91 protein-coding genes and 2 tRNA genes (2 of these 93 cut by a window edge) are annotated in these 115,343 nt (G+C 48.4%); 53 read left to right on the plus strand and 40 right to left on the minus strand.

What is annotated here, in order from left to right; translation table 11 throughout:
• Together BM257_RS09420 and BM257_RS09425 are read right to left on the minus strand one after the other, a co-directional pair.
• Window positions 1-3,747: the 5' portion of a pectinesterase family protein gene (locus tag BM257_RS09420; protein WP_177216074.1), read on the minus strand. It extends 1,320 nt beyond the left edge of the window; the window shows 3,747 of its 5,067 coding nt (coding positions 1-3,747); its start codon is at window positions 3,745-3,747; its stop codon lies off the left edge, out of view.
• A gap of 112 nt (window positions 3,748-3,859) precedes the next feature.
• Window positions 3,860-6,340, minus strand: coding sequence for a helix-turn-helix domain-containing protein (locus tag BM257_RS09425; protein WP_092071595.1), 2,481 nt, complete (start codon window positions 6,338-6,340; stop codon window positions 3,860-3,862).
• A 165-nt stretch (window positions 6,341-6,505) separates the two neighbouring features.
• On the opposite strand from BM257_RS09425, the gene BM257_RS15310 reads away from it, so the two are divergent.
• The 12 genes from BM257_RS15310 (at window position 6,506) to BM257_RS09485 (ending at window position 21,000) form a co-directional block, all read left to right on the plus strand.
• Window positions 6,506-6,853 (plus strand): hypothetical protein, encoded by a 348-nt coding sequence (locus tag BM257_RS15310; RefSeq protein WP_092071598.1) that lies wholly within the window; start codon window positions 6,506-6,508, stop codon window positions 6,851-6,853.
• Between the two features lie 19 nt (window positions 6,854-6,872).
• Window positions 6,873-9,683 (plus strand): pectate lyase family protein, encoded by a 2,811-nt coding sequence (locus tag BM257_RS09435; protein ID WP_092071601.1) that lies wholly within the window; start codon window positions 6,873-6,875, stop codon window positions 9,681-9,683.
• Between the two features lie 334 nt (window positions 9,684-10,017).
• The gene (locus tag BM257_RS09440; protein WP_092071604.1) at window positions 10,018-10,722 is read left to right on the plus strand and encodes an FHA domain-containing protein; all 705 of its coding nucleotides are present in this window, start codon (window positions 10,018-10,020) and stop codon (window positions 10,720-10,722) included.
• 21 nt (window positions 10,723-10,743) lie between these two features.
• Window positions 10,744-12,366: a serine/threonine protein kinase gene (locus BM257_RS09445; protein ID WP_092071607.1), complete on the plus strand. Its 1,623-nt coding sequence runs from the start codon at window positions 10,744-10,746 to the stop codon at window positions 12,364-12,366.
• Window positions 12,367-12,386: 20 nt separating this feature from the next.
• A complete protein-coding gene (locus BM257_RS09450; RefSeq protein WP_092071610.1) occupies window positions 12,387-13,337 on the plus strand; it encodes a serine/threonine-protein kinase in 951 nt (316 codons plus the stop codon).
• A 3-nt stretch (window positions 13,338-13,340) separates the two neighbouring features.
• Complete coding sequence (locus BM257_RS09455; RefSeq protein WP_092071613.1) at window positions 13,341-14,741, plus strand: PP2C family protein-serine/threonine phosphatase; 1,401 nt, start codon at window positions 13,341-13,343, stop codon at window positions 14,739-14,741.
• 10 nt (window positions 14,742-14,751) lie between these two features.
• Entirely contained in the window at window positions 14,752-15,459 is a 708-nt protein-coding gene (locus BM257_RS09460) for an FHA domain-containing protein (protein ID WP_092071616.1), read from the plus strand.
• A gap of 21 nt (window positions 15,460-15,480) precedes the next feature.
• Window positions 15,481-17,136 carry an FHA domain-containing protein gene (locus tag BM257_RS09465; RefSeq protein ID WP_092071619.1) on the plus strand — a complete coding sequence of 552 codons (1,656 nt, stop codon included), beginning with the start codon at window positions 15,481-15,483 and terminating at the stop codon, window positions 17,134-17,136.
• The gene (locus tag BM257_RS09470; protein ID WP_092071622.1) at window positions 17,136-18,455 is read left to right on the plus strand and encodes a WG repeat-containing protein; all 1,320 of its coding nucleotides are present in this window, start codon (window positions 17,136-17,138) and stop codon (window positions 18,453-18,455) included. Before BM257_RS09465 ends, BM257_RS09470 begins: the two co-directional genes overlap by 1 nt.
• Window positions 18,456-18,465: 10 nt before the next feature.
• Window positions 18,466-19,452, plus strand: a complete 987-nt coding sequence (locus BM257_RS09475; protein ID WP_143096821.1) for a hypothetical protein — start codon at window positions 18,466-18,468, stop codon at window positions 19,450-19,452.
• Entirely contained in the window at window positions 19,449-20,111 is a 663-nt protein-coding gene (gene tsaA, locus BM257_RS09480) for a tRNA (N6-threonylcarbamoyladenosine(37)-N6)-methyltransferase TrmO (protein ID WP_092071627.1), read from the plus strand. Before BM257_RS09475 ends, tsaA begins: the two co-directional genes overlap by 4 nt.
• A gap of 91 nt (window positions 20,112-20,202) precedes the next feature.
• Window positions 20,203-21,000, plus strand: a complete 798-nt coding sequence (locus tag BM257_RS09485) for a sensor histidine kinase (protein ID WP_092071630.1) — start codon at window positions 20,203-20,205, stop codon at window positions 20,998-21,000.
• Here BM257_RS09485 and BM257_RS09490 read toward each other — a convergent pair.
• From BM257_RS09490 to BM257_RS09500, 3 genes are read right to left on the minus strand one after another with little or no spacing between them, the layout of a single operon-like run.
• Window positions 20,997-22,358 carry an alanine/glycine:cation symporter family protein gene (locus BM257_RS09490; RefSeq protein WP_092071634.1) on the minus strand — a complete coding sequence of 454 codons (1,362 nt, stop codon included), beginning with the start codon at window positions 22,356-22,358 and terminating at the stop codon, window positions 20,997-20,999. The two genes, BM257_RS09485 and BM257_RS09490, sit on opposite strands and share 4 nt — an antisense overlap.
• A gap of 6 nt (window positions 22,359-22,364) precedes the next feature.
• Entirely contained in the window at window positions 22,365-22,961 is a 597-nt protein-coding gene (locus BM257_RS09495; protein ID WP_092071637.1) for a DUF4230 domain-containing protein, read from the minus strand.
• The gene (locus tag BM257_RS09500) at window positions 22,945-23,622 is read right to left on the minus strand and encodes a DUF4230 domain-containing protein (RefSeq protein ID WP_092071640.1); all 678 of its coding nucleotides are present in this window, start codon (window positions 23,620-23,622) and stop codon (window positions 22,945-22,947) included. Before BM257_RS09500 ends, BM257_RS09495 begins: the two co-directional genes overlap by 17 nt.
• 427 nt (window positions 23,623-24,049) lie before the next feature.
• On the opposite strand from BM257_RS09500, the gene BM257_RS09505 reads away from it, so the two are divergent.
• Together BM257_RS09505 and BM257_RS09510 are read left to right on the plus strand one after the other, a co-directional pair.
• The gene (locus tag BM257_RS09505) at window positions 24,050-26,665 is read left to right on the plus strand and encodes a calcium-translocating P-type ATPase, PMCA-type (protein WP_092071643.1); all 2,616 of its coding nucleotides are present in this window, start codon (window positions 24,050-24,052) and stop codon (window positions 26,663-26,665) included.
• Window positions 26,666-26,728: 63 nt separating this feature from the next.
• Window positions 26,729-27,295, plus strand: coding sequence for a DUF4738 domain-containing protein (locus tag BM257_RS09510; RefSeq protein ID WP_092071646.1), 567 nt, complete (start codon window positions 26,729-26,731; stop codon window positions 27,293-27,295).
• A 4-nt stretch (window positions 27,296-27,299) separates the two neighbouring features.
• Here the strand turns inward: BM257_RS09510 and BM257_RS09515 are convergent, their stop codons facing one another.
• From BM257_RS09515 to lysS, 4 genes are read right to left on the minus strand one after another with little or no spacing between them, the layout of a single operon-like run.
• Window positions 27,300-28,025 (minus strand): HAD family hydrolase, encoded by a 726-nt coding sequence (locus tag BM257_RS09515; protein ID WP_092071648.1) that lies wholly within the window; start codon window positions 28,023-28,025, stop codon window positions 27,300-27,302.
• A 34-nt stretch (window positions 28,026-28,059) separates the two neighbouring features.
• Window positions 28,060-29,412, minus strand: coding sequence for a glucose-6-phosphate isomerase (locus tag BM257_RS09520; protein WP_092071651.1), 1,353 nt, complete (start codon window positions 29,410-29,412; stop codon window positions 28,060-28,062).
• Between the two features lie 10 nt (window positions 29,413-29,422).
• Window positions 29,423-30,418: an NAD(P)H-dependent glycerol-3-phosphate dehydrogenase gene (locus tag BM257_RS09525; protein ID WP_092071654.1), complete on the minus strand. Its 996-nt coding sequence runs from the start codon at window positions 30,416-30,418 to the stop codon at window positions 29,423-29,425.
• Window positions 30,419-30,446: 28 nt separating this feature from the next.
• Complete coding sequence (lysS, locus tag BM257_RS09530; RefSeq protein ID WP_092071657.1) at window positions 30,447-32,177, minus strand: lysine--tRNA ligase; 1,731 nt, start codon at window positions 32,175-32,177, stop codon at window positions 30,447-30,449.
• A 275-nt stretch (window positions 32,178-32,452) separates the two neighbouring features.
• Between lysS and BM257_RS09535 the strand changes: the two genes are divergently transcribed.
• The 12 genes from BM257_RS09535 (at window position 32,453) to BM257_RS09590 (ending at window position 45,091) form a co-directional block, all read left to right on the plus strand.
• Window positions 32,453-33,433, plus strand: coding sequence for an ROK family protein (locus BM257_RS09535; protein WP_092071660.1), 981 nt, complete (start codon window positions 32,453-32,455; stop codon window positions 33,431-33,433).
• A gap of 19 nt (window positions 33,434-33,452) precedes the next feature.
• Window positions 33,453-34,433: an ROK family protein gene (locus BM257_RS09540; protein ID WP_092071663.1), complete on the plus strand. Its 981-nt coding sequence runs from the start codon at window positions 33,453-33,455 to the stop codon at window positions 34,431-34,433.
• A 30-nt stretch (window positions 34,434-34,463) separates the two neighbouring features.
• Window positions 34,464-35,441 carry an ROK family protein gene (locus tag BM257_RS09545; RefSeq protein WP_092071666.1) on the plus strand — a complete coding sequence of 326 codons (978 nt, stop codon included), beginning with the start codon at window positions 34,464-34,466 and terminating at the stop codon, window positions 35,439-35,441.
• Window positions 35,441-35,854 carry a PaaI family thioesterase gene (locus BM257_RS09550; protein ID WP_092071669.1) on the plus strand — a complete coding sequence of 138 codons (414 nt, stop codon included), beginning with the start codon at window positions 35,441-35,443 and terminating at the stop codon, window positions 35,852-35,854. The genes BM257_RS09545 and BM257_RS09550 overlap by 1 nt, the downstream gene beginning before the upstream one ends.
• Before the next feature lie 94 nt (window positions 35,855-35,948).
• Window positions 35,949-36,869: an isochorismate synthase gene (locus BM257_RS09555; protein WP_255405726.1), complete on the plus strand. Its 921-nt coding sequence runs from the start codon at window positions 35,949-35,951 to the stop codon at window positions 36,867-36,869.
• Window positions 36,870-36,904: 35 nt separating this feature from the next.
• Window positions 36,905-38,443 carry a 2-succinyl-5-enolpyruvyl-6-hydroxy-3-cyclohexene-1-carboxylate synthase gene (gene menD, locus BM257_RS09560; protein WP_092071674.1) on the plus strand — a complete coding sequence of 513 codons (1,539 nt, stop codon included), beginning with the start codon at window positions 36,905-36,907 and terminating at the stop codon, window positions 38,441-38,443.
• A 2-nt stretch (window positions 38,444-38,445) separates the two neighbouring features.
• Window positions 38,446-39,267 carry a 1,4-dihydroxy-2-naphthoyl-CoA synthase gene (gene menB, locus BM257_RS09565; protein ID WP_092071677.1) on the plus strand — a complete coding sequence of 274 codons (822 nt, stop codon included), beginning with the start codon at window positions 38,446-38,448 and terminating at the stop codon, window positions 39,265-39,267.
• A 3-nt stretch (window positions 39,268-39,270) separates the two neighbouring features.
• Window positions 39,271-40,308, plus strand: a complete 1,038-nt coding sequence (gene menC, locus BM257_RS09570) for an o-succinylbenzoate synthase (RefSeq protein ID WP_092071680.1) — start codon at window positions 39,271-39,273, stop codon at window positions 40,306-40,308.
• The gene (locus BM257_RS09575) at window positions 40,305-41,306 is read left to right on the plus strand and encodes an AMP-binding protein (RefSeq protein ID WP_092071683.1); all 1,002 of its coding nucleotides are present in this window, start codon (window positions 40,305-40,307) and stop codon (window positions 41,304-41,306) included. Before menC ends, BM257_RS09575 begins: the two co-directional genes overlap by 4 nt.
• A 103-nt stretch (window positions 41,307-41,409) precedes the next feature.
• Window positions 41,410-41,925: a sigma-70 family RNA polymerase sigma factor gene (locus BM257_RS09580; RefSeq protein ID WP_092071686.1), complete on the plus strand. Its 516-nt coding sequence runs from the start codon at window positions 41,410-41,412 to the stop codon at window positions 41,923-41,925.
• Window positions 41,922-42,524 carry a DUF4974 domain-containing protein gene (locus BM257_RS09585; protein ID WP_143096822.1) on the plus strand — a complete coding sequence of 201 codons (603 nt, stop codon included), beginning with the start codon at window positions 41,922-41,924 and terminating at the stop codon, window positions 42,522-42,524. Before BM257_RS09580 ends, BM257_RS09585 begins: the two co-directional genes overlap by 4 nt.
• Window positions 42,521-45,091 carry an outer membrane beta-barrel family protein gene (locus tag BM257_RS09590; protein ID WP_177216075.1) on the plus strand — a complete coding sequence of 857 codons (2,571 nt, stop codon included), beginning with the start codon at window positions 42,521-42,523 and terminating at the stop codon, window positions 45,089-45,091. Before BM257_RS09585 ends, BM257_RS09590 begins: the two co-directional genes overlap by 4 nt.
• A gap of 2 nt (window positions 45,092-45,093) precedes the next feature.
• Here the strand turns inward: BM257_RS09590 and BM257_RS09595 are convergent, their stop codons facing one another.
• On the minus strand, window positions 45,094-46,740 hold the full coding sequence (locus BM257_RS09595; RefSeq protein ID WP_092071695.1) for a tetratricopeptide repeat protein: 1,647 nt from the start codon (window positions 46,738-46,740) through the stop codon (window positions 45,094-45,096).
• 267 nt (window positions 46,741-47,007) lie between these two features.
• Between BM257_RS09595 and BM257_RS09600 the strand changes: the two genes are divergently transcribed.
• Entirely contained in the window at window positions 47,008-48,465 is a 1,458-nt protein-coding gene (locus tag BM257_RS09600; RefSeq protein ID WP_092071698.1) for a TlpA family protein disulfide reductase, read from the plus strand.
• Between the two features lie 401 nt (window positions 48,466-48,866).
• Complete coding sequence (locus tag BM257_RS09605) at window positions 48,867-49,613, plus strand: zinc-binding metallopeptidase family protein (protein WP_092071700.1); 747 nt, start codon at window positions 48,867-48,869, stop codon at window positions 49,611-49,613.
• A 56-nt stretch (window positions 49,614-49,669) separates the two neighbouring features.
• On the opposite strand, the gene BM257_RS15180 is transcribed toward BM257_RS09605, so the two are convergent.
• The 3 genes from BM257_RS15180 to aroB form a co-directional block, all read right to left on the minus strand.
• The gene (locus tag BM257_RS15180; protein ID WP_255405709.1) at window positions 49,670-51,469 is read right to left on the minus strand and encodes an SLC13 family permease; all 1,800 of its coding nucleotides are present in this window, start codon (window positions 51,467-51,469) and stop codon (window positions 49,670-49,672) included.
• A 13-nt stretch (window positions 51,470-51,482) separates the two neighbouring features.
• Complete coding sequence (locus BM257_RS09620) at window positions 51,483-52,421, minus strand: UDP-glucuronic acid decarboxylase family protein (protein ID WP_092071703.1); 939 nt, start codon at window positions 52,419-52,421, stop codon at window positions 51,483-51,485.
• Between the two features lie 156 nt (window positions 52,422-52,577).
• Window positions 52,578-53,648: a 3-dehydroquinate synthase gene (gene aroB / locus BM257_RS09625; protein WP_092071706.1), complete on the minus strand. Its 1,071-nt coding sequence runs from the start codon at window positions 53,646-53,648 to the stop codon at window positions 52,578-52,580.
• 140 nt (window positions 53,649-53,788) lie between these two features.
• On the opposite strand from aroB, the gene BM257_RS09630 reads away from it, so the two are divergent.
• Window positions 53,789-56,743 (plus strand): TonB-dependent receptor, encoded by a 2,955-nt coding sequence (locus tag BM257_RS09630; protein WP_092071709.1) that lies wholly within the window; start codon window positions 53,789-53,791, stop codon window positions 56,741-56,743.
• Window positions 56,744-56,798: 55 nt separating this feature from the next.
• On the opposite strand, the gene BM257_RS09635 is transcribed toward BM257_RS09630, so the two are convergent.
• The 5 genes from BM257_RS09635 to nusB are packed head-to-tail and all read right to left on the minus strand — an operon-like array spanning window position 56,799 to window position 60,193.
• A complete protein-coding gene (locus tag BM257_RS09635; RefSeq protein ID WP_092071712.1) occupies window positions 56,799-57,242 on the minus strand; it encodes a DUF5606 family protein in 444 nt (147 codons plus the stop codon).
• Window positions 57,243-57,279: 37 nt separating this feature from the next.
• Window positions 57,280-57,858: a dephospho-CoA kinase gene (gene coaE, locus BM257_RS09640; RefSeq protein ID WP_092071714.1), complete on the minus strand. Its 579-nt coding sequence runs from the start codon at window positions 57,856-57,858 to the stop codon at window positions 57,280-57,282.
• Window positions 57,855-58,832, minus strand: coding sequence for a YbbR-like domain-containing protein (locus tag BM257_RS09645; protein ID WP_092071717.1), 978 nt, complete (start codon window positions 58,830-58,832; stop codon window positions 57,855-57,857). The genes coaE and BM257_RS09645 overlap by 4 nt, the downstream gene beginning before the upstream one ends.
• Before the next feature lie 48 nt (window positions 58,833-58,880).
• Window positions 58,881-59,204: a preprotein translocase subunit YajC gene (yajC, locus tag BM257_RS09650; protein ID WP_177216076.1), complete on the minus strand. Its 324-nt coding sequence runs from the start codon at window positions 59,202-59,204 to the stop codon at window positions 58,881-58,883.
• Window positions 59,205-59,254: 50 nt separating this feature from the next.
• Complete coding sequence (gene nusB, locus BM257_RS09655) at window positions 59,255-60,193, minus strand: transcription antitermination factor NusB (protein ID WP_092071720.1); 939 nt, start codon at window positions 60,191-60,193, stop codon at window positions 59,255-59,257.
• Between the two features lie 203 nt (window positions 60,194-60,396).
• Here nusB and BM257_RS09660 point away from each other — a divergent pair, with 203 nt between their 5' ends.
• The 4 genes from BM257_RS09660 to BM257_RS09675 are packed head-to-tail and all read left to right on the plus strand — an operon-like array spanning window position 60,397 to window position 62,921.
• Window positions 60,397-60,996, plus strand: a complete 600-nt coding sequence (locus BM257_RS09660; RefSeq protein ID WP_092071723.1) for a 50S ribosomal protein L25/general stress protein Ctc — start codon at window positions 60,397-60,399, stop codon at window positions 60,994-60,996.
• Window positions 60,997-61,014: 18 nt separating this feature from the next.
• Complete coding sequence (gene pth, locus BM257_RS09665) at window positions 61,015-61,602, plus strand: aminoacyl-tRNA hydrolase (protein ID WP_092071726.1); 588 nt, start codon at window positions 61,015-61,017, stop codon at window positions 61,600-61,602.
• Window positions 61,583-62,002 (plus strand): RNA-binding S4 domain-containing protein, encoded by a 420-nt coding sequence (locus BM257_RS09670; protein ID WP_092071729.1) that lies wholly within the window; start codon window positions 61,583-61,585, stop codon window positions 62,000-62,002. Before pth ends, BM257_RS09670 begins: the two co-directional genes overlap by 20 nt.
• Complete coding sequence (locus BM257_RS09675; protein ID WP_092071732.1) at window positions 61,992-62,921, plus strand: calcium/sodium antiporter; 930 nt, start codon at window positions 61,992-61,994, stop codon at window positions 62,919-62,921. Before BM257_RS09670 ends, BM257_RS09675 begins: the two co-directional genes overlap by 11 nt.
• Before the next feature lie 4 nt (window positions 62,922-62,925).
• Here the strand turns inward: BM257_RS09675 and BM257_RS09680 are convergent, their stop codons facing one another.
• The 6 genes from BM257_RS09680 to BM257_RS09705 form a co-directional block, all read right to left on the minus strand.
• On the minus strand, window positions 62,926-65,133 hold the full coding sequence (locus BM257_RS09680) for an outer membrane beta-barrel family protein (protein WP_092071735.1): 2,208 nt from the start codon (window positions 65,131-65,133) through the stop codon (window positions 62,926-62,928).
• A gap of 6 nt (window positions 65,134-65,139) precedes the next feature.
• Window positions 65,140-65,976 (minus strand): hypothetical protein, encoded by an 837-nt coding sequence (locus BM257_RS09685; RefSeq protein WP_092071738.1) that lies wholly within the window; start codon window positions 65,974-65,976, stop codon window positions 65,140-65,142.
• A complete protein-coding gene (locus BM257_RS09690; RefSeq protein ID WP_092071741.1) occupies window positions 65,966-66,583 on the minus strand; it encodes a hypothetical protein in 618 nt (205 codons plus the stop codon). The genes BM257_RS09685 and BM257_RS09690 overlap by 11 nt, the downstream gene beginning before the upstream one ends.
• The gene (locus BM257_RS09695; protein ID WP_092071744.1) at window positions 66,580-67,074 is read right to left on the minus strand and encodes an RNA polymerase sigma factor; all 495 of its coding nucleotides are present in this window, start codon (window positions 67,072-67,074) and stop codon (window positions 66,580-66,582) included. The genes BM257_RS09690 and BM257_RS09695 overlap by 4 nt, the downstream gene beginning before the upstream one ends.
• A gap of 152 nt (window positions 67,075-67,226) precedes the next feature.
• Window positions 67,227-67,601: a hypothetical protein gene (locus BM257_RS09700; protein WP_143096823.1), complete on the minus strand. Its 375-nt coding sequence runs from the start codon at window positions 67,599-67,601 to the stop codon at window positions 67,227-67,229.
• A gap of 89 nt (window positions 67,602-67,690) precedes the next feature.
• On the minus strand, window positions 67,691-68,005 hold the full coding sequence (locus BM257_RS09705; protein WP_092071751.1) for a winged helix-turn-helix domain-containing protein: 315 nt from the start codon (window positions 68,003-68,005) through the stop codon (window positions 67,691-67,693).
• Between the two features lie 395 nt (window positions 68,006-68,400).
• Between BM257_RS09705 and BM257_RS09710 the strand changes: the two genes are divergently transcribed.
• Window positions 68,401-69,159: a hypothetical protein gene (locus BM257_RS09710; protein WP_143096824.1), complete on the plus strand. Its 759-nt coding sequence runs from the start codon at window positions 68,401-68,403 to the stop codon at window positions 69,157-69,159.
• Between the two features lie 11 nt (window positions 69,160-69,170).
• The gene (locus BM257_RS09715; protein ID WP_092071755.1) at window positions 69,171-69,842 is read left to right on the plus strand and encodes a helix-turn-helix domain-containing protein; all 672 of its coding nucleotides are present in this window, start codon (window positions 69,171-69,173) and stop codon (window positions 69,840-69,842) included.
• 227 nt (window positions 69,843-70,069) lie between these two features.
• On the opposite strand, the gene BM257_RS09720 is transcribed toward BM257_RS09715, so the two are convergent.
• The 5 genes from BM257_RS09720 to gltB form a co-directional block, all read right to left on the minus strand.
• Window positions 70,070-72,286: a glutamine synthetase III family protein gene (locus BM257_RS09720; protein ID WP_092071811.1), complete on the minus strand. Its 2,217-nt coding sequence runs from the start codon at window positions 72,284-72,286 to the stop codon at window positions 70,070-70,072.
• 32 nt (window positions 72,287-72,318) lie between these two features.
• Window positions 72,319-73,551 carry an LL-diaminopimelate aminotransferase gene (locus BM257_RS09725; RefSeq protein WP_092071757.1) on the minus strand — a complete coding sequence of 411 codons (1,233 nt, stop codon included), beginning with the start codon at window positions 73,549-73,551 and terminating at the stop codon, window positions 72,319-72,321.
• 60 nt (window positions 73,552-73,611) lie between these two features.
• A complete protein-coding gene (dapF, locus tag BM257_RS09730) occupies window positions 73,612-74,439 on the minus strand; it encodes a diaminopimelate epimerase (RefSeq protein WP_092071759.1) in 828 nt (275 codons plus the stop codon).
• A 224-nt stretch (window positions 74,440-74,663) separates the two neighbouring features.
• Window positions 74,664-76,022 carry a glutamate synthase subunit beta gene (locus tag BM257_RS09735; RefSeq protein WP_092071761.1) on the minus strand — a complete coding sequence of 453 codons (1,359 nt, stop codon included), beginning with the start codon at window positions 76,020-76,022 and terminating at the stop codon, window positions 74,664-74,666.
• Window positions 76,023-76,065: 43 nt separating this feature from the next.
• On the minus strand, window positions 76,066-80,541 hold the full coding sequence (gene gltB / locus BM257_RS09740; RefSeq protein WP_092071763.1) for a glutamate synthase large subunit: 4,476 nt from the start codon (window positions 80,539-80,541) through the stop codon (window positions 76,066-76,068).
• Between the two features lie 327 nt (window positions 80,542-80,868).
• Between gltB and BM257_RS09745 the strand changes: the two genes are divergently transcribed.
• Genes BM257_RS09745 through asnB form a run of 6 tightly spaced genes read left to right on the plus strand, consistent with a single transcriptional unit; the run spans window position 80,869 to window position 88,295 of the window.
• Window positions 80,869-81,216, plus strand: coding sequence for a P-II family nitrogen regulator (locus BM257_RS09745; RefSeq protein WP_092071765.1), 348 nt, complete (start codon window positions 80,869-80,871; stop codon window positions 81,214-81,216).
• 35 nt (window positions 81,217-81,251) lie between these two features.
• Window positions 81,252-82,505, plus strand: coding sequence for an ammonium transporter (locus BM257_RS09750; RefSeq protein WP_092071812.1), 1,254 nt, complete (start codon window positions 81,252-81,254; stop codon window positions 82,503-82,505).
• 13 nt (window positions 82,506-82,518) lie between these two features.
• Complete coding sequence (locus tag BM257_RS09755; protein WP_092071767.1) at window positions 82,519-83,211, plus strand: hypothetical protein; 693 nt, start codon at window positions 82,519-82,521, stop codon at window positions 83,209-83,211.
• A 44-nt stretch (window positions 83,212-83,255) separates the two neighbouring features.
• Entirely contained in the window at window positions 83,256-84,866 is a 1,611-nt protein-coding gene (locus tag BM257_RS09760) for a CTP synthase (protein WP_092071769.1), read from the plus strand.
• On the plus strand, window positions 84,847-86,601 hold the full coding sequence (locus BM257_RS09765) for an amidophosphoribosyltransferase (RefSeq protein WP_092071771.1): 1,755 nt from the start codon (window positions 84,847-84,849) through the stop codon (window positions 86,599-86,601). Before BM257_RS09760 ends, BM257_RS09765 begins: the two co-directional genes overlap by 20 nt.
• 11 nt (window positions 86,602-86,612) lie before the next feature.
• Complete coding sequence (gene asnB / locus BM257_RS09770; protein ID WP_092071773.1) at window positions 86,613-88,295, plus strand: asparagine synthase B; 1,683 nt, start codon at window positions 86,613-86,615, stop codon at window positions 88,293-88,295.
• 78 nt (window positions 88,296-88,373) lie between these two features.
• On the opposite strand, the gene BM257_RS09775 is transcribed toward asnB, so the two are convergent.
• The 3 genes from BM257_RS09775 to BM257_RS09785 all read right to left on the minus strand — a co-directional run bounded on the left by BM257_RS09775 (window position 88,374) and on the right by BM257_RS09785 (window position 92,614).
• The gene (locus BM257_RS09775) at window positions 88,374-90,854 is read right to left on the minus strand and encodes a DUF5123 domain-containing protein (RefSeq protein ID WP_092071775.1); all 2,481 of its coding nucleotides are present in this window, start codon (window positions 90,852-90,854) and stop codon (window positions 88,374-88,376) included.
• A gap of 64 nt (window positions 90,855-90,918) precedes the next feature.
• Window positions 90,919-91,758, minus strand: a complete 840-nt coding sequence (locus BM257_RS09780; RefSeq protein WP_092071777.1) for a TlpA family protein disulfide reductase — start codon at window positions 91,756-91,758, stop codon at window positions 90,919-90,921.
• Between the two features lie 25 nt (window positions 91,759-91,783).
• Entirely contained in the window at window positions 91,784-92,614 is an 831-nt protein-coding gene (locus tag BM257_RS09785) for a sensor histidine kinase (protein WP_092071779.1), read from the minus strand.
• 345 nt (window positions 92,615-92,959) lie between these two features.
• Between BM257_RS09785 and BM257_RS09790 the strand changes: the two genes are divergently transcribed.
• The gene (locus tag BM257_RS09790; RefSeq protein ID WP_092071781.1) at window positions 92,960-93,649 is read left to right on the plus strand and encodes a queuosine precursor transporter; all 690 of its coding nucleotides are present in this window, start codon (window positions 92,960-92,962) and stop codon (window positions 93,647-93,649) included.
• Window positions 93,646-94,107, plus strand: coding sequence for a preQ(1) synthase (gene queF, locus BM257_RS09795; RefSeq protein WP_092071783.1), 462 nt, complete (start codon window positions 93,646-93,648; stop codon window positions 94,105-94,107). The genes BM257_RS09790 and queF overlap by 4 nt, the downstream gene beginning before the upstream one ends.
• A gap of 47 nt (window positions 94,108-94,154) precedes the next feature.
• Here queF and BM257_RS09800 read toward each other — a convergent pair whose 3' ends face one another.
• Together BM257_RS09800 and BM257_RS09805 are read right to left on the minus strand one after the other, a co-directional pair.
• The gene (locus BM257_RS09800) at window positions 94,155-95,810 is read right to left on the minus strand and encodes a family 43 glycosylhydrolase (RefSeq protein ID WP_092071813.1); all 1,656 of its coding nucleotides are present in this window, start codon (window positions 95,808-95,810) and stop codon (window positions 94,155-94,157) included.
• 11 nt (window positions 95,811-95,821) lie between these two features.
• Window positions 95,822-96,580, minus strand: a complete 759-nt coding sequence (locus BM257_RS09805; protein ID WP_092071784.1) for a lipocalin family protein — start codon at window positions 96,578-96,580, stop codon at window positions 95,822-95,824.
• A gap of 115 nt (window positions 96,581-96,695) precedes the next feature.
• Here BM257_RS09805 and BM257_RS09810 point away from each other — a divergent pair, with 115 nt between their 5' ends.
• From BM257_RS09810 to BM257_RS09820, 3 genes are all read left to right on the plus strand, one after another.
• Window positions 96,696-98,468, plus strand: a complete 1,773-nt coding sequence (locus BM257_RS09810) for an oxaloacetate decarboxylase (protein ID WP_092071785.1) — start codon at window positions 96,696-96,698, stop codon at window positions 98,466-98,468.
• A complete protein-coding gene (locus BM257_RS09815) occupies window positions 98,468-98,962 on the plus strand; it encodes an HD domain-containing protein (RefSeq protein ID WP_092071786.1) in 495 nt (164 codons plus the stop codon). The genes BM257_RS09810 and BM257_RS09815 overlap by 1 nt, the downstream gene beginning before the upstream one ends.
• A gap of 174 nt (window positions 98,963-99,136) precedes the next feature.
• On the plus strand, window positions 99,137-101,971 hold the full coding sequence (locus BM257_RS09820; protein WP_092071787.1) for a putative LPS assembly protein LptD: 2,835 nt from the start codon (window positions 99,137-99,139) through the stop codon (window positions 101,969-101,971).
• A 48-nt stretch (window positions 101,972-102,019) separates the two neighbouring features.
• Here the strand turns inward: BM257_RS09820 and BM257_RS09825 are convergent, their stop codons facing one another.
• From BM257_RS09825 to BM257_RS09835, 3 genes are all read right to left on the minus strand, one after another.
• Window positions 102,020-104,281 (minus strand): cation:proton antiporter, encoded by a 2,262-nt coding sequence (locus tag BM257_RS09825; RefSeq protein ID WP_092071788.1) that lies wholly within the window; start codon window positions 104,279-104,281, stop codon window positions 102,020-102,022.
• Window positions 104,282-104,323: 42 nt separating this feature from the next.
• Window positions 104,324-105,562: a peptidase T gene (pepT, locus tag BM257_RS09830; protein ID WP_092071789.1), complete on the minus strand. Its 1,239-nt coding sequence runs from the start codon at window positions 105,560-105,562 to the stop codon at window positions 104,324-104,326.
• A 232-nt stretch (window positions 105,563-105,794) separates the two neighbouring features.
• Window positions 105,795-105,869: transfer RNA gene (locus BM257_RS09835), tRNA-Val, on the minus strand.
• 378 nt (window positions 105,870-106,247) lie between these two features.
• On the opposite strand from BM257_RS09835, the gene BM257_RS09840 reads away from it, so the two are divergent.
• Window positions 106,248-107,717 carry a Fic family protein gene (locus tag BM257_RS09840; RefSeq protein ID WP_092071790.1) on the plus strand — a complete coding sequence of 490 codons (1,470 nt, stop codon included), beginning with the start codon at window positions 106,248-106,250 and terminating at the stop codon, window positions 107,715-107,717.
• A 6-nt stretch (window positions 107,718-107,723) separates the two neighbouring features.
• On the opposite strand, the gene BM257_RS09845 is transcribed toward BM257_RS09840, so the two are convergent.
• Window positions 107,724-108,392, minus strand: coding sequence for a phage integrase SAM-like domain-containing protein (locus BM257_RS09845; protein WP_177216077.1), 669 nt, complete (start codon window positions 108,390-108,392; stop codon window positions 107,724-107,726).
• Between the two features lie 206 nt (window positions 108,393-108,598).
• Window positions 108,599-108,672, minus strand: a tRNA-Arg gene (locus tag BM257_RS09850).
• A gap of 243 nt (window positions 108,673-108,915) precedes the next feature.
• On the opposite strand from BM257_RS09850, the gene asnA reads away from it, so the two are divergent.
• Window positions 108,916-109,953, plus strand: coding sequence for an aspartate--ammonia ligase (asnA, locus tag BM257_RS09855; protein WP_092071792.1), 1,038 nt, complete (start codon window positions 108,916-108,918; stop codon window positions 109,951-109,953).
• 1 nt (window position 109,954) lies between these two features.
• Here the strand turns inward: asnA and BM257_RS09860 are convergent, their stop codons facing one another.
• Window positions 109,955-111,709, minus strand: coding sequence for a DNA polymerase III subunit gamma/tau (locus BM257_RS09860; RefSeq protein ID WP_092071793.1), 1,755 nt, complete (start codon window positions 111,707-111,709; stop codon window positions 109,955-109,957).
• A gap of 88 nt (window positions 111,710-111,797) precedes the next feature.
• Here BM257_RS09860 and BM257_RS09865 point away from each other — a divergent pair, with 88 nt between their 5' ends.
• From BM257_RS09865 to BM257_RS09885, 5 genes are all read left to right on the plus strand, one after another.
• Window positions 111,798-112,142, plus strand: a complete 345-nt coding sequence (locus tag BM257_RS09865) for an FtsB family cell division protein (RefSeq protein WP_092071794.1) — start codon at window positions 111,798-111,800, stop codon at window positions 112,140-112,142.
• The gene (locus BM257_RS09870; RefSeq protein WP_092071795.1) at window positions 112,126-112,521 is read left to right on the plus strand and encodes a hypothetical protein; all 396 of its coding nucleotides are present in this window, start codon (window positions 112,126-112,128) and stop codon (window positions 112,519-112,521) included. The genes BM257_RS09865 and BM257_RS09870 overlap by 17 nt, the downstream gene beginning before the upstream one ends.
• Before the next feature lie 104 nt (window positions 112,522-112,625).
• The gene (locus BM257_RS09875) at window positions 112,626-113,330 is read left to right on the plus strand and encodes a DUF4369 domain-containing protein (RefSeq protein ID WP_092071796.1); all 705 of its coding nucleotides are present in this window, start codon (window positions 112,626-112,628) and stop codon (window positions 113,328-113,330) included.
• Between the two features lie 3 nt (window positions 113,331-113,333).
• Window positions 113,334-114,698 (plus strand): dihydroorotase, encoded by a 1,365-nt coding sequence (locus BM257_RS09880; RefSeq protein WP_092071797.1) that lies wholly within the window; start codon window positions 113,334-113,336, stop codon window positions 114,696-114,698.
• On the plus strand, window positions 114,695-115,343 hold the 5' portion of the coding sequence (locus tag BM257_RS09885; protein WP_092071798.1) for a vitamin B12 dependent-methionine synthase activation domain-containing protein. Its footprint extends 191 nt past the window's final position; the window shows 649 of its 840 coding nt (coding positions 1-649); the start codon lies at window positions 114,695-114,697; the stop codon falls past the right edge of the window. The genes BM257_RS09880 and BM257_RS09885 overlap by 4 nt, the downstream gene beginning before the upstream one ends.

The following is a 115,343-nucleotide window of genomic DNA, read 5'->3' on the forward strand; positions in this document are numbered from 1 at the left end:
TTCGTCGGTGGTCGCAACGACTTTGTCGTAAGTCGCTTTTCCTACGGTAGGACGATCCATCACGATAAAGGAAATCTGGACAGGCTCGGTAGCTTTGTTGCCAGACTTGTCTTGTACGAAGTTGGCAGGCATCAGGAAGGTATACTGCGTATTGTATTCCAAGGCACTATAGTCAAAGCTGACTGACCGACTACTCCAGACGGGAGTCAGGGTTACTCCATTCAGTGTTGCTGCGTCAGCACCCTCTACAGCCTCGATGCGCTCATCATAGGAAATAGTAATCTTACCTGTGGCGCTCACACCGGTAGCACCCGTTGCTGGAACGGTACCTGTTACCACGGGAGCTTTATCGTCAGTTTCCACCTCAGCCTCACCCAAGATATAGACATTACCCACTTGACTCTCGGAATTGGTAGCATAGGCGAGTCCTTCTGCAGAGGTTCCTGCATTGTACTCGTACTTATCAGACAACAGTTCATCGCCTGTTCCCATGATGCGAACATATACAGTCTCCTTGCCAATAGCATCGGCAGGCAGTACGAAGTTCAGCGGCGTCAGCGTATTAGCGGTAACGGTCCAGGGCTCACCCAGAGCGGTAAACGTAGTACCGTCGGTAGAGTAGGAGGCTTTCCAGTTTTTCGTGGCAGCATTCTTGGCTGCCATGTCAGCGGTAAAGGTAATAGCTGTGAAGCCAACGGTAGAGAACTGATACTGCCAAGCCACGTCAGCAGGATTGTAACCATTGGTAAAGACACCGCTCAGGGTGGTGAGCACACCGCTGTTGGCACGGTTGCGGACAACGGGGTTAGCGTTTGTTCCTACCACCTGTGAGCCATCGCTCTGCTTGACGACAGATACCTTGGCATTGCGGTTGGCATCCCAGACCTCATCGGCAGCAAAGGGATAGGTCTGAGTGGCATAGGCTGATGTCTTGCTGGCATCGAAGACAGCGATAAAGTCCTGCACTTCGTAGTTAGCCACCAGCGTCATGTCGCTGTTGACCGTCAGTTCGCGCTCCTTGGAAGCACCGGCATTCTCGTTCTCGTCCGTCCAGCTCAGGAACTTCAATATCTTACTCTCATTGGCAGTAGCCGTAATCTTGGTACCTGCCTCATACTTGCCATTGTGTTCGTTGGGAGTCAGGGTGATACTGCCCATGTCACGCTCGGCATCATTGGTCACCTTGGTCTTCACCGTATAGACGGGGACTGCCTCGAAGACTGCCTTCATGGTCTTGTCGGCATCCATCGTGATCGTCGTCTCGGCATCTTTGCTGACGATAGCACCTGTAGCATCCTGCCATTCCTTAAACTGATAACCGAAGTTCTTGGTGGCTTTCAGCGTCACCTGCGTACCTTCCTTATACTGTTCCAAGTCAGGGTCACGAAAGATGGAACCTGCCTCGGCAGTGGGTAATACCTGTGTGTTCAGGGTATACTTGGTCACCTGTGCGGCAGCACCTACCAGGGTGCCCTCGATGACAAGGTTGCCAATACCGGCAGAACGGGTTCCTTGTACGTTCAGGAACGAGAACTTCAACTTCAGCGGTTTGTCGGCAGTAGCGGTAATGCCGCTCAGTTCCTCGCTAAACGATGAGGGGTCGACAAGCGGATTCGTCTTACTGCGGTTCAGTTCAACATTGTCCTTCAGGGTCTGCTTGGTCTCACCTGCCTCTACGGAGAAGGTGAGGTGGGGATTACCAGAGTTGAACTTACCCGCCAGGAAACTGACTTTTGAGGGTACGAAGGAGAAACCGTCCTCAGGAGTCAGCGTCAGACTGATGGTACAGTCATCGTCGGCAACCGTCGACAGGGTCTCTGTGGTGGCGGCATTGTATCTCAACTGCATCATCTTGGTATTGCCAGTAGCCCCTTGGAAGGTAGTACCTTCGATGACTACTTTCTCGTTCGTACCGTCGTACGCCCATTTCTTACCAGCGAAGCCGGCATTGAGCTCATTGGGATTCATCACGGCATCATCATTGTTCTCATTCAGTCCGCCCTTGTCGAGCGTATAGGTAATCGTGCCGGGGATATTCACACCAGCGGCATCCTTCGACTGACCGTCCACCTGAACGTCAGAGATACAGAGCCACTTGCCCGTAGCATCACTGGTGTACCAGGGATAGACACGGATCTGCAGTTGATCGCCCTCCTCCAGTTTGATGACCGGTGTGATGTCCACCTCGTTCATCACACCGCTTGCCATGGAGGCAGGCGAATAGAAACCAGTACGGTTGACAAAACCGTCTGTGGAGTAGTAGACATGGCACATCATACCATTACCGCCATGACCACCCACCTTCATGGCGATGTGGTTGATGTCGAGTTTCTTGCCGTCAGGAGCAGTGACTGTGAACTGCACATACTGGTTAGGCGACTCGTCGATGAGTTTGGACCAGGTACCGCCTTCTCCTGTGCTGACCATGATACCCTTCTGTCCGTTATTGCCATATTTCACCAGTCCCTCAATTTTGGCGGCAGCGGCGGTGGCACTGCCGTCTACCACAGCATTGTCATTGCTGGTCAGTGACCACTTCACAGTGAAGGGATCACCACCGCCCAGTTCGATGGCATTCATGGTAATGGTGGCAACGGCAGACTTACTGTCCAGCGTAGCAGTCACCGTACCGCTGAACTGTCCGACTGCCGTGGCAGCCACCTTGGCATAGAAGGTCTTGATGACCGTTCCGCTCTCGTAGTTGACGGAGAACGAGCTCTGCCAGTTCTGCTTGTCGACAGACAGTTGGATGCCCTCAGAGGCAGTAAGGGTGATTGTTCCAGTGCTGGGCTCCAGTCCCAGTCCCGTGAGTGTCAACTCCTTCGTACCGGACTGTCCGACATAGACATCGCCCATATCGGCGACAGAGGGGGTCACCGACAGGTCGGTGGGTATCTCGATGGCATCCGTCAGGATACCTTTCTCCTTTAGCAACTGAGCACACAGACGGGCAGCCATCAGGGCACCCGTCAGGTTATAGTGTGTGTTATCCCCGGCACAGAAGAGTGCGTCATGACACTTGGCAGAGCCATAGCTCTCGTAGAGGTCCTTGGTGGCTGTCGTCATGTCGATGAAGGTGACACCCTCGGCAGCAGCCAGTTGTTCCATCTGGTAGCGGTAGTCCATTGTGTGGTCATCGGCTGGAACACTCAGGTTCGTCTTCAGCTCACCGTTGACAATGGCATCGTATTTGTCACCTAAGTCGTGGCGACCGTTGCGGCGGATGGTCTCACCGTTGAAATAGCAACGGCATACAGGGGCTACGAGGATAGGAGTGGCTCCTTTCTCCTTCACGGCATCGACCAGTTGTTTCAGACACGCCTTATAGGTCGTCGTTGGTGTCGTACCACGACCGTCGCTCTTCACGGCGGCGGCATTGGTGGCATCGCCCTTGTCGGTATAGTACGCCTGTAGTTCCAGGTTGTCCACGCCATTGTACATCTGGTCGTTGTGGGCAAACTGGATGATCATGTAGTCACCTGCCTGTACGTTGTTCTTGGCGTTCTGCCACAGTTCGTTGTAGCCGCTGCGCGAGTCTCGCCCGCCCTTCGCATAGTTGACGGACTCCCACCCGTTGGTGAGGAAGTTGCCGAAGTACATACCCCAGCCACGCTTCGTCTCGGTATTCTCGTCGTAGTTGGCCATGGTGGAGTCACCAATGGTGTGTACCTTCTTGGCTGCCTGCAGGTTGCCCAGCATGAGGAATGCCGCAACCAGAAGCATCAATCGAATCAGTTTTTGTTTCATAGATGTTTTTGTTTTTAAGTAAATATTGGAATCTGGGTGCAAAGGTACACTATAAAGGATGACAAGGTGGGGTAACTTTGCGTCAAAGAGGTATGAAAAATGCGTCAGATGCTTATTCTGACGCATTTTTCCACTCCGTAGGCGACTGTCCTGTACTTTGCTTAAAACAACGGCTGAAATACTTGGGGTCTGTGAATCCGCAGGCGTATGCCACCTCTGCCACTGTCTTGTTACTATTACGAAGCAACTGGCATGCCCGTTTGATGCGGGCCTCACGCAACAGATCCTGTGGCGTGATACCCATCGCCTGTTTTAACTTACGCTGGAGACCGCTACGACTGGTGGCGGCAGCCGATGCCATGTCGCCCACGCCGATATCACCGTTCGATATATTCTCCTCAATAAAGGTCATCACACGTTCCAGCATGGGATCGTTGGCTGTTGGCGATTGGCTATTGGCTGTGGACTCTTGGCTATGGTCTTCTTCCAGCAATGCCAGATACTTCTCTAGGGTTTCGTGTTGTTGGCGTTTGATACGCCTTATATATAACAAGGTGTAAACTACCGCAGCCACCACACCAATGACGAGCAGCAGGATGAGCAGTTGACCATACCATGCCTCCCAGAACGTAGGTTTGACGATGACGGTGATGCTCCGTATGTTGTCTTGCCATTCACCGTCGGCATTCGTAGAGCGGATCTCCAACAGATAGGTGCCTGGCTCCATATCGAGCAGCGTTGCCGTGCGGTCATGTCCGATATAGTTCCACTGGTCGTCTGTCGACAGGCGGAAGGCGTAGTTGATGCGTTCGGAGGCACTATAGTCGAGGGCGGCAAAGCGTACTGTCAGGTTGCGCTCTTGTGGTTGGAGTATCAGTGTGTCGAGTGACTCTGCTCCCCAGGTACTCCTTACCTCAGCCTTCTTACCTCTTACCTCTATCTGTGTCAGCACCACCCGGGGCTTCATCGTATGGACGGTCATCTGTTGGAGGGTCGTGATGAAGGCACCGTCCATCAGTCCGAAGAGCCAGTGGTTGTTGCTGAGTGTCAGGGGATGCGCCTCACTGAAACGGTAGTCGCTGTTGAAGAAATGGGCATCCAGCACACGTCCCTGCAAGGTGGAGTCTAACAACGTGACATGGTGGCTGCCTACGGCGATCAACCCTCCTTCTTTAATCGTTGCGAGAGACTGTATGACATCAGAGGTGAGAGGGGAGAGATGGGAGGATAGGGGACGGAAGGAGAGCTTCTCTGCCAACAGGTCCGTACCTTCAATCAGGTTGACACCGCCACTCTCCGTACCAACGAAGTACCTGTCTTGTCGGTCTTTTGTCACATCCATGACGGCACTGCAGCTCAGACTGTTCTTACGGTCCGGCTCACGCTGATGACACAGGAAGTGCATCTTGTCGGCATCACGCTCCATCTTTGCCACTACCAGTCCATTGCCTGTCGCCACCATCATGATGTCGTTTTGGGTAAAGAAGAGGTATCGGCACCGGGCGTTGCTGTCTTTCGGATAGTGCTTGGGGATGAGGAACAGGGGTTTATCCGTCTTCTGCTGGGAGGTATAGAAGATGCCTCCACCCAGTGATGCCACCCACAGACGACCCCAGCGGTCTTCCTGGATATGGTAGATGTCCTGATGGGGCAGATCGGTGAAATGGGCTATCTGGTATGCCTCGGCACCGATGGGTTGCAGACGGAAGAGTCCGTCGGGCTTCGTGCCCAGCCATAGGGTGCCGTCCTTGTCTTCATACATGCAATAGACGGCGGCACCGAACGGGGTATAGCTCTGATGCACTCTGCCGTCAGGTCCTAGATAGCCCAGAAGGTGATGGTCCATACTGTTGTAGACACGTACCGCCTTGTCGTCCTTGGTGGCGATGAAGAAATGTCCCTTGCTGTCGGCAAACAGACATTTCACCTCTGCGCGAGGCTCTATGGCAAGCCGTTGGACAGGCTGTATTCTAGTACTGAACCTATAGATGCTGCCATAGTCTATCGCCCATAGGTTTCCTTGGTTGTCTGGTGCCACAAAGGTCAGCGTCTTAAAGGATACTGGCAAGGGATAAACAGTCTCTTTGCCGTCGTGCAGGAAGGTCAGCACACCATCGCCCTGCACGGTCCATTGTGTCTGATGACTGTCAGTCCATGTGTAGTGCTTTCCGTTGAGCAGTGAGCGGCTCTGTCTGTAATCCCAGGTATATTCCTTCGTATGCTGCCTCTCTTGGTCGGTCAGGTCGCGGAAGCGGTAGTTGTCAAGGTCGAAGATATAATATTCTGTATCTACCTGGCACAGGATGAGTCCGCCAGGCAGTAGGTTGATGTTACGTATACGGTCTGTGGTCATGTGGCACCCGTCACCCACTTGTGGCTTGAAGGTCTGGAACTCATAACCGTCATAGCGGCAGAGTCCGTTCCAGGTGGCAAACCACATGAAGCCCTGCTCGTCCTGCAATAGTTGGGTGAGATGGGAGGAGGGAACGCCGTCGTCCTCGTCATATTGGACGACATTACACAAGGGCTGGGCCGTTGTCGTCAGACACGCCAGCCATCCTATTATCACCGTCCATATCACGTTTTTTCTCATCACTTGCAGGTATATGATGGTGCGAAGTTACTAAATTGCTTTGTAATTCCATCATGTTTTGTTAAAAAGTAAACGTTTACGATGGATATTATGTGAAAAGCGTGTTGATAATGAATAATTTTTGGTACTTTTGCAAGCAGATAGAACTACTAAAAACGAATAGCAATGAAGAAATTTTTACTTTTTTGCGGATTGTTCCTGCTGTCAATGGTTGCGATGGCGGACGGGACAGAGCCTGAGAAGATCGACGTGAAGGAACTTACGAAGATTACTTTCGAGGGTGATAACGTGATCCTTCATTTCAAGGATGGTTCTAAGGCAGACTTGGAGAAAGACCTGGAGACTATCGTTATTGATTTCTCTTCAGTAACGGCTATCGAGACATTACGCCAGGTGGAGCCCATGAAGAATATGAGTGTTTACAACCTGCAGGGTCAGTGTGTAGGTCAGGGTGTTGAGGGACTGAAGAAAGGACTTTACATCGTGAATGGAAAGAAAGTTATTATTAAATAAGGTATAGGAGGAACAGACGATGAAAAGACATATAACGATATTGACCCTGCTCGTCCTGATGCTTGGACTGAACATGAGTGTGAAGGCCCAGACTTGGGACTTTACGAAGACACCAGACGCGGATGTCGCTCTGTTGAAAGCCGCCACCTCGGAGTGGGGGTATACTGAGACAAGCAACCGCTATGAGAGTAAGACCGCTATCAATGGCGCTATCAAGGCTGGTGGTACGGAACTGTCTATGACCAAAGGACTGACTGTTGATGCCGCAGCGACTAAGATCCGTATCGACGTGAATAACCGCCTGCAGTTGGCTGGTAAGAATATTCCATTGTCTACTCCTATATTGAAGAAGGGACAGGTGGTGAAGATCGTCTTTGCCTCTACAGGTTCTACTGCCGTGACTTTCGACAGCAACACGAATCTGTCGGGCACCTCCGGCTTTACTGCCGCAGATAAAAATACCACCCAGACAGGAACAGGAACAGTAACTGCTGATGGCGTGGTTAGTTTTAAATGCACTGGTGGTTCTGTCAACGTATTCAGCATTGAGGTGACTGGTGAAGGAGGTGGTGAGCAAGGTGGTGAGGATACCCCCGCAGTTGATGATTATTCCACCACGTCTAACCTGACAAAGAACCAGGCGATACTGACTTTGTCGGATCAGAGTAAGAAATATTATAACACAGAGTCCTTGAGTGATATTTCTTTTGATGGACAGGATGTGACGGTCAATCTGAAAGACCAGGAGACTTATACTTTCAAAGCAAATGTCTCAGAGATTAATTTCCGCAAAGCCGACAATACCTCCGATGCCGCTATCAACAATACCACAGGTGGTGTACAGATTACAGAGGCAAAAGGATGGCTGGAGTCTGCCTATGTGAAATTTGATCTCTTCGAGGGAGCCAAAACATATAATGTGTATGTAAAAGGTGGACAGTATGCTGACTATACCAAGATAGATGACCAGCTCGTTCGTAACTATGGTACCTATGGGCGTGCTGATGTTGTTGGTCTGATGATGGCTGACTATGCTATTAAAGTGGTTCCTGTGGATGCCGACAAGAAAGAGCTGACAGACAAAGGCAGTGAGGCTACTCAGATCATCGTGAAGAACTATGATCGTGCTGGTTTTGCCCATAAGGGAACGACAGGCGTAGGTGCCTATAACGATGATGGTACGCTGAAGACAGGTGCCAAGGTGTTGTATATCACGAAGAACAACTTCAATACTGTTACTCTTGAATTGAATGTTGATAACAAACCTCAGACATTCACAGGCTTGGGTAAGATATTGGAGGCAAAACAAAAGAAGAATCTGGACACGACTCCGTTATCCGTTAGGATTATTGGTGAGATCAGAACGTCAGATGTCGACGCAGCACAACTCTTGAGTGATGAAAATGGTCTTCAGTTGAAAGGTAATTCCGAGACATCAGAGATGAATGTGACGTTGGAGGGTATTGGCGACGACGCAACCTTCAATGGTTTCGGAATGACATTCTATAATGGAACGAGTGTGGAGATGCGTAATATCGCTTTCATCAACTTCAATCTTGATGGTGTCCAACTGAAAGGTACTCAGCATGCTTGGATACATCATAATGACTTCTTCTATGGAAATGCAGGCGGCGACGCTGACCAGGCAAAGGGAGACGGCTCCCTTGACGTAAAGGACAACTCACGCTATTGCACCTTCTCCTATAACCACTTCTGGGATAGTGGAAAGACCTCTCTTTGTGGTATGAAGAGTGAGAGTGGAGAGAACTGGCTGAGCTATCATCACAACTGGTTCGACCATTCCGACTCTCGTCATCCACGTGTCCGTACTATGACGGTTCACGTATGGAACAACTATTACGATGGTGTCTCAAAGATCGGCGTAGGTGCTGTTAAAGGTGCTAATATCTTTGTGGAGAGCAACTATTTCCGCAACAGTAAGAATCCTATGCTCATCTCGGAACAGGGTACGGATGGCAGAGGTGGATTTGCTGATGATCACGATGGTGGTATGATCAAGGCTTATGGAAACGTCTTGACAGGTAAGTCTGCTACGACATTCATCCCTCATACGAAGAGTGCGACGGAGTTTGATGCATATGTCGCTGAGACCCGTGAGGAGAAGGTCCCGGACACTTACAAGTCTGTTGTTGGTTCCTATACTTATAATAATTTCGATACGGATGCCACGAAGATGTATGAATACATCCCCAATGCCGCTGATGATGTCCCTTCCGTCGTTACAGGTTTCTATGGCGCAGGTCGTATGAATCATGGTGACTTGCAGTGGACTTTCAATAATGACACAGACGATGCAAAAGATGCTATAGATACTGGACTGAAGTCAAAGGTTACTGGCTATAAGACGTCTCTCGTAGGTATCTTCGGTGAAGAGAATGCCGGAGGCGGTGAAGGCGGTGGTGACGAACCCGGTGGTGGTGACACACCTGTCCCAGAGGGTACGATTACCTGTTCGTTCGATGGAGCGTCATCGAGTACGATATTTACTGCTGCTAATAACTACGGCGATGGTAAGATTACATATAATTCAGTGTATTATAAGAAGGGTGAGAAATTGGATTCCAAAGGTTCTATAGTCTTCACTCCGGCAAAGGATTACAATATGACTATCGTCCTGAGTCTGGCTAAGACCGGCAGAGATGTGAAGATCAATGGAACAGCCACTACCGTCGAGGGTACTACCAATACCGATGGTAATTATTACCAGATGAATGCCATCAAGGTAAATGCCAATACCCAGTATACGATTACCAAGGGTTCTGCAGAATCTATCGTCATGCTCATCATCCTTGACCCCATCTCTGAATAACCGATTCTTAACTTGTGTGGGGAAACAAAGAATTGTGCAAACGTTTACGAAAGTTTTTTGAAAAAAATGTATTGCTGAATGAATCTTTTTGCTTACTTTTGCAATCACAAGACGAAAGAGAAAGATTTACATTGAAAACAATATAGCTACTAATTCAAATCAAAAAGGAGCCATGCGTGATGTATGGCTCCTCTTTATTTATAAATCGTTGTTAATAAAAGCAAACCAATGTTATAAAATATGTAAAATATAAAAGAATGATAAGGGAATGTACAAATAATAGCTATCTTTGTGATTAGAATATAGATTAATAAAATAACCAATAACTGATAATATGAAACAAGATGAGACTTTTGTAAAGGGTGGTAATAACCCTTATGCACGTTCCCATGGTGGTCAACGTACAGGAAGCGAGACTTATATCCCAGGTATGAACGACTATACGCCAGGCAGTGCTCCGCAGGCAGCAAGCCCACAGGCAAAACCTAATACTCCTGTGGTGGGATTCTTGTATTCCATTTCCCGCAAAGGTATTGGTGAGTACTGGCCTCTGCACCTGGGTACCAATACTATCGGCAGAGCAGACGATAATGACATCTGCCTGAAGGAAATGTCGGTGTCAAGCAAACATGCTACCTTGAGCATCAAGCAGATGAAGAGCACTCACAAACTGATCGCTAGTATCCGTGATACTGGTTCGAAGACGGGTATGTACCTGAATGATGAGGAACTGGATTATGAGAATCATTCCTGTAAGACGAATGACATCATTACTGTGGGTGCTAATTATAAGTTGCTGCTCTTGTTGATTGACGCAGAGGAGTATGGTCTCTCCGTCGCTGAGGAGTTTGTGGAGGACAAGGATGCTGCTCCTGCTTCCAGTGGCGCATCTTTCCAAGGTGCGCGTGGCGGGTTCGGCGATGATGCCACACAGAATAATTTCCGTCCTTACAGTGCAGAACATCGTAACGTGGATACAGGAACGGTAGACTTGAGTGGTGCCGGTTTCGACGAACCAGGTGGAACGGAAATGATGTAAGACTAATCTACAGATAATACCATGTCTTTAATATATATACAAGGAGAAGAGGAAAAACGACAACACATACACTATGAGGTAGACCCGGAGTTGCCTTCGCTGGGCGAAGGTGGTATGGGACAGGTGTTGAAGGGTGTCAGGGTGAACGAGTCTAATGGACTCCGTCAGGATGTCGCTATTAAGTTCTTGTTCGAGGATCTGCCTGCCCATGCCATTGAACGTGCGAAGCGTGAGGCATCCATCCAGATTCATAACGAGAACCTGGTGGAGATGTTCGGATTCATCGAAGTGATGGAGAACCCTGACAGTGCCCGTCCCGTCAAACGCTACCATGTGGTCAGTGAGTTGTTACAAGGTGTGATGCTCTTTGACTTGCTGAATGGAAAAACAACAGATAAGAACGGCAATGAGGTGCCTTTCGCCCAGGAACTTTATAGCAAATACCAGAACGATCGTTTTGGCTTTGCCGTCTTCATCGTGAAGAATATCCTGTCGGGTCTGATGGCACTTCATGACAAAGGCTATATCCATCGTGACCTGGATCCAAGTAATATCATGATTACCACAGACAGAAAGGTGAAGATTATCGACTTTGGTATTGCCAAACGGTTGGATAACTTGAATACACAAGACCAGCAGCTGACCAGTACAGGACAGTTTATCGGCAAGGCAGCCTATGCCGCCCCGGAGTTGGTACTGGGTGATGTGCATAACCAGGACAAGACGACGGATATCTATGCCGTGGGTATCATGCTCTTCCAGTTTATCACAGGTTCCATGCCCTTCGAGGGAACAATGGCGGAACTCATCAAAAAACAGTTGAATGAGAAGATTCCCTTGAAAATGATTCCTTATAAGGCGGTGCGTAATATCGTTGCCAAGGCTACAGCCAAGAAACAGGCTGACCGCTACCAGTCGGCAGCGGAGATGCGTGTGGATATGGAGCATCTGTCGAAGAAGGATGCAATACCTTCTGCCACTAGTACAGGACAGGTAGTCGCCACTATCGCTGATGTGAAGAAAGGTAAAGGAAAACTGATAGGTATCGTTGCCGGTGCTGTGGTTTTGCTGGGCGTAATCCTTGGTGTGGCACTGAGTGGTGGCTCTAAGGAGGAAGCCGAGGAAAAACCACAAGTTGCCGTCGTACAAGAACCTGCCTTTGACGTGGCAGCAAGTTTTACAACGGCAAAGGACAAACTGTCGAATGCTGCTACCATCCAAGAGGGTGTCAACCTGTTGAATGAGATAGCTGCTAAGCATAGTGACGACGAGAAAGCTGCTGATGCCATTGCTTTGTTGGCTGCTCTGACACAGCCCGAGGACGCGGAGATCAGTCCCGATGAAGTCAAAGAGTTCAGGTCATTGACAGCGAATATCGTCAAGCGTGATGCCAGGAAAGCTCATCAGTTGGCGGAGAAAGCTTATCAAGCTAATCCACAGAGTTATAAGGCAACCTTTGAGCTTGCCACGGACTATCTTGCTGGTGCTATCCGTACTGGTGACGCTAATGTGCAGGATGTCGCAAAGGCAGCTAAGTTGTTTGAAGAGGGCATTAAGTTCGCCCGTCTGGGGGGTGACAAGGAGTATGTAGAGTTGTATACGACGCGTTTGGAGCAGGCTCGTAGTCTTGCGGCTAGTGAATAGTATATATAAAAACAAGGTGTATGCCAGGAAAGGTAACGAGAGAAGGAAACATCATCTACCTCAACGCCTATGGCCGTTGGTATCAGTATGATGAGACACGTCCGCCACTAGGGGCGGGAGCCATGGGGGTGGTGTATCTCGGACAGGACTGTCAGACACGTGAGCCGATAGCCGTCAAAAGGGTTGTCGACCGCTATGCCAATAATCCGGAGGTGCGCCGCAGAGCGCATCAGGAGGCAGATTTGATGTTCAGTCATCCTAACCTGGTGGAGATGCTGGGCTGTTGTGAACTGGATCCCTATCAGGGACCAATCTTTATCATCAGCCGTTTTGTGAAAGGGGAGAACATTGATAAGTTTATCAACGCACATGTTCGTTCGCTACCGAATGCGGAGCATCGCATCTGCGAACTCTTCCTGCCCGTGCTCGACGCCCTTGCCTACATCCATTCGAAAGGGATTATCCACATGGATATCAAACCTTCGAATATCATGATGGAACAGGGACGTAATGTGCGACTGATGGACTTGGGGATTTCTGACGTGACAGAGACCGTCAACAGCTCTACGTCGGGTATGATGGGAACTCCCAAATATGCCGCTCCAGAACAGTTCTCGGATGTGGAGAACAAGCCCCAGCTCACTTCGGCAACAGATATTTATGAGGCAGGAATCACCTTGTATGAGTTGATTACCAAACAGAACCCGTTCTCGGCAGCGACCATTGCGGAGGCGAAAGAACTACATCATGGCATGGTACTCCCGCAGGTACCAGGTATCTCTGATTCCGTCTTCGAGGTGACACGTAAGGCGACAGCCATCCATCCTTCTGACCGTTACCAGAATGCGAATGCGATGAAGGCGGCATTGAAAGCGGCACTGCCTCCCCGTAACTTCTCGAAGTTCGACAGGTTCATGAAAAAAGTACAAGACAGTAATGTGTCTGTCATAGCAAATATTCTTAAGAAATAATATATGAATGCAATTAAGACAGCCATGCCGTTCGCAGGCTATTGGGACACCCGACAAGGAGGCCGCCCTGAGAATCAGGACTCTTGCGGTTTCCTGGATACTGACAAGGGATTGATTGCCGTAGTCTGCGATGGAATGGGAGGTGGTCCTGCAGGACGACTTGCCTCCACAATCGCTGTTCAGAAGATTGTGGAGTATGTGGTCAACGCACCCCAAGACATGCCCCGTACAGAGATGGTTGCCCAGGCGATAGAGTATGCCCATCAGTCTATCCATGCCAAGGTGGCTGAGACTCCAGCGGTAAGGGGTATGGGCTCTACGGCTACTGTGGTACTGATTAACGACCATTCCGCAATTCTCGGACATGTGGGCGACAGTCGTATCTACCAGTTCCGCCGGGGTAGGAAAATATTCCGTACCGCCGATCACTCGATGGTGGGAGAACTGGTACGTAACGGTACATTGACAGAGGAGCAGGCAAGACTATCATCACAATCGAATATCATCACCAAAGCACTGGGGAGTAAGTTGTCAAACCTTGCGGAAGTTACAGAACGACCTTATGAAAAAGGTGACCGTTTCATGCTCTGTACGGATGGCATCTGGGGAGCACTTCCTGAACCAGAGCTGGTTAAGAAAGTCGCTAAGACCGTCTCTCTGTCGGGAGCCGTCGACGGCATTGTATTGGATGTGGATGAGATCGGTCGCAAAAATGGTAATAAGCATGATAACTTGACCATCGCATTATTAGAAACAAAGAAAGATTCATTATTAAAAGAGAAAATGAGTAAGACAACATTACGAACCCTTATCGGACTGGCAGTTATCTGTCTCGTGAGCATTATCCTGAACTTCGTGCTGCTCTTCCAGCAGTCCTCCGATAAAAATGATAGTGAGATGGAGGCACTTCTTGTGGAGAACGAGGCAAGGGGGAATCGTATCAGGAACCTGGAGGACAGTATCAATGTGCTATTGGGACATGTAGCAACTTCAAAACAGGAGGCTGCCGATGCTACCATGCAGGTAGCGAAGGAAAAAGAGAATCAGGCAGAGAAGGCAAAGAGTGAAGCGGAGCAGAAAGCAAAAGAAGCTAAGGAAGCTGCCGACCAGGCAAAGCAAGCTGCCAGTCAGGCTCAGGCTGCCGCTGATGCCATCCAGAAATCACGCAGTGGTGTTATCGCACAACTGACTAAAATCAAGGATATGCAGGAGAATACTGAGCGTAAACAGTTACGTACGACAGTGGCAGAACAGTTGAAGAGTCTTGCTGCCAAAGATACTAAGAACAAGACAACTTATGACGAGGTGAGAGAAAAACTGGGAAATAAGATTGCCACGGAGAACTCTGACAAAAGTGTGGGTCACTATAAGGCATTGATAACAAAGCTCCAATCAATTAAATAACGGATAGCCTATGAAAACAATTACAGTAGGACGCGGAGAGGGCTGTAACATCATCGTTGATGACGAGATGATGAGCCGCCGTCATGCAATTATAAAGATTCCCACTTTCGGGGGTATGGAGATTGTCGATATGAGTAAGAACGGCACTTTCGTCAATGGTGTCCGTCTTCGCCCCAATGTTCCATTCCCTATCACCCGTAAGGATGTGGTGAACTTTGCAGATGTGCACCAGTTGGACTGGTCAAAGGTACCTGACCCGTTGAAATATTATAAAATAGGTGTGATGGCTGTGGGAGGACTCGTCGTGCTTTTGTTGGCGATATTCTTGTTAAAGAGTTTGCTGAGTGGTTCTAAGGAAACACCGGCAGAGCCAGCTGTTGAGCAAGTGGCAAAACCTGTTCAGACTGTAGAGGCAGAGCAACAGCAAGAGTTGACTGAGGAGAAAAAGGAGGAGGAGACTGTTCCTGAGGAGAATGTTCCAGAGGCAACCTCACCAGAGGGTTCTGAGAACGCCTCTGCCAGCAAGAACGATGAGGTGATTGATGTCTATGGCGCTGCCCGTGCCAGCAAAAGGAAACGTGAGGCGGAGGAGCGTGCCCGTCAGCAGAAGGCAAGGGAGGCTCAGAAGGCAAAAGAGGCTCAGAAACAGCAGGACAGCAAGGCACCGTCCACCAGCAAGCCATCTGGTAAGAACAATAATAAAACAGTCGTAATGTAACATAACTAAAAACTTAAGCATATGAAAATTATCAAAATTGGTAGCTCGCAATCTTGCGACATCGTGTTAGACAGTAATTATGTTAGCAGCCTGCATGCTGAGATGACCATTCTTGACGATGGACAGATTATCCTGGAAGACAAGAATAGTAAGAACGGAACCATGGTTGGCAACAAGCGTATCGAACCTGGCAAGGAGGTCAATGTACAGCGTGGTGACCGTATCACGATTGCTGATACTCCATTAGTATGGGCAAAGGTTCCCGTAGCAGAGAAATTGACAAACTATAAGTCGGTGTATAACATCGGTTCTAACTACCGCAATGAAATTATCCTGAATAGTCAAACGGTAAGTCGCTTCCATGCTTCTGTAAGAATTGGAAAGGACGGCAAGACATATATCCATGATAATGGCAGCCGCAATGGTACTATGGTGAATGGTGTGAAGATTGGTGCAAACAAGGACGTCCGCATCAAGAAAGGTGATAACATCGTCTGTGGAACAGAGGATGTGACGGAACAGATTACAGCATTGATGCCTAAGACGAACATGACCATGATCTACGGTATCGCAGGGGCAGTAGGTGTGTTGGCACTGATTGGTATCCTCTTTGCTTTTTGGCCCAAGGGTGGCGACTCAGAGCCTGTTGCCGTTCTAAGTGACTCTACAACTGTTGCCGCTTCCTCCACCCCATCCAGTGTTTCTCCAGAGAAATACCGCAATACGGTGGTATATGTAGGTGCACAGTATCACTATATCGCTGAGTTTGAGGATAACCCGATGCCTGACACATGGAATGGCAAGATTGAGGACATCGCCGCACAGCAGCCTTATTGTGCAACGGCATTCTTCCTTGACCGTAAGGGTTATATGGGTACGAACCGTCATGTTGCTGTGCCCTGGGACTATCGTTCCAAGGAAGAGGACAACTGGATTCGTGAGCGTATTGAGTATCGCATAGAACTGATGCGCCGTACTTGTATGTATATGCAGACCGGTGATGACAGGCTGACGACCAGCAACAAAGGTAGGGATTTCTCAATGCCAACGATGCAGGCTTTTGCACAGACTGATTTGTTCAAGGCTATTAACAATCATATCCAGAAATTCGGTGCTGGATGGAGTGGGGAACTGAACAAAATCATAGATCGCCTGAACCGCTCTCGTTATGAAATATCCGGTGCAATCGATTATATTACTGTAGGATATGCGGGCAGAAACTACACACATCTGGATGAATTCCAGCGTTGTGACGTGGTTGCTGACTCTAAGGACAAGGATATAGATATCGCTCTTCTCCAGTTGAATGACAAGAAAACTCCTCAGGAGGTTGAGATGGTGTTCAGTCCAAGCGAATTCTGTACGGAGCGTCTGGTTCCTCTCAAGGACAAACTTTTCACCATCGGTTATCCTGCAGGTTTGAACTGGGCACTTGACAGAAAGACGAAATCACTGGAGCCTAGTATCAAGGAGACGAAGTGCAGCAAGGAACCTAGCAAATATGACTTCGAGTTCCAAGAACAGTCTGTTGGTGGAAGCAGTGGTTCTCCTGTCTTCAACGAAAGTGGTCAACTCGTGGGTATTTTGTGGGGTGGAACCAGTGTTGCAGGTGGCTTTACCAAAGCTGTACAGGCTAAGTTCTTGAAGAAGATTTACGATGAAGAAGCTGTTCAATAATGAGAATAAATAAAGGTCTTATCATATTACTGATGTGTCTTGCCCTGCCTATGGTGGGGCAAGCACAGTCTGCCCATTGGGCAGTAAGTCCCATCTATCAATCTGTCACACGGTTTGCCTCGAATCTGTTTAAGATTAAGACAGCGATGAGCACTGGTATTTGTGACGAGGAGGAGAAATGGGTGGTGTCACCTTCCATGGACTCTATCACGTACTTAACCAATGGATATGCCCTTGCCATGACTAAAAACAAGGACAGATACCGTATCATCTATGTTGTCAAGGAAAATGGTACCCGTGCGTCGCTGAAAGAGGAAGTGTACGTCAGTGAGTTTCCTTATTTCTCAGATGACCGTTGTGCGGTGGTAAACAAGAAAGGGAAATATGGTTTTATTGACCCTTCTGGAAAGTTGGTGATTCCTTGTTCTTATACGGCTGCTGTCCCCTTCCAGAATGGGGTCGCCCAAGTGGCAAAAGGCAAAGGAAAGAAAAAGGGTGATTTTATAGAGATTAATCCCTCTGGCTCTGTTGTTCGTACTATTGATCATTTGAATAAGGTGGATATAGGATTTGTGAACAGACCGTATGAGGCTCCTGACGATCCGTCTTTCTCACGGTTTATGGATAATAAGGAGTATGGCTATAAGGCAGGAAATACCACAATCCTCCCAACTCAGTTTGAAGAGGCGGAAAAGCCCTGTGACGGTCATGCTATTGTGATGGTTGACCACATGTATGGTGTGGTAAAATTCAATAGCGCTACCATTGATTGTCATGTTAGTGAGTCTGGCGGACAACTGAAGGTGGAAGCAGAGATACCCTCCATTTGGGAGAATAAGGTGGCGACATTATCCCGTATCGTCAATGATGCCTCTCGGAAAGAGTATGAGATGGAGGGTTCTGGTACAGAGCGTACGCTGACGACGAATGTGTCGAAGGAGAATGGTAAGAGAGTCTATGAACTTGCTTGTGATAAACTGATTCTATGGCGTAGTCAGTACAAGGTGGAGAGTTCCAAAGGGAAAGGATCTCAGGGTGGAACAGGAATCACAGTGAGTGCTCCTGCATCAGTGAAAGCCAACAAGAAAGGTGTTTGTGCAGTTCCTATCAAGGTCGTTAACCGTGGTAGTTCGGAGCGGTCAATCAGTATCTCTCTCAGTACTGGACAGAAAAGTTCTCTTAAGGTTGGTGCAGGAAAGACAGGCTCTGTGACAGTCAATGTCCCAGTGACCAAAAAGACCTCCTGTACGATTACGGCACGAGGTGGTGGCGTGTCCAGCTCATGTTCCACAACTTTGAATCCTGCAATTGTATTGTAAAGAGAAAAAGATGATGCGAAAATTCATAAGTTTCCTTTTATTTTTAGTGTCCTCATCTGTGATGGCACAGCAGAAGGTTTACGATAAACTGATCCTCATGGACGGAGACATCGTCGAGGGTCGTATCACGGTACAGCATCCGGGGAGGGATCTGGTGTTTTCAGTGGACAACCAGGAGAGAACCTACTTGTTAGAAGATGTTCTGGCAATAGAGCGTATCAAACGTACCGCTGACGATCTTTCGGGACTCAATGATATTGTTGAGACAAGGGATGGGAAAATCTATAAGGGACAGATTTTCAAGCAGCTAGTGGGAAAGTCTGTTTATTTGTTAGATGACAACGGGGTAGAGCGGATTATCAAGAACGCTGATATTGCCTGTCAGAAAAAAGAAAAGCTCAACCAGGCACAGACTTTGGTAGAGCAGACTCCCTTCTTGGATGTGGTGGTTACGGAGACAGGTCGTTATCAGGGTGTTATCGTTCTTCAGGATTATGGAACAGATAAGGCGCCCAGCTTCTTGTGTGTGGAAGATGCCGATGGTCAGCAGCATAAAGTAGAGATAGCTGCGATTACGGAGATACAACGTATTCCGAATAATCAATATCTGCTCGTCAAAGAATTCAAGGTTGGTGCTGGGGAGGTTTTCTTTAATAGGAATTTGGTAATGGCATTAAATGGTGCCACGGACGATGATGCCACCTTCAAGATTGACCGTGCGAATATACAGGCTCCTGTCGTAGACAGTCCCTTGATGATAGAGATGATGGACACACCTGGTAATCAGCAGGGTATATTGATCCGTGCTGACGTTCAGACCCAAAAGAAAAAAGAGATATTGTCTTTTGGTTATAAGGATATGGTACTTTCTCCAATCCGCCCTCGTTCTACGACAACTGTCAGGCAAACATTAAGGATGGAGTACGGCGTGTCATCGGGTTTTTATGTATTTTTCATCCCACAAGGTCAGAAGGCTTATATCTGTGAAGTTAGATGAGGATAGATCCAATCGCTTTTTTCCGATCACCTTTTACGTCGAAATTCGGAATACCACGACAGAGTGGAATAGTGAGTGAACTGAGAGGTAAAATCCTGTTTACGAATGATTATGCGCAGGCTGATGCACTGCGTGGCTTGGAGGAATATGACTATCTGTGGTTGATATGGGGTTTCTCAGAGCATATAGGAGTAGAGAAACATGCCACGGTGCGTCCACCATTATTAGGAGGAAATGAACGGGTAGGCGTTTGGGCTACCCGTTCTCCTTTCCGTCCTAATAATCTCGGACTCTCCTCCGTGCGTATCCTTGCTATTCATCCTGAGATTCCTGATATTGAGGTGTCTGGCGCTGATCTCATGGATGGCACTCCTATCTATGATATAAAACCTTACCTCCCTTATGTCGACAGCCATGCAGAAGCACGGGGTGGTTTCACGGATACTCATCAATGGAAACGACTGGAAGTGGTGATACCCGACATGGTCCGTCCTTGCTTTGATGAAGAGCAGTGGCGAGTGATAGAGGAGATATTGTCTTTAGACCCCCGTCCTCATTATCATGAAGATGACCAGCGTATGTATGGCATGCCCTTTGCAGACAGGGATATCCATTTCAGGGTGAGTAACGGGGTATTGACAATTGATAAGATAGTTTAATTTATTTTACAGAAAAAGGAGGAAAAATTTGCATGGTTGGAGAATAATCCATATATTTGCAGCAAAGTAATGAACGTAGAGGATAAAAATCATGTTGATGATCTTAGTTGCATTTATAATTATTTTGATGGCATTGGTATGCTGTTTGTGGTATATCAAGACATTGAAAGACCGACTGAGGGAGAATGCTAAGTCAGAGAAAATGAAGAAGGCATTCCTCCAGAATATCCATCATGAGATATGTGTACCCTTGAAAGCTGTGAAGGACTTGGCGGGTGTGGTAGGGAAAGAGGACTTGTACCTCTCGAAGAATGAGAAGCGCAATATCTCTGATCAGCTAACCTATAATGCTAATCTGGTGGACACCTTGTTTGATGAAGTGGTTATGTTCTCCGAGAATGTTTATGAGAAACACCAGTTACATTTGGAGTCATTCAGTCCGAATGCACTTTGTCGCCGATGTCTAGAAGCCAATATGTTTAGTATCTATCACCGTCAGGCGGTGAAATTGAATTTCAAGCGTGAGTTGAATGATGAGTTCTTTGTGAAGAACGACCGCCATATGGTGGAACTGGTGCTTAACAAACTGATATTAAATGCTTGTCGTTTCACGGAGGTCGGCGAGGTGTTGGTAGGGTGTAATACCAGTGAGAACACTGACCAGTTGACTTTCTTCGTGGAAGATACAGGAAACGGGGTTCCAGAGAATCGTCGTAATAAACTCTTCACATGGTTTGAGAAGCCAGAGGAGATGGCTGATGAAGTGGAGCTTGACTTGAGTATTTGTCACCGTATCGCTATCAAGGTGGGAGGAGCACTTTATATGGATGAGAACTACCACCGTCGTGGTACTCGTTTTGTATTCATTCTTCCATTGAGGCATTCTTAATCTTCGGAATCTTCAGTTTGATCTAGTTGATTCTGCCATAAGTATTTGCGGGTTTCGTGGACGATAATACCATTTAGTGCTAATAGGGATATCAAATTGGGTATCGCCATAAGAGCATTCATACAATCAGCAAGATTCCATACGATATCAAGTTGTATAACGCTTCCTATGAATACCACAATGACGAAAGCGATGCGGTAGGGTATGACCCAGCGGCTTCCTTTGAGATATTCCATAGCTTTCTCGCCATAATAGCTCCACCCTAGAATGGTAGTGAAGGCAAACGTTAGCAGACCGAATATTAACAAAGGTTCTCCTACTATTGGTATTTTGGAAAATGCCATGTGTGTCAGTGTAGCACCGTTGCTGAATGAGATATCGGGATAGTGTAGCACACTGCTCACAATCACAATACCCGTCATGGCACAGATGACCACAGTGTCCCAGAAAGTACCACTGCTTGATACAAGTGCCTGCCGGACAGGGTTACGCGTTTGAGCTGCTGCGGCAACGATAGGTGCGGAACCCAATCCCGATTCATTACTAAACAGACCTCGCGCAATACCATAGCGGGCTGCCGTCATCACAGCGGCTCCTACGAAACCACTTCCCGCAGCCTGGGGGGTGAACGCACATTTAACAATCATTTTGATGGCAGGCCATACAAAGTCGATGTTGACAAAAATAATATAGATGCAACCCACGACATAAAAAACTGCCATCATAGGCACTAAGGCAGAACATACCCGTGCAATGCTCTTCACACCACCTAATATCACTGATGCTATTAACAAGGCGATAATGGTTCCCGTGAAATAGGGCGATATGGCATATGTCTCCTTAGTTACGGTGGCTATGGCATTAGCTTGTACGGTATTACCGATGCCAAAGGCTGCAATTGCCGTAAAGATGGCAAACAAAATAGCGAGCCATTTCCATTTCAGTCCGTATTCCAAGGCGTACATCGGCCCGCCGATGAACTGTCCGTCTTCTTTCTTCTTACGGTATTTGATGGCAAGCAGACCTTCTGCATATTTCGTGGCAATACCGAATACACCTGTCAGCCAGCACCACAGCACAGCGCCAGGACCTCCCAGTGCGATGGCTGTAGCCACGCCGATGATGTTACCAGTGCCAATCGTGGCAGCAAGAGCGGTTGCAAGGGAAGCAAACTGCGATACGTCACCAGTCGCCTCCGTGTCTTTTTTTACTGAAATGCGTATTGCTTTGAATATATAGCGTTGGGGTACACGCAGTCTTATCGTCAGATATATATGTGTTCCTAGTAAGAGGATAATCATGGGCCATCCCCATAACAATCCACTGAGGTCTGCAAAAAAATGATTGAGTTGCTCCATCTTTTCCTATTCTTTATACAGTATTTTCACATGCTTAAATCCCATACCCTGCATCACTTGACGTACCTGTCCTTGGCCATTTTGCTCTGCAATTTGCAGGTTTTGGCGAGTCATTCCACGCCGTAGCATCATTTGGTATGCTTTGCGAAGCATCGCTTCACGGTCTTTTGCCGTCCAACTGCCACTCTCATAAAAACTCTTGGTACGTGCCTCGTCTATGAAATCATGGTCAAGGAGACTGATTTGGGGCAGGGTAATCTCGATGGTGTCACCTCGTGTTACAATCCATCCTGGTTCAACCTGTTTGAGATTGACCCCCAGACGCATCGTACCATAATAGATTCTTACCAAATGGTCATCGGAAAAGATCCCGTGACGGATAGTGTCCACCATCTCTTCGTCACTGATGGAAAGGAACTCCCATTCTCCAATCTCTTTGATGCTTTGTATCTGTTGTGGAGTGATGTCTATCTTCTGGTCGGCACCAATTCTCAGACGTGTGGTCTTGATGTCACGATAGACCCACCCAACCAGAAGCACCAGTAGGATAAGTACTATGCCGATGGCGGTCAGACTCAGTAAGGGATTATTGATTCTTCTCATGTTCGATATCCAGATGAATAAGTGACTGAAGGTCACGTAACCCATATTCCTTACGGAACTGAATGATAATATCCTCTTCCTGATAGCCCATTTGTTTGATGAGTGGTACTAGAACACGCGCAGCATTCTCTTGAGCTGTGTGAAGGATGTTCAATTGTGGAATACTCTCTATGATGGCAGCACGACCTTGTCGCTCATAATTCGTCATCTCCGCATCAGTGAAATGGGAACGTACCAATCCTATATATTCCTTGATGTTCTTTTGGTCAATCTTCGAGCTGGTCATGATTACCTGAGGGTCGGGCAGGATGATAATAATCTTTCCATCGGTCTTCTCAACATTACGTTCAGAGAAGTTACTCATATCAATATATGCCTTTAATGTCGCATCCATCGGAATAGCTATCTTCCGGTCTCCCAAGGGCATCTTGAGATTGAAGTCTTGGGCAAGGAAAGTACCTTTAAGTCGAATCACATCATCGTGGGTCACTATCTTGTGAATCTTGTATTCAGTAGTATAGATACGGGAACATTGCCGGATATGGGTGACAAGGGATGGAAGTGTGTCGGCAGGAACAGACACAATCTCTTCCTTTTGCTGTTGATGACAACCGCAAAGACTAAAGAGGATGATGGCAAATATGAGAATATATCTTGTCATTTTATATATTATTGGGTACAAAGTTAGTTAAAATTTATCAAATTGCTATCGTTCTCCCCCTTTTTTTAGACTAACATTAAACTTTTTCTCTTCTTTTGCGTCAGAAAGATAACAAAAGACTTAATAAGCAAAAAGACACTCTCAACCAAAATACACAAAAACTGATTAATAGATGATATCATAGTGATTTAGGTTAACATAGTGTTTTCATGGGGGGCAAGCGTGCCCCTTTTTTTCTGTATAATCATCAAACTCCTTGTAGAATATACAAAAACAGAGTAACTTTTTAAACAATTTAGATTTTCTTTTGTTCGGTTCTTAATTTATTTCGTAACTTTGCCATCAGAGATGGCGAACTTACTCCGTCTCGGCATAAAAAAGATTAAAATCTTTTGTTCTACTCTCGACTTTTCGTAACTTTGCAACCATGAAGCAACATCATTATGAAGGATTGACAAAGGAAGAGGTGTTGGAAAGTCGTCTGCGGTATGGCACGAATGTTTTTTCTGAGCCGGAAAAAGTACCTTTGTGGATTCGTTTTCTCCAGAAGTTCAAAGATCCTTTAATTATTATTTTGCTAGTGGCAGGTGTCTTGTCAGTTAGTATTTCTTTCTATGAGTATTTTGTCTTGCGGGAAGATACTACCGTTTTCTTTGAGCCCGTAGGAATCTTTATCGCAATCCTGCTTGCTACGGGACTGGCTTTTCTTTTTGAGGTGAAAGCCGACCGTGAGTTTGCGATTCTCAATCAGGTAAATGATGAGGAACCCGTTGTGGTCATTCGTGAGGGGCGAAGACTGCAAATTCCTAAATGTGATGTTGTTGTTGGCGATATTGTATTAATCAATACAGGTGACGAGATACCTGCTGATGGATTGTTACTGGAAGCTGTGTCGATGAATGTTGATGAATCGACGTTGACAGGAGAACCAGTATGTTATAAAAGTGTGGCAGATCAGGATTTTGACCCCGAGGCTACTTTCCCCACTAATCAGGTTTTGCGTGGAACGAAAGTAATGGAGGGTCATGGTATTTTCCGAGTTCAGGCTGTTGGTGATGCCACTGAGAATGGCAAGGTCTATGAGGCGGCGCGAATTGATGACAGTGTGAAGACACCGTTAAATGAACAGTTAGAGCGTTTGGGAATTCTTATCGCAAGGGTAAGCTATGGTATTGCTTTCTTGGTGATTGTTGGTCGTGTTATGATGTATTTTCATCATTACGACTTTGAATGGGTTCATTTCGTGTCCTATGTTTTGCAGACAGTGATGATAGCCGTGACATTGATTGTCGTTGCTGTCCCTGAGGGACTTCCCATGGCGGTGACATTGAGCCTTGCTTATAGCATGCGTCGTATGTTGAAGACGAATAATCTGGTGCGGAAGATGCATGCCTGTGAGACTATGGGGGCAGCTACCGTTATCTGTACGGATAAAACGGGAACACTGACACAGAACGTCATGCATGTTTATGAGACATGTTTTGAGACAGAAGGAGAGCAGTGCCAACATCGGGTCTGTCAGGGAATCGCGGTGAATACAACAGCGTCGTTACAGATAGATGAGGGGACATCACCAAAGGTCTTGGGTAATCCGACAGAGGGCGCCTTGCTGTTATGGTTGTATGATCAGGGTATTGACTATCGGGCATTGAAAGAGGAAGTGGTCTATGAGATGGAGCTCCCTTTCTCTACAGAGCGTAAGTTGATGGCGGTGGTTATCAAGACGGATCAGGAAAGAATCCTCTATGTAAAGGGTGCTCCTGAGATTGTATATGAGAAGTGCGTGTTGTCTGATCAGAAAAAGGAGGATATACAGAAACGGTTACTTACCTATCAGGAGCAAGGGATGCGTACATTAGGATTTGCTTACCAGCGATTAGATGATACAGAGATGCCTATCGTAGGACAGCAATTGGTTGCAAATCAGATGACATTCCTGGGTGTGGTGGCTATCTCTGATCCTGTCCGTCCCGATGTGCCGCAAGCAGTCCGTGAATGTATGGAAGCGGGTATCGCCGTGAAAATAGTGACGGGTGATACCGCTGCCACTGCCCGGGAGATTGCCCGTCAGGTGGGACTGTGGTCGGATGATGATACGGATCGTCAGTTGATAACCGGTCCGGAGTTTGCCGCCTTGTCAGATACGGAGCTACTGGAACGGTTGATGGATCTGAAGGTAATAGCTCGTGCCCGACCGATGGATAAGAAACGATTGGTGGAGGCATTGCAGTTATTAGGACAAGTGGTTGCTGTAACCGGTGATGGTACCAATGACGCTCCAGCTTTAAAAGCGGCTCATGTAGGACTCTCCATGGGAGATGGAACCTCGGTGGCAAAAGAGGCTTCGGACATTACTATTATTGACAATTCTTTCAGTAGCATTGGCAGAGCGGTCATGTGGGGACGTTCCCTCTATCGGAATATCCAACGTTTTATTCTGTTCCAGATGACAGTTAATGTAGTGGCATGTCTGATCGTCCTGGTAGGTGCTTTCATGGGTACAGAGGTGCCGCTGACAGTGACACAGATGTTGTGGGTAAATCTGATTATGGATACTTTTGCTGCCATGGCATTGGCTTCCCTGCCACCATCTACCTCGGTGATGAAGGAGAAACCTCGTGATCGTCGCTCTTTCATCATCAATCGTGATATGGCAAGACAGATTATAGGGGTAGGGTGTACCTTCTTTATAGTGTTGATATGCCTTCTATACCATTATGAGAGGAATGGGTGGTCGCCTTATGAGCAGAGTTTGTTCTTTACAATCTTTGTCATGCTCCAGTTTTGGAATATGTTTAATGCCCGTGCCTTTGCAACAAGGGAGAGTGCTTTGAAGATAAGCGGTTGTCGTGGTTTCCTGCTGATAGCCCATCTGGTATTTTTTGGACAGCTCCTGATTGTCACGTTGGGTGGCAGGATGTTCAATGTAACACCTTTGCGTTGGCAGGACTGGTTATTGATTATCAGTGCTACCTCTGTTGTGTTATGGATCGGGGAAATCGGTCGCTTGAGAGTAAAAAGAACTGCCAACCAAAGAAAATAACGCCTTTTGTACTTATTTAACCGATTTTTTTGTATCTTTGCAACATTATAAAGAATAAAAAAGATGAAAACGAACAGATGCTATTTCTTCCTGATGGTATGCCTCGCTTTGGCTATGATGGCTTGTGGTGGAAAGAAAAAGAGTGACAATATTATCACAGAGCGTGCGGAAATCCCCAAGCCACAGGAGCCTGTACGTTTACAACCTTATTCTGATAGCAGGGATGTCAATTGGATAGGACGTTCCTATCATCTGGACATCAATCGTCAGCCCAGTGATTCCTTACCAATGGTCAAGGATGAGATTGGTCAGCAGTTTGTGGATAACTGTATCACATTGGTAGTCTCTCGTCAGGATGGTTCCAAGTTTTATAGTCATAAATTTACCAAAAAGGATTTCGACAAATATCTTGATGATGACTATCGGAAGACGGGTATTTTGGAAGGATTGGTGTTTGATAAAGCAGAAGGAGACTGGTTGGAGTTTGCTGCTAGTGTCAGTCATCCCCAAACAGATGAGTATATCCCTTTGATTGTCCGTCTCTCACGAATGGGGGAGATATCTATCAAGCGTGATTCTCAGATGGATACAAATGCCATTGAAGAGGAAAAAGAAGAGGAAGGTGTTTAATATTTTACTTATTTCCTGAAAATAAAGATTCCCATAGTCGGGAGAAGGTACTCATGTTGGGCATGATGATATCTGCTCCTTTGCTCTTTAGCGCCTCATCGGGTAAAGGACCGGTGTTGACGGCAACCGTGAAACACTTTGCGGCAACGGCAGCCTGTACCCCCAAAGGAGCGTTCTCTACGACAATTGTTTCCCAGGGATTAGTGCCTACCTTCCTCATACCTGCCAGATAAGGTTCTGGAGCGGGTTTCCCATGTGTGACATCGAAACTGGTGACAATCAGATCCTGTTGGATCAATCCATTATAATCTGTCACTAATTTGTCTAATAAGGTATGTTGTCCACTTCCTGTTACGACGCATATCTTTAAACCGTCAGCCTTGATTTGTCGCATGAGGTCCTCGGTGCCTTCCATCTTGTGGGCAGGGGGGCATTGACTGAAAAGAGAAGCTTTGATCTCATAAATCCGTTGTGCTTCCTCATCACTGATCTCGCGGTTCCATTGTTGGCGTGCTTTCAGTTTAATCGTCTCAACTCCTCGCATACCCTCATAAAGATATGCTTCACTCTCCTCCATTTGTATACCGACGGAACTCATCGCCTGATGCCATGAACGGGCATGGTTGGGCATTGAGTCATAAATGACCCCGTCCATATCGAAAAGCACGGCTTTCGGACAAAATTGTCTGAAGCCGTGCTTTGCTAAGTATTTCTTAATTGCCAGTTCCATTGTCTTCTAGATATGCTAGAGACTCTAGACATTTTTACTTCTCTTTGGCAAGACGCTCCTTGATGGTCTTTGAGTCAGCCTCATAACCAGGTTTATCAAGTAAGGCAAACATATTCTTCTTGTAAGCCTCCACACCAGGTTGGTTGAAGGGGTTAACGCCCAATACATTACCGCTGATACCGCATCCAATCTCGAAGAAGTAGATCAATTGCCCAATATAATATTCATTCAGTTTGGGAACACTGATCCGGATGTTGGGAACACCACCGTCCACATGGGCAAGACGGGTACCGAGCTCTGCCATTTTATTAACTTCGTCAACTCGTTTACCAGCCAGGAAGTTCAAACCATCCAGATTCTCTTCGTCCTCTGGGAACAACAGTTTCTTCTCAGGTTCCTCAATGGATATTACGGTCTCAAAAATAGTGCGTTCACCGTCTTGAATCCACTGACCCATGGAGTGAAGGTCGGTAGTGAAATCCACTGAAGCAGGGAATATACCCTTCTTGTCCTTACCCTCAGACTCTCCGTAGAGCTGTTTCCACCACTCACTGACGAAATGCAGCTTGGGCTGGTAGTTCACCATAATCTCTATCTTTTTCCCTTTACCATAGAGGGCGTTACGAACTGCGGCATACTGAGCTGCCGGGTTCTCGTCAAAGGCAACATCTTTTCCGCAAGCCTTTTCCATGTCCTGAGCACCAGCAACCAACTGTTTGATGTCAAAACCAGCGCAAGCAATAGGCAGGAGTCCAACTGGAGTAAGAACAGAGAAACGTCCACCAACGTTGTCGGGGATGATGAAACTCTTATAACCTTCCTTGTCGGCGCAGGTACGGGCAGCACCACGCTTGGCATCTGTAACAGCTACGATTACTTTTTTCGCTTCTTCCTTACCACGTTGTGCCTCACATTGCTTCTTCAGCAGACGGAAGGTCAATGCCGTCTCTGTTGTCGTACCCGATTTAGAGATGTTGATGACGCCAAACTTCTTGTTTTTGAGGTATTCTGTCAGTTCATACAGATAGTCCTCACCGATGTTGTTACCTGCAAATAGGATAGTGGGGTTCTTCTGATCTTGAATCAGCCAACCGAATGAGTTGCTCAATGCCTCGATAACGGCACGCGCACCTAAATAAGAACCACCGATACCTGCTACAACCACTGCCTCGCAGTTGTCACGAAGGACCTTGGCGGTAGCCTCAATCTCATCGAGGAATGCGGGAGTAATCTCTGTGGGCAGATGCAGCCAACCTAAGAAATCGTTACCAGGGCATGTGCCATTTTCCAAAGCCTCTTGAGCGGCTTTTACTTTCGGTTCGAAAGATTTTACAGCGCCTGCTTCCAAGAAACAAGCAGCCTTTGTGATGTCAAGTTTAATACTCATAGTTTTATTATTATCTAAATGAATCTGTTAATAGCTTAATCTCAATCTGTGGGGAAATGCGCTCATAAAGAATATTATAGACCGCATCAAGTATGGGCATGTTGACATGACAGTGACGGTTAATCTCCTTCATGCACTTTGTTCCAAAATAGCCTTCTGCGATCATCTCCATCTCTATCTGTGCCGATTTGACGGAATAACCTTTTCCAATCATCGTTCCAAAAGTACGGTTACGGGAGAAATTGGAATAACCTGTCACCAGAAGGTCACCTAGGTAAACGCTGTCCACGATATTACGTTCGATGGGGTGTACCACTTTCAAGAACCGTGCCATCTCCTGTACGGCATTCGCCATTAGTACAGCCTGGAAGTTGTCGCCGAATTTCAAACCATTACAGATACCAGCAGCAATAGCGTATACATTCTTTAATACGGAGGAATATTCAATACCAATCACATCGGTTGATGTCTTGGTCTTGATATAGTCACTGCTCATAATGTCTGCAAAAGCCTCAGCCTTTTCTCTGTCGGCACATCCTACCGTTAGGTAGCTGAGTCGTTCCAATGCCACTTCTTCCGCATGGGAAGGTCCTCCAATGCAAGCGAGGTTCTCATAAGGCACATCATAAACCTGGTGGAAATATTCCGAGCATACCAGATTCTCGTCTGGTACGATACCTTTGATGGCGGTAATGATGAATTTGTCGCGGATACGGGTCTTCAGTTTCTTCAGATGACTCTTCAGATAAGGAGATGGGGTGACAAACACCAGTGTATCATACATCTGCACTATCTTATTAAGGTCACTAGAGAAGAATATCTCGTCAGTATTGAAACGGACACTCATCAGATAAGCGGGGTTATGCCCTAGGCGCTTGAAATCATCAATACGATCGTCACGACGCATGTACCATCCAATGTGGTGAGTATGTCCCACCACAATTTTGGCAATTGCCGTAGCCCAGCTACCGCCGCCAATGATGGCTATTTTCCCGCAGTTGTACATGACAACAATAAACGTTATACCATAAACATCAGGCTTGTGCCTTCTCTATCCATGCTGCGATGTCATCGACAGAGGGCTTCTGCATGTCAAGCTTATATTTCTTTACGATGTCTCCAATTTTCTGCTGTAACCCTTGAGCCTTCTCGTCCTTGATGTTCTGAACGAGGTTGAAACCTGCTTTGCGGAGCACGGGAACCCACTCTTCAGGGACTCCTATCTCTGCCCACTCGGCAGAAGTGCTCTGAGGAATCTTCTTCTCAGGTTTCATTTGAGGGAAGAACAATACTTCCTGAATGAAGGTCTTTCCTGTCATAAGCATAACTAAACGGTCGATACCGATACCGATACCACTTGTCGGCGGCATACCGTACTGCAAAGCACGAAGGAAATCCTGATCGATAATCATTGCTTCGTCGTCACCCTTGTCAGCAAGCTTCATCTGCTCAATGAAGCGTTCCTCTTGATCAATGGGGTCGTTTAGCTCAGAGTAAGCGTTGGCGAGTTCCTTGCCATTCACCATCAGTTCGAAGCGCTCGGTGAGTCCGGGCTTAGAACGATGCATTTTGGTAAGAGGTGACATCTCAACAGGGTAATCGGTGATGAAGGTGGGTTGGATGAAGGTTCCCTCACAGAACTCACCAAAGAGCTCGTCGATAAGCTTTCCCTTACCCATCGTCTCGTCAACATCCATGCCCTTAGAGAGACAGAATGCCCGAATCTCCTCCTCACTCTTACCATTGCAGTCGAAACCTGTCTTCTCCTCGATGGCCTCAAGGATTGGTAACCGACGATAAGGAGCCTTGAATGAAACGATGTTACCATCAATCTCTCGCTCGGGCTTGCCGTTGACAGCGATACAGATGGTCTCCAAGAGTTTCTCTGTGAACGACATCATCCAGTTGTAATCCTTATACTGTACATAAAGTTCCATACAGGTGAACTCTGGGTTATGATTGCGGTCCATACCCTCGTTGCGGAAGTTCTTGCCAATCTCGTAGACACCCTCGAAGCCACCCACGATGAGACGCTTTAAATAAAGCTCAGTGGCAATACGCATATACATATCTTGATCAAGTGCGTTGAAGTGGGTGATAAAAGGACGTGCGGAAGCGCCACCGGCAATCATCTGTAAGGTAGGAGTCTCCACCTCCGTATAGCCCGCTTCATCCAATACTCTGCGTAATGTGCGAATCACCGTGGCTCGCTGTAGGAATGTGTCCTTGACTCCTTCGTTAACCACCAAGTCGACATAGCGTTGGCGATAACGCAACTCGGGATCGTCAAATTTATCATAAGCCACACCATCTTTGTATTTTACGATAGGTAAAGGCTTCAATGATTTCGATAATAAAGTCAACTCTTGGGCATGGACGGAAATCTCACCTGTCTGGGTGCGGAAGACAAAACCTTTGACGCCGATGAAATCACCGATGTCCAGTAGTCGCTTAAACACCTTATTATATATGTCTTTATCTTCCCCGGGACATAGGTCATCGCGGGAGATATATACCTGTATTCTGCCTTTGCTGTCCTGAATTTCCGCAAAGCTTGCCTTTCCCATGACACGACGGCTCATCATACGTCCTGCGATACATACCTGGCGCTGTTCGTCATCGTCACGGAAGTTTTCAAGGATATCGGTAGAGAAAGCGTTTGTCGGATATTCTGCTGCAGGGTAGGGATTGATACCCATCTGGCGCAGTTCCTGAAGACTCTCGCGTCTTCCAATCTCCTGTTCACTGAGTTCTAAAACGTTCATATTGTTTTTCAATTACTATTATAATGGTTGCAAAGATAGTGCAAACTGAGTGAAAAACCAAATTTTATTTGAGTTTTTCCGAGGTGCGGCCTATTTTCGCTGGATTTTATTCAGCAAAGATACTAAATTATTCTGAGATAGTCTCCTTTTTAGCTTTTTTTTCATTATTCTGGAAGCAGTACATTAAATAATTGCTAAAAAAGCGGACAATATTTGGTTGGATGAGGATTTCTTTTTATATTTGCCAAATTAAAGATTAATACTAACACATTAAAATGATAGACAACAATTTCAAGACCAAGGTCATAGGGGTGGATATCCGTGTTGACAGAACGGTCTATGCCTTGGTTAATATTCGAGGTGAGGTGCTGGCTCGTGATGAGATAGTCACTTCGGATTATCCTGTTATCAGTGATTTTGTCACTAAATTGTCAGAGAAGATTGTCTTATTGATGGAGGCAAACGGAGGTTTTGACAGTGTCCGCTCCATAGGTGTCAGCGCTCCGAGTGGAAATTTTCATACAGGATGTATTGAGAACTCCCCGAACCTTCCTTGGAAGGGTATCGTGCCACTGGCAGCGATGCTGCGTGACCGTATGGGACTGGCTGTTGCTGTCGATAACAATGCGAATGTCATAGCGATGGCGGAACATGCTTTTGGAGCCGCCCATGGTCTGAAAGATTTTGTGCTAGTCAACCTCGGAAGTGGAATGGGTAGCTGTATCTATAGCAAAGGGGTGATTTATCAAGGAACGAATGGGTTCTCTGGAGAGATAGGTCACACGACATATATTGCCGGAGGACGTCAGTGTGGTTGTGGAAAACAGGGATGCCTGGAAGCATATACCGCATCAAAAGGAGTCCTGCAAACTGCTAAGGAGGTCTTGGAAGAATATGACACTCCTTCCTTGATGCGCCAATCCCAGCAATTGACAGTGAAACAGATTGTAGAGTTCTGCCATGAAGGTGACCAGTTGGCGATAGAGGTAATGCGTCGTACGGGACATGCTTTGGGAGTTGGTCTTGCCAACTATGCCTCTTTGTTTAATCCTGAGGCAATCATCCTTTCTGGTGCTGTCTCCAAGGCGGGAAAATGGCTGCTGGAACCGACTGATGAGGCTTTTGAAGAACATGTGTTCCATAATATGAAAGGGAAAATCAAGTTGGTATGCTCTCTCTATGAAGATAGGGAACTCATCGTGTTAGGAGCCAGTGTACTTGCTTGGACAGTGAAAGAATATTCTCTTTTTAAATAATAGAAGACGACCAATCCAAATGAACGAAAATATCATTAAAAGACATGTAGTAGGCGTGGATGTAAGTACTGATCTTACGACTTATGCCATCGTGGATATGCAAGGTGGGATACTGGCGAAAGAAACATTCGCCACCTCTGATTATCTGAATGTGAATGAATATGTGTCAGTTCTATGTGAGAAAATTATTGCGTTAGTTGAGCAACATGTAGGCTATGAGAGTATCCGTTCGGTGGGCGTCAGTGTACCAAGTGGTAATTTTATCACAGGTAGTATGGAGAATGCCTCAAATATGCCTTGGAAAGGACATGTTCCGTTGGCAGCGATGTTGCGTGACCGCTTGGGACTTTCCGTTGCCTTGGGTAATGATGCACATGTGACGGCAGTCGCTGAGAGAGCCTTCGGAGCAGCTCATGGCTTGTCGAATTTCATCGTGGTGACTATCAGTCATGGCGGACTGGGCAGTTGTATATTCCTGGATGGTCATCCGCATCTGGGAGCGGAGGGCTTTGCCGGTGAGTTCGGTCATATTTGCATCTACGAGGATGGTCGCCAGTGTAGTTGTGGTCATCGGGGGTGCTTGGAAGAATATGCTTCTGCCCGTGGGTTGGTACGTACAGTACGGGAGATTGTCGAAGAAGGAAGAGACAGTTCCCTTAAGGACAAGGGTGAGCTGACTCCTCAGTTGATCGCCATTGCTTGTGAGCAGGGTGACGAGGTAGCCATTGAGGCTTTCAAGAGAACAGGGCGTATCCTGGGCGGAGCGTTGGCGACTTATGCGTCATTGGTCGACCCGGAGGCGATCATCCTGACGGGTGACATGACAGCTTATAGTAAGTGGATGATGAGTGATCTGAAAGAGACTTTTGAGTCCAATATCTTCCAAAATCTTAAGGGTAAGGTAAATATTACCATCTCTCCATTGAACAATGGTGAGCGTGACGTACTTGGGGCAAGTGCTTTGGCATGGTATGTAAAAGAATACTCTTTATTCAAATAAAATAGGTAACTAAATTATTATAATACTTTCATGGAAGAAAACATCAAAACACGAGTTGTCGGAGTCGACATTAGTAATGAGCTTACCACTTTTGCGATTGTGGATATCAGGGGTAACATTATTGCAGAAGATAGTTTTGTGACAATAGACTATCAGGATGTCAATAATTTCGTATCGACGTTAAGTGAGAGAATCGTCTCATTAGTGGAGGAACATGTCGGGTATGAGAAAATCCGTTCTGTGGGAGTCAGTTGTCCGAGTGCCAGCTTTATCTCAGGGAATGTTGTTAACGCGCCTAACTTACCATGGAAAGGTGTGATCCCTATGGCAGCGATGTTACGAGACCGGCTTGGATTGGCTGTCGCATTGGCGAATGACGCCCATGTCTCTGCCCTTGGTGAGCGTACCTTTGGATCGGCACATGGTATGAAGGATTTTATCGTGATCAATATCGGAGTAGGCTTGGGCAGTTGTTTCTTCTCTAATGGGCACGAGCATCAAGGTTTTGAAGGTTTCGCTGGTGAGATTGGTCATACTTGCGTGGTCGGTAATGGTCGTGTTTGCGGATGTGGTAAGAAAGGATGTCTGGAGGCTTATGTAGCAGCAAAGGGAATTATCCGTACGGCGCAGGAATTAATGGAAGCCTCCAATGAGCCCTCTTTGATGCGGGACTTGGAAAAACTGACACCTCGTACGATTACTGAATGTTGTAACAAAGGAGATGCAATGGCGATAGAGGTGTACCGTCGTACAGGTCATATGTTTGGAGTGGGATTAGCCAACTATGCCAGTATTGTCGATCCTCAGGCGATTATCTTGACAGGTGGTATCTCTCATGCTGGTAAATGGTTGTTGGATCCCACCCGAGAGTCTTTTGAGGACAATATCTTTGGTAATATGAAAGGTAAGGTGAAGATTATCGTGTCACAACTCGACGACCGTGAGCGTGATGTCTTAGGTGCCAGTGCCCTTGCCTGGGAAGTTCCTGAATATTCTCTTTTTAAATAATGAACGTAGAAAGAATCAACGAGATTATTAACGCTAAACCCAATTTGAGTACTGCCCTCGGGATGGAGTTTATCTCCACGCCCGAGGACGATACTTGTATGGCGCGGATGAAGGTGGATGAGCGCAACCGTCAGCCTTTCGGGTTTTTGAGTGGTGGCGCCTCCCTTGCCCTTGCAGAGAATGTGGCGGGAGTAGGCTCCTCCGCTTTGTGTGCAGACTGTGCCTGTGTGGGCATTGAAGTGAGTGGCAGTCATGTAAGGGCGGTCAGCGAGGGTGACACTGTCACCGCTTATGCCCGTCTGCAGCATCGTGGTAATACACTTCATGTATGGAATGTGGATATCAAGAATACTGCGGGAGAACTGATCTCCACAGTCCGGGTGACTAATTATATCATCAAAAATCATAAGTAGTATGTCGTGTTTCGCCCTTTTCCGTTTGCCGTATCAACAGCAGGTTACACTTGTCATGCAAACATCGGGTGAACCACTCGAAGTATCGTCTTGTATGGAGTTGAGCGGGAAAACGGGATTTGTGGTTGCACCCTTCGCTCCTTCCAGCGAACGTCCTATTCTGGTGATCCGTCCTGATGTGGTGACGCATGAGATACCTTGGGATCAGTTACAGGTAATGCCTCATCATGTATCCCCTTCTGTCCATACGGATCCGAGGATGGATTATCATATCGACTTTGCCAATTTCCATGCTCATCTGGAGAATCACGACTTTGCCAAGTTGGTGCTCTCACGGAGTATCTTCATTCCTGCTGATAGTACTGTGTCACCGATTACACTTTATCAGCGAGCCTGTGCCAGTTATCCGCGTATGATGATCATGCTGGTGTCGACATCTCGCAGTGGGATGTGGCTGGTGTCAACTCCCGAGATATTGTTGTCGGGTGGAGAGGAAGACTGGCAGACGGTTGCCCTGGCTGGTACAATGCCTTTCAGCGAGGAGGTGTTATGGAGTGATAAGAATATCCAGGAGCAGCGTTATGTGGCGACTTATATCATAGAACAGCTGGAGCAGTTCACATCAGATTTCAAGGAGACGGGACCTCGTACTATCCGTGCTGGTCATCTTGCCCATCTGCGTAGTGATTTTCATTTTCAGTTAAATAATAGTCAAAATATCGGAGAGCTGATACAGGCTCTTCATCCCACACCCGCCGTTTGTGGTCTACCCAAACAGGAAGCCTTCCGTTTTATCCAGCATAACGAGCATCATGACCGGAGTTACTATAGTGGTTTTATGGGACCGTTACAGGTGGCAGGAAATACTAACCTCTTTGTCACCCTCCGTTGTATGGAGATATTTGCTGATGGTTACCGTCTGTATGCAGGTGGTGGTATTCTGAAAGACAGTCAGGAGGAGCAAGAATGGCAGGAGACGGAAATCAAACTCGATACTATGAGACGTGTTATTTAGGGTTTACAGTTTAAAGTTTACGGTTTACAGTTGTTATGTATAGCAATAAAGAAAATGTCAATATACTCACCGCCTTGTTAGTGGCACATGGAGTCCGTCATGCTGTCGTATGTCCGGGGAGCAGGAATTCTCCTGTCGTACATAACCTCAATGAGTGTCCTGATATCCATTGTTACCCTGTGACAGACGAGCGTTCGGCAGGGTTCTATGCTTTAGGAATGGCACAGGCAACAAATACTCCTGTTGTCGTCTGCGTCACCAGTGGTACGGCATTGCTGAATCTTGCTCCTGCAGTCGCTGAGGCATATTACCAGCATCAACCGTTGGTCGTGATCTCCGCCGACCGTCCTGCCGCATGGATAGACCAGTTAGATGGTCAGACCATACCACAGCCCGATGCCTTAGGACGATTTGTCAAAAAAGCAGTATCGTTGCCAGAGCCACATGATGAGGAAGAGCGTTGGTATTGCAATCGTTTGGTCAACGAGACATTGATGGCGCGTCATGCTCCTGTGCATATCAATGTCCCCATCAGCGAACCCTTGTTTGACTTCTCTGTGTCTTCCTTGCCTGTGGAACGGAAGATAGAGCTTCTTCCTGCTGATACACCGGCGCATACCCTCAGTCATGTCGTACGGATGTTCATGCAGGCAAAGCGTCCGATGCTGATAGCCGGACAACCGATGAATCCGAATATGGACGAGGCTGTCTGTTTGGTAGAAGATGATGAGCGTTATGTCCCTGATTTCGTATTATATATCGGAAACTCTATTGTCAGCAAACGGGTTAAGCGTTTTTTACGGAAGGCAAAGGAAACATGGGCAGTGAATGAGACTGGTGAGGTGAATGACACGTTCATGAACTTGACACATGTCGTTCAAGGTGATGGAGATGTTGTTGCCGACCAGGTCCGTTTCATGCTGGAGCAACAGCCGCATCCTTTCGTTCAGCGCTGGGATGAGCTTTTGGAGAGAGCGCGTCAGCATGCTGTCGCTTATGAGCCTCCCTATTCCCAAATGGCTGTCGTGAAGTGTCTTAATGCTCATTCAACAACTCTCCATTTACAATTCGCCAACAGTACCGCTATCCGTCTCGCCAATATCTATGCCTGTCATAATGTCTATTGTAATCGTGGGGTGAACGGTATTGATGGGTCACTCAGTACTGCCGCAGGCTTTTCCCTTGTTACGGACGCCCCGGTGTTATGTGTCATTGGTGACCTGAGTTTCTTCTACGACCAGAACGCATTATGGAACCAGAACCTGCGTGGGAATTTCCGTATCCTGTTGATGAATAATGGCAAAGGGGGTATCTTTAACATGCTGTCAGGCTTGGAACAAAGTCCGGCCCGTGACAAGTTCGTGGCAGCAGAGCATCATACCTCCGCCAAAGGAATCTGTGAACAGAATGATATCGTCTATATGAGAGCGGATGATATGGTGGAGATGCAGGAGGGTGTTGACCGGCTGCTGCAGGAACAGAGTGACCGTCCAATGCTTCTGGAGGTGTTTACCGATGCCGCTGAGGATGAGCGGGTCTTCAAAGATTATTATGCGCAATTCAAAAAGAAATAAATATGGCACAAAGAGAATGGAAAGAGATTAGGAAGTTCGAGGAGATCCTCTTTGAGGAGTATCATGGTATAGCGAAGATCACCATCAATCGTCCTCGATATCGTAATGCGTTCACGCCTAAGACGACATTGGAGTTGTCACAGGCTTTTGCCCTTTGCCGGGAGATGCAGAATATCCGTGTGGTGTTGTTGACAGGTGCCGGCGACAAGGCATTCTGCTCTGGTGGTGATATGCATGTCAAGGGACGTGGTGGTTATGTGGATGACGAGGGCGTTCCTCGTCTGAGTGTCCTCGATGTACAGATGCAGATTCGTCGCTTGCCCAAACCCGTTATCGCAATGGTTAATGGTTATGCCATCGGTGGCGGTCATGTGCTCCATCTGGTATGTGATCTGACCATCGCCTCTGAGAATGCCATCTTCGGACAGACAGGTCCGAAGGTAGGTTCTTTTGACGCAGGCTTCGGCTCCAGCTATCTCGCCCGTATCGTCGGACAGAAGAAAGCCCGTGAGATATGGTTCCTCTGTCGTCAGTACTCTGCCAAGGAGGCTGAGGAGATGGGGATGGTCAATAAGGTGGTACCTTTCGACCAGTTGGAGGATGAGTGTGTCGCTTGGGCAGAGGAGATGATGGAGCGTAGTCCTATCGCCCTCCGCATGATCAAGGCAGGACTGAATGCCGAACTCGATGGACAGGCAGGTATCCAGCAGTTGGCTGGTGATGCAACCATGTTGTATTATTTCTTGGATGAGGCTCAGGAAGGTGGAAAGGCGTTCTTGGAGAAGCGCAAGCCCGACTTCGAGCAATATCCTAAGATTCCGTGATAGTTGAAAGTGAAAATTGATATAGAGGAGCGAGTGCTCCATTTCAAACAGCCGGCAGGAACTTCCCGTGGGGTATACACGGAACGGAGAATCTGGCTGGTGACGATATCCGATGGGGAGCGTATCGGAGTAGGGGAGTGTGCGCCGTTACCGAACCTCAGCTGCGACGATATCCCCAACTATACCGAGGTACTCCGTCGTTTCTGCGATGAGGTGGAGCGGACAGGCGAGCTTGATACCGAGGCTCTGCGTGACTATCCCTCCATGCTCTTCGGCTTGGAGACAGCACTGATGGATGTCAGATGTAAGATGGAAGATGGAAGAAGTTTGTTGTTTGACAACGCTTTTTCTCGTGGTGAAGTCGGTATCCCCATCAACGGACTGGTATGGATGGGCTCCTTCGAGGAGATGAGGGAGCGCATCGAACAGAAACTGGCACAGGGCTTCCATTGTGTCAAACTGAAGATTGGTGCCATCGACTTTGATGCCGAACTGGAACTCGTCAGGAGAATCCGTGAGCGTTTCAGTCTTCATGAGGTGGAATTGCGGGTGGATGCCAATGGGGCTTTTCCTTTCGAAGAGGCTCTTTATAAGATGGAGCTGCTCTCGCAATATGCGTTACACTCCATCGAACAACCTATCAAGGCAAAGCAGTGGGCGAACATGGCGGAGCTCTGTCGGGAGTCACCTCTGCCTATCGCATTGGACGAGGAACTGATTGGTGTCAACGACCCTGACCAGAAACGGCAGATGCTGAATATCATCCGTCCTCGCTACATCATCCTGAAACCGTCCTTGCATGGGGGGATGATGGGTGTCCGTGAGTGGATAGACATCGCTAATGATATGGGTATCGGTTCTTGGATCACCTCTGCCTTGGAGAGTAATATCGGTCTGAACGCCATCGCACAGCTGGCGGCAGATATCTATGGTCCTCATATCCGTATGCCACAAGGGTTGGGGACTGGACAACTTTTTACAGATAATATCCCCATGCCCCTGGAAATACGAGGGGAAAAACTTTGGAGAGTTCATAGTTGACACTGAAGGAATTCCTTGAAGAGTGGAATAACTCTTCGGAAACAATACTGGTGCATACCAGTGGGTCGACAGGTAAACCGAAACCAATGCTGGTGGAGAAACGACGCATGGAGGCCTCGGCACGTATCACCTGTCAGTTCTTAGGACTGAAAGAAGGTGACACCGCCCTGCTTTGTATGCCCCTCGATTATATCGCTGGAAAGATGATGGTGGTGCGTTCGCTGGTTTGGAGCCTTCATTTGATGTGTTTGGAGCCTTCAAGTCACCCGTTTGGAGCCTCCAAACACCCCGAATGTAACGTCCCCATAGATTTCGCGGCAATGGTACCCATGCAGGTATGGAATACACTACAGGTACCAGAGGAGCGGGAGCGATTGATGCAGGTCCGTCACCTGATTATCGGTGGCGGTGCCATCAATAACGAGTTGGCGGAAGCGTTAAAGGACTTCCCAAATGCTGTGTGGAGTACGTATGGGATGACGGAGACGCTGTCGCATATCGCCTTGCGACGACTGAACGGTCCTGAGCGCAGCGATTGGTACACACCCTTCGAGGGTGTTGAGGTGTCACTGAGTGAGGAAGGTTGTCTCGTCATCCATGCTCCTGCCGTCCACGACGGTCTCTTGGTCACTAATGATATCGCAGAACTGTCACCTGTCAACTCTCACTTGTCACCTAACCAATTCCGCATCCTCGGCAGAAAGGATAATGTCATCTGCTCAGGTGGTATCAAGATACAGATAGAAGAGGTGGAGCGACTATTGTATCCGCATCTCCATGAGCCTTTTATGATTACCAAGGCACCAGATCAGAAACTCGGTGAACAGGTCGTTCTGCTCATCGAGTCCCACGATATACCTGCTGTTCAGGATATCTGTCGTCAGGTGTTGCCCAAATACTGGCAACCCCGTCAATACCTTTCCGTTGACCATATCCCTCTCACAGAGACAGGCAAGCCTGCCCGTGCAGAGGCAGAGCGTTTGGCAAGATTGTATTAATCAAGGAGCTATATCGTTCATTTTCCCTAACCTCGCAACAAAAAAAGTTTGTTAAGGGGTTAGCATTTTGAACGGCTGAAGGGTATTACTATAAAAAGACGTGATGGAAAGACATGAAAGGCTACGGGTAGGCGAGCAAAGCTCAGGAATGATCCAAAGGCTGTTCAAACAGCACTACGCCAAGATGCTGAGGGTGGCACGTACGATCCTCTACGATGAGCAGGAAAGTAAAGATGTGGTCAGTGACATCTTTGAGAGTCTGCTTCATGGACAGACAGAACTGATGCCTGACACAGAGGAGCGTTACTTGCTTACGAGCGTTCGTAACCAATGCTTGAAACGTATCCGCCATCAGGAAACAAGGCTCCGCTTGGAGACTTCACCTGCAGAGAAGCCGTCTGATGCAGAGAATGAAGACGAGCGCATAACCGACATCGTCGAGTTTGTCGTCAGCCATCTGACAGAACAAGAGCAACGCATCTTCCACTTTCGTTTCACTGAAGGGTATAGCTATGAGGAGATCGCTTCTTCTGAAGGCATCAGTCGCGTAGCTGTATGGAAACATCTTTCACACGCCTTGAAAGAAATCAGGAACCGTTTTAATCCGAAAGGCTTATGAAAAAAAACTACCACAACAAACAGCTTTGCCGCGATATGCAGGAAGAGCCCGACAAGTATTCCGATCAGGAGATAGAGGAAATGATAGACGATCTTGACCAAATGCCTGACGTTGATGAAGCATGGCAGCAGTTCACCCGGCAGCATATACCCTCAGAACGTCCTATACATACGTGGCGTAAGATCGCAGCCATACTCATTGGCATATTAACACTATCAGGTATTGCCATCGCAGCAGTTCAAATGATGCGTCAGTCCCAGCATGAGGAACAACCTGTAACAGCGGTAGAAAAGCCTCAGTCTGCAATCATCGTATCTCAAACCCTTCCAGCTGATACCATCGTCAAGTCTGGACCTGTCGTTTTCGACAATGTCCCACTCGATAGCATTGCCAAGGACATTGCTACCTATCATCACCTTGATGTGGACTTACAGAATGAAAGGCAACGGGTAGGCGCGTCAGCGGGAATGCATGCTAGTCAACTCCGTTTCTATTTCGTATGGAATCAGGAAGAGAGTCTGCAAGAGGTCATAGAGAAGTTGAATATGTTCGAACATGTCAATATGGTTGTAGAGAACGGAAAACTGATTGTCAGATGATGAAGCACTTCATGATGCCCCTTATTACCCTGTTCTGTTTCATCAACGTTCAGGCGCAGAAGATCACGCGCAGTTATGATAATGTATCAATGTCTGAGGCTTTGCGTGACCTCAACGAGCAATTGCGGGACTATACCATCAGTTTTATGTACAATGAGTTGGAAGACTTCCGTGTGACCACTAATATCAAGCATAAGTCTGTCACAGATGCTATCATGCAGATTGTCGCCTTCTATCCTATCCGTGTCGTGAAGCATGGAGAGCATGAGTTATATGTGGAATGTACCCACAAGACAAATCTCCATCTGACAGGCACCATTATTGACGAAAACCGCCAGCCTGTGCCCTACGCCAATGTTTACCTGCTTCATCCATCAGACTCAACCATCATCGGTGGAGGCGTGAGCAACGAGGCTGGCGTTTTTGTCATTCCATACAATCAGCCAACCGTTCTTGCCCGCATTTCATACGTCGGCTACAAGACAGTCTATCACCTATGCAACAACGAACAAGTCGGAACCATTCAGATGAAGCCCGAGACGATGACTATCAAAGGTGTAGTTGTGACAGGTGAGCGTCCCAAGGTACAATTGCAGGGCAATTCGCTCGTGATGAATGTGGAGGGAACGGTGATGGAACGAATGGGCACCGCTGAAGATGTGCTCTCGCGGGTGCCTACCATTTCAAAGAAAGGAGATGTGTTTGAGATTCTGGGGAAAGGGGTACCGTTGATTTACCTGAATAATCGTAAGTTGACCGACTTGCAGGAACTGAAGAACATCCAGTCAGACAACATCAAGAACATAGAAGTAATTCAGAATCCTGGTGCCCGGTATGACGCATCCGTCAATGCTGTTATCATCATTCACACCAAGCGCACGGCAGGTGAGGGTCTTGGTGTAGAACTGAACTCATGGAGCCGCAAAGATCGTGGATACGTAAACAACGAGCGCATCAACCTGACTTACCGCACTGGCAGGCTGGAATTATTCGCCAACCTTTTCGGAGCTTATAACAAGAAGTGGAGCCGCAGTGAGTTTGAACAGACCGTCTTTGCCGACACGCTGTGGGTTATTACCAACAGAGAGGAAGAGCATGTACGCAATCCATTCCTTGAGGGCCGCTTCGGCTTCAACTATCAGCTGAACGATAACAACTCTTTTGGCGGTTTCTATCAGAACACCTACGACTATATGAAAGTGTCGTTTGAGGATGATGATGACCTGCAAGCCGACGGTTCCCCTTATGACCACTTGCAGAACAGTAGCGTCAAAAGAGCCAAAGGCACACCCAAACACCAAGTGAATATATACTACACGGGTAAGATTGGAAAGTTCAGCATCGACTTCAATGCCGACTATACCTATCGTAATCAGCGTAACCGCAACCGGCAACAGGAACTGAGCGACGAGTATGATGACCGCGACGTCAACACCTATGCCCTGACGCGCAGCCGCCTGATGGCAGAGAAACTCTTCGTGACGCATCCAATAGGGAAAGGACAGATTGAGATTGGAGAGGAATATACCAATACCCGCTGGAACAGCAGTTTCGAGAACACGGAAGGCTACATTGCCAACAGCAACAACGAGCAGCATGAGCAAGCCATAGCCCCCTTCATGGAACTACGCCAGCAGATTGGCCGTCTGCAGTTGGCTGCAGGTTTGCGCTATGAGCACGTGACGTCGGAATACTTCGTTGGCGGCATCCGTCGCGATGACCAGAGCCGTACCTATAACGACTTCTTTCCATCGGTGTCCCTGTCAACTTCTGTGAAGAAGGTGCAACTGTCGTTCAGCTATGCCAAGCGCATCAGGCGTCCGTCTTACTGGCAGTTGAGTAGTGATGTCATCTATGAGAACCGTTTGAACATGCAGACGGGAAATCCCTATCTGAAGCCCGTTAAGTATCATAATGCGAATGCGATGGCTATGTGGAAGTGGCTATATCTCAACGTCAACTATAGCCATTGTATCGACCCCATCCTCTACACGGTAGAAAGCTTGGAGAGTGACAGCAAGGTGAACCTTGTGACCCACAAGAACTACGACCATGCCGATTGGATCACCATCACGCTGGGGGCACAGAAGAATGTCAAATTGGGTCACGAAGTCACATGGACGCCGCAATACAACATATCACTGATGAAGCCGTGGCTTAAAGCGGAGTTTCTGGGCGAACAGAAGAGTTTCAATCAGCCTATGCTGTCCCTGCAATTGGGCAACATAGTCACCCTGTCTCACGACTGGCTTGTGCAGGCAGACTTCAACGTGCATACACACGGTGACACTGGCTCGAATGCCAATTTCGACTGTACTAACCCTATCCTATCGCTTAGTGTCAGCAAGGACTTTTGCAAACGCCGCCTTAACATCAAACTCTCAGGCAATGACCTTTTCAATGGAGGCATTAATCGCTTCACGCTCTACAGTAATCGCATGATGTTCCGCAAGACAGAGGACAACGACTCGCGCTGCGTTACCCTCTCCCTGCGCTACCGTTTCAATGTCACACCGTCGAAATACAAAGGTACAGGTGCAGGTAATGCAGAGAGAAACCGACTGTAATTTTACTTCCCTCGGGATTTGATCCTTGAGCGCATACTGCGGACGGATGTGCGCTTCACATTGAGGGCGGCAGCGATGGCTTCATCATCGTAGTGTAGGTCGTCTTGCATGATGAGGAATATGTATTGTGCGGTGGAGAGACCTCTGTATTTGCGCTCCCACTCCTGCCATCGCTTCGGGCGCAACTGGGCGAAGTAGTCCACCAGGCATAGCTGCTCCTTGGCGGTGGCTTCCGCGATACACTGGTGCTGCTGTAGTTGACTGTACATCTGCGTGCCGATCAGTAGTGCTCCAGATATGCGCTCCATACGGCTTTCCATTTCTTCTTTCATTCGTTCCATCTCCTGCCCGTTCTCTTGACCGTCCTTCTCCTGCTGCTCAATCTTCGTGCGCAGTTCGCTGATACGCTTGGTGTCCTCATCCAGTCGAAAACTCAGCCTGTGCATCTTCTTACGGTGCCATCTCATGCCAATTCCAATGGCGAGTACCACTAATACGATCAGAACGATAATCAACCCCTGCATCCATGATAAGCGATGGTAGAAATCTTTCGTCTGCCGCACCTCATCAAACTTCTGTTGCCACTCAGTCATTTGCATGAGCTGATTGACATGCTCTATAGAGTCTTTGTACAATTTTACAAGTCTTCTTGCCTCCAATGCCTGCTCATGACTGCCCGTCAATTCATAGAGTTCTGATAGAAGTTCCATGCTTTTCATGCGAGTCTTTTGGTCATTGCCTGCCATCCCCACTTCTAATTCTGCCAGTCTGATGGCCTTCTCATATTGTCCTTGGGCTTTCCTTATGCGGGCCAATGTCAAGTTTCCTAAAGAGCTGTGTGTTTCCATCCATGCTCCATCTCTTGTCGGGAAGCATATATTGACGTAGGCGCCATTTCCCTCCCACTTCTTAATATATTCCTCAGCCTTTGCAGTATCACCCTTCTCCTCATATATCAATGCTATGGTGCTATATATATTAGCCAGCAAGTCCTCGCTTGCATATTTTTTCAGTTTAAGACATTTCGTCAGATAGGTGTATGCACTGTCCTGCTGGTTCATGTCTGCGTATGCTGTGGCACACATGAAAAGACTCCTTAGTATCATCATACTATCTTTGAGCTCGATACTGCTGTCGAGCCATTTATGTGCATATTTCAAGGCTTGCGGATGATTATTGATGATGATGTTGACATAGTGTAGCCTGTTATAGATGTGGTTTTTCAGTTCCTCATCGTCAGCTGCTTCCGATATGATCTCTGCCACTTTGAAGTCTTTGACGGCATCGGGTAGATTACCAAGTTTAGACATCCTGATAACACCACGATAAAGATAGGCTCGACCACGGTGCCAGTCATCACCATGCTGGTTGTAGTAGGCTATACAAGCAGATATGAGCGAGTCGTTATCAATCATTCCATAAACCTTATAAATCCCATTGGTCTTGGAGACCAGTATCGTTTTCAGCAGTCCGTATTCTGCTTTGTCTTTCTCTGTCAGGGAGTTCATGTGTACCTTCGCTAAAACGACTTTGGCTGATTCTGGATTTTCTTCTAACAGCTCCCAGACCTGTCTTAGCAGGGGATGCTGCTGCTCAGTACATCCGAACATAGCGGTCAAGAAAGCCAGTAAGATGAATAGTTTTTTCATATTGATGATTATTTGCCTGCAAAATTACGGCTATTTCATCATATTAGCAAGCCTTTTTATGTGTTTTAGCAGCTTTTCCCCGTTCCTCTCAGCCACTTTTTTCTTCGTTCGTTTCTGTCCATCTTACTTGTTTTCAATACTTTAGGGGCAAAAAGTATGCAACACCTCCAATGACGAATTCCCATTCAAATCCTTGTGCGATTCATATATTCATCCTAACTTTGCCATCGCATTAAGTCAAGCAAATCACTAAAAATCAAAACGACTATGAACAAGAAAAGTATTATGACGATGATGCTCGCCCTCGTCACAATGACGGGGCTGGCACAGACAAAGACAGCAACTGTCACTGGTTATTCACCCGCACTGAAAGACGGCACTTTGGTACTTGCCGGTACTGGTACTATTGGAAATGTTGTAGACACCGTCCAAGCAGGACGTTTTGCCTTTACTCTACCAGTAGAAGAGCTTTCTAGTGGTTTCCTCTCTTTTATGGGCGAAGGCTTTCCCAATTTTAATTTAACCCTCTTCCTGCGTCCAGATGTGACCGTTAATGTGACAGGTAATGACAGTTCCTACCCTTTTTGGAAAGTGGAGAGTCCGCTGTCTGAACAGCAGACTCAGAACCGTATGATGGAGTATTGCCGAGATGTAATAACAGAATTAATACAGAAAGACTTGGCTCATGCGCCTTGGGCAGAGAGAGAACCTGTTGAGATGAAATATATGAAGCAACAAATGGACATCCTGCCATCACTACCAGTAGATGCTGCCACAATCCGTGCACTATGGGGCATAGCCATGACGGCAAAGAATACCAAGGACTTCCCACACATGGATCAGTTGAGTAAATTGGAAAAGACCATCGCAGCCCGTGCACCTAAAGGGTTTGAAGAGACATTGGCAGAGATACACAACTATGTCTATCCACCACGTGTCTTGAAGGTGGGGGAAGAAGCGGTGGATGCTGAACTTTTCGATATGCAAGGACAAAAGCATCATCTATTTGAAGCCTTTACCAATAGCAAATATGTGCTGCTCGACTTCTGGGCCATTGGCTGTGGTCCTTGTATGATGTCTGAGCCAGAGATGAGAGTATTCTATGAGAAAGTGAAGGATAAACTGGAGATTATCGCTATTAATCAGAATAAGCTCTCAGAATGGCAGAAGCATGAATTCAGCAAGCGTATTGTTGGGAAGAACTGGAATAACGCCATGAAGGATATCAGTAGCAGATACTGTGACATCGGTGCCATTCCTTATTATGTACTGATTTCACCTGACAAACGTATCGTCTGGAAGGCAATGGGCTATCAACCTGGAGATTTTATGGGACTTGCTGAAGCCCTCAACGGTCCCAGACAGGACAATAGTTCCAATCTCCAGTTCGCTATCCGGAAAGTCGAGACCAAAGCTAACGGTACCATTATCAGTTTCCGCTATTATGCAAAGAAAGGCTACTGGTTCCGCATTGCCAAAGACTCCTATCTCACAGCTAATGGTAAGAGATATAAGTTGACAGCAGCCGATGGTATCAAGCTCGACGTTGATAATTATGCTGAGATAAATGTCTTTACTGCCAAAGAGGACTATATTAGCGAAATAAACTACAGCGATTTCACGCTGACCTTTGAGCCATTTGAGACCATTCCCGAAACCTTCGACTTCATAGAGGGTGATGTACAGGGTGCCTTCGTCATCCGTAATATTCATTGTAACTTATGAAATGTCAAACCACGTAAATTTTTAAACCCTTGTCACCGTTGCCGCCTTGCAAAACTGTTTGGGAATCAGGTGGTTGTGGGTAACAACGAGGTGGCAACGGTGACAACGATTGGCGGTTTTGCCCTTATAATGTATTTCCTATGAAAGTAAATTCAGTGTGTTTACTTAGTAAATTCAGTGAATTTACTCACCAAATTCAGTGAATTTACTGAGATAGGAGATATCGGAATAAAAAGCAACTGACAGGGGTGTTTTACGAAGGTGGTTTGTCGGTAGGAAAGCACCCTTTAGTCGGTAGGAAACTATCCTTTTGTTACCGACAGATTATTTGTGAATTTGGTTGTTTGTAATATTATTAGTATATTTGCAACAAGATTACTAAGTAATATTAACAGTGAAATATGAAACAGCCTACATCTGAACGTGTTTTGAGTAATTCCCGTGAGCGTAAAGTCATCAACCTTGACTCAGAGGACAATGACACCAACACTACTGATGCCGCAGGAGCTTGTCTGCAATTCCACAGACTACCGATGAAGCCGGAGCCAGCCCCCACAGGTAAGTACCGTTGGTATCATATCCGTTTCGAGGGTGGTCTTGGAGGACAATCCGATGTCGACATCAACAAAGGACGTTGCAGTGCCGTCATTCCAGCATGGGCTCTCCTTGCCGCAGTTTATAACGAGTATGACTTCCATCTTGCCAGTATCGAGGTGGGTGAGTCAAATGCCTCTATCGCCACTACTGCCGACCTGATTGTCTGTGTCCGTTCTGGTGAGGCTGCTGAGTTTGTCAAAGCACAGGAGGAGAGTATCAACGAGTGGTTGCGTGAGGAATATGGAGCGAACGATCCCCATATACACTGTACCATCGAGAAATGCGACAAGCGGGAGACGGTCATCCCCACAGCCACCTTCGAGGCACTGATGAGTTGTCTGGAGCAGATCCCGCAAGGGGTTGTCAAGATGAGTGAGACGATGAAGGATACGGTGGAGACCTCGAATAATGTGGGACGTATCAGTACGGAGGGCGACCATCTCCTCGTCAGTACCCAGACCCGCAGCATCATCGATGCCGACATGCAACAGCTCAGTCAGGATATCGCCGACACCTTCGCCTCCTTCGGTGGTCAGTCAGAGATAGTCTGACGACACCCGCAGGACTATCTCTGATGGAACAGCTCAGGCATTTGAGGTAACAGAGCCTACGGATGTAGTGGCGTGAGCGGGTAGATGATGTTCACGATGAGGATGTTGGCAGCGAGGATGATGATGTTCATCAAGATACCAATACGCATGAAGTCGCTGAACCGGTAACCACCAGGACCATATATCAGCATGTGGGTAGGAGAGCCGATAGGTGTGGCGAAGCTACAGCTGACACTGATCATGAGGGCGATGAGGAAGGTATACGGATCATAACCCAGTTTCACTGCCGCCTCGTACATAATCGGGAAGAACATGGCACCCGCTGCCGTGTTGGAGATAAACTCCGTGATGAAGGTACCCACCAGACAAATCGCTGTCATGACGACAAGCGGGTTGCTGCCACAAACATCCAGGATGCCAAAGGCAAGGCGCTCGGCTATTCCCGTTTTCTGAATGGCAAGTCCCAGCACGACACTACCAGCGAACACCATCAGTATCTCACCATTGATAGACCTGACAGCCTGCTCTGGTGTACAACAGCCGATGAGGAGCATGATGGCGGCAGCGATAAAGGCACATTGCAACAAAGGCATGATGTTAAAAGCTGACACAATCATCATCGCCAGCATGACGATGGTCGAGGCAATGGTCCTCCAACTGATGTTAGGCAGTTGCAGGTTATCAAAGAAATGGAGTTCCGACGACAGCTTCTCGGTATTGATAACCAGATGTGGGGGACACTCCAGGAGTAAGGTGTCACCAGCCTGCAGTATCACCTGGCGGGGAATCTTGTCAAGACGTTTCCCTCTGCGGGCGACAGCCACCAGTGTCATGTTGTTGTCACGCTCAAACGAGTTTTCCTCGATGGTAGTGCCTATCAGGGGACTGCCAAAGGTGACATAAGCGGTGCGTAGCTGACGGTTCTTGTCCAGTTCATCCAAGGAGAAAACATGATGATTGGCACTCACCAGTCCGTGTGTCTTTTTCAGTTCCAATAACTCGTTGATCTGTCCGGCATAGACCAGATGGTCACCCCCCAGGATGAACTCTTCTTTGGTAACGGGGGACGGCACGTTGTCAAAGTGGTAGAACTCCAACAGGGAGCCACCCTTGACTTTGAAGAGTCCTGCCTCTCCCAGTGTCTGACCGATATACGGATTATCTGACGGTACCAACAACTCAACGGTATATTCTGATGTCGCCTCGAAGGCTGACTCTGGCACTTTACGCTCTGGTAACAGCTTCTGCAAGGCGATGACAGAGAGTATTCCGACGAAAAGACAGAACAGTCCGGGAATCGTTGTCGCTAACACGTTCATCGCTACCCCCGTCTTCTCGGCATACAGTCCGGAGATAATCAGGTTCGGAGGAGTACCGATCAATGTACAGATACCACCCAGTCCTGATGCGTAACTCAACGGAATCAACAGTTTGGAGGGGGATATCCCTAATTTCTTTGACCACATCTTCACGATGTTGACGAACATGGCGACTACCGTGGTGTTACTCAAGAACGAGCTGAGTACCGCTACGGGGAGCATCAGTCTGGCTACCGCTTTCGTATAGGACTCAGGTTGTCCTAACAGGTTCTTGGTAATCCATTGCAGTACCCCTGTGTAAGTCAGTCCCGCGACGACGATAAACAATACTCCGACGATGACTACCGATGTCGAGCTGAAGCCTGAGAACGCCTCTTTCGCATCCAGTACCCCCGTGACATACAATATACCGATAGCACAGATGAATACGAGGTCTGTACGTATCTTGGTACAAAGGAGGGTGGTGAACAACCCCAATACTGTCACAATAGTAATCCACGCCTGAAGATTGAATCCCCAGAGAAGTTCTGTTTCCATGGTATTTAGTGTTTTATAATTTCAGATACTCTCGGAAATAAGCGATGATGTGATCCAGTCCTTCATCCAGTTTGACCTTCGGCTCCCATCCTAACTCCCGTTTTGCAACGGTGATATCCGGACGGCGCATCTTCGGGTCGTCACTGGGCAATGGACGGAACACGATCTTACTCTTACCACCGATCTTCTGAATGACCTTCTCTGCCAGTTCGAGCATGGTGAACTCACCAGGGTTGCCCAGATTGACAGGACCTGTGAAACTGTCGTCTGTGTCCATCACGCGGAGCATACCCTCAATCAAGTCACTCACATATTGGAAAGAACGGGTCTGCTGACCGTCTCCATAGATGGTCAGGTCCTCACCACGCAGTGCCTGGACGACAAAGTTAGATACTACACGACCATCGTTGACAGCCATACGGGGACCGTAGGTGTTGAAGATACGGATGACCTTGGTACGTACGTTATGCAGACGATGATAGTCGAAGAAGAGCGTCTCGGCGACACGCTTACCCTCATCATAGCAGGAACGTAGTCCGATGGGGTTCACATTACCCCAGTAGCTCTCTGGCTGTGGGTGTACGTTAGGGTCACCATAGACCTCACTGGTCGATGACTGCAGGATCTTAGCCTTTGTGCGGCGTGCCAGTCCCAACATGTGATATGCTCCGAAGAAACTCGTCTTGGTGGTCTGTATCGGGTCTGTCTGGTAGTAGATAGGAGAGGCAGGACAGGCGAGGTTGTAAATCTCATCCACCTCAGCCCAATAGGGGTTGATGACATCATGGCGCACCAACTCGAAATTGGGTTTCCCAATCAGGTGCCATACGTTCTCTTTAGAACCGCTATAGAAGTTATCGATACAGATGACATCGTTGCCCTCATTGACGAGGCGTTCACAGAGGTGGGAGCCAATAAAACCTGCTCCACCAGTAACTAAGACTCTCTTCATGATTGTTTTTATGTTTATAAGTTTTTGCAAAGATACTAATTTTTCGGATAACACCAACGATTTTAGAAAAAAATATAAGCGGAACACGTCCTCACGGATGAGTCCCGCCTTCGGTTGTTAGCAATCTAAATAGGTAGTAGTATCTTGTATCAGGGATTAATATTCCCTGTAAAAGTCTAATGCGTCCTTGATCTCCTCCTCTGTAGCTGTCTGGTTGATACGGATGTCTCCGATACCACCTAACAAGGTGAAGTTGATCCCTGAGCCCTGGTTCTTCTTGTCGTGATGCATAAGCTCCAGAAGATAAGGATAGTCATCACAGGTGATCGTCATACGACCATAATGCTCCTTGATGAAGTTGACGGTCTGTCGCATCTTATCCTGTGGGAATCCCGTCTTGACGCAACAGAGGTAGAGCTCGACGACCAGTCCGTAGGCGACGGCATAGCCATGAAGGACAGGCTTGTGTTTCAGCGCATACGACTCGAAAGCGTGTCCTGCGGTATGTCCGAGGTTCAGTGCCTTACGAAGCCCTTTCTCCGTAGGGTCCTCTGTGACGATATGCTGTTTGACGGCAACACTCTTGGCGAGGAGGTGGGATAGATGGTCTATAGTATCTATAGTGCCTATAGTTCCTATAGTATCTATAGGGTTATTGAGCAGTTCTGCCCAATGCTCTTCATTGTCAATCAGACCGTGTTTGAGCATCTCCGCATAGCCGGAGAGGATATTCTCATGGTCGAGGGTACGCAGGAACGTGGTGTCGATGATGACACAATGGGCGTTGTTGAAGACCCCGATCTCGTTCTTCAGACCTCCGAAGTTGATACCTGTCTTACCCCCCACGCTGGCATCCACCATAGAGAGTAGGGTGGTGGGTATATTAATATAAGGTATACCACGCTTGAAGGTGGAGGCTGCAAAACCACCCAGGTCTGTCACCATACCGCCTCCCAGGTTGATCATGAGGGAATGACGGGTGGCTCCCATCTGCTGCATCTCACTCCAGACATGGGAGAGTGACTCCAGCGTCTTGTGGGTGTCTGTGGCTCCAATCGTGATGACCTGAGCCTCCCGCATGCAGCTGAGGTTGCTGACCACTGGCAGACAACAGTCACGGGTGGTCTCGTCGACGAGCACCAACAAGCGGTCGTGGGCACATTCACTCACGGCTTGCTCCAGCGTCGTAGGCAGGTTTTGGGAGAATATAACCTTCTGTGGTTTCATTGCGGTTGCAAAATTACTATAAAATTTGTAAATACTTCTATAAAAATGTGGAATAATTGTCAGGAATACAATTTTTTTGATTTATATCGTTAAACTTTTCAACATGGGGAACGTCCAAAAGACATAATTTATACAATAGAATGAAGAAAATAGCGCTGGTTTTGCTCATGATAGTATCTGCTATACAGGTCATGGCACAAAAGAATATTACAGGTAAGGTGATAGAGAGTGACTCTCAGGAACCTGTGGCACAGACCACCGTCCGACTCCTGAAGACGGACAGTACGATGGTGACAGGGTCACTGACAGATCTGAACGGACATTTCCGTGTGAAGGCTCCCGCTGCCGGTACCTATATCCTGCAGATCACTTGTGTGGGTTTCAAGGCATACACCAAGACGGTCAAGGTGACAGCCGATAAAGACATCGCCCTAGGAACGGTGGAGATGAAACCCGATGCTATCATGCTGAAAGGAGCGACGGTGACAGGACAGGCCGCCAAGGTAACCTTGAAAGAGGACACCTTTGTCTATAACGCCTCAGCCTATCGTACCCCAGAGGGCTCTGTGATAGAGGAACTGGTACGCAAACTGCCTGGAGCACAGGTGGATAATGATGGTAAGGTGACCATCAATGGTAAGGAGGTGAAGAAAATCCTCATTGATGGTAAGGAATTCATGACTGGTGATACGAAGACTGCCATGAAGAACCTGCCGACCTCTATCGTGGAGCGTGTGAAGGCTTACGACCAGAAGAGTGACCTTGCCCGTGTCAGTGGTATTGACGATGGCGAGGAGGAGACGGTGCTCGACTTTGGTATCAAGCGGGGTATGAACAAGGGCTTTATGCTGAATGCCGATCTGGCGGCAGGTACCAGAAAACGCTATAGCGGACGTGTCTTCGCTGGTATGCAGAGCTCAGACTTGAAGATCTTTGTCCCGTTGAGTGCTAACAACGTCAACGATATGGGCTTCCCTGGTGGCGGCGGTCGTTTCGGTGGTGGCAGACAAGGACTGACTGCTACGAAGATGGCAGGTTTCAACCTGAACTACGAGAAGAAAGACCTCCTGAAACTGGATGCCAGTATCCGTTGGAACCATCGTGACGGGGACGCTGTCGTACGAAGCTCTACGGAGAATTTCATGACTGGTTCTTCCTCGACGTTTGGCAATAGCTTAAACAGTAATCTCTCCAGGAGCAACAGCTGGGATGCCCGTTTCCGTCTGGAATGGACACCTGACTCGATGACGAATATCATGATGCGTCCGCAGTTTAACTACAACTCCAGTGACGGACTGAGCGAGGGACTGTCCCTGACCTTTGACGAGGATCCGTATAAGACGGTGACAGCCCCCCTGGATCCTGAGGTACTGCAAATATTGGTGGACAAGGGAATCGTCAAGAACAGAAACTTCAACAACTCGATATCCTATAGTGACTCCAAGAGTGCAGGCGGATGGCTGCAACTGAACCGACGGTTGAATAACAAGGGACGTAATGTCACCCTGCGTTTCTCTGGTAATGTGGGCGAAGGAATGAGCAGGTCATTCACCAATAGTCTGGTGGAGTATTATCAGTTGCTGAACCAGCAGGGAGAGGACTCTACTTATCAGGCGAACCGTTATGCCGTGACACCCACCAAGAACTGGAACTATGGTATCCGTGCCACTTATAGTGAGCCCATCTTCCGCCAGACTTACCTGCAGTTCAGTTACCAGTATCAATATAGTTATACGAAGAGCGACCGTGCGACATATGACTTCAGCCTGTTCCCTGCGGATTTCTTTGGCGTAACACCTGTCTATCGGGGATGGGACGATTATCTTTCTTTGTTAGGCGGTCTTCCACTGGAGGGTTTCAGGGATGACGACCTGAGTCGCTTCTCGGAGTATCGTAACTATAACCATACGGCGGAGATCATGCTGCGTATCGTCCGTAAGGCATATAACTTGAACGTAGGTTTCCAGGTACTGCCACAACGCTCCCATTTCACACAGGACTACCAAGGAGTTCATACGGATACTGTCCGTACGGTGACGAATTTCGCGCCGACAGCCGATTTCCGTTGGAAGATCTCCAAGGTGAGCCAGTTGCGCTTTACCTATCGTGCCAATAGTAGTCAGCCCTCGATGTCTGACTTGCTGGATATCACAGACAATAGTGACCCGTTGAATATCCGGAAGGGTAATCCTGGGTTGAAGCCATCGTTCACCCAGAACTTCCGTATGTTCTATAATAATTATATCCAGAACCATCAGCGGAGTATCATGGCACATTTGAATTTCTCGACAACCAGTAATTCGATATCCAATATGGTGAGGTATGACGAGAAAACGGGTGGACGTACTGTCAGACCAGAGAATATCAACGGAAACTGGAACACCTTCGGTATGTTTATGTTTAATACTGCCATCGACTCTGCTGGCTTCTTCAATGTCAACACGTTTACGACGCTCCGTTATAACAACAGTGTGGGTTATGTGAGTGTCAAGAGGGATGCTGACTCTGAGAAATCCACAACACGTACGACAACTTTGGGTGAGCGTCTTGCCGCAAGTTACCGTAATGACTGGTTGGAGGTCGAGCTCAACGGTTCGTTGGAGTATATGCATGCCCGCAGTGAGTTACAGAGCAATAACAACCTCGACACATGGACCTTCTCCTACGGTGGTAGTATCCTGCTGACGGCACCATGGGGAACCCAGTTGTCAACCAGTATGAATATGAACAGTCGTCGTGGCTATAACGATAAGTCGATGAATACCAACGAACTGATCTGGAACGCCCAGTTGTCACACTCCTTCCTGCGTGGCAATGCGCTGACCCTCTCACTCCAGTTATATGATATCCTGCATCAGCAGTCAACTTTCAGTCGTACGGTAGATGCCATGCGTCGCAGCGATACCGAATATAATGCCATTACCAACTATGCCATGTTGCATGTCATCTATCGCCTGAATATTTTCGGAGGAGGCAGCAACAGAGGTCCTCAGGGTGGTCCCGGAGAAAATGGTGGTCGTCGTGGAGGAGGCTTCGGTGGTGGACGTCCTGGCGGTGGTCGCCCTGGTGGCGGCTTCGGAGGTCCGAGGTTCTAAGATAAGCTAGGATATAAAAAAGGCACTCAAAACTGAGTGCCTTTTCTGTTGGTTGTTATTCTGCTTTCCGGTCGTCGATATTATCACCCTCCGTGGGAGCTAAGTCCTCCTCAAAATCGGTGATACCCGCTGTAACAAGGATGTCATACCACTGGAGCAACTTCTTGATGTCACTGTTGTGGACACGTTCCTGATCCCACTCAGGCAGTACCTTGGTGAAATAGTTGTGCAGCTCTTTGGGAGATGCTTTCTTGTAGTTGACACTTGCGGTCTTTCCTTTCTCCAAGTCACGCAGGGAAGCAAGCACTTTCATCAGAGGCACGTCGTCTGTCTCTGTGAACATGGCGATGTCAGCAAGTGAAGTGATACGGTCTGTACCGAAAGCCGGCATACGCTTGCCTGTCCCGTCAAGTGCCTCTACGATGAGGCTGTTCTTGGAACGTGATACCAGTTTGTAAAGTCCCGGTTTTCCCGAGATGGCTAAAATAGTCTGTTTCATATTGTTTTCTTTTTTGTTATGTTGTTTCGATGTTTCGTTATTTCGATATTCCGATGTTCCGATGTTCTGATATTTCGGGGATTTGCGCTATCTGTGCGTCGATATCGGCTTTGCCATCGTTAATAATCTCGTAATGGGCACGCTTTCTTACCTCTTCCTGTGGTAGTTGGCGTTGCATCCACTGTAACACTTTCTCCCGGGTGATATGGTCACGCTGCATCACACGGTCGATACGTACTTCCAGAGGAGCGGTCACCACGATGACTTTGTCTACTAACCGGTAGATGCCCGACTCATACATAATAGCACTTTCCATCCATGTCATGCCACTCTCCTCGAAGTCCTGGAAGACAGCAGGATGGACAATAGCGTCTATCGCCTTGGCATGGTCGTCACTCTGCAACAGAAACTGTGCCACAGCGGCTTTGTTGAGCGTACCGTTTATATAAGTGTCACACCCGATGAGTGTCGTCAGCTCCTGCCGTATCTTCGGAGAAGTGCGGATGAGCCGCTTGGCAGCGGCATCACAGTCATAGACCTCAATCCCATAGCGAGCCAGTTGTCGACAGACAAAACTCTTGCCAGAGCCGATCCCCCCAGTAATCCCTATCTTCATTCCACTTCCTCTATGAGATAATCCACTTGTTTGAGGGGTAATGTCGCCCTGCTGATGCCTTGAGGAATCTCCTTCAAGTAGATGTTGCACTTATCTGAAGGGCGTTGACTGATCTCATTATAATCGGCAATCACGGTGAAGTCTTCAGGACGTAATGTGCGGAACTGACTGACACCTGTGACAAAACGGATACTGATCTTAGGTGGGAAGGTGCGCAGCACTTTTCCTGGTGGCATATTAATCGCCTTGATAGTTACACCATCTATGCTCTCTTCTGTCAGTACGTCCGTATAAAAACCGATACGCAGTTGTTCTGGGACAACTTTGACATCTTTGGGATGGGAGGCTTTGCAATTGACGATCAGGGTGTCTCGGAATCCTACGTAGTTGAGGGCTTCAGAGTAGATGACGCTGATACTATCCAGTTTCTCCCTGGAGGAATAGATGTCCACACTGTCTGGCCAGTATTGTACGTGGGAGATGAAATAGAGTTGCTCAGGAATCACCCGTCCTGTCCATCTGACAGGTACACGCTTCCGCTCACCATTATTATAAAAGAACTCGACACGGTCCGGTTTCACGGAACTGATATGGGTCGTCATCTCTATTTGCTGTGTGATCAGTCGTTTGAGATCAGACGAGGACACCATACCATAGCCGTTTCCTCTGTCATAGTTCTTATACGAGATATTGATGTTGCGGTTTTTCTCGTAGAGGTATCTGATGAGGATCCATCCTTTGTCGCGCATTATCACCCGAAGGGTGTCTGTCTCGTTGGAGGTGAGCACCACATTCTTGGGAATACCGACTATCTTCATGGTGATCTTGACTTCCTTCTCGTAAGACTCATTCAAAGTCAGAATCAACCAGAAGATGCCCGACAGGATGAGGAAGAATGCGAATACCAGGAATTCCCTGCTCGTCCTATTGAACAAGAAACGCTTGATATAAAGTGATATCCGCCGTGTCTCCACCTGTCCTCCCTTCTTATCTTTTATTTCTCACCTCATGCCCCTTCCGACTTACTTTTGCGTCGGTGTGCTTGCCATGTCTTTGAAGACAGAGCCTTTGTCAACGCGGATTACCACACCGTCGGCGATCTTCACCTCGATGACACCTGTCGCAAGGTCGATTTTCTTGACGGTACCATAGATACCTCCGCCTGTTACCACAGAAGTACCCTCTGTCAGCGAGTTCTGGAAATTCTGAATTTCCTTCTGGCGCTTCTGCTGAGGCTTGATCATGAAGAAATACATGATGGCAAAGATTGCCACCATCATAATAATAAAACTGGTCATGCTGCCACCGCCTTGGGCGGCTTGAGCAGCGAGAATCATTTGTGTCATTTTATGTTATAATTTTTTTTTGATATTTCGATATTCCGATGTTTCGAGGGTTAACTCCTTTCCTCCATATGCTTCAGCAGTCTTCCACTTTCTATCAGATGACGTGCGATAGCGTCCAGCATACCATTGATATAGCCGCCACTACGTGGGGTGGAGTATAATTTGGCAATCTCTACAAACTCGTTGATGGTTACTGATATGGGAATACTGGGGAAGGTGAGCATCTCGGCAATGGCAATCTGCATAATAACGATGTCCATATAGGCGAGACGGGAGAAGTCCCAGTTGCGTGAAGCCTCCGTCATGTACCGCTGATAGTCGTCTGCGTTCATAATCGTGGCGCGGAACAGTTTCCGGGCATAGTCCTTGTCCTCGTCGTTACTGTATTCTGGGAGTAGCTCTTGTTTCGAGTGTTGTTTCTCCTCAAAGCGCTTGATGGTCTTTAATACAAAGGTGTCCACCACTTCCTTGTCGTCATTCCAATAAAGACTCTGTTCTTCCAGGAGGGCATCCAGGTCGTTGTTGTCTTGTATCAGCGTACGATATAACTTACGCCACAACTCACGGTCTGTCTCGTAATTGTCCTCTTCGGACTCCATGTATTCTTTGTAAACTTGACTCTCAATAATCAGATGATAGATTTTCTTGAGAAATTCCGGCTCGTCATCCCAATTCAATTTCTTTGTTTCCAGAAACTCGTTCAGCATCTTGTTCTCCTCCAGTTGGAGCGCAAAACGGTTATAGGCGAATTTCTGTGACGGCATCTCCGTCCCCTCGCGCTTTGCTCTCGACTGAGCCACCTCCAGATAACGGCGTGACTCTCTGGTAATCGCAACGATGAGCGCTAAGAGATAATTATACAGGTCATACGCCTTTGAAAGACTGAAGAGAAGCTCTTTCTCCGCCGTCTCAATGTTTTTGTTGCCGTTTTGGTAGTAGGCATAGGTTAACTGGACTACCTTAATTCTTATTAACTCGCGATTAATCATATTCTATAGAATAGCTAGTTTGATACTCTTATCACCTGCAAAGGTACAAAGAAGTGATTGAAAAACCAAAGGAAAATCCATTTTTCTTCTGATTTTTCTTGCATAATATAGGAATAATTCGTACCTTTGCACCCGCTTTTCGCATCGTGTGATGGTGAATTAAGCAAAAATGTATAACTTAATTTAGAGTAACACAGTTTATTATGAGAGAAATTAGTGTAAACGGTCAGAAGCGTGCCGAGACAGGTAAGAAAGCCTCAAAACTGCTTCGCAAGGAGGGTCTGGTACCCTGTAATTTGTATGGTGAGACAAAGGGTGAGAAGGGTCTTCCCGAGGCATTCTCTTTCGCCGTTCCAATGGCAGAGATGCGTAAGGTGATTTATTCTCCTCATGTATATGTTGTCAATATCACTATTGACGGCAAGGAGCACAAGGCTATCATTAAGGAGCTCCAGTTCCATCCCACGACAGACGCGCTGATTCACGCTGACTTCTATGAGATCAACGAGAAGAAGAACATCACTGTCGGTATTCCAGTGAAGCTCACTGGTCACGCTCAGGGTGTACGTGATGGTGGTAAGCTCCAGTTGCAGATCCGTAAGATCAACGTTACCGCTCCTTATAAGAATATCCCCGAGTTACTCGAGATTGACGTCACTTCTTTGGAACTTGGCAAGAGCATCAAGGTTGGTTCACTGAGCTTCGAGGGTCTGGAGATTGCTACTCCGAAGGAGGTTATCGTATGCTCTGTAAGGGCTACACGTGCTTCTCGTTCGGCAGCTGCAGCAGAGGATGCTCAGTAATAGCCAGTTGGCAATAGAATGGACAAGTATTTAATTGTCGGTCTGGGTAACGTCGGCGACGAGTACGACATGACCCGCCACAATACTGGATTTATGGTATTGGACGCTTTCGCAAAGGCGTCCAATATCGTTTTTGAGGATAAACGCTATGGCTTTGTAGGTGAGACGAGTCTCAAGGGTCGTAAGGTGTTTCTCCTCAAACCTTCTACGTATATGAACCTCAGTGGTAACGCGGTGCGTTACTGGCTCAACAAGGAGAATATCGACCAGAGCCGTCTGTTGGTCATCAGCGATGATGTGGCAATCCCCTTGGGACAGTTCCGCCTGAAGGCTAACGGCTCCAATGGTGGGCATAACGGCTTGGGACATATCCAGCAGCTCATCGGACAGAACTATGCTCGTCTGCGGATGGGAATAGGTAATGACTATCCTCAGGGGATGCAGATAGACTATGTCTTAGGGCGTTATGGCGAGGAGGAGATGAAGGTGTTACAGCCTGCCATCGACTTAGGGGTGGATATCATCAAGAGTTTTGTGCTCGCCGGGATTGATATCACCATGAACCAATACAATAAATTAGGTAAGAATGGAGGAAGCAAGAGTTGACAAGTGGCTGTGGGCAGCCCGTATCTTCAAGACACGCAGTATCGCCGTCGATGCCATCAAGAACGGACGTGTGACGATGAACGGTATGAACGTCAAGCCCTCCCGGATGGTGAAGGTGGGTGAGGTCGTCAGTGTCCGCAAACCTCCTGTGACCTATTCCTTTAAGATATTAAAGACCATCGAGCAAAGGGTAGGGGCAAAACTTATCCCGGAAATTTATGAGAATATAACGCCAGCCGACCAATATGAGTTGTTGGAGATGAACCGTATCAGCGGTTTTATTGATCGTGCCCGTGGCACAGGTCGTCCCACCAAGAAAGAGCGTCGTGCGTTGGATGAGTTTATCGGTCCTTCTCTGGAGGGCTTTGACGAATTTGATTTTGACGAAGATGATATTTGATATCCTATTGATTATAGCCGGTGTGGCGATGGTGCTCTATGGAGCCGACCGTCTGACGGAGGGAGCCTCTGCCTTGGCTCGTAGTATGAATGTGCCGGAGATTATCATCGGCTTGACGATAGTTGCCGCAGGGACCTCTGCCCCAGAGCTCTTTGTCAGCATGGTATCCGCCTTGAAAGGTACGCCAGATATGGCTATTGGTAATGTGGTGGGTTCCAATACCATGAATGCCATGCTGATAGTCGGTTGTGCTGCCATGGTAGCCCCGATGACGATCAGCAAGAGCACTGTCCGTAAGGATATCCCTTTCTCTGTCTTTGCCTCTGTGCTGTTGGTACTCCTGAGTCTTAACAGCTTTTTGGGACGCTTGGACGGTATCTTCCTGCTTGCGGGTTTCGCTTTATTTATGTATTACACCTTATCACAGGCAAAAGTCGGAGAGACAGCATCTGTGTCAGAAGTCAAAAGCGTGAAACCTTGGCTGAGTGCCTTTTTCGTGTTGTTGGGTCTTGCCCTCCTCGTTATCGGCAGTAATATCTTTGTCGACTCAGCCTCTCGTGTAGCCTATTCCTTAGGTATCAGTGAGGGTGTCGTCGGCTTGACGATAGTGGCAGGAGGAACCTCCCTTCCGGAACTTGCCACCAGTGTCGTAGCGGCACGTAAGGGACAGTCTGCCATTGCCATCGGTAATGTCATCGGCTCGAATGTCTTTAATATCCTGTTAATATTAGGACTCACCGCCACCATCAGTCCTATGCAGATACAGGGTGTCACCCTTGTGGATATGGGAATGATGTTAGGTTCCGTATCACTGGTGTGGCTGTTCTCCTATACCCGTTATACGGTGGAGCGCTGGGAAGGTGCCCTCCTCGTTATCGGTTACCTCGTCTATCTTGGTTGGTTGCTGAGTAACGTGTAACCTTTTAGTTCCCTTTTGTGATACCTCCTACCACATCATCGTTCTCGATGCTGTGCTCCGCCTTTTTGACACTTGCCTTCAGGGAACCGAAACGGTAGCTGATGGAAATGGCAAACTGACGCCCACGATTCCATGAGGTGCCAAGATCGCGGAAGTCACCGTTGACGGCTTCGTCACAGTATTTGGTATAACGGTCAAACGGGTCGTTGGTCATGATGCGCACCGTCAACCGGTCGTCTTTCAGGAACGAGCGTTGTAACGATGCGTAATAGCCGTACCACCCGTGCATCTTGTAATATACATTAGTGGGGTTGTGTCCTATCTTGCCATAGGCACTGAGTGACAGCTGTAGTCGCCATGGCAGCTTCTGGGTGATGTTGATGTAAATATTATCCGACCACCCAAAGTTCCGATAACCGAGGTTGGGATTCTCGTAATGCTCATAGCGCAGGTTATTATTGAAGACGAGGGTAGTGGTCTCGAATGGTTTCCATTGCGCATACTGCTCAAAGGAAGCACGGCGATAGCGTTGGATATTGTCATAGGTCAGATAGCGGATATCCCCCTCTGCTGTCTGGATGGAGGCGATGCCCCCATTACTGAACTGGTAGCCGGGAGCCAGTTGAAGGGTCAGATGCTTACCTACAAACATATAGATGAGGTTGAGGCGTTGGGAGTGAGAACTTTCCAGTTGGGGGTTACCACTCTGTATAATCGTTGGTGAGATGACTACGGCAGGATTCAGGTAGGAGATACCCGGACGGTTGATACTGGTGGTATAGTTCAGTTTCAGCGACTGTGTCTCTGTCATCTGGTATTTCAGACTTGCCTGTGGCACCCAGTCACTGAGCCGTTGGTGAAAAGTCTCTCCCTTCCCGTCAGGATAACTACCCTCCATATAACTGTATTCATAGCGTAGTCCCGCACGTGCCGACCATTGATTTTTATTAAGGATATAATCCGCATAGCCGGCAAGGACACGGGTGGTGTGCTCGAACTGATAATCTGTCATTGGCAGGGCATCCCGATAGTCCTGTGTGTTATGACTGTTGTTATTGCGATAAATATACTTCGTTCCAATCTCTATCTGATGTCCTTTTCCAAGGGGTCGCAGCCAGTCTGCTTGAAAGGTGTGCTCCGTAAATCGCTCCCGTTCCGTTTGCAGGGTGTTGGTATAAGGGAAAGGGCGATCTCCCTTGAGGATGACATATTCATTCTCCTGATCCGTATGTTGACGCGTCAGGGCGAGCATGTAAGAGAGTGTGAGTCGCTCGCCCTCCCGCCGCGTCTTATGCTCGAAGTCCAGTCGTCCGTTCCAAGACTGATGACTGTACCCTGGCATCCAGTATTTGTTGTTGTAACTATAGAGGAGATTCTCCCCTGATGGAGGTAGGAGTTCTGTCCAGCCGTCCCCTTGCACGTTCAATTTATAGAAATAACCACCAAATGAGGCAGACAGCAGGTTAAGGGAGTCGATGTCATAACTGGCATTGATGTCCCCAAAATGAATGCCGCCGGGGTTGCTGCCCTCGCTATGGGAAAGCAGTCTGTTGCCTGTCTGTAGAAAGGTACGCTCTGTGTCATTGATATTCTCCGTCTCACGTCTTGACATCCCGCCATAACCATAGTTGGCAGACAGTAGTAGTTTGCCGACCTGTCCTGTCAGGGAGGTGTAGAGGTTAGGATGATTCAAGGTGTTATAATACAGGTTGACGACCCCCGTCACCCCGTCAAGTTTCGAGTCGTCCATCATCACGATATTCAGGATAGCGTCCACACCTTCCGCATCCTCACGGGCACCAGGGTCTGTGATGACCTCGATACGCTTGACCATCGAAGCTGGCATCGCCTTCAGGACCTCCTTGGCATTCTTTGTCAGACTAGGGTCGTAATGTCCGTTCTTATAAATCTTGAAACTGCTGTTGCCCTTCACTTTGATGTTATCATCACCGTCGACCGTCACCATCGGTACCTTGCGCAGCATATCCATCACGGTTTGTGTCTTTGACTCCTCGTCGCCCTGTACGTCATAACCGATACGGTCTATCTCCTGCTTGATGAGTTGGCGTTGCGCCTTCACCTCGATACCCTCCAACTGCTGATCCCAAGTGATGGAGTCGTTTCCCACTTTCAGACTATCCGTCTGAGCCATAGCAACCCCTGCTTTCGCTGCCATCAGGAGCGAAAGACATACTGTTTCCCAATATTTCATATCGTCTTACTTTTTGAGTCGTTCGATGCTCATGTCAAACAACTGCTGTATAAACTCGTCCTTTGTTTTCTTTTTTAATTTCACAATCTCTGTTGCCACTATGTTCTTCTCCACATCCTCCAACGATTTGGTATCCTTGCAAAGACGATAGATCTGTGTGGCATAGCTATTGGCTGCTGTTCCGTCTGGATTCTTCAGAAAGAGGTTCTTGTAGGTGTTGAACTCTGATAGCCATGTCTCAGACGGTTTGGTGTCAGCATCGGAGAAGAAACTGCCAAATGCGAAATTGTTGCCATTGACCGTGATGGTTCTTGACTGCTTCTTTTCCTGTCGGAACTTCAGCGTCGTAGCATAGGTCTTGACGATACGTCCTCTGATCTTGTTGCCATTCTCTGCCCATTCCAACGCATAGGCATAGCGATGCTGACGTAGTGTGTCATTGGGGTCGAGGAAGCAAGCGTAGATCCATTTCGAGTCTTTGATCAGTCCGATGGCAACACCTCCTTTATTACTGTCACCAACAGCGAGAGAGACAAAGTCCTCACTATTGCCATTCGACCCAGTACTGACACTATAGGCATGAGCCTCGTCCAGCTCGAAAGCCTTCCGGATATTGTCTATCAGTCGTTTATCCCGATTGTCAGTTAACTCAAAGTCGTAGGTGTCTTCCAGTCCTTCCATCGTTCCTAAATCAGGATCCTTCTCCACACTGTGTCTTGAGCTTATTTCTTTGATGTTACTATTCCTCAGGGCATCGAATGCCTGTTGGATGTGTTGCTGTGCGAGTACTGCCGAAGGGAGTAGCATCAGCAAACCCGTGATAAGGATGTTTTTACTCTTCATATGCGAAATATTCTTTTGGTTCTTCTACATAAATAATGGTTCCGTCTTCCTGCATTACTGGAACGAAGCCTGCTGCTGTCAACTGGACATGGGCAACCTCCTGTCTTGCTTGTTCTATCTGTTGTCTGACAGCCTGCTGCTCTTGTTCCATCTCCGCCATCAACGTATAAGCCTTGTCGTAGTCGTGGATAGTAGGTTTAGGCTTGCGCAGTCGTGAGCGTTGCTGTTTGACAGGCTGTTGTTTGCGCAGTGCTGTAGTATCAGGCAGAGGTTGCTCGTTGGGAGCCTCTGGACGTAGCACTGTTGTAGAATCTGCCTTCGCAGTCAAGGGGGTGGGCAGAGGAGAAGGTTGCCATAACATGGTAACAGGCAGAATCGCCATTCCAACCACTGCGGCAGCGATACTCCATCCTATCCATCGCTTTCGGTTCTTCTGGGGTTTCATCCCTTCCATTTCCGCAAACAGCAGGCGATACTCCTCCCATTCCGCAGGCACGTTGCCTTGGGTGAAATACTGGTTAAGAATATCCTCCTCTTCCAGTGTTGTCGTACCATCCATAAACTCGGTCAACAATAGTTGGATGTATTCCTTGGTGTATTGTATCATATCTTGTTCCTTCGTTTGATGTCTTCTAATAAAGACCGTCGTGCTCGTGCCAGTAGTGTACTGACGGAGGTAATTTCTATACCCAGCAGACTGGCTATCTCCTCATGGCTTCGTCGCTCCACTTGTCGCATGTATAATAAGGTGCGTTGGGTGGTGGGTAGTTGCTCCAGTTTCCTTGTCAGCCATTCCTCGTTCTCCTTTGTCTCCAAGAGTTCCTGAGGACTGAGGGTCAGTAGTATCACGCTCTCTGCATTCAGTGGCTCCATCGACCGTCGTCGTTGGTGGTTTCTTACCAAGTGGCGGGTCATCAGTGTTACCAAAGCCTCCACCGACTGGTAGTTGTCCAGTTCGTCGCGCATCTGCCACAGGTGGAGCATCACATCCTGTGCGATGTCCTCTGCCTCCTCGTTGCCCGCCCCACTGCTGCGTCCTACGCTCAAGGACTTCTGATGCCATGTGCGGGCTTGTTGTTCAAATGCGCCTTTGTCCATTTTATCTCATTGTCATTAATAAGACACTCAACGTCTCCAAAACCAAACAGGAATTAGTAAACCTTAACAAATTTGTCGCAAAGGTAGAAGGATTAAATGAAACGACCTAAAATAAAGACTGACATTTGTCTGACAAATCAATCTGCTATCAATTAATAGTTGTCAAGTATCTGTTTCAGTTTCTCATGCTCTCGCTCCCTCTTTGATTTTCGATGTGGGAATAGTTTACTGATGAAATAGCCGATAAGGGATATTGGATTGACACCTGTCATCATGGCTCCACCCTGCTGTTCCTTTCGTCGTTCCTCCAGCCAATGGCTTTGATAAGCGAGTCGCATATCCGTTCTCAATGCTGGCGTTATGATATTTATGTTGACTTTGGGGCGCTCAGGTATCTGTTCTAAGGGGTTGATGGTGGAAATATGCGGTTCCATCGGGGTTATTGTCTGACTGTCATGGGGTGTGGACCTCAAGGGCTCATTGCGTAGCCATTCCTCATAGTCGCTTTTTAACGAGTCTGTTTTCATGTGACGTTTATCATCGTCAGGACCTTGAGCACAACAGGTGGTTGTCACCAACAGAAGGGTAAAGGATAATATATAAAAAAGGTGAGACATTAGAATTGTATCAAGCGATAACCAAGTCCACGTGCGTTGATGATTTTGAGGGAAGGGTCTGCCGATAGGATATGTTTCATACGTGACATGAAGACATAGAGTGAATTCAAGTTATAGATATTGTCATCATCCCAAAATTCAATTAAGAGGATATGGTTCTCTACGATGTCACCTTGTGCCTCTATCAGCATACCAAGGATAGATGCCTCGCGAAACGACAGTTTTCTGGAAGAAAGTGTCCCGTCAAGTGCATGGAACCGTAGTTCCTGTTTCTGCAGGTTTAATTCAAAGCGTCCGATTTGTAATACGTTCATGACTTTGCGTTATTTGATGGGTCAGTAATATAAATGACGGCGCAAAGTTATAGTGAATAAACAAAACAGGAAGGCAGATTTTCCTTACAAAACCTTACAGATGATTAAATTAAGGCTTTCTTAAAATATTTTTGGTTTAAAAGTCTTTCATCAAAGTAATAAAGATTAATACCTTTACTTTTGATCATGATTTAACTAAACAAATGAATTGTCAGACAAATGTCAGGAATTTATTTCCCTTGTCATCGCCTGTTTTCATAACTTTGCAGGAAAAACCTATATAAAGTTAAATAGTACAAACAGATGATATTGTTTAGAAACAAAATTGTACTTTTGCCCATGATATGAAAAGAGTTGGTATCATAAGTCTTTATCTCTTGCTTCTGCCAATAAGTATGATGGCACAAGTTGAAACCGGTGGTTCACAATTACCCGAAAAGACAATGGATATGATGCAGACGGATGTCAACCAGCATTTCCTGAGAGACACATTGCGCCTCCAGACAGATATCATGCGTCCTCAGTTGTCGATACCCAGAGAACCGCAGGTTGTTAGTTATACCCATCAGGTCAAACAAGGTGCAACAGGACTGAACCTATGGAAAGGTGCTTCACTTGGCTTTTATGGGGCAACTAGTCAGATGCCAGGGCTGATGAACACGGAAACGGGTATGATGATGCTTCACCAAAACGCAGGACGATGGCATTTTACAGCCTCCGCACTCGCCAACAAATACTGGATGCCTTGGCATCGTACCCTTTCGACACAATACGGATTGGGTGGTACTGTCGGCTATGACCTCAGTGATGCCGTATCACTCCATGCTTTTGGCTATTATTACGCTAACCAGATGCAGGTAGGACCTGCTATGAGTCCGTATGTGAATAACACGACTTACGGAGGCTATGCGGATATCCGTTTCAATAAGACTTTCGGTACTAAGATGGGGGTGCGTCGCTATGTCAACCCGATGAATGGCAAATGGACCACGGAGCCTATCGTCAATCCATATATTAAAATAGGGGATTCTAAAATTGAACTTCCCCTTGGTGGTCTGCTGAAAGCACTGGTATGGGGTGACCGTGACAATCCCATGCGTTTCCAGCCCCGTCCGCAAGCCCCCATCCAGCCTGTCAGAAGAATCAGAAGATAAATTAAGCTAATATGAAACACCAATATGTCATCGTGCTCTTCGCACTGATTATCACCTCCAGTATGGTAAGCTTTACGAGTTACAGGGCTACGGAGCGTGAGGTCAACGAGGATATGAGTCAGGCACTTGCCCTTGCTTTGGATGAGCAGCAGTCGGATGTGATCAGTGCTGATACCATTCAGATATTCAACCGTTATTTGCAGATAGAGGCATTACGTGGGAATGCGTTATTGGCAGTTGACACCCGACAGGGCTTCTGTCCTCGTCCTCATTGCTCGATGGCAACGATCTTCGCACTCTCCGACCAGCGTCTTGCTATGGTCTTATGGATGATGACGATGCTATGGGGATTGTTCTGTCTCTGGAAACGCAGGAAACAAGTACCAATCATCTGTGGCTATGGTGGATTGGTCTATTCTGAAACCGACAGGCGTTTTTTCGGTTTGAAAGGGGAGCAAGTGAAACTGACCCCGATGCAACAACAACTGATGGAGATGTTCTATATGTCGCCCTCGCATCTGCTGACAAAGAAAGAAATCTGTGATGCACTATGGCCTAAGAAAGAGGATGCCAGCGAAACGCTCTACACCCTTATCCGCAGACTGAAGCCCATTGTGGAACAGCACTCTAACCTGAAAATAACGTCAGACCGTGGTCGTGCCTATGAGCTGAAAGACAGTTGAGTTCTTTGGATTTCCTATCATCGACAGAAGGCAAACACCAACAAAGATGCCTGGCAAGACAGAAAAGACCTGACGCTGTCTCAGCGTCAGGTCTAATCGCAAACTTGAACTCACGTTCGAGTTTGTCTTTGGCGCGGCAGAACTCATGCGAGCATGGCTCTGCACTCGCCCTTCGCAAACTTCAAACAACCAAAAAAAGAAGTTGTTGTCTGAAAAAGTGATGTTTCTTATCGGATGAACAGCAGTTCACGATACTTAGGTAGCGGCCACAAGGCGTCGTCTACGATCAGCTCGAGTTTGTCGATCTGGTAGCGGATGTCATCCAGTTTCGGCTCTACCTTGTCATGATAGGCAATCGCCTTCTCATGTTCATCCTCTATCTTGTTCGCCAGCTTACGTGCATTGACCAGTTCCTCTACCTGTCGCTCGATAGACGAGGTGCGCTCGGCAACCTCCTCAATCAGTTTGATGTTACGAGCCGACAACGACTCCGCCTTGTCGACAGGGAAGATAGCCGCCATGTTCTCCACGTTCTTCAGAAGCTGACTCTGGTAGTGAGTGGCGACAGGAATGATATGGTTCATGGAGAGGTCGCCCAGTACACGCGCCTCAATCTGTATCTTCTTCGTGTAGGTCTCCCATTTTACCTCATTACGAGCCTCCAGCTCTTTCTTCGTCATCACGCCCAGGCTTTCGAACATCTGGATACTCTCAGCGTCAAGGTAACGCTCGAAGATCTTGGGACATGACTTCTCCACATCCAGACCACGCTTCGTAGCCTCTACGACCCACTCATCACTATAGCCGTTGCCGTCGAAACGGATGGGCTTACAGGTCTTGATGTCCTCACGCAGCACATCGATGATGGCATGGAACGTGGCGTTATGTCCTGTGCCGGACAGTTTCTTCTCCAGTTCAGGAATACGAGCGTCCACCCGTTTCTTGAAGTTGACAAGAGCCTCGGCGACAGCACTGTTCAGGGCTATCATCGCACTGGCACAGTTTGCCTCGCTGCCCACGGCACGGAACTCAAAGCGGTTACCCGTGAAGGCGAAAGGTGAGGTACGGTTACGGTCGGTATTGTCGATGAGCAGTTCCGGGATCTCCGGGATATCCATCTTCATACCCTGTTTTCCAGCCATCGCCAGGATGTCCTCCTTATCAGCCTTCTCGATATGGTCGAGCAACTCCGAGAGCTGTTTGCCAAGGAACGAGGAGATGATAGCGGGAGGCGCCTCGTTGGCTCCCAGACGATGCGCATTGGTGGCACTCATGATCGACGCCTTCAACAGTCCGTTATGACGATAGACACCCATCAGGGTCTCCACGATGAATACGGCAAAGCGCAGGTTCTGCTCTGGAGTCTTACCCGGTGCGTGCAGCAGGATCCCGTTGTCGGTAGACAGCGACCAGTTGTTGTGCTTACCACTGCCGTTGATACCTGCGAAGGGCTTCTCATGGAGCAGTACGCGGAAACCGTGTTTGCGTGCCACCCGCTTCATCACCGACATCAACAGCATGTTATGGTCGACGGCGAGATTCGTCTCCTCGAAGATAGGAGCCAGCTCAAACTGGTTGGGAGCCACCTCGTTATGGCGGGTCTTGCAAGGGATGCCTAACTCGAGTGCCACGATCTCCAATTCCTTCATAAAGGCAGCGACACGCTCGGGAATACTTCCGAAATAGTGGTCGTCCATCTGCTGGTTCTTCGCAGAGTCATGTCCCATCAGTGTGCGTCCCGTCAGCAGCAAGTCCGGACGGGCGGCATAAAGCCCCTCGTCGACGAGGAAATACTCCTGTTCCCATCCGAGGTTGGAGGTGACCTTCTTCACCTCCGGGTCGAAATAGTGGCATACGTCCGTTGCCGCTACATTGACGGCATGGAGCGCACGAAGCAGAGGAGCCTTGTAGTCGAGGGCCTCACCACTATAGCTGATGAATACGGTGGGGATACACAAGGTGTCGTCGATGATGAATACAGGGGATGTGGGGTCCCATGCGGAATAGCCGCGAGCCTCGAAGGTGCTGCGGATACCACCACTGGGGAACGACGAGGCGTCAGGCTCCTGCTGTACAAGCAGTTTACCGGTGAACTCCTCCACCATACCCCCTTTGCCGTCATGCTCGATAAACGAGTCATGCTTTTCGGCGGTACCCTCCGTCAAAGGCTGGAACCAGTGGGTGTAGTGGGTGACACCATTCTCTGTTGCCCACTGTTTCATGCCGGCGGCTACAGCGTCAGCGATCTGACGGTCGAGACGGGCACCATTGTCCATCACGTCCATCATCTTCTCATACACTTCTTTTGGCAAGTACTTATACATCTTCTCACGGTTGAACACCTTCTTGCCAAAATACTCAGAAGGTCTCTCTACTGGGTTTTTTACGTCGAGCGGCTTCTTCTTGAATGCCTCACCGACAACCTGAAATCTTAATGCTTCCATCTTCATTTTGTGTTTGTGTTGTTAATAATCGTCTATTTTGACCATTTCTTGATTCTTTCTAAAGCCTCCTCCGTCTTCTCATGACTGCCAAAGGCAGTGAAGCGGACGTATCCCTCGCCACTGGGTCCGAAACCGACCCCTGGGGTGCAGACGACATTGGCACCATAGAGCATCTGCTCGAAGAACTGCCATGAGGAAGTGCCGTCAGGTGTGCGCATCCAGATATATGGAGCATTCTCACCACCATAGCACTCATAGCCCAGACTCCTCAGGACAGAGAGCATACGGGCGGCATTCTGCATGTAGTAGTCGATGGTCTGCTGGATCTGTTGCTTGCCCTCAGGGGTATAGATAGCGGCGGCAGCACGCTGGCTGATGTAGCTGGCACCGTTAAACTTCGTACACTGACGACGGCTCCATAACTGATGGAGGGGGATGCGCTCTCCCTCAAAGGTGGCAACGGTCACCTCCTTGGGTACGACGGTGAAGCCGCAGCGTAGCCCTGTGAACCCAGCCGTCTTGGAATAGGAGTGAAACTCGACGGCACATTTGCGGGCACCACGGATCTCATAGATGGAACGTGGTATCTCCGGATCCCGGATATATGCCTGATAGGCGGCATCGTAGAAGATGAGCGCGTCGTTCTTTAATGCGTAGTTGACCCATTTGCGCAGTTCCTGTTTCGAGATGACGGTACCTGTGGGGTTGTTGGGATAACAGAGGTAGATGACATCCATGTGACGGTCCTTGGGTATGGAGGGTGTAAAACCGTTCTCTGCCGTACATGGCATATAGACGACATTGGTCCACCTGCCGTCCTCAAAAGTTCCACAGCGCCCAATCATCACGTTGGAGTCAATATAGACGGGATAAATGGGATCTGTCACTCCGATGAAGTTGTCCCAATGGAGCACCTCCTGGATATTACCCGTGTCAGACTTGGCGCCATCATTGATGAATATCTCATTGATGTCGAGATGGATGCCACGGGGCAGGAAGTCGTTCTCCAGAATCGCCTTCCGCAAGAACTCATAGCCCTGTTCGGGTCCATAGCCGTGGAACCCCTCGGCAGTAGCCATCTCCTCGGTAGCCTGATGCATCGCCTCGATGACGGCAGGGCAGAGTGGCTGGGTGACATCTCCGATACCGAGGGAGATGACGTCAGCCTTGGGATGCATTACCTTAAAGGCATTCACCTTCTTGGCGATGTCAGCGAACAGGTAGTTGTTCTGGAGATTGAGGAAATGGGTGTTTACTAATGCCATGTTTTTTTCTTTTTCTTTTTTTATTTCGGGATTTCGTTATTCCGTTATTTCGGGATTCCGTTATTCTGATGATTCGATTTCCCCGTCGAAGACGAACTCGGCGGGTCCTGTCATATAGACGTGGTTGTCACTTTCCCGCCATTCGATGTGAAGGGTGCCTCCGTCCATGACGATGTCATTGGTCCTTCCGGCTCGTCTGGTCATACAGGCTGCAACGGCAGTGGCACAGGCTCCTGTGCCGCATGCCAGGGTAATGCCGCTGCCACGTTCCCATACACGGGTGCGGATAGTGGTTGATCCTTCTTGGGAAGGAGATAGCACATGGGCAAACTCGATGTTACAACGTTGTGGGAAGGCGGGATGATATTCCAATATCCGTCCCATTTCTCCCACCAGATCCACATTATCGGTGAAAATGACATAGTGGGGATTACCCATTGAGACGAACACACCTTTATTAAGTCCACGGCTGGATATAAATTGTGCCTCGTCCTCCAATACAGGTTCACCCATATCCACGGTGACACACTCCACGATGTCATGGCTGATGTGTAACTGTAACGTCTTTACTCCAGACAAAGTCAACAGGCGTATCTCTCGTTTGTCCGTCAGTCCTCGCTCATAGAGATATTTTCCGATACATCTTGAAGCGTTGCCGCACATCATGGCCTCACTACCATCAGCATTATAGATATGCATGGTATAATCAGCCTCAGGTACAGGACTGCTGCCGATCAGCACCAGCCCGTCGGAGCCGACCCCTTTGTGGTGGTCACTCCAGGCAATGGCTGCCTCTGAGGGGTTGGGGATGTCGTACTCCATCGTATTGACATAGATGTAGTCGTTGCCGCAACCGTGCATCTTGGTGAACCTGATTTTATGTGCCATATTGTAACTGATATTTGAAGTTTGCTATCTTTTTGTAATCATTTCAATTGCAAAGGTAGTCAAATGGTAAGAAAGAACAAAAGAAATCGTCCATTTTGTGTGATGAAAAATGAAATTATTGTCATTTTGTAAACTTTTCACGGTTCCATTCTGCCGTTCTCCTTACATCTTGCCATCCTTCTTGTTGGTTTTGATACATTGTGTCAGTAGCACGCCTGACGAGTCTATATCTTTTTCGAGAGGAAGGCGTGGACCTTCGCAGCTGTCTGTTTACCACTTGCCATGGCACGGACGACGAGGGACGCTCCGTTGGCGGCATCTCCGCAGACAAAGACATGCTCAGGATACTCTGGGTGCTCTGGCTTGAGGAAACCCATGGCGAGGAGTACCAGTTCTGCCTTGATGATTTCCGGCTCACCCTTCTCGACCATGATGGGACGCCCGCCTTCCGGGTTGGGCTGCCAGTCGATCTCCTGGACTTTCACACCAGTCAGTTGTCCGTCCTTGCCGAGAAACTCCAGTGTGTTGATGTTCCAACGGCGGGTGCATCCCTCTTCGTGGGAGGAGGTGGTCTTCAAGGTACGGGGATAGTTAGGCCATGGGTTGTTAGGGTCTACTGGTCCCTCAACAGGTTTAGGCATGATTTCTATCTGTGTCACGCTCTTGCATCCCTGACGGTGGGCGGTACCGATACAGTCGGATCCCGTATCACCGCCACCGATGACGAGGACATCCTTTCCCTTTGCCGTGATGCGTTCCTCCTTGGGGATGTCTATCCCTGCGAGTACCCTGTTCTGCTGGGCGAGGAGGTCGAGGGCAAAGTGGACCCCCTTCAGCTCACGCCCCGGAGCGTTTAGGTTGCGGGCGGTAGGAGTGCCAGTGGCAATGACGACAGCATCGAAATCATTGACTATTTTCGATTTGTCATTGACTGTTATCTCCTTACCATAGCAGAACGTGATACCTTCCTGTTCCAGCAGGTGGATACGCCGGTCGATAATCGCCTTGTTGAGTTTGAAGTTGGGAATACCATAACGCAGGAGTCCTCCCGCATCCTCGTTCTTCTCGAAGACGGTGACCTGATAGCCTGACAGATTGAGGTCATGGGCAGCGGCAAGTCCGGCAGGACCTGCACCGATGACGGCAACATTCTTTCCGTTACGCTGAGGGTGGTGAACGGTGATGTATCCCTCTCGGAATGCCGCTTCTGTGATGGCGCACTCGTCCTCTCGGTTCGTGGTAGGCTCATGTTCGATGAGGTTTAGCACACAGGCTTTCTCACAAAGGGCAGGACAGATACGTCCTGTGAATTCCGGGAAGGGATTGGTGGCGTTGAGCAACTGATAGGCGAGTTCCCAGTCTCCTTTGTATAAGGCCTCATTCCACTCAGGAGGTTTGTTGCCTAAGGGACATGCCCAGTGGCAGAAGGGTACACCGCAGTCCATACAGCGGCTTGCCTGTAACTTACGCTCTCGTGTGTTGAGTGTCTGCTCCACTTCTCCAAAGTCGTGGATCCTGTCATGTATGGGACGGTATCCCGCCTCCTGACGATGTATCTCTAAAAATGCTTTCGGATTTCCCATTTTTCTATTATTTACATTATTACATTTTCTAATTTTTTCATTTTTAGTAGTCTCGCTGGATATCGGCAATCTTCTCATGCAGTCTTGCCATCTGTTCCTCGTGGAGTACCCGCTTGTATTCGATCGGTACGACTTGGATGAATTCCTCTATGTATTGCTGCCAGTTATCTAACATGGTGCGGGCAAGTGTGGAGCCTGTGTGAAGGTAGTGCTGATGGATGAGCTCATGTAGTTCTTTCCTGCTGACACTATCCTCGACGAGATTGATCTCCACCATGTCCATATTACAGAAATAATCGAAGTTATGGCTCTTGTCCCAGACATAGGCGACACCTCCCGACATACCGGCGGCAAAGTTACGCCCCGTCTCACCAAGCACGACGACACGTCCGCCTGTCATATACTCACAGCAGTGGTCGCCAGCTCCCTCAACGACGGCAATAGCACCGGAGTTACGCACACCGAAACGCTCGCCGACCTTGCCGTTGACATATAGCTCGCCGCTCGTGGCACCATATAGTCCAGTGTTGCCTGCGATGATATTGTCTTCCGCGGCAAAGTTGCTTCTTGTCGGTGGGAGAATGGCAAGACATCCCCCGCTGAGTCCTTTGGCAAAATAGTCGTTGGTCTCACCCTCTAACTTGAAAGCGACCCCTTTCGTCAGGAAAGCGCCGAACGACTGTCCCGCAGAGCCCTTGAACTTGACGTTGATGGTGTTGCCGGGTAGTCCTTCCTCACCATATTTCTTGGCGATAGCACCAGAGAGCATGGCGCCAGTGGCACGGTCTGTGTTCTTGATGGCATAGTCGAGGCTGACCTCCTCACCATGCTCTATCGCCTTTGCCGCCGCCACGAGCATCTGCTCGTCGAGAATCGTCCCCTGCATACCGAGTGGTACACTGGGTTTCCGGATATCACCAGTGAAATGGAGTGTCCCATGCTCTTTGTTCAAGAGTCTGCTGAAGTCAAGCACCGAAGACCTGGTCTCTATCAGCTCTGTGTGTCCTACGATATCGTTAAGACTCTTATACCCCATCTCGGCAAGGTACTCACGTACCTCTTGAGCCAGGAAGGTGAAGTAGTTGACCAGGTACTCATAACGTCCCATGAAATGTTTGCGCAGTGCCGGGTTCTGTGTCGCCACGCCCATCGGACAGGTGTTCAGGTTGCATTTGCGCATCATCACACAGCCAAGGACAATCAGGGCAGCGGTGCCAAAGCCGTACTCCTCAGCACCCAGCAGTGCCATGAGTACGATGTCACGACCCGTCTTGATCTGTCCGTCGACCTGAAGTCTTACCTGTGAGCGAAGCCCGTTCCTGACAAGTGTCTGTTGCGTCTCGCTCAGTCCTATCTCTGGAGAGATACCTGCGAAGCGCATGCTGGAGGCAGGAGAGGCACCAGTACCACCTTCTGCTCCGGAGATGATGATGAGGTCTGCCTTCGCCTTTGCCACTCCGGCGGCAATAGTTCCCACACCACTCTCAGCAACCAGTTTGACGGAGATTGCCGCCTTCGGATTGACGTTCTTCAGATCAAAGATCAGCTGGGCGAGGTCCTCAATGCTGTAGATGTCATGGTGGGGTGGAGGACTGATAAGGCTGATGCCCGGAATACTATGTCGTGTCTTGGCAATGACCTCATTGACTTTAAAACCAGGCAGCTGACCTCCCTCTCCGGGTTTGGCGCCTTGGGCGACCTTGATCTGTATCTCTTCCGCATTCACCAGATACTCCGTCGTCACTCCGAAGCGTCCGCTGGCTACCTGTTTGGTCTTACTGCTCAGACTGATGCCGTCGACAGTGGAGTGGAACCGCTCGGAGTCCTCACCACCCTCACCGGTGTTGGAACGTCCTCCGAGTTTGTTCATGGCAAGGCAGATCGCCTCGTGTGCCTCTTTGGAGAGGGCACCAAATGACATGGCACCTGCCACAAAGTGCTTCACGATGGCCTCAACAGGTTCCACCTCGTCAATCTTAATCGGGTTTCTCCTGAACCCCAGGAAGTCACGGATGAAGATAGGTGATTCTTTCTTGTCGACGAGTCGGGAGAACTCCTTGAACTTCTCGTAGTTCCCCGTCCTTGTGGCAAGTTGCAAAGTCGCTATTGTCTCCGGGTTCCATGCGTGTCTGATACCGTCCTTACGCCAATGGAACTGTCCTTGATTGCTCAGGTAAGCGGTATGGGTATGATAGGCTGCCTCATGAAAGGCAACGGCATCATGCGCGATCCTCTCCAGACCGACACCTCCTATCGTGCTGACTTCTGTTCCGAAATAAGTCTTCAATAGGCTCTCACTCAGTCCGATACTCTCGAAGATCTTGGCGCCACGATAGCTGCGAATGGTGGAGATACCCATCTTCGCCATGATCTTGAAGAGTCCTTTCTTGACAGCCTTGATATAGTTCGCCTCCGCCGTGGTATAGTCCTCTTGAATCTTATGTTGCTTCACAAGGTCAGCAAGAATGGCGAATGTCATATAGGGACACAGCGCACTGGCTCCGTATCCTAACAAGAGGGCAGCATGCATCGTCTCACGGATCTCACCACTCTCGACGATAAGGGCGGTCTGCACTCGTTTGCCGGCACTCGTCAGGTAATGGTGTACGGCACTGACGGCTAACAGACTTGGGATTGCCACATGTGTCTCATCGACATCACGGTCGGAAAGGATGATATAGTTATACCCCTCATCCACCGATTTCTCAGCCTGATGGCATAAGGTGTCCAGTGCGTCACGTAGTCCGTTGGCACCCTTCGCCCCGTCAAACAGAATAGGTAGCTTGATGGTGTTGAATCCTTTGTAGCGGATGTTACACAGGATATCCAGCTGTGTGTTGTTCAGTATCGGGTGGGGAAGGCGCACCATCTTACAGTTGGTCTCGTCGGGTGTCAGGATGCCAGAGCCTACCCGTCCGATATACTCTGTCAGACTCATCACCAGTTCCTCGCGGATAGAGTCAATGGCTGGGTTCGTCACCTGGGCGAACTGTTGACGGAAATAGTTGAAGAACACCTGTGGTTTCTCAGACAGGACGGCAAGTGGTGTGTCATTACCCATGGAGGCGGTAGGTTCCTGACCGTTGACAGCCATCGGGATGATGGTCGCGTCAATATCCTCAGAGCCATAACCAAACATGACCTCCTTCTGTAACAGGTTCTCTATGCCATTCTCCACATGACGACCGGACTTCAACTTCTCCAGCTGGATACGGTTGGTGCTCAGCCACTGTCTGTAGGGATGCTCACCGGCAAGTTGTTGTTTGATCTCGCCATCATAGTAAATCTTACCCTCAAGGGTGTCTATCAGCAGGATCTTACCAGGTTGTAAGCGTCCTTTCTCCGCCACCTCTGTCGGGTCAAAGTCCATGACACCTACCTCACTTGCCACGATGATGGTGTCGTTCTTGGTAATGGTATAGCGGGCAGGACGCAGACCGTTGCGGTCGAGCATGCCACCGGCGAAACGACCGTCACTGAATAACAGGGCTGCGGGACCGTCCCATGGCTCCATCAGGATAGAGTGATACTCATAGAAAGCCTTCAGGTCTTCGGATATCGGATTCTTGTCATTAAAACTCTCTGGTACCAGCACACTCATGGCATGGGGCAGTGACAATCCTGACATGACGAAGAACTCCAGTACGTTGTCAAGACTGGCAGAGTCGGACATCCCTTCTTGTATGATGGGTGAGATGTGCTTGATGTCTCCCAGTGCCTCACTGCTCAATACGCTCTCCCTTGCCCGCATCCATCCACGGTTGCCACGGATGGTGTTGATCTCACCATTGTGGGCTAACAAGCGGAAGGGCTGGGCTAATGACCACGTAGGAAATGTGTTTGTGCTGAATCGTGAGTGCACCAGCGCCAGTCCGCTTGTGAAATAGGGGTTAGTAAGATCGGGGAAATACTGTCGTACCTGCATGGACGACAGCATCCCTTTGTATATGATGTTTGTGTTGCTCAACGAACAGAAATAGAAGTCCGGGTGTGAGATGCGACGCTCAATCTTCTTACGTATAATATATAAGGTTCGCGCAAAGGTGCCCACCTTGTCATCGTTCACACCAGTGATGAATATCTGCTTGATGGCAGGCTCCGTACTCAGGGCTGACTCGCCCAAACAGTCCGGGTTGGTGGGGACATTGCGGAGGTGCATCAGCTGCAGACCCTCACGTTCTATCTCCTCGATCATGATACTGAGAATCTCACTTTGTGCTTTCTCCTCTTTGGGCAGGAATACCAGTCCAGTTCCGTATTTTCCCTTTTCGGGTACAGGAATACCTTGTAGCAGAATGAACTCATGCGGGATCTGTACCATGATACCGGCTCCGTCACCATCCTTGCCGACTTCCGCACCACGATGGCGCATGTTCTCTAATACGCGTAATGCCTGGTCTACCAGTTCGTGACTCTTGTTGCCGTGGATGTTGACAATCATGCCCACACCGCACGCGTCATGCTCATACTCACTTCGGTAAAGTCCTCTCTCTTGGTTTTGAAGTTTACGTTTTGTCATATTATCCTTGTTTGAATCAATTCTTTTGTCTTAATCCGGGTGCAAAGGTAATTCAAAAAGTCAGCTAATAAAAGATTTTACTTACATAAATTATTGTAAACATTTAAACAACTGACAAAATGAAATGAAATAAAGCTTTTTCATTACAATGTGTCAATCAATAAGCATCCTGCAAGCGTTGATTGTTGACAAAGTGTTAGTTAGGACTTTTTTTTACATGAAAATACAGGAAATATGTCAGGTATTCCTTCTTAAACACTTAACTTTGCAGCGAGAACAATGATAAGTCACGTACGGACACATTATTTATTTAAAAGGATTTAAGGTATGAAAAAGATTGAAGCGATTATCCGCAAGACAAAGTTTGAGGATGTCAAGCGAGCTTTATTGAGTTCAGACATCGACTGGTTTGAGTATCATGATGTGCATGGTATCGGACAGAGTCGCCAGGAGCGTATCTATCGTGGTGTTCAGTATAGTACGGATGTGATAGAGCGTGTGGCTCTGACCATCGTCTGCCGTGATGTGATACTGGATCCCACTATTCAGGTGATATTACGGGTAGCCCATACGGGAGAGATAGGAGATGGGCGTATCTTCGTCAGTGATGTGATAGACACCTGGTCTATCCGTACTGGTGAACACGGAGATACGGTATTGAGAGACAAGAAATAGGATAATAAACACAACACAAATTAAACACAACGATGATGAATGAGATAGGATTATCACTGGATACCGTTTGGATGCTGTTGGCAGCGATGCTGGTATTCTGGATGCAGCCCGGTTTTGCGTTATGTGAGGCAGGTTTCACACGTAGCAAGAACACGGCGAATATATTGATGAAGAACTTTGTCGACTTTATGTTCGGCTCTCTGTTGTTTTTCTTTGTAGGTTTTGGCTTTATGTTCGGAAGTGACGGTGCAGGATTCATCGGAGCACCTAACTGGGGCGACCTCTCTTTCTATAAAGGTGACTTGCCGGTAGAAGGCTTCCTGATTTTCGAGACCGTCTTCTGTGCCACCTCAGCGACGATTGTCAGTGGTGCCATGGCGGAGCGGACGAAATTCTCCATGTACCTGATTTACAGTGCTATCATCTCCATGTTGATCTATCCCGTAGAAGGACACTGGACATGGGGTGGCGGATGGCTTTGTAATGATGCTGCCGATAGTTTTATGATGACGACCTTCGGTGATGTGTTCCATGATTTCGCCGGTTCCGCCATCGTGCATAGCGTAGGTGGTGTACTTGCCTTGATCGGTGCCATCGCTTTAGGTCCTCGTATCGGGAAGTATGATGCTGACAAGAAGAGTCGTGCTATCCCGGGACATAACCTTACTTTGGCATCCTTAGGTGTCTTCATCCTCTGGTTAGGGTGGTTTGGTTTTAACCCAGGCTCACAGCTTGCGGCAAGTGGGGAGGTCAATCGCATAGCTATCTCCCATGTGTTCCTGACTACCAATCTTGCCGCAGTGGCAGGTGGAACGGCAACGATGTTCCTGACATGGTGTAAATACGGAAAGCCCTCTCTGTCTTTAACACTGAACGGTGTGCTGGCAGGTCTGGTGGGTATCACGGCAGGTTGTGACCTCGTATCACCCCTTGGGGCTGTTGTCATCGGACTGCTTTGCGGACTGGTACTCGTCTTTGCCATTGAGTTTATCGACCATAAGTTACATATCGACGACCCTGTAGGTGCCTCTAGCGTTCATGGTGTATGTGGTATCTTAGGAACACTGATGACAGGATTGCTCTCTACGAGTAATGGCGCATTCTACGGGCATGGCTGGGGCTTCTTCGGTGCGGAGTGCTTCGGTATACTGGTCATCGACCTTTGGGCAGCTGCCTGTGGTTTTGTTTTGTTCTTTGGTATCAAGAAACTTCATGGTCTGCGTGTGGAGGCACGTGTAGAGGAGGAGGGACTTGACATCTATGAGCATGGAGAGAGTTGCTATAACTAATAGATTTTAAGGTATGAGAAAGATTGTGATTTTTGCAATGGGAATGGTGCTTAGCGGCACCACCCTTGCACAGGAAAAGATAGAGGCAACGATTGGTGCCGACTTTGTGAGCCAGTATATCTGGCGTGGATTAGACGCGGGGCATGTCAGTATCCAGCCCACACTAGGTGTGGCTTATAAAGGACTGAGTCTTTCAGCATGGGGTTCGGTAAGTTTCAAGTCGGAAGACACCAAGGAGTTTGACCTCACGGCATCCTATACTAATGGAGGACTGACCCTCGGAGTGACAGATTATTGGTTTGACACACCAGAGGAGCGTTACTTTAATTATAAGGCTCATGAGACCAGTCATGTCTTCGAGGCTTTTGTCGCCTACGATTTCGGACTACTCTCAGCCGCATGGAACACCAACTTTGCCGGCAACGATGGCCTGAATAAAAACGGTAAGCGGGCTTACTCTTCTTATGTGGAATTGAATGCCCCCTTTAAACTCGCTACCTGTGAATGGACAGGAACATTAGGAGTAGTGCCTTATGCGACCAGTTTCTATGATACTTCTGGCTTCGCGGTGACGAATGTCGCTATCAAAGCGCTGAAGGATATCAAGATTACAGACTCCTTCTCTGTCCCGATATTCGCGCAAGTGATAGCTAACCCTTGTTCACAGAGAGCCTATTTCGTCTTTGGATTCACGCTTAAACCGTGAGTCCAAAGACTCCCTTTTTCGCAAAACTTCAAAACAATCAATATATGGAAACAAAGTATATCTTCGTAACAGGCGGTGTCGTTTCGTCATTAGGAAAGGGCATCATCTCCGCCAGTATCGGTAAACTACTTCAGGCACGTGGGTATAAGGTCACCATCCAGAAGTTCGATCCTTATATCAACATCGACCCTGGAACCCTGAACCCCTATGAGCATGGGGAGTGCTATGTGACAGTCGACGGGATGGAGACAGACCTCGACTTGGGACATTACGAGCGGTTTACGGGTATTGAGACCACCCGGGACAACTCAATTACCACAGGACGTATCTACAAGACGGTGATAGACCGGGAGCGTCATGGTGACTATCTAGGAAAGACTATTCAGGTGGTTCCGCATATCACGGACGAGATCAAACGCCGGATGTTACGAGAAGAACTCAACGAAGGACTGGATTTCGTCATCACAGAGGTGGGTGGTACTATTGGTGACATCGAGAGTGCCCCTTTCATGGAGGCTATCCGACAGTTGCGCTGGCAACTGGGTCGTAATGCTGTTTGTGTGCATCTCACCTATGTGCCCTATCTGAAAGCCGCTGATGAGTTGAAGACGAAACCCACCCAGCACTCCGTCAAGGAGTTACAAAGCATGGGTATCCAGCCTGATATCCTCGTCTTGCGTACCGAGCGTCATCTGAACGATGGCTTACGCATGAAAGTAGCCTCTTTCTGTAATGTTGACCTGGAGTGTGTGGTACAGAGCGAGGATATGCCCAGCATCTACGAGGTACCCGTGAGTATGCAGCGACAGGGACTTGATGCCGCCATCATGCGGAAGATAGGTATCCCGGTGGGAGAGACGCCAACGATGAAGTCGTGGCACGACTACATTCAGAAACAACGGAATGCCACCCGTGAGGTGCATATCGGACTGGTGGGCAAATATGCTTTACAGGATGCGTATAAGAGTATCCGGGAGAGTCTGACCCTGGCAGGTATCTATAATGATGTGAAGGTGAGGCTCCATTTTGTCAATAGTGAGGACATCATGAAAGAGAATGTCGCAGAGAAACTGGATGGTATGGCTGGTGTCATCATCTGTCCGGGTTTCGGTCAGCGAGGTATTGAGGGGAAATTGGTCGCGGCACACTATACCCGAACGCATGATATTCCTACCTTCGGTATCTGTCTGGGTATGCAGATGATGGTGATAGAGTTTGCCAGGAACGTATTAGGCTATGCCGATGCTAACAGTTGCGAGATGGACGCACAGACGACTCACCCTGTTATCGATTTGATGGAGGAGCAGAAGAGTATTACCCAGATGGGAGGAACCATGCGGCTGGGAGCCTATGACTGTGAGCTGCAGCCTGGGAGCCGGACTTTCGAGGCATATGGCAGAGATACGCTCATCAAGGAGCGTCATCGTCATCGCTATGAGTTCAACAATGCTTACCTTGATGAATATGAGAAGGCAGGTATGAAGTGTGTGGGTGTCAACCCTGCCGCTAACCTGGTGGAGATTGTCGAGATACCTGACAAACGGTGGTATATCGGAACACAGTTCCATCCGGAGTATTCCTCTACTGTACTTCATCCGCATCCATTGTTTATGTCGTTTATCAAAACTTGTAGTGATGGAACAGTTGAAGCATGAGTGTGGCGTGGCGATGATCCGCCTGTTGAAGCCGTTGGATTATTACGCCAAGAAATACGGCACATGGGCTTACGGGTTCAACAAGCTCTATCTGATGATGGAGAAACAGCACAACCGCGGTCAGGAGGGTGCCGGTATCGCATCAGTGTGTCTGAGAAAGAAACCGGGTACGGAGTATATGTTCCGTGAGAAAGCAGAAGGGAAAGATGCCATCACAGAGATATTCAGCCGTGTGACGGAAGAGATGGCGGGTGAGCTTTATATGGGACATCTGCGCTATTCGACCACAGGCAAGAGCGGGTTGACGTTTGTGCACCCGTTCCTGCGTCGTAACAATTGGAGGGCAAAGAACCTCTGCCTGTGTGGTAATTTCAATATGACCAATATCGATGAGGTGTTTCAGTTCCTGACCCAGCAGGGACAGTCCCCGCGTATCTATGGTGATTCGTATATCACGCTTGAACTGATGGGACACCGACTGGACCGTGAGGTGGAGCGTCTCTATGATGAGGCGAGAGAGAAAGGACTGGAAGGTCTCGATATCACTAGTTATATAGATGATCATGTGGAGATTGCTAACGTACTGAAAAAGACGATGAGTCATTATGACGGTGGTTATGTGATGTGTGGACTGACAGGCTCGGGGGAGATGTTTGCGGTACGCGACCCATGGGGCATCCGTCCGGCATTCTACTATCGGGATGACGAGATTGTTGCCGTAGCCAGTGAGCGACCGGTATTACAGACCACCTTTGACTTGCAATATGAGGATATCCGGGAACTGGGGGCGGGTGAGGCACTTATCGTACGCAGCCATGGTGAGAGTCATCTGGAACAAATCATGCCGCCACAGCAACTGAGTGCCTGTAGTTTTGAGCGTATCTACTTCAGTAGGGGGTCTGACCGTGACATCTACCAGGAACGTAAACGACTGGGTGTGCAACTGATGCAGCCCATCCTCAAGGCTGTCAATGGCGACGTAGCCAATACGGTATTCTCGTATATCCCCAATACCGCCGAAGTGGCATTTTACGGCATGACGGATGGCTTCCGCCAGCAAGGCTATCAGGTGCACACGGAAAAGGTCGTGTGGAAAGACATCAAGATGCGTACGTTCATTGCTGATAACAATGAGCGTAATGACTTAGCGGCTCACGTTTACGATATCAGCTACGGATCACTTCGTCCTTACGAGGATAATCTCGTGATCATCGATGACTCCATCGTCAGGGGCACCACCTTGAGAGAGAGCATCTTCAAGATTCTTGACCGTCTGCATCCTAAGAAAATAGTCATGGTGTCCAGTTCTCCACAGATTCGCTATCCTGACTATTACGGTATCGATATGCCCCGTTTGGAGGAGTTCTGTGCCTTCCGTGCCACAATGGCACTGATAGAGGAACGAGGGATGTGGCAGTTGGTCAACGACACCTATCTGGCTTGCAAGCGTGAGTTACAGCAGTCCAAGGAGCACATGCGGAACTGTGTACGTGCCATTTACGAGCCCTTTACCGTTGAGGAGATCAACGACAAGATCGTAGAGATACTACGTCCTGAAGGTATGCGGACCCCCGTCGAACTTGTATTCCAAAGCATAGGAAGTCTGCATGAGGCTTGTCCTGACCATCCTGGAGACTGGTATTTCACAGGACATTATCCCACACCTGGAGGCACACGGCTCTGCAATCAGGCGTTTGTGAACTATATTGACAACAAACAGAAACAACAATCATAAAAAGAAAGATTATGTGTGGAATTGTAGCGATATTAAATGTCAAGGAACAGACACAGCAGTTGCGTCAGAAGGCATTAGGTATGAGTCAGAAGATACGCCATCGCGGTCCTGACTGGAGTGGTATTTATTGTGGCAAGTCCGCAATCCTTGCCCATGAGCGGTTGAGTATTGTCGACCCTGAGTCGGGAGGACAGCCATTGTATTCACCCGGCCGTCAACAGATCCTCGCCGTGAATGGTGAGATATATAATCATCAGGAGATACGTAAACGATATGAGGGGAGATACTCGTTTCAGACAGGCTCCGACTGTGAGGTCATTCTTGCTTTGTATCAGGACAAGGGTATCGACTTCCTGGAGGACCTGAGTGGTATCTTTGCCTTTGTGCTTTATGACGAGGAGCGTGACGAGTTCCTTATTGCCCGTGACCCGATAGGTGTCATCCCTCTTTATATCGGTTATGATGATGACGGTACAGTATATGTCGCTTCTGAGCTGAAGGCGTTGGAGGGACAGTGTCAGCGTTATGAGCCTTTCCTGCCCGGACACTATGCCTACGGCAAATTAAAAGTTAAAAATGAAAAATTACAAATGGAGCGATACTACCATCGTGACTGGATGTCGTATGATGCCGTGAAGGATCAAGATGCGAGTTCTGAGGATATCCGTCAGGCATTGAGGGCTGCCGTGAAGCGTCAGTTGATGTCTGATGTTCCTTATGGGGTGTTGCTCAGCGGTGGTCTTGACTCTTCCGTGATCTCGGCTGTCGCAGAGAGATATTCTGAGATGCGTATTGAGGATGACTCACAGACGAAGGCATACTGGCCTCGTCTGCACAGCTTCGCAGTGGGACTGAAAGGGGCTCCTGACTTGGCGAAGGCGAGACTCGTTGCCGACCATATAGGCACTGTGCATCATGAGATCAACTATACCATCCAGGAGGGACTGGATGCCATCCGTGATGTTATCTATTTCATCGAGACGTATGATGTCACCACGGTCCGTGCCTCCACACCGATGTACCTCCTGGCACGTGTCATCAAGTCGATGGGTATCAAGATGGTTCTGTCAGGTGAGGGTGCCGATGAGATATTCGGGGGCTACCTCTATTTCCATAAAGCTCCTGACGCCAGGGCATTTCATGAGGAGACAGTGCGAAAACTCTCCAAGCTCCATCTGTATGACTGTCTGCGTGCCAACAAAAGCCTGTCTGCCTGGGGGGTGGAGGGACGTGTGCCCTTCCTTGACAAAGAGTTCCTGGATGTGGCGATGCGTACCAACCCTGCGGCGAAGATGTGTCCGGGTAAGACCATAGAGAAACGGATTGTCCGGGAGGCTTTCTCGGATATGTTACCTGAGGAGATTGTATGGCGACAGAAGGAACAGTTCAGTGACGGGGTGGGGTATTCGTGGATTGACACCCTTAAGCAGATCACTGCTGAGGCTGTCACTGATGAGCAGATGGCACATGCCGCGGAGCGGTTTCCCATCAACCCGCCGAAGAACAAGGAGGAGTACTACTATCGTTCCATCTTCACGGAGCATTTCCCTTCTGACAGTGCGGCACTCAGTGTCCCCAGTGAGGCGAGTGTGGCGTGCTCTACCGCCATCGCCTTGGAATGGGATGAGGCTTTCAAGAATATGAATGATCCCAGTGGACGTGCCGTGAAGGGTGTCCACGAACAGGCCTATTGAGTGAAATAGAGCCTTTATTCACATGAATAAAGCCCTTAAACGACTCGTTTAAGGGCTTTAATTGATGTGGTCAGTATCTTATTTCTTCAAGATCTTCTTTCCATTCTGGATATAGACACCCGGTTGTGTGGGCTTCTCTACTGGCATACCGCTCAGCGTGTACCATTTGCCGTCCTGACGTTGTCCTTCTGTCTGCACCTTCTTGATGTCTGTCGTATCCTCGATGAATGTCACTTTGATCGTTACATCAGAAGCAGGCATCGTGAAACTACGTGTTACCGTTGTTGTCTCCTGGGCAGCGGCTCTTGCTGTGACAGGAGTGGTTACAGGTATCTCAGTACCACTGGCATCAGTAACGGTGAAGGTCTCTAAGACATAGCCTTCCATGGGCGTGACAGTGGCTGTTACCACACTGCCCTCGTTGGCATAGACCTTGTCTGTTGCGACAGATCCTTGAGTGGTGACAAAACTGGTTGCGACATAGTTGTTACCTGCCGGCCATGTAGCCCATCGAGGGTCACCATACTGAGTCTGACCTTCCGGGAAGTTTGCCTGAGGTGCTTTGTTGGCAATACTGAAGCTACCGGCCTCCACATCCTCGAAACCAGGATCAGCTGTGAATACAGTCTTTGTATGGTCACGACCGTCCAGTGACTCGTCTGGGTCTATCCAGCCAGCCTGCAAGGCACCGTTGTTCCAATAAGTGTTATAGTCATAGAGCATCGTCGGGCCGTCAGACTCGGCACCGCCCATCCATCCTTTCACTTCTCCTCCATTCACGGTACAATTGTAGAGGATAGAATTGGTCAGTGTGAGTTGCAGTGTACGACTTGCCTTGGCAGCCAGGTCGTTGAGACCGACACCTACAGAAATCTGATATAATGTGCAGTGGTCAATGCTGATTGCCTGTACAAGTACGTTCTGTGCCTGTGACTTATCCAGGTCCCTCGTTCTTCCTCCGGCACGCAGGATGTGTCCTTTGTGTCCTGCTTCTGACCAGAATGTAGTATTCGTTATCTCCAGTGTAAGGGGGAAACCGTCAAAGTCAAACAGGTTGTTGGCACCAGCTATCTCAAAGACGCAATCGTCGATAATGACACTCTCTACAAGGGTCTTCTGATGATCCTGTATCACGGTACCGTTCTTCTTCAGTGTTGTTTGTATACCAGTGAGGCTTACGGTCTCCACATACTTATAGTTGGGGTTCAGGTCACCCTTCGTGTCCTTGTCCGTCATGTTGTAGGCATGTTGCTCCGTACCTTCCAGGATAATCAGCGGACCGTTCAGTCGTGTGCAGTTGATGAGTGATTTCAAACCAGTAATGGTTACAGAACCGGATGACTTGATGGGCTGGGTTATCATATACTTAGCACCTTCCGCCAGGAGGATCGTGATATCACCCACCTTGTCGAAACTTCTCTTAGCAGCCTCCAGCCTGTCAGTGATATCATCTGCCACCTTCAGGTTTAGCACGATATCGGCGGGAAGAGCTTGGGCGGCACTGTAGGCAACAACCCAGCGGGGATCACCTGTCTGGAATTTCGCCTGCAGCGAACCCGCATGAAGATGGAAGTCGCCGTTGGCAATATCTGCAAAGGTAGGATCAGTGGTCAGGATATCGTTGCTCGTATCGGCGACACTCTCCTCTACTGCCTGGTCTTTGATGACTCCAGAGTTCTCATCAGCAGCGTAGTATGTGTTCTTGGCAAACAACTTCTTGGCGGTTGGGGCTATGTCCTTTCCTACCAGACCGATAACGAGGTCGATACCACAGTTATACCAGATATTCTTCTGGATGTTGTAGTTGACGTAAGGCTCGCCAACGAACCCGTCATTAGCCCATGATTCCCCACTGGTTTCTGCCAGCACATTGACAAAGGTGTTGCTCAGATAGGTTACGTTGTGCATCTCCTTGGTGATGTCGTAGCCAAACTCTTGAAGGTTTCCCTTGCTGATGACGAACGACTTTAACTTCTTGTAGTTATTGCCGTAGACGGTAGAGTTCTTGATGGTAAAGTCCTTGTAGCCACCTTTCTTGAAGGCGATGACTCCCTCAATCTCACTGGCGGTCGCCAACTGCATCACGACATTGTCAATGGTGAAGTTAACCACACAGTATTTAATCTTGTTGTCGTAGAAAAGGTTGCTCTGCAGTCCTTTCAGCGTAACATTATTGATGTTGATGTTCACGCGATAGTAACCGTTAGTGGCTGTCACCTGCGGAGTGGAGTTCATCAGGATAAACGAGCCTCCGGAACCTTTCTCCTCATCGCTGCCACCACCAGCAGGCGCCTTACAGTTAGTAACATCGATAACAGCGTTCTCTGCACCGTTAATCACCACATCTGCTCCTGCATAGATAGAGCTGCTCAGTGTGTAACTCCCTCCTGCTGCCAGATTAATAGTAATGTTCTTGGCAACATTGCCTGCTCCTACTGCCTCGTTAATGGCTGCCGATAGATCACCGGATGTTGGTGAGATAACGACATCCACGGACGTTTGAGCGAATGATGTCATGACAGTCATGACCATCATGATGAATAAGTAGATTTTTCTCATATTACTTAGTTTAGTTTCTAACCGCAAAAATAATAAAAATATTTAAATGTACCAAATATTTTCGTTATTCTCCGTATATTTCTTTCAGTTTGTCGAGGAGTTTCTTCCCTCGTAAATCCATGGCGATAATCTTGCCTGTGGGGTCAACAAGGATGTTGGAGGGGATGCTTGTGACACCGTATGCGTCAACGGCGGCACACTTCCATCCCTTCAGGTCACTCATCTGTTGCCATCTCATTCCCATTTGCTGGATAGCGTTTATCCATGCCTCCTTCTTCTGGTCGAGGGACACGCCAACCACATCAAAGCCTTTGGCGTGGTATTGCTCATAGACGGATATGACAAAAGGCATCTCTCTCCGGCAGGGACCACACCAGGAAGCCCAGAAGTCGACGAGGACATAGTTGCCCGTTCCTACCCATTGACTGAGCTTTACAGGCTTGTCATTGATATCCAGCATCTCCAGTTCATGGAACTGGATACCGGGTTTACGCTTCTCATAATTCGCCAATAACTTCTTGGGGATGTCCAAGTCCGGGTGTCTGTAATAGGATGCCCTGGGGTTAAGGGCTGTTTTCAGCTCCTCATAGGTAAACTGGTACATCGCATCCTTGATATACCTGACGGGCAAGTCGTTATCCTGGTTGTCGCGGATGATCTCCTTGATGAGCTTCAACTGCTCATCACCGATGGAGTCCAGACGGTCGGACAGGATTCTCGCCTTTGCCTTGCTCTCAGGAAGATCCCCATTAGGGTCTTTCTGTTGGATGGCACGGTATTCTTTCAAGACATTGTCTGCCTGTTTGTCGAGCGCATCCATCAGAGGCTGATAAGGGTCGATGTGGTTTTGTGCCTGTGCCGTCATCGTGATGGCAAACAGCACCAGTGTGATGATTTTCTTCATATTCGTTAGTCTTTGTGTTAAAATATTACATATCCATATGCTTGTCTCGCATCTTGCAGGGGAACCAGAAGTTGACAACGGTCTTCCGCTCGTATGCTGTATCCATAAAGAACTCACCGCCCAGCATTTCCACAATGGCTTTGCAGATAGAGAGTCCCAGGATTGACGACTCGTTGACGTGTTTCAGGGCGTCTTCTTTCTGGAGGAATGAGTAGATGTCCGATCCGATCAGTTCCGCCTTGCCATTGCCCAGATAAGTAATGGTGACCTTAAGACCCTTGCGCTCGTAATTGTAGTTGATGATAATGTCACCCTCCAAGCAACACTTGGCGGCGTTCGACAGCAGATGCATCATCAACTGGTGCATCAGGTTCGTGTCGAGCATCGCCTTGCAGTGTGGTGACAGGTCTGTCCTGACACGTACAGAGACATCGGGCTTTGTCATAGCTAAAGCCTCACGGCGATAGGATGCCATCAACTCGGTGAGGTTGACTTCAATAAATGTGAAACTGGGGGTAATGCCCTCGAATTTCGACATCTCGAAGAGTTGCTCCACGAACGCCAGCAAGTCCTTGCTGTTATTGTTGATGTTGGAGCTCATCTCCTTGACATGTGCGGCGTTCATGGTTTCATCGTTCTCCTCCAAAATCATGTTGCTGTAGCCTAAGATAGCATTCAGTGGCGTGCGTAAAGTATGGCATACGTTGTCGATAAATGCTGATTTCAGTTGCTCGCTCTTCTGGGCGCGCTTCACTTCCTTTTTCAGTTGCTTCTCGTAGTGGCAATGCATGAAATATAATGCCAGTACAAAACCGACAAGCAGCACTACGATTACAATAATCAACACAAAATTCATAGTAACAATTATTTAAAAGGTTGTACTTAATTAAACCACAAAAAAGTGTGTTCAATATGCAAAGTTATAAATATTCGCACAAATAACCAAATATTTCATCGTATTTTTAGCTGTGGGACCTCCGCTCATACATGCATTTTCGAGAAAATTGCAAATAAATTTGCATTTTCGTTCGATTTGCACTATCTTTGAGACTTCACCTCGAAATTACTCACGTTCGAGAAAACTCAAATAAAATTTGGTTTTCTGCTCACTTATTCGTAATTTTGCACCCGCTTAAGAGAGTAGGGGTACTTGCGAAACCTGATAGTCAGGCGGACCCCCTTTAACAAAACAAGAGAATTTATGGAACAAGACAAAAGGAAAGTCAGTGTACTTTTTATGTTTTTTGGTACACTGTTCTGCGTTTGCCTGATTACGGCAAACGTGTTGGAAACAAAACAGTTATCGTTCGGACCAGTCAATCTGACAGCGGGTGTCATCGTATTCCCGGTGAGCTACATTATTAATGATGTGGTGTGTGAGGTATGGGGCTACCAGCGTACCCGTATGCTCATCTGGATGGGTTTCGCGATGAACTTCTTCTTTGTGCTGATGGGAGCCATCGCTGACTGGATCCCTGGTGCAGACTACTGGGATGGTGATGAGGGCTTCCATGTCATCTTCGGTCTGGCACCACGTATCGCCCTTGCCTCCTTCATCGCTTTTATCCTGGGCTCATTCACCAATGCCTATGTGATGTCACGCATGAAACTGACATCAAATGGAAAGAACTTCTCGGCTCGTGCCGTCTTGAGTACCGTGTTTGGTGAGGGTGTTGACTCTATCATCTTTTTCCCTTTGGCACTGGGTGGCGTTATCCCCTGGGAGGAGATGCCTTCGTTGATGATCTCGCAGGTGACCTTAAAGACGCTCTATGAGATTTTGGTACTGCCTGTCACCATCCGTGTGGTGGAGTTTACTAAGCGTCATGACCACGAGGATGTCTATGACCGTGATATCAATTACAATATCTTTAATATCTTGAAACTATGAACAGAGAACAGGACCATTTGCAGCAATTGGGCAAAAAGACCGAGTATCGGATGGACTATGCCCCGGAGGTGCTGGAGACTTTTGAGAATAGACATCCTGATAACGACTACTGGGTACAGTTCAACTGTCCGGAGTTCACGTCACTCTGTCCTATTACCGGACAGCCTGATTTTGCGGAGATCAAGATTCTGTATATCCCTGCGAGGCGCATGGTGGAGTCGAAGAGCCTGAAACTTTACCTCTTCTCCTTCCGTAACCATGGGGATTTCCATGAGGACTGCGTGAATACCATCATGAAAGACCTGGTGAAACTGATGGAGCCTAAGTATATAGAGGTCATCGGCTTGTTTACTCCGCGTGGCGGTATCTCCATCTATCCCTATGCCAATTACGGACAGCCAGGGACGAAATACGAAAAGATGGCTGAACAACGGATGCTCAGCCATCAGGTAATCTAATTCTTTTCGGAATCCCGAAATCCCGGAATTCCGAAAATCCGGAATTATTAATCAACCGAAAAGACGAAGTCTTGAAGGGTACAGAGGGATTTCTCCTTCGTGTCCGATGAGAAGATAAAGAAAACAGCATGCTTACCTGTCAGCTCAGCAAGGGCTGGCAGGTTTGTTTTCAGTTCTGTAGGATTTTTCGGCATATCCGCTTTCAGCTCGATAGTACCGAGTTCTTTTCCACCTTGTGAAACCCATGGACGGTCTGCCATGATGGTGATCTTCCCGTCTATCCCCTCCGGAATCAGGTTCAACAACAGGCTCACATCCTTCCTGCCGTTGACAGCATCGAAGTTGAAATACTTATACCCCACGATAGAGCCATCGGTATTGTTGACCACGAAATTGGTGTTGTTACGGAGGTCGTAGGGCTTCTCAAACTTATCGTCGGTACCATAGCTGGCAGCCACATAAGAGCCGTAGAACGTGTTGTTGGGCCACTCGTGGATGGCAACCTTCGGACCAGTGTACCAGCAACAGATACCAGCAGAGTGACGCTCAAAGGGGTCAAGACCGTTCAGGGCAAAGCCCTCGGAGGTGTATTCACCCTCACTGATCTCCACCTTGCCACCAGGTCCTTCCTCCACTTTCACGGTGATAGGTGCCACCATAGCCTGACGGGCAAACTCATTGAGTCCTGATTGTCTGTGATAGAACACATACCACTGTCCGTTGATCTCACAGATACTTCCATGGGTGTTGCCAGAGACATTGGCAGAGGCGATCACGTTGCCTTGCTCATCTTTCTCACGGGCACGACCGTCGATAATCGTTCCGCCATAGGTCCAAGGACCCAACGGCTTGTCGCTATAGGCATAGGCAAGGGTATAGTTGGTGGTGGGCAGTCCGAACTCACCTTCCTCCGTGAAACGGCTATAGATAAACACATACTTGTCTTTGACTTTACGGATGGAGGAGGCTTCGAAGAAACGGAACTTACCTGGTTCCTTGTAACCGGATATCATACCATCCACCACCTTGGTGCCAGGCATGACAGTAGCCATGGTGGCAGGGTCAAGTTCTGCCGCCATCGAGTGTCCGAAGCCCCAATAGCCATAGACTTTCCCGTCATCGTCAACGAAAACTCCTGGGTCAAACTGTAGAACACCATCCGTGGCATTCGGGTTCTCCTTGCTCCAGTTACATACCTCAAAAGGTCCATCAGGACGGTCGCTCTTAGCAACCAGTCCGTTACGCCCCCCATGCTGATCGTTGGGGTAGAGGTAGTAAGTCTTCTTCCCGTTCTTATCCGTCACTAAGGTGACGTCAGGGGCGAAGAGCACATCGGCAAGACTGTCCTCGTTGAGGATGTCTCCCTTCGCATTCTTGTTGACAACGAGTATCTCACCATCGTACCGCCAGTTGTTCAGACTGTCTACCGAGGCTGACCATACCACCTGCTCTCGTCCGCAATAGTCGGTGATACGACTGTCGTGAGAACCATAGATATACACACGGAGCTTCCCGGGTTGGTCAGGATCCTCAAAGACGTAAGGCTCTCCGTCGGGAATATGTTCCCAAAGGGGAAGATAGGGGTTGCCGACAGTCGTAAGACCTTGTTGCTTCTCTGGGGTAGAGGCACTGCTTCCACAGGCTGTCAGCAGGAGTCCTGCTGTGAGCACAGTGAAAGACTGATAGATGGTTTTTAGTTTCATAGATGACATGTTTATTGATTATTATCTGTCTTACGGTAATAGCTCTGCTCATGGTCCTTGAACTTAAGGACGAGGGTGTCACGCTGTAATTGGATGATATCTGCGGTATCGGTCTCTGGCGCTCCCTTCTTACCTTTGGGCAAACGGATGGAGTCGGTTGTCAATATCAGTCTGCCGTTATACAGTCGCCATTCTTTATATCTCCTGATGGCAGGATACTCCACCGGGCTCATATGATCAGTAGTCGTCTGTCTCATACCGCCAAAGCTCTGGGCGATATTGCCCCGTTTCAGTTGGAAACCATACTCACGGGGAACCATGAGCGACTGTCTCACAGAGTCAGGAATCCGTGACAGCATCCTCTTTTGCACACGGTCGGGCATCTGGTCAAGGTTACGGAAGTGTGGCATCACTTGATAACACCATTTCCCACGCAGCCGTTCGATGTTCACCACCATCAGCGCCTCCGCCTTATCCTCGGGATTGAGGATGACACCCAACTCGTCACCGATACATGGACGTCCATAGATATGACGACTTTGGAACGCATTGATGATATCAAAGGTGTCCGGGTCACCTCCGCTGAATGGCAACAGTACCAAAATGGAATCGGTACATCCCTCGCAGGCAAGACCGTAGAGCGTGGAGTCTCCTGGCAGGTTCTTATGTGTATGGATGGGCTCGGTGGACTCTCTTTTTATCGGTTGTTTCTGATGGCATGCCGCCAGCATCGTCCCTAATAATATAAATAAGGTGAAAACTTTCTTCATAAAAACTAAATTTTCGGCAAAGATACAAAATAATTGAGAGTTGACAATTGATAATTGATATTTTATTCGTAATTTTGCAAAAACATTAACAACACATTGTAGATTCCAACTATCTATGAAGAAGAAAATAAAATTCAGTCTTGTCTATCGTGACATGTGGCAGTCAAGTGGTAAGTTCCAGCCTCGTAAGGACCAGTTGGAGCGTATCGCACCAGTGATAATTGACATGGGGTGTTTCGCCCGTGTAGAGACCAATGGAGGTGCTTTCGAGCAGGTCAACCTGCTTGCCGGCGAGAATCCTAATCCCGCCGTCCGTGCATTCTGTAAGCCCTTCAACGAGGCAGGGATCCAGACCCATATGCTCGACCGTGGCCTTAACGCCATCCGAATGTATCCCGTTCCTGACGATGTCCGTCAGTTGATGTATAAGGTGAAGAAGGCACAGGGTGTGGATATCCCCCGTATCTTCTGTGGTCTGAACGACACCCGTAATATCATTCCCAGTATTAAGTGGGCGAAGGAAGCTGGTATGATTCCACAGGCAACACTGTGTATCACCACCTCTCCTGTCCATACCGTTGAATATTACAGTGCTATTGCCGATGAGGTGATAGCCGCTGGTGCTGAGGAGATCTGTCTGAAGGACATGGCAGGTATCGGACAACCAGCTCTCCTGGGTGCCCTGACGAAGAGTATCAAGACGAAGCATCCCGATATCATCATCCAGTATCACGGACACTCAGGACCTGGTCTGTCGATGGCTTCTATCCTGGAGGTCTGCAACAATGGTGCGGATATCATCGATACCGCCATTGAACCGCTTAGCTGGGGTAAGGTGCATCCTGATATCATCTCGGTACAGTCGATGTTGAAGAACGAGGGCTTCGAGGTGGAGGACATCAATATGAATGCCTATATGCAGGCTCGTACCTTGACACAGGAGTTTATTGACGACTGGCTCGGCTACTTCATCAACCCTGCCAACAAACACATGTCCAGTCTGCTCTTAGGTTGTGGACTGCCTGGTGGTATGATGGGATCGATGATGGCTGACCTTGGTGGTATCCATAGCATCATCAACAAGAGTCGTGCGAAGAAGGGTGAACCGGAACTGACAACCGATGATATGCTGGTGAACCTCTTCCAGGAGGTGGAGTATGTATGGCCTCGTGTGGGCTATCCCCCATTGGTGACACCATTCTCACAGTATGTGAAGAATATCGCTCTGATGAACCTGCTGACGATAGAACAGGGCAAGGGCCGCTTTGTGATGATGGATGACTCCATGTGGGGCATGATTCTTGGTAAGAGTGGTAAGATTCCCGGTACCATTGACCAGGAACTCGTGGAACTGGCGAAGAAACAGCATCGTGAGTTCACGGATGTCGACCCGCATACGCTTGTTCCTAATGCCCTAGACGACTTCCGTAAGGAGATGGATGAGAATGGCTGGGAGTATGGACAGGATGACGAGGAGCTCTTTGAGCTCGCCATGCACCCGGAGCAGTATCGTAACTTCAAGAGCGGACAGGCGAAGAAGAACTTCCTCGCAGACTTACAGAAGGCGAAGGATGCCAAGATTGGTGCCAAAGTGTCTCCTGCGGAACTCGCTGCCTTCAAGCATGCGAAGGCTGATGCCCTCACGGCTCCTATTGCCGGACAGGTCTATTATCAGTTCTCGGGGGAGGGTGCCTGTGAGCCTTGTCTCGAACCATTCATCGGACAACAGTACAAAGAGGGTGATACCTTCTGTTATATCCAGGCACCATGGGGCGAGATCGTTCCTATTCCCGCAGCCCTTGGCGGCAAACTCGTCGAGGTGAGTGCCAAGTCCGGCAGTAAGGTGCGACGAGGTGATAACCTCGCCTGGATAGAGCGAGAAAGTTAATGGACTATCAGTCGCTTCTTGATAAGTATTATCCGCAGGATGACGCTCTGCGTCGTCTCTTGTTAAAGCACAGTCGGCAGGTTGCCGACCGTGCTCTGCTTATTGTGGACAAACACAGGGAACTGCCTGTCGACCGCCAGTTCATAGAGGAGGCGGCGATGCTCCATGACATCGGTATCTTCCGTTGTGATGCTCCTTCTATCTTTTGTAATGGTACGGAACCGTATATCAAACATGGTCCCATCGGTGGAGAGATCCTTCGTGCTGAGGGCTTCCCTCGTCATGCCAGGGTCGCAGAGCGCCATACGGGCACTGGCTTACCGGGCTATGAGCCGGAGACATTGGAGGAACAGATCATCTGCTATGCTGACAAGTTCTATTCCAAGTCCAGTCCCGACCATGTGCGTACAGTCCTGGAGACTGCCCAGTCTTTAGAGAAGTTCGGTGCCGAAGGGGTTAGGATTTTCCTTGAATGGGCAGAGCGATTTGAGTAAAAAGAAAACTCAAATAAGATTTGGTTTTCTTCTCACTTATTCGTAATTTTAACCTTCGGTTGAAAGGCTACGGGTAGGCGAACGAAGTTCGGGAATGGGTAGGCTGCACCTCAAAAATAAAAATAAATTCATATTTATTTTGTATTTTGCTCGGTTTGCACTACCTTTGCAGCCGTGAGAAAAAATACGCTCATCATCGTATTACTCTTCGTCCTTACTTTTGTGATGGCGGAGCTACCTCGTTTGCACTTCCCTCAGGAAGTGAGAGATGAGGATAGTGTCCGTGTGGACTCTTTCAAGACAGACACACTGACCGCTGACCGCCCAGCAAAGAAAACAGAGAAGGACACCCTGAGCATGGACTCCCTGCAGAAAGCTATATGGAAGCATAATAAGGCTATTGACGACTCCCTGCATGCGGACAGTCTGAACAGGGAACGTAAGAAGGGTATTGATGCTCCGGTGGAGTATCAGGCTGATGACTCCATGACTTATGAGGCAGGGTCAGGTATTGCCCGCCTGTTCGGTAACTCACAGGTGAAATACCAGGATATGGACCTGCAGAGTGACCAGATATTTATGCAACTGGACTCTAGTCTGGTGCATGCCACTGGCTCCCGTGACTCAACAGGAACGAAGTTCGGTACTCCTGTCTTTAAGATGGGTAGCGACAGCTATGAGAGTGATACGATGGCATTCAACTTCAAGACAAAGAAGGGTCTTATCCAGAATGTCTATACCCAGCAGGATGATGGTTTTATGGTGTCTGAGCTCTCCAAGCGTAACGAGAAAGGTGAGTTGTTCCTGCAGCATGGTCGTTATACTACCTGTGATGAGCCTCATCCTGACTTCTATATCGCCCTGTCAAGAGCGAAGGTACGTCCTGGTAAGGACGTGGTGTTCGGTCCTGCCTACCTCGTGGTAGCTGACGTCCCCCTTCCTTTTGCCATCCCTTATGGCTTCTTCCCCTTTACGAAGAGTTACTCCAGCGGTTTCATCATGCCTACTTATGGTGATGAGACTTCCCGTGGTTTCTATCTGCGTGATGGTGGTTACTATTTCGCGATGAGCGACAAATGGGATCTGAAACTGCTTGGTGAGATCTACACGAAGGGCTCATGGGGACTCTCCGCAGCCTCCAACTACCATAAACGCTATCGCTATAGTGGTTCGTTCTATGCCAGTTACCAGAACTCGGTGACGGGTGATAAGAACATGCCTGACTATGTGAAGTCGACGAGTTTCAAGATACAGTGGAGCCACCGTCAGGACTCGAAGGCGAATCCCTATTCCTCCTTGTCGGCGAGTGTTAACTTTGCCACGACGAACTATGAGCCGAACAACCTCAACTCGATGTATAACCCGCAGGCGATGACCCAGTCGACACGTACCAGCTCTGTCAGCTGGAGCACCAGTTTCTCGAGTATCGGTATGACGCTGAGCTCCACCGTCAACCTGAACCAGAACATGCGTGACTCTACCATCGGTATGACATTACCTGACTTGAATATCTCCATTGCCCGTTTCTATCCTTTTAAACGCAGACATGCCGCTGGCAAGGAACGCTGGTATGAGAAGATATCCATGTCCTATACGGGACAGTTGAGTAACTCCATCAATACGAAGGAGGATAAGATCCTGCACTCCAGTCTGACGAAAGACTGGCGTAACGGTATGAAGCACTCTATCCCCATCAGCGGTAGTTTTACGTTATTCGGCTACCTGAACCTGAACCCCTCCATCACCATCAACGACCGTATGTATACGCAGAAATACAAACGGTCATGGGATGAGGACAGGCAACGGGAGGTTGTGGATACCCTGCAGGGATTCTATAATGTGTATGACTGGAGCCTTGCCTTGACGGCATCTACCACACTCTATGGCTTCTATATACCTAACAGGAAGATTTTCGGTGATAAGATACAGGCGGTACGCCATGTCTTCACACCAACGATCGGGTTTAGTTACGCCCCGGACTTCAGCAGTTCCCGTTATGGCTATTATGACACTTATACGAAAACGGATGCGGATGGTAACGTGTCGTTGGTGGAGTATTCTCCCTATACCGGGACACTCTATGGGGTACCGGGAAAGGGAAAGACGGGAAGAATCTCCATGGATATCAAGAATAACATTGAGATGAAGGTTCGCAGTGATGATGACTCGACTGGTTTTAAGAAGATCAGTATCATCGATGAGTTAGGAGCCTCTATGTCGTATAACTTCGCCACGGACTATCATCCGTGGAGTGACCTTTCCACACGTCTGCGCCTGAAACTATCGAAGAGCTACACCCTTAACCTGAATGCGGTATTCGCTACCTATGCCTATGAGATAGACTCTGTGACAGGACGTCCTTATATCGGTAACCGCACGGAGTATAGCAAGGGACGTTTCGGTCGTTTCCAGGGTATGTCCCAGAACCTGTCGTACACCCTCGATAACAAGAAGATAGCTAACTTCTTCAAATGGCTGAGAGGTGAGAAGGTGAAGAAAGACAAGGACAAGAGGGACGAGGAGAAATATGATACGGGTGTGGAGACGAATGTCGATGATAAGATGGAGGCAGGAAAACATGGTGCCCGCAGGAGTGAGTCCAGCAAGGCAGAGACGGATGAGGACGGCTATATGCTGTTTAACGTGCCTTGGTCACTGAGTATCGGCTATGGTATCACGATGCGTGAGAATACTGGTGGACGCTTTAACTACGACACGATGCGCTATCCGTATAAGTTCACGCAGAACCTGAATCTCAGTGGTAACGTACGGATCTCTGACGGGTGGAATATCTCGTTCTCCTCGGGTTATGATTTCGAGAACCATAAGATTTCCATGACGACGGCATCGCTCTCACGTGACCTCCACTGTTTCAATATGTCATGCTCTGTGGTACTGGCTCCCTATACCAGCTATAACTTCTCGTTCCGATGCAATGCCGCTACGCTTACCGATGCCTTGAAATACGATAAGCGCAGCAGTTATTCGAATGCGGTACAGTGGTACTGATTCCGTAATTTCGTAATTTCGTAATTCCGTGATTCCGTAATTCCATCATCATTCCGTTGAGAGCAGGGCATGTATCGCCTCCTCCTCTCCTACAATCCATAGGATGTCACCAGCCAGGAACTTACGGGACGGGGCTACTCTCGACAGGTTCTCCTTACCTTCTTCCAGTCCGATGACCATGCAACTGTAGATATCACGGATACCGCTCTCCTGAAGGGTCTTCCCTACAAACGGACTGTCACTGCCGATAATCATCTGGTGAAGTTTCATCTCACGGTCCTCCAAATGGAGATCCTCTCCGAAGACCTCTGTCTCCACCGCCTGCTTGAACTTGTTCAACTGGTCGTCACTACCGATGATCTCCAACTTGTCACCGGGATAGATGACATAGTCTCCGTCAGGGATGTTCAGACGGTGATTGGCACGTAGGATACTGGTGATATGCACCCCGTATTTCCTTCCGAAATTCAGTTGCTTGAGGGAACTGCCCATCCACATGGTGTTCATGGGTACGTCAAAGACAGCGATATGCACATCACGGTCCAGCAACTTACCTTCATAAAGGGGACGTTTTGTTCCATGTACCTGGGCAGCGATATCCCGGGAACGGAGGTTCAGGATAAACAACCGCTCCAGTCGGATACTCCTTTGCTTGATGGTACGTGACACCACAATCAACGCTACGACAATTACACCGATGGTGATCATGATAGCACTGGAGAAACGACTGAGGTACTGACAGATATAGAAGATGAAACCAACGGCAATGATGGCTCGCACCAAGATCGTGAACAACAATGGCATACGGTTGATGTTGCTCTCTGCCCATAATGCCTTCCATTCCTCACTGCGGTTCTTCTTCATCACCATGGCACGGAGGAAAGGAGCTATGATGAGGATGGTGAGTATTCCCGTGATGGCATTAGCATACCAGTGAAGCTCCCATCCTGGCAACATCTTACGGGCGACAGGAAGGACAAAGGAGAACATCACGGCAATAGCTGCTGTCGACAGGATAGAGTAAATCAAGGTGTTGACTAACATCTGGGTCAACAGCTTCTTCCATTTGCTATGCTCCTTGGTGGAGGGATGACTCATCGACAGGTGGTTCAACAACTGGATGAGACGGTTGGGCAGTCTCCGTTCCAGACTGTTATAGACGGGAGTCGCCAGACGGATCATATAGGGGGTGAGGAATGTCGTGATGACAGAGACAGCAACAACGACAGGGTAGAGGAAGTCGCTGATAACACCTAACGACAGTCCTAACGAGGCGATGATAAACGAGAACTCACCAATCTGCGCCATGGAGAAACCGCATCGCATGGCTGACCTCAGACTCTCACCGCCCAGCATGAAGGAGAGGGTACCGAAAATACTCTGACCAAGGAGGATGGCAAGGACTAAGGTGATGATGGGAATGGCATACTCCATCAGGATCTCCGGGTCTACCAACATACCTACTGACACGAAGAAGATGGCTCCGAAGAGATTCTTGACAGGCTCTACCAGTTTCTCGATACGCTCTGCCTCAATGGTCTCGGCAAGGATACTACCCATGATAAAGGCACCAAAGGCGGAAGAGAAACCAACCTCTGTCGAGAAGACTGCCATCGCACAGCATAACCCTAGGGATACGACAAGTAGTACCTCGGCATTGATCAGGGGACGTACCCGTCGTAAGAACGGGGGAATGGCGGAGATACCGACTACCAGCCAAAGGATCAGGAAGAACCCGATCTTAAGGATAGAACCGATCATCTCACCACTGTTAGGATTGTTGCCACTGGCAATGGCACTCAGCATCACCATCATCACAATGGCAAGGATATCCTCGAGGATGAGCACACTCATCACCAGACCGGCAAACTGCTGCTGGCGCAGCCCTAGGTCATCGAAAGCCTTATAAATAATCGTCGTGGAACTCATGGCGAGCATACCACCGAGGAAGATACAGTCCATCTTACTCCACCCGAAGAGCTGTCCGACCAACAGACCGGTTATCGACATGAAGAAGATAATGGTCGTGGTGGAGATGATCGGGGAGGCTCCCATCTTCAGGATCTTCTTGAAAGAGAAGTCCAGTCCTAAGGAGAACAACAGGAACATCACACCAATGTCTGCCCATAGATGAATGCTCTCAAGGTCTGCGACAGAGGCTGTATAGGGCATGTGGGGACTGACCAGGAAACCTGCCACGATATATCCTAATACCAGTGGCTGTTTCAGTTTCTTGAAAATAAGGGTTACGATACCTGCTGATACCAGGATCAGTGCCAGGTCATTAATCAATGCAGGGAGCTCTGCCATTTTCTAATTCTCAACTTTCAATTTTCAATTTTCAACTATCAATCAGGCATTATAACTGCCAACCAGCTCGCAGATCTTCACGATGACTGCCATCGCTTTCTCCATCGACTGGATAGACACGAACTCATAGGGACCGTGGAAATTGACACCTCCAGCGAAGATATTGGGGCAGGGGAGTCCTTTGAAAGAGAGCTGGGCACCGTCAGTACCACCGCGGATGGGTTTTACCTTTGGAGCGACACCGGTCTCTTGCATGGCTCTCAGCACCAGGTCGATGACATGCATCTGGGGGTCGATCTTCTCTTTCATATTATAATATTGGTCCTTGACTTCGGCGAGAATGGTTCCCGCACCGTATTTCTCGTTCATCTTCTCCGCACAGGACTGGATGTAACGCTTACGGTCCTCAAACTTGTCTCTGTCATGGTCACGGATGATATAACTGAGTCTCGCCTGCTCGACATTCGACTGGATACTCAGCAGGTGGTAGAATCCCTGATAGCCCTCCGTGGTCTCTGGGGTCTCCTCCTCAGGTAGCATCTTGGCAAACTCTGCGGCAAGGGCATTGGCATTAATCATCTTGTCCTTTGCATATCCGGGATGCACACTGACTCCTTTGATGGTGATCTTCGCGGAGGCAGCGTTGAAATTCTCAAACTCCAACTCTCCCACGTCTCCACCATCCATGGTATATGCCCACTCACAACCGAATTTCTCCACATTGAAATGATGGGCTCCCATACCGATCTCCTCATCGGGGTTGAAGGCGACACGGATCTTACCGTGTTTGATCTCCTGATGCTTCTGGAGATAGACCATCGCTTGGATGATCTCGGCAATACCTGCCTTGTCGTCAGCTCCCAGCAATGTGGTTCCGTCAGTCACGATCAAGTCCTCACCCACATGCTGCAACAGCTCTGGGAATTTCTTCGGCGACATGATTCTCTCCTCTCCATTCTCCTCTCTTCCTAGCAGGATATCGGAACCGCCATAGTTACGGACGATCTGGGGTTTGATATCGGCACCGCTACAGTCGGGTGACGTGTCATAGTGTGAGATGAACCCGATGGTGGGCACCTTGCCCTTGATATTAGACTTCAACGTGGCATAGAGGTAGCCTTTCTCATCGAGCTCCACATCGTCAAAGCCTTCGTGCTCAAGCTCTTTCTTCAGGTATTCCGCGAAAATCAGTTGCTTACTGGTACTAGGTACACTGTCGCTGTCCTCAGCCGACTGTGTATCAAACTTGGTGTAATTTAGGAATCGTTCAGTAATATCCATGGTGTTATTTGTAATATTTGCTGGCAAAATTACAAAAAAGCGTGCGAAATGCCAAATTTATTTGAGCATTTCCGAGTGCGTAGTATGTTTTCCCAAAAGATTTGCTTGTTTACTCTTCGAACACATAGCCGAAACCTGTACGACTGACAATATTTTGGGCATAGGTCCCTAGTTACAATTCTGTTACGATTGAAATATGCCTGGGAAAATGATTCCCCTGGACAGGGGAGGGTAGGAACATTGGGACTCGAACCCAAGACCTCTTCAATGTGACTGAAGCGCTCTGAACCAACTGAGCTATGCTCCTATAATACTTCTTTATCTTCCGTGATCCCGTTGGGATTGAATTTCGTGATCCCGTTGGGATTCAAACCCAAGACCTTCAGAACCGGAATCTGACATTCAATTTCTTTGAGTATCCCTTTGTTTATGGGCATCTTCGGCATTCCTCAAAAACGCATTTGCGCCGATTTTGCGCCGATTCGGCATTGTTAATACTCTCTTGTCGGTTGCAAAGGTACGAATAAGTGAGCAAAAAGCCAAAATAATTATGGACTTTTTCGAGTGAGAGTGCTTCGAATGAGCACAAATTTGGAAGATTGTACTGTCAATTTGGAAAATTTTCCATAAAATCTTCACTTTTCTAGATAAAAATACTACCTTTGCACCATCAAAGCACTGATTTATGGAAAAAAATGCCCTATTGAACCACGAAGTCGTTATGGCTTCTTCTGACAAGACCACCAACAACTTCATTTCAAAAATGAAGAAGGAAGGGCGTCTTATCAAGATTGCCGCGAAGATTTACACTACAAATCTCAACGACACTCCGGAGAATATCATCCGCAGGAATCTCTTTTTCATCCTTGGAGAGCTGTTCCCCGATGCCGTCATGAGTCATCGTAGTGCTTTCGAATGCCGTCCTACAAGTGACGGACACATATATCTTACTTATGGCTATACAAAAAAAATCTCATTGCCCGGCATTACTGTTCACCTGTTAGAAGGTCATAAGGCATTACCAGGGGATTATCCTTTCATGGGAGGTCTGCACATGTCTTGCAGCGCCAGGGCTTATCTTGAAAATCTTCAGACCGGCTATAGCCGCGATGGTGTTTCCAAGTGTCTACCACAGGACGTTATCGAAGAAAAACTGGATAAAGTCTTGCAGACCAACGGTGAAGATGAATTGAACAAGTTGCGGGACACAGCTCGCGAGATAGCCGGACAACTCGACATGCCTGACGAGTTCAAGAAACTGGATTCCATCATCGGGGCCATCCTTTCAACTAAGCCCTCTAAGATTCTCACATCCTCGGTTGCTGAAGCCCGTGCATTGGGGGAACCGTTCGACAGTCAACGACTGAAGCTTTTCAGCATTCTGATGGCTGCACTTAACGAGCGTGAGTTCGAGAATTTCCCAGAGCCAAACGAGACGGATGCTGCCTATAATAACTTTGCTTTCTTTGAGAGTTATTTCTCCAACTATATCGAAGGAACAGAGTTCGAGGTGGACGATGCCCGCCAGATTATCGAGACCCGTACTCCCATGCCAGCCAGAAATGCTGACAGCCACGACGTGCTTGGTACATACTACATCGTTTCTAATCGCAAGGAGATGGCTGTCACGCCCACCTCTCCAGATCATCTGATTGACATTCTCCAGCATCGTCATCGCATTATGATGTCCGCCCGTCCAGAGGCTAATCCTGGCATGTTCAAAACACAGAACAACCGCGCAGGCGAGACACATTTTGTAGATTATCAACAGGTACGTGGCACTCTCAAGAAAGGTTTTGAGATTTATAGTGTCTTGCGCCATCCCTTTGCTCGTGCTCTTTTCATGCTCTTTATGATTAGCGAGGTTCACCCGTTTTCTGACGGCAACGGACGTGTATCCCGTATCATGATGAACGCAGAGTTAACTGCTGCAGGACAGTCGAAAATCATCATTCCAACCGTTTTCCGCACCGATTACCTCAGTGCATTGCGTCAACTAACCAGGAAGGACAACCCTGAGAAACTGATCAATGCCATCCAGCGTGTCCGTCTATTCAGCTTTAACCTGCGGGGAGACAACTTCGAGCAGATGCGCGACTACATGGAACGCTGCAATGCCTTCAAGGAAGAGGACGAGTATATACTTCGGTTTTAGTTTTCTTTAAGGTGTCACTAAATGTAAAGAGACATCATGGATAGAGTTGAAGGTAAGCGCACGGACTCCTTTCTTCATCACTTGCTTGGGAACTTTGTAACGGATGAAAGGGTCGCTTTTGATGATGGTCTTTTCTTCTGTGTTGAATTCAAGCATCGCCTCACGGAACAGATGACGCAGTTCGCCCAAGTAAAGCGATTGTGCTCTGGGTTTCTTTGACAGATGATTCTCGAACTCTTTCAGTAGGGTGTAGGTTAGGTCAGAAAAGAGAAGATTCTCCTTGCCAAGAAATGAGGAAAAGGTGTTGAGCATACATTTGTAGTTCTTCTTGCCTTTGATGCTGGTGTGTGCCAACCAGTTCTTGGCAAAGGCAAAGAAGTCTGTTTCCTCTTTTTTCTTGCTGATGGCAGAAGTGATGTCTTGAGCATCCACCTTGACACCTAAAGCTTCAATTCCTAATTGGTTGATTTTGTTTTCCCAATCCAGACGCATCATCTCTATCTGCCTCGCCTTGCTAAAGTCTTTAATCTTTTTGGTGCGAGGCGAGATCTCGGATTCCAATACTTTGACTTGCGTGTTGATACGCTTCTCAGTCTTGCCGCTTCTGATTCTCAGATAAACGGTTCTCGTCTTGTTGCTACTTAGCTTTCCGTACTCAGTTGTAATCGTTGCCATTTTAACTAAAAATTTGCGCCGATTTTGCGCCGATTTTGGCATTTTGCGCTGATTTTGCGCCGATTTTTCACCCTAAAAGTTGGACTGAGACCAAAAAGTTGGAAGCCCATACCCCTGAATGAAAATTATCGAGAAGCCCTTTATTTACTGGGATTCTCGATAATCAAATGATTTTTCAAATCTGGATTGGCTTCGCCTATCCCTCGTGATCCCGTTGGGATTCAAACCCAAGACCTTCAGAACCGGAATCTGACGCTCTATTCAGCTAAGCTACGGGACCCTTTTTGTTATTTCGCATGCAAAATTACAAAAAAGTTTAGAGTTTTGAGTTTAGAGCTTAGAGTTTTATAATCTTTTAAGTATTGCGTTTGTGATACAAAATGAAAGGAAATAATAAAAATTAGTGTCATTTTGCAAAATAATTTGGTTTTATTCTTGCAAATTAGTTTAAAAGTAGTACCTTTGCAGTCGCAAAATAACAGAATAAAGTAAATAGTAAATCGTCAAATAGTAAATATACGAGATGAGTCAACTGATTAAACCCACCGGCTACCAGTCGTTGCTCGACATGAAACAGACAGAGCAGGGTATTAAACTGATTAAGGATTTTTTCCAGCAGAATATATCGACGGAGCTGCGGTTACGTCGTGTCACCGCCCCCTTGTTCGTGCTCAAAGGACTGGGTATCAATGATGACCTGAACGGAGTAGAGCGTGCAGTGTCCTTCCCCATCAAGGATTTAGGGGATGCTCAAGCAGAGGTCGTCCACTCCCTGGCGAAATGGAAACGTCTCTCGCTGGCAGAGTACCAGATAGAGCCGGGTTATGGTATCTATACTGATATGAATGCCATTCGTGCCGACGAGGAGCTGGATAACCTCCATTCCCTGTATGTCGACCAATGGGACTGGGAGGCTGTCATCACGAGGGAGCAGCGCACCATAGCCTATCTGAAGAATGTGGTGGAGCGTATCTATGCCGCTATCCGTCGTACGGAGTACCTCACATGTGAGACGTATCCGCAGATCAAGCCTTTCCTGCCGGAGAAGATCACGTTCATCCATGCCGAGGAACTGTTGAGGATGTATCCTGACAAGTCTCCCAAGGAGCGTGAGGATGCCATCTGTGAACAATATGGTGCCGTGTTTATCATGGGTATCGGTGGCAAACTGTCGAATGGTGAGAAGCATGACGGTCGTGCTCCCGACTATGACGACTGGTCGACCATTGGTGAGAATGGTCTGGCAGGTCTGAATGGGGATATCCTCATCTGGTATCCTGTTCTGGGACGTTCCTTCGAGCTCTCCTCCATGGGTATCCGTGTGGATAAGGAGTCCTTGCTCCGCCAGCTGCAACTGGAGGGTAAGGAGGATCGTGAGGGCTTGTATTTCCACCAGAAACTGCTCCACGACCAGTTGCCATTGAGTATTGGTGGTGGTATCGGACAGAGTCGTCTCTGTATGGTACTGCTCCACAAAGGACATATCGGTGAGATCCAAGCCTCTATCTGGCCTGATGACATGCGCTCAGAATGTAAGAAACTAGGAATGACGCTGATATAAATTACGCCAATTCCAGATCTAGGAGATCCCGCAGTTTCGCAATGGCGGGATTTTCTTTTTCCATCAGTTCATATTGTTCCTTACGGGTCAGGATGCGGACTCGCTCTTTCTGTTCCGCGATCCTCATGTCAAGGGTGATGGCATTGTTATGGAGATAGATCCTCAGCGTACTGAGGATACTGCCTCTGATCTCTGTCATCTGGTCAAGGGCAAGCTGGTTGTCGACCACCACCTCCACATGAGGCATCTCCTTGATGACCGGGTTCATGTTCTTCATACGGGCGGCGATACCACTCAGATACTGGGGCATGCGGTTGCACATCATCATCCACTGGAACTCCAGGTCTTGTTGCGAGAACTCCAACTGCTCGTCTTTGATGATGCCATTAGGGTCGTCAGGTCCCAGTGAGCCTGGGATAATCTGCATCTTGCTCTTCGCCTTGCTCTTCGCCCGCAGCTTATCCCACGAGAAACCGACAGCCTTCTTCGGCAGAGAACTCCGAGTACTCTGAGAACTCTGAGCTCTCTGAACTCTCTGAGACGCAACCTCCTCAGCCGCAGCTACCTGTGGGGCTGCATTCATAGGATGAGGCTGTTGCATCAATTGCTTAAACAGGGATTTCAATCTTCTGGGCTTACGCCCACTGCCAGCCCCCTCGTCGGGCTGTGTGATCTGTGCGATCTCGATGAGTGTCAGTTCCACCAGCAGTCGTTTGTTAGACGACTGGCGGTAGTTGATGTCACACTGGTTCATCAACCGCAGGGCATCATACAGGAAGCGGATCTCACATTTCTGTGCCTGTTGCTGGTAACGCTCCCGCTGCTGGTCACTGACCTCCAGCAAGGGCAGTGTCTGTGGGTCTTTCGCCATCAGCACGTTTCGGACATGTTTGGCAAGCCCGCCGATCAGCAGTCCTCCGTCGAATCCCTTGTTGATGATCTGGTTCAGCAGCACCATGATGTCGCTCACCTTGTTATCCACGGCGAGGTCGATGATCTTGAAGTAATTCTCCGCGTCCAGCACGTTCAGGTCCTCTATCACTTTCTGATAGGTGATATTCCCCTGACAGAAAGAGACTGCCTGGTCGAAGATGCTCAGGGCGTCACGCATACCGCCGTCCGCCTTCTCCGCAATGACGGCAAGCGCCTGGTCCTCATACTGGATGCCCTCTTTCTCCGCTACCGCTTTCAGATGGTCGATGGTGTTACGTACCGTCATCCGCTCGAAGTCGTAGATCTGACAACGGCTCAGGATTGTCGGCAGGATCTTGTGTTTCTCTGTGGTGGCGAGGATGAAGATGACATGCGAGGGAGGCTCTTCCAGCGTCTTCAGGAAAGCGTTAAAGGCTGCCGTGGAGAGCATATGCACCTCGTCGATGATAAACACCTTGTATTTACCCACCTGTGGCGGTATACGGGTCTGTTCCATCAGGGTCTTGATATGCTCCACGGAGTTGTTGGAGGCAGCGTCTAACTCAAAGATATTGAACGACCGTTGTTCGTTGAATGCCTGACAACTCTCACAATGCCCGCAGGCCTCTCCCTCTTCGGTAGGAGTCATACAGTTGATGGCTTTGGCGAAAATACGGGCACAGGTGGTCTTTCCCACGCCTCTGGGACCGCAGAAGAGGTAGGCATGCGCCAGTTTCCCGCTCTTCACCGCATTCTTCAGCGTCGTGGTCAGTGCCTGCTGTCCCACGACCGCATCGAAGGTCATCGGTCTGTATTTCCGTGCAGAAACGATATATTCTTCCATAATACATGTAAATTTCTTGCAAATTTACGAAATAATTGAGAATTTACAATTGAAAATTGAAAATAATTTCGTAATTTTGTGGCAAATTATGAAGCGACTGAAAGAAATAGCAGAGAGATTGTACCGCATCCCCTGGCTGAAATACGGGGTGGTGACGTTATTGGCGGTTGTTTTCATCGGTTTTGTGGATGAGAACAGTGTGTGGCATCATTTCAAGAACCAGCAGCAAATCGGTGAACTGCAGGATGAGATCAAGCGCCAGACAGACCAGTATAACCGTGACCGTAAGAAGATCAAGATGCTCGACAGTAATCCCAAGGCGATCGAGAAGATCGCCAGGGAGCGTTATTTCATGAAGGAGGACAACGAGGATATCTTTGTCTTCAGTAACGACCAACCCCAGTCTACGAGTTCCAATGAGACAGTTGAGTAAAGTGGAGACAGCGCTCCTGCTGTTAGGGGGCTTATTGATGGCGATAGGTTCCGGCGCCAGTATCTTCTTCCAGTCGTGGGCTCCTTATGTCTTCGCCCCCGGTGCCTTGTTGTTTGCGAGTATCCAGATGCGCCAGACATACGAGGGAAGGAATGTGACCATCCGTCGCCTCCGTCGTATCGTCCTGATCAGTGATGTCCTTTTCCTGTTGGCGGGACTGATGATGCTTGCCAACCAGTCGAACTTCCTCGGGATGGATTTCCTGTTATATATTAAATATGTTCACAACAACTGGATTGTCATCCTCTTGGTGGCTGCCATTCTGCAACTTTATACCAGTCATCGTATCGCTCATGAATTGGAAAAAGAGGCTCAGTAGGCAAAAAATACTAAATATTTGCACAAATATATTAAATTGCGCAAATATTTTTCTTCTTTTCAAACCATCGTTGTACATTTGCATCACAAATGAATAAAACATCTATGAAGAAGGTCTTATTTTTGTCTGTCATAACAGTACTCCTGGCGTCGTGTGCCAGTACATACAACGTGGAGGGCTCCTCGTCAGTATCGGCGTTGGATGGCAGCAAACTCTATCTCAAGGCTATCAAGAATAACGAATTCAAGAATATTGATTCCTGCGATGTCGTGCATGGTGAGTTCCATTTCACGGGACTCCTCGACACGGTCCGTATGGCTAGCCTCTATATGGATGACGAGAGTATCATGCCTGTCGTATTGGAAAAAGGGGAGATCGTCATTAAGATTGACCCGGCAAGACAGATGGTGGGTGGAACACCGATGAACGACTCGCTGTATAAGTTCATCGATAAGCATAACCAGTTGACCAACCAGATGAACGAACTGTCTCACAAACAGAGCCAGATGCTCCTGGAAGGAATGGAGGAAGCGGAGATCAACCGTCATCTGTCTGGTGAGGCAGCGCAGATAGCCGCTGAGGAAGACCGTCTCGTGATGAAGTTCATCGAGGCGAATTTCGATAATGTCCTCGGTCCTGGTGTCTTTATGATGATCACCAGTCAGTATCGTTATCCGATCCTCACCCCGCAGATAGAGGATATCATGTCGAAGGCGACACAGAAATTCAAGGACGACCCCTATGTCAAGGACTATTACCAGACAGCTCAGGAGAATGAGAAACGGATGAGTGGGGTAGAGAAGGAATAGCCCATGCGTACGATTATCGAAGGTGGAACGATAGTGAATGAAGGTCGTACCTTCGATGGTACGATCATCATCGATGACGGCACGATCGTCAGTCTAGAATCTCTAGAAAATCTAGAATCTCAAGATCATCTAGAGCGAATCAACGCCCACGGCTGTTACATCCTCCCCGGAATCATTGACGACCATGTGCATTTCCGTGAGCCAGGGCTCACGGAGAAAGCGGATATCGACACGGAGAGTCGTGCAGCGGCAGCAGGGGGTGTCACTACCTTCTTCGATATGCCGAATACGAAGCCCCAGACTACTACGTTAGAGGCACTGGAGGAGAAATTCGCGTTGGCACGACAGAAGAGTCATGTCAATTACAGTTTTTTCTATGGTGCCACGAACGATAATGCGGACACTTTCCCGCAACTGGATATCCATCGTATTCCCGGTATCAAACTCTTCATGGGCTCGTCTACGGGGAATATGCTGGTAGACCGCAGGGAAGCCCTGGAACGCATCTTCAGCAGTACTCCACTGCCCTTGATGGCTCATTGTGAGGATACGGAGATCATCAACCGTAATATGGCAATGGCAAAGGAGGAATATGGTGATGACCCGTCCGTGGCTCATCATCCGGAGATTCGTAGCGTGGAGGCTTGTTACGAGAGTACTAAGCTCGCCGTGGAACTGGCACGCAAGTACCAGACCCGCCTCCATATCGCGCATCTGACGACCGCCAAAGAGCTGGAGTACCTCACAGGGGGACAGTCCCCATGTGAGGTTCGTCTCACAGAGGGACTGTCCCCCTGTGAGGTGACCGCCGAAGCCACCGTCTCCCACCTTTATTTCTCCGACCGCGACTATGCCCGTCTGGGAACCCGCATCAAATGCAACCCCGCCATCAAGTCGGAAAGGGACAGGGAGGCCCTGCAACAAGCCCTCTCTGACGGTCGTATCACGGTGATAGGCACTGATCACGCCCCGCATCTACTCTCCCAGAAAGAGGGTGGATGTGCCAAAGCGGCAAGTGGTATGCCGATGATCCAGTTCTCACTGGTCACCATGCTCGAACTGGTCGACCGGGGGGTATTGTCATTGGAACGCCTCGTCGAACTGATGTGTCATAACCCGGCACGCCTCTTTGAGGTACGCCAACGGGGCTTTATCCGTCCTGGCTATCGGGCGGACCTCGTCCTGGTACGTCCTCAGTCCGGATGGACAGTGACACCTGACTGTATACAGAGTAAGTGTGGGTGGAGCCCGATGGAGGGACATACCTACCTGTGGCGGGTGGAGCGCACCTTGTGTAACGGGCATTCCGTCTATGTCAACGGACAAGTGGACACGGACTATATCGGAGAGGAGGTTGCCTTCAGATGAGGAAGTCTTACGAGATTCACGAGGTGCAACCCTATATCAACTGGGACTATTTCTATTATGCATGGCAGTTGAGGACTCCGGACCAACAGCAACAGTGTAGGGCAGAGGCAGAGCAGGTGCTCGCCCAACTGGAGGGCAGATACCGTTCCCATGCGCTCTTCGAACTCTTCGAGGCTCATGCCGAGGGGGATGATATCCACCTCACAGGGGGACAGTCCCCATGTGAGCCCCATCTCACAGAGGGACTGTCCCCCTGTGAGGTGTCAACTCTCACCTTGCCTCTGTTGCGCCAGCAACAGGGAGACTGTCTCTGTCTCTCCGACTTCATCCATCCCGGGCACGACCACATAGGGGTCTTTGCCACAACGGTGGATATGGGCTTGGAGACTGATTTCGACCAGGACCCTTATCAGAAGATGATGGTACAGCTGCTTGCCGACAGACTCGCTGAGGCTACAGCGGAGAGACTCCATGAGGAGGTGCGTAAGGAGATATGGGGCTATGCCCCTGATGAGCATCTGACGATGGCAGAGCTCCATACCGAGAAGTTTCAGGGCATCCGTCCCGCCGTGGGTTATCCCTCCCTGCCGGATACCAGTCTGAACTTCGTACTCGACAAACTCCTGAAATTCCGGCAGATAGGTA

Origin of the sequence: Prevotella sp. tf2-5 (genome assembly GCF_900115435.1) — a bacterium.
In the GTDB taxonomy this organism is placed as follows: domain Bacteria; phylum Bacteroidota; class Bacteroidia; order Bacteroidales; family Bacteroidaceae; genus Prevotella.

What these genes read in the sequence shown, in the direction of transcription:
- BM257_RS09425 (WP_092071595.1), bottom strand. Translation starts at nt 6,340, where the DNA reads ATGAGAAAAAACGTGATATGGACGGTGATAATAGGATGGCTGGCGTGT.
- BM257_RS15310 (WP_092071598.1), top strand. Translation starts at nt 6,506, where the DNA reads ATGAAGAAATTTTTACTTTTTTGCGGATTGTTCCTGCTGTCAATGGTT.
- BM257_RS09435 (WP_092071601.1), top strand. Translation starts at nt 6,873, where the DNA reads ATGAAAAGACATATAACGATATTGACCCTGCTCGTCCTGATGCTTGGA.
- BM257_RS09440 (WP_092071604.1), top strand. Translation starts at nt 10,018, where the DNA reads ATGAAACAAGATGAGACTTTTGTAAAGGGTGGTAATAACCCTTATGCA.
- BM257_RS09445 (WP_092071607.1), top strand. Translation starts at nt 10,744, where the DNA reads ATGTCTTTAATATATATACAAGGAGAAGAGGAAAAACGACAACACATA.
- BM257_RS09450 (WP_092071610.1), top strand. Translation starts at nt 12,387, where the DNA reads ATGCCAGGAAAGGTAACGAGAGAAGGAAACATCATCTACCTCAACGCC.
- BM257_RS09455 (WP_092071613.1), top strand. Translation starts at nt 13,341, where the DNA reads ATGAATGCAATTAAGACAGCCATGCCGTTCGCAGGCTATTGGGACACC.
- BM257_RS09460 (WP_092071616.1), top strand. Translation starts at nt 14,752, where the DNA reads ATGAAAACAATTACAGTAGGACGCGGAGAGGGCTGTAACATCATCGTT.
- BM257_RS09465 (WP_092071619.1), top strand. Translation starts at nt 15,481, where the DNA reads ATGAAAATTATCAAAATTGGTAGCTCGCAATCTTGCGACATCGTGTTA.
- BM257_RS09470 (WP_092071622.1), top strand. Translation starts at nt 17,136, where the DNA reads ATGAGAATAAATAAAGGTCTTATCATATTACTGATGTGTCTTGCCCTG.
- BM257_RS09475 (WP_143096821.1), top strand. Translation starts at nt 18,466, where the DNA reads ATGATGCGAAAATTCATAAGTTTCCTTTTATTTTTAGTGTCCTCATCT.
- tsaA (WP_092071627.1), top strand. Translation starts at nt 19,449, where the DNA reads ATGAGGATAGATCCAATCGCTTTTTTCCGATCACCTTTTACGTCGAAA.
- BM257_RS09485 (WP_092071630.1), top strand. Translation starts at nt 20,203, where the DNA reads ATGTTGATGATCTTAGTTGCATTTATAATTATTTTGATGGCATTGGTA.
- BM257_RS09490 (WP_092071634.1), bottom strand. Translation starts at nt 22,358, where the DNA reads ATGGAGCAACTCAATCATTTTTTTGCAGACCTCAGTGGATTGTTATGG.
- BM257_RS09495 (WP_092071637.1), bottom strand. Translation starts at nt 22,961, where the DNA reads ATGAGAAGAATCAATAATCCCTTACTGAGTCTGACCGCCATCGGCATA.
- BM257_RS09500 (WP_092071640.1), bottom strand. Translation starts at nt 23,622, where the DNA reads ATGACAAGATATATTCTCATATTTGCCATCATCCTCTTTAGTCTTTGC.
- BM257_RS09505 (WP_092071643.1), top strand. Translation starts at nt 24,050, where the DNA reads ATGAAGCAACATCATTATGAAGGATTGACAAAGGAAGAGGTGTTGGAA.
- BM257_RS09510 (WP_092071646.1), top strand. Translation starts at nt 26,729, where the DNA reads ATGAAAACGAACAGATGCTATTTCTTCCTGATGGTATGCCTCGCTTTG.
- BM257_RS09515 (WP_092071648.1), bottom strand. Translation starts at nt 28,025, where the DNA reads ATGGAACTGGCAATTAAGAAATACTTAGCAAAGCACGGCTTCAGACAA.
- BM257_RS09520 (WP_092071651.1), bottom strand. Translation starts at nt 29,412, where the DNA reads ATGAGTATTAAACTTGACATCACAAAGGCTGCTTGTTTCTTGGAAGCA.
- BM257_RS09525 (WP_092071654.1), bottom strand. Translation starts at nt 30,418, where the DNA reads ATGTACAACTGCGGGAAAATAGCCATCATTGGCGGCGGTAGCTGGGCT.
- lysS (WP_092071657.1), bottom strand. Translation starts at nt 32,177, where the DNA reads ATGAACGTTTTAGAACTCAGTGAACAGGAGATTGGAAGACGCGAGAGT.
- BM257_RS09535 (WP_092071660.1), top strand. Translation starts at nt 32,453, where the DNA reads ATGATAGACAACAATTTCAAGACCAAGGTCATAGGGGTGGATATCCGT.
- BM257_RS09540 (WP_092071663.1), top strand. Translation starts at nt 33,453, where the DNA reads ATGAACGAAAATATCATTAAAAGACATGTAGTAGGCGTGGATGTAAGT.
- BM257_RS09545 (WP_092071666.1), top strand. Translation starts at nt 34,464, where the DNA reads ATGGAAGAAAACATCAAAACACGAGTTGTCGGAGTCGACATTAGTAAT.
- BM257_RS09550 (WP_092071669.1), top strand. Translation starts at nt 35,441, where the DNA reads ATGAACGTAGAAAGAATCAACGAGATTATTAACGCTAAACCCAATTTG.
- BM257_RS09555 (WP_255405726.1), top strand. Translation starts at nt 35,949, where the DNA reads ATGGAGTTGAGCGGGAAAACGGGATTTGTGGTTGCACCCTTCGCTCCT.
- menD (WP_092071674.1), top strand. Translation starts at nt 36,905, where the DNA reads ATGTATAGCAATAAAGAAAATGTCAATATACTCACCGCCTTGTTAGTG.
- menB (WP_092071677.1), top strand. Translation starts at nt 38,446, where the DNA reads ATGGCACAAAGAGAATGGAAAGAGATTAGGAAGTTCGAGGAGATCCTC.
- BM257_RS09580 (WP_092071686.1), top strand. Translation starts at nt 41,410, where the DNA reads ATGGAAAGACATGAAAGGCTACGGGTAGGCGAGCAAAGCTCAGGAATG.
- BM257_RS09585 (WP_143096822.1), top strand. Translation starts at nt 41,922, where the DNA reads ATGAAAAAAAACTACCACAACAAACAGCTTTGCCGCGATATGCAGGAA.
- BM257_RS09590 (WP_177216075.1), top strand. Translation starts at nt 42,521, where the DNA reads ATGATGAAGCACTTCATGATGCCCCTTATTACCCTGTTCTGTTTCATC.
- BM257_RS09595 (WP_092071695.1), bottom strand. Translation starts at nt 46,740, where the DNA reads ATGAAAAAACTATTCATCTTACTGGCTTTCTTGACCGCTATGTTCGGA.
- BM257_RS09600 (WP_092071698.1), top strand. Translation starts at nt 47,008, where the DNA reads ATGAACAAGAAAAGTATTATGACGATGATGCTCGCCCTCGTCACAATG.
- BM257_RS09605 (WP_092071700.1), top strand. Translation starts at nt 48,867, where the DNA reads ATGAAACAGCCTACATCTGAACGTGTTTTGAGTAATTCCCGTGAGCGT.
- BM257_RS15180 (WP_255405709.1), bottom strand. Translation starts at nt 51,469, where the DNA reads ATGGAAACAGAACTTCTCTGGGGATTCAATCTTCAGGCGTGGATTACT.
- BM257_RS09620 (WP_092071703.1), bottom strand. Translation starts at nt 52,421, where the DNA reads ATGAAGAGAGTCTTAGTTACTGGTGGAGCAGGTTTTATTGGCTCCCAC.
- aroB (WP_092071706.1), bottom strand. Translation starts at nt 53,648, where the DNA reads ATGAAACCACAGAAGGTTATATTCTCCCAAAACCTGCCTACGACGCTG.
- BM257_RS09630 (WP_092071709.1), top strand. Translation starts at nt 53,789, where the DNA reads ATGAAGAAAATAGCGCTGGTTTTGCTCATGATAGTATCTGCTATACAG.
- BM257_RS09635 (WP_092071712.1), bottom strand. Translation starts at nt 57,242, where the DNA reads ATGAAACAGACTATTTTAGCCATCTCGGGAAAACCGGGACTTTACAAA.
- coaE (WP_092071714.1), bottom strand. Translation starts at nt 57,858, where the DNA reads ATGAAGATAGGGATTACTGGGGGGATCGGCTCTGGCAAGAGTTTTGTC.
- yajC (WP_177216076.1), bottom strand. Translation starts at nt 59,204, where the DNA reads ATGACACAAATGATTCTCGCTGCTCAAGCCGCCCAAGGCGGTGGCAGC.
- nusB (WP_092071720.1), bottom strand. Translation starts at nt 60,193, where the DNA reads ATGATTAATCGCGAGTTAATAAGAATTAAGGTAGTCCAGTTAACCTAT.
- BM257_RS09660 (WP_092071723.1), top strand. Translation starts at nt 60,397, where the DNA reads ATGAGAGAAATTAGTGTAAACGGTCAGAAGCGTGCCGAGACAGGTAAG.
- pth (WP_092071726.1), top strand. Translation starts at nt 61,015, where the DNA reads ATGGACAAGTATTTAATTGTCGGTCTGGGTAACGTCGGCGACGAGTAC.
- BM257_RS09670 (WP_092071729.1), top strand. Translation starts at nt 61,583, where the DNA reads ATGGAGGAAGCAAGAGTTGACAAGTGGCTGTGGGCAGCCCGTATCTTC.
- BM257_RS09675 (WP_092071732.1), top strand. Translation starts at nt 61,992, where the DNA reads ATGATATTTGATATCCTATTGATTATAGCCGGTGTGGCGATGGTGCTC.
- BM257_RS09680 (WP_092071735.1), bottom strand. Translation starts at nt 65,133, where the DNA reads ATGAAATATTGGGAAACAGTATGTCTTTCGCTCCTGATGGCAGCGAAA.
- BM257_RS09685 (WP_092071738.1), bottom strand. Translation starts at nt 65,976, where the DNA reads ATGAAGAGTAAAAACATCCTTATCACGGGTTTGCTGATGCTACTCCCT.
- BM257_RS09690 (WP_092071741.1), bottom strand. Translation starts at nt 66,583, where the DNA reads ATGATACAATACACCAAGGAATACATCCAACTATTGTTGACCGAGTTT.
- BM257_RS09695 (WP_092071744.1), bottom strand. Translation starts at nt 67,074, where the DNA reads ATGGACAAAGGCGCATTTGAACAACAAGCCCGCACATGGCATCAGAAG.
- BM257_RS09700 (WP_143096823.1), bottom strand. Translation starts at nt 67,601, where the DNA reads ATGAAAACAGACTCGTTAAAAAGCGACTATGAGGAATGGCTACGCAAT.
- BM257_RS09705 (WP_092071751.1), bottom strand. Translation starts at nt 68,005, where the DNA reads ATGAACGTATTACAAATCGGACGCTTTGAATTAAACCTGCAGAAACAG.
- BM257_RS09710 (WP_143096824.1), top strand. Translation starts at nt 68,401, where the DNA reads ATGATGGCACAAGTTGAAACCGGTGGTTCACAATTACCCGAAAAGACA.
- BM257_RS09715 (WP_092071755.1), top strand. Translation starts at nt 69,171, where the DNA reads ATGAAACACCAATATGTCATCGTGCTCTTCGCACTGATTATCACCTCC.
- BM257_RS09720 (WP_092071811.1), bottom strand. Translation starts at nt 72,286, where the DNA reads ATGGAAGCATTAAGATTTCAGGTTGTCGGTGAGGCATTCAAGAAGAAG.
- BM257_RS09725 (WP_092071757.1), bottom strand. Translation starts at nt 73,551, where the DNA reads ATGGCATTAGTAAACACCCATTTCCTCAATCTCCAGAACAACTACCTG.
- dapF (WP_092071759.1), bottom strand. Translation starts at nt 74,439, where the DNA reads ATGGCACATAAAATCAGGTTCACCAAGATGCACGGTTGCGGCAACGAC.
- BM257_RS09735 (WP_092071761.1), bottom strand. Translation starts at nt 76,022, where the DNA reads ATGGGAAATCCGAAAGCATTTTTAGAGATACATCGTCAGGAGGCGGGA.
- gltB (WP_092071763.1), bottom strand. Translation starts at nt 80,541, where the DNA reads ATGACAAAACGTAAACTTCAAAACCAAGAGAGAGGACTTTACCGAAGT.
- BM257_RS09745 (WP_092071765.1), top strand. Translation starts at nt 80,869, where the DNA reads ATGAAAAAGATTGAAGCGATTATCCGCAAGACAAAGTTTGAGGATGTC.
- BM257_RS09750 (WP_092071812.1), top strand. Translation starts at nt 81,252, where the DNA reads ATGAATGAGATAGGATTATCACTGGATACCGTTTGGATGCTGTTGGCA.
- BM257_RS09755 (WP_092071767.1), top strand. Translation starts at nt 82,519, where the DNA reads ATGAGAAAGATTGTGATTTTTGCAATGGGAATGGTGCTTAGCGGCACC.
- BM257_RS09760 (WP_092071769.1), top strand. Translation starts at nt 83,256, where the DNA reads ATGGAAACAAAGTATATCTTCGTAACAGGCGGTGTCGTTTCGTCATTA.
- BM257_RS09765 (WP_092071771.1), top strand. Translation starts at nt 84,847, where the DNA reads ATGGAACAGTTGAAGCATGAGTGTGGCGTGGCGATGATCCGCCTGTTG.
- asnB (WP_092071773.1), top strand. Translation starts at nt 86,613, where the DNA reads ATGTGTGGAATTGTAGCGATATTAAATGTCAAGGAACAGACACAGCAG.
- BM257_RS09775 (WP_092071775.1), bottom strand. Translation starts at nt 90,854, where the DNA reads ATGAGAAAAATCTACTTATTCATCATGATGGTCATGACTGTCATGACA.
- BM257_RS09780 (WP_092071777.1), bottom strand. Translation starts at nt 91,758, where the DNA reads ATGAAGAAAATCATCACACTGGTGCTGTTTGCCATCACGATGACGGCA.
- BM257_RS09785 (WP_092071779.1), bottom strand. Translation starts at nt 92,614, where the DNA reads ATGAATTTTGTGTTGATTATTGTAATCGTAGTGCTGCTTGTCGGTTTT.
- BM257_RS09790 (WP_092071781.1), top strand. Translation starts at nt 92,960, where the DNA reads ATGGAACAAGACAAAAGGAAAGTCAGTGTACTTTTTATGTTTTTTGGT.
- queF (WP_092071783.1), top strand. Translation starts at nt 93,646, where the DNA reads ATGAACAGAGAACAGGACCATTTGCAGCAATTGGGCAAAAAGACCGAG.
- BM257_RS09800 (WP_092071813.1), bottom strand. Translation starts at nt 95,810, where the DNA reads ATGAAACTAAAAACCATCTATCAGTCTTTCACTGTGCTCACAGCAGGA.
- BM257_RS09805 (WP_092071784.1), bottom strand. Translation starts at nt 96,580, where the DNA reads ATGAAGAAAGTTTTCACCTTATTTATATTATTAGGGACGATGCTGGCG.
- BM257_RS09810 (WP_092071785.1), top strand. Translation starts at nt 96,696, where the DNA reads ATGAAGAAGAAAATAAAATTCAGTCTTGTCTATCGTGACATGTGGCAG.
- BM257_RS09815 (WP_092071786.1), top strand. Translation starts at nt 98,468, where the DNA reads ATGGACTATCAGTCGCTTCTTGATAAGTATTATCCGCAGGATGACGCT.
- BM257_RS09825 (WP_092071788.1), bottom strand. Translation starts at nt 104,281, where the DNA reads ATGGCAGAGCTCCCTGCATTGATTAATGACCTGGCACTGATCCTGGTA.
- pepT (WP_092071789.1), bottom strand. Translation starts at nt 105,562, where the DNA reads ATGGATATTACTGAACGATTCCTAAATTACACCAAGTTTGATACACAG.
- BM257_RS09840 (WP_092071790.1), top strand. Translation starts at nt 106,248, where the DNA reads ATGGAAAAAAATGCCCTATTGAACCACGAAGTCGTTATGGCTTCTTCT.
- BM257_RS09845 (WP_177216077.1), bottom strand. Translation starts at nt 108,392, where the DNA reads ATGGCAACGATTACAACTGAGTACGGAAAGCTAAGTAGCAACAAGACG.
- asnA (WP_092071792.1), top strand. Translation starts at nt 108,916, where the DNA reads ATGAGTCAACTGATTAAACCCACCGGCTACCAGTCGTTGCTCGACATG.
- BM257_RS09860 (WP_092071793.1), bottom strand. Translation starts at nt 111,709, where the DNA reads ATGGAAGAATATATCGTTTCTGCACGGAAATACAGACCGATGACCTTC.
- BM257_RS09865 (WP_092071794.1), top strand. Translation starts at nt 111,798, where the DNA reads ATGAAGCGACTGAAAGAAATAGCAGAGAGATTGTACCGCATCCCCTGG.
- BM257_RS09870 (WP_092071795.1), top strand. Translation starts at nt 112,126, where the DNA reads ATGAGACAGTTGAGTAAAGTGGAGACAGCGCTCCTGCTGTTAGGGGGC.
- BM257_RS09875 (WP_092071796.1), top strand. Translation starts at nt 112,626, where the DNA reads ATGAAGAAGGTCTTATTTTTGTCTGTCATAACAGTACTCCTGGCGTCG.
- BM257_RS09880 (WP_092071797.1), top strand. Translation starts at nt 113,334, where the DNA reads ATGCGTACGATTATCGAAGGTGGAACGATAGTGAATGAAGGTCGTACC.